This window comes from Halegenticoccus tardaugens, from assembly GCF_004116405.1.
GTDB lineage: Archaea > Halobacteriota > Halobacteria > Halobacteriales > Haloferacaceae > Halegenticoccus > Halegenticoccus tardaugens.
In genome coordinates, this window is record NZ_SDIC01000002.1 from 57,672 (window position 1) to 173,014 (window position 115,343).

Annotated in this window: 97 protein-coding genes and 2 pseudogenes (1 of these 99 only partly in view); 47 read left to right on the top strand and 52 right to left on the bottom strand. The window is 62.9% G+C overall.

The window, feature by feature from the left end:
* On the top strand, positions 1–1,168 hold the 3' portion of the coding sequence (locus C3L37_RS04590; protein WP_129113461.1) for a M24 family metallopeptidase. 11 nt of this gene lie to the left of the window's left edge; 1,168 of the gene's 1,179 nt are visible here — the last part of the coding sequence; its start codon lies beyond the left edge, outside the window; it ends in the stop codon at positions 1,166–1,168.
* 165 nt (positions 1,169–1,333) lie between these two features.
* Here C3L37_RS04590 and C3L37_RS04595 read toward each other — a convergent pair.
* Positions 1,334–2,619 (bottom strand): annotated as a pseudogene (locus C3L37_RS04595) (RNA-guided endonuclease InsQ/TnpB family protein).
* A gap of 418 nt (positions 2,620–3,037) precedes the next feature.
* Positions 3,038–4,009: a D-2-hydroxyacid dehydrogenase gene (locus C3L37_RS04600; protein ID WP_129113462.1), complete on the bottom strand. Its 972-nt coding sequence runs from the start codon at positions 4,007–4,009 to the stop codon at positions 3,038–3,040.
* A gap of 196 nt (positions 4,010–4,205) precedes the next feature.
* On the opposite strand from C3L37_RS04600, the gene C3L37_RS04605 reads away from it, so the two are divergent.
* Genes C3L37_RS04605 through C3L37_RS04615 form a run of 3 tightly spaced genes read left to right on the top strand, consistent with a single transcriptional unit; the run spans position 4,206 to position 7,423 of the window.
* Entirely contained in the window at positions 4,206–5,486 is a 1,281-nt protein-coding gene (locus tag C3L37_RS04605; protein WP_129113463.1) for an amidohydrolase, read from the top strand.
* Positions 5,473–6,825, top strand: a complete 1,353-nt coding sequence (gene ilvA, locus C3L37_RS04610) for a threonine ammonia-lyase (RefSeq protein WP_129113464.1) — start codon at positions 5,473–5,475, stop codon at positions 6,823–6,825. The genes C3L37_RS04605 and ilvA (C3L37_RS04610) overlap by 14 nt, the downstream gene beginning before the upstream one ends.
* A 4-nt stretch (positions 6,826–6,829) precedes the next feature.
* Positions 6,830–7,423, top strand: coding sequence for a hypothetical protein (locus tag C3L37_RS04615; RefSeq protein WP_129113465.1), 594 nt, complete (start codon positions 6,830–6,832; stop codon positions 7,421–7,423).
* Here the strand turns inward: C3L37_RS04615 and C3L37_RS04620 are convergent.
* Positions 7,397–8,737 carry an aminotransferase class III-fold pyridoxal phosphate-dependent enzyme gene (locus C3L37_RS04620; RefSeq protein ID WP_129113466.1) on the bottom strand — a complete coding sequence of 447 codons (1,341 nt, stop codon included), beginning with the start codon at positions 8,735–8,737 and terminating at the stop codon, positions 7,397–7,399. The two genes, C3L37_RS04615 and C3L37_RS04620, sit on opposite strands and share 27 nt — an antisense overlap.
* Before the next feature lie 70 nt (positions 8,738–8,807).
* Entirely contained in the window at positions 8,808–10,430 is a 1,623-nt protein-coding gene (locus tag C3L37_RS04625; RefSeq protein ID WP_129113467.1) for a BCCT family transporter, read from the bottom strand.
* Between the two features lie 496 nt (positions 10,431–10,926).
* On the opposite strand from C3L37_RS04625, the gene C3L37_RS04630 reads away from it, so the two are divergent.
* The 3 genes from C3L37_RS04630 to C3L37_RS04640 all read left to right on the top strand — a co-directional run bounded on the left by C3L37_RS04630 (position 10,927) and on the right by C3L37_RS04640 (position 13,344).
* On the top strand, positions 10,927–11,571 hold the full coding sequence (locus C3L37_RS04630; protein ID WP_129113468.1) for a hypothetical protein: 645 nt from the start codon (positions 10,927–10,929) through the stop codon (positions 11,569–11,571).
* A 73-nt stretch (positions 11,572–11,644) separates the two neighbouring features.
* Positions 11,645–12,862 carry an alpha/beta hydrolase family protein gene (locus C3L37_RS04635; protein WP_129113469.1) on the top strand — a complete coding sequence of 406 codons (1,218 nt, stop codon included), beginning with the start codon at positions 11,645–11,647 and terminating at the stop codon, positions 12,860–12,862.
* Between the two features lie 188 nt (positions 12,863–13,050).
* The gene (locus tag C3L37_RS04640) at positions 13,051–13,344 is read left to right on the top strand and encodes a PadR family transcriptional regulator (RefSeq protein WP_129113470.1); all 294 of its coding nucleotides are present in this window, start codon (positions 13,051–13,053) and stop codon (positions 13,342–13,344) included.
* Between the two features lie 401 nt (positions 13,345–13,745).
* Here the strand turns inward: C3L37_RS04640 and C3L37_RS04645 are convergent, their stop codons facing one another.
* The 3 genes from C3L37_RS04645 to C3L37_RS04655 form a co-directional block, all read right to left on the bottom strand.
* Positions 13,746–14,081, bottom strand: coding sequence for a hypothetical protein (locus C3L37_RS04645; RefSeq protein ID WP_129113471.1), 336 nt, complete (start codon positions 14,079–14,081; stop codon positions 13,746–13,748).
* Positions 14,082–14,873: 792 nt separating this feature from the next.
* The gene (locus C3L37_RS04650) at positions 14,874–16,115 is read right to left on the bottom strand and encodes an MFS transporter (protein WP_129113472.1); all 1,242 of its coding nucleotides are present in this window, start codon (positions 16,113–16,115) and stop codon (positions 14,874–14,876) included.
* Positions 16,116–16,214: 99 nt separating this feature from the next.
* Positions 16,215–17,882, bottom strand: a complete 1,668-nt coding sequence (locus C3L37_RS04655; RefSeq protein WP_129113473.1) for a long-chain fatty acid--CoA ligase — start codon at positions 17,880–17,882, stop codon at positions 16,215–16,217.
* 98 nt (positions 17,883–17,980) lie between these two features.
* Here C3L37_RS04655 and C3L37_RS04660 point away from each other — a divergent pair, with 98 nt between their 5' ends.
* The 6 genes from C3L37_RS04660 to C3L37_RS04685 all read left to right on the top strand — a co-directional run bounded on the left by C3L37_RS04660 (position 17,981) and on the right by C3L37_RS04685 (position 25,216).
* Positions 17,981–19,048 (top strand): phosphotransferase family protein, encoded by a 1,068-nt coding sequence (locus C3L37_RS04660; protein ID WP_129113474.1) that lies wholly within the window; start codon positions 17,981–17,983, stop codon positions 19,046–19,048.
* An 84-nt stretch (positions 19,049–19,132) separates the two neighbouring features.
* Positions 19,133–20,362, top strand: a complete 1,230-nt coding sequence (locus tag C3L37_RS04665; RefSeq protein WP_129113475.1) for an acyl-CoA dehydrogenase family protein — start codon at positions 19,133–19,135, stop codon at positions 20,360–20,362.
* Positions 20,352–21,116, top strand: a complete 765-nt coding sequence (locus C3L37_RS04670) for an enoyl-CoA hydratase/isomerase family protein (RefSeq protein WP_164974664.1) — start codon at positions 20,352–20,354, stop codon at positions 21,114–21,116. Before C3L37_RS04665 ends, C3L37_RS04670 begins: the two co-directional genes overlap by 11 nt.
* 140 nt (positions 21,117–21,256) lie before the next feature.
* Positions 21,257–22,903 carry an acyl-CoA synthetase gene (locus C3L37_RS04675; RefSeq protein ID WP_129113477.1) on the top strand — a complete coding sequence of 549 codons (1,647 nt, stop codon included), beginning with the start codon at positions 21,257–21,259 and terminating at the stop codon, positions 22,901–22,903.
* A 113-nt stretch (positions 22,904–23,016) separates the two neighbouring features.
* Complete coding sequence (locus C3L37_RS04680; RefSeq protein ID WP_129113478.1) at positions 23,017–24,612, top strand: N-acyl-D-amino-acid deacylase family protein; 1,596 nt, start codon at positions 23,017–23,019, stop codon at positions 24,610–24,612.
* Between the two features lie 100 nt (positions 24,613–24,712).
* Positions 24,713–25,216 carry a hypothetical protein gene (locus tag C3L37_RS04685; protein ID WP_129113479.1) on the top strand — a complete coding sequence of 168 codons (504 nt, stop codon included), beginning with the start codon at positions 24,713–24,715 and terminating at the stop codon, positions 25,214–25,216.
* Positions 25,217–25,301: 85 nt separating this feature from the next.
* Here C3L37_RS04685 and C3L37_RS04690 read toward each other — a convergent pair whose 3' ends face one another.
* The 7 genes from C3L37_RS04690 to solA all read right to left on the bottom strand — a co-directional run bounded on the left by C3L37_RS04690 (position 25,302) and on the right by solA (position 34,984).
* Positions 25,302–26,804 carry a sodium:solute symporter family protein gene (locus tag C3L37_RS04690; protein WP_129113480.1) on the bottom strand — a complete coding sequence of 501 codons (1,503 nt, stop codon included), beginning with the start codon at positions 26,802–26,804 and terminating at the stop codon, positions 25,302–25,304.
* On the bottom strand, positions 26,801–27,148 hold the full coding sequence (locus tag C3L37_RS04695; RefSeq protein WP_129113481.1) for a hypothetical protein: 348 nt from the start codon (positions 27,146–27,148) through the stop codon (positions 26,801–26,803). Before C3L37_RS04695 ends, C3L37_RS04690 begins: the two co-directional genes overlap by 4 nt.
* A gap of 161 nt (positions 27,149–27,309) precedes the next feature.
* Positions 27,310–27,957 carry a helix-turn-helix domain-containing protein gene (locus C3L37_RS04700; protein WP_129113482.1) on the bottom strand — a complete coding sequence of 216 codons (648 nt, stop codon included), beginning with the start codon at positions 27,955–27,957 and terminating at the stop codon, positions 27,310–27,312.
* Positions 27,958–28,155: 198 nt separating this feature from the next.
* On the bottom strand, positions 28,156–29,775 hold the full coding sequence (locus C3L37_RS04705) for a BCCT family transporter (RefSeq protein ID WP_129113483.1): 1,620 nt from the start codon (positions 29,773–29,775) through the stop codon (positions 28,156–28,158).
* A 210-nt stretch (positions 29,776–29,985) separates the two neighbouring features.
* Positions 29,986–31,218 carry a threonine ammonia-lyase gene (ilvA, locus tag C3L37_RS04710; protein WP_129113484.1) on the bottom strand — a complete coding sequence of 411 codons (1,233 nt, stop codon included), beginning with the start codon at positions 31,216–31,218 and terminating at the stop codon, positions 29,986–29,988.
* A 4-nt stretch (positions 31,219–31,222) separates the two neighbouring features.
* On the bottom strand, positions 31,223–33,739 hold the full coding sequence (locus tag C3L37_RS04715) for a GcvT family protein (protein ID WP_129113485.1): 2,517 nt from the start codon (positions 33,737–33,739) through the stop codon (positions 31,223–31,225).
* 93 nt (positions 33,740–33,832) lie between these two features.
* On the bottom strand, positions 33,833–34,984 hold the full coding sequence (gene solA, locus C3L37_RS04720) for an N-methyl-L-tryptophan oxidase (RefSeq protein ID WP_129113486.1): 1,152 nt from the start codon (positions 34,982–34,984) through the stop codon (positions 33,833–33,835).
* 195 nt (positions 34,985–35,179) lie between these two features.
* Between solA and C3L37_RS04725 the strand changes: the two genes are divergently transcribed.
* Together C3L37_RS04725 and C3L37_RS04730 are read left to right on the top strand one after the other, a co-directional pair.
* Positions 35,180–36,322, top strand: a complete 1,143-nt coding sequence (locus C3L37_RS04725; protein ID WP_129113487.1) for an aromatic ring-hydroxylating oxygenase subunit alpha — start codon at positions 35,180–35,182, stop codon at positions 36,320–36,322.
* Positions 36,323–36,328: 6 nt separating this feature from the next.
* Entirely contained in the window at positions 36,329–36,682 is a 354-nt protein-coding gene (locus C3L37_RS04730) for a hypothetical protein (RefSeq protein ID WP_129113488.1), read from the top strand.
* Positions 36,683–36,701: 19 nt separating this feature from the next.
* On the opposite strand, the gene C3L37_RS04735 is transcribed toward C3L37_RS04730, so the two are convergent.
* Entirely contained in the window at positions 36,702–37,352 is a 651-nt protein-coding gene (locus tag C3L37_RS04735) for a helix-turn-helix domain-containing protein (protein ID WP_129113489.1), read from the bottom strand.
* A 389-nt stretch (positions 37,353–37,741) separates the two neighbouring features.
* On the opposite strand from C3L37_RS04735, the gene C3L37_RS04740 reads away from it, so the two are divergent.
* On the top strand, positions 37,742–37,936 hold the full coding sequence (locus C3L37_RS04740) for a hypothetical protein (RefSeq protein ID WP_129113490.1): 195 nt from the start codon (positions 37,742–37,744) through the stop codon (positions 37,934–37,936).
* A gap of 65 nt (positions 37,937–38,001) precedes the next feature.
* Here the strand turns inward: C3L37_RS04740 and C3L37_RS04745 are convergent, their stop codons facing one another.
* The 4 genes from C3L37_RS04745 to C3L37_RS04760 all read right to left on the bottom strand — a co-directional run bounded on the left by C3L37_RS04745 (position 38,002) and on the right by C3L37_RS04760 (position 40,822).
* Positions 38,002–38,295 carry an amphi-Trp domain-containing protein gene (locus C3L37_RS04745; RefSeq protein WP_129113491.1) on the bottom strand — a complete coding sequence of 98 codons (294 nt, stop codon included), beginning with the start codon at positions 38,293–38,295 and terminating at the stop codon, positions 38,002–38,004.
* A 140-nt stretch (positions 38,296–38,435) separates the two neighbouring features.
* Positions 38,436–39,539: a sodium:calcium antiporter gene (locus tag C3L37_RS04750; RefSeq protein WP_129113492.1), complete on the bottom strand. Its 1,104-nt coding sequence runs from the start codon at positions 39,537–39,539 to the stop codon at positions 38,436–38,438.
* 122 nt (positions 39,540–39,661) lie between these two features.
* Positions 39,662–39,958, bottom strand: a complete 297-nt coding sequence (locus C3L37_RS04755) for an ArsR/SmtB family transcription factor (RefSeq protein ID WP_129113493.1) — start codon at positions 39,956–39,958, stop codon at positions 39,662–39,664.
* Positions 39,959–40,522: 564 nt separating this feature from the next.
* Positions 40,523–40,822: a DUF4242 domain-containing protein gene (locus tag C3L37_RS04760; RefSeq protein ID WP_129113494.1), complete on the bottom strand. Its 300-nt coding sequence runs from the start codon at positions 40,820–40,822 to the stop codon at positions 40,523–40,525.
* Positions 40,823–40,993: 171 nt separating this feature from the next.
* Between C3L37_RS04760 and C3L37_RS04765 the strand changes: the two genes are divergently transcribed.
* From C3L37_RS04765 to C3L37_RS04795, 7 genes are all read left to right on the top strand, one after another.
* Positions 40,994–43,198 (top strand): CDC48 family AAA ATPase, encoded by a 2,205-nt coding sequence (locus C3L37_RS04765; RefSeq protein ID WP_129113495.1) that lies wholly within the window; start codon positions 40,994–40,996, stop codon positions 43,196–43,198.
* 651 nt (positions 43,199–43,849) lie between these two features.
* Positions 43,850–44,251, top strand: coding sequence for a PaaI family thioesterase (locus tag C3L37_RS04770; protein WP_129113496.1), 402 nt, complete (start codon positions 43,850–43,852; stop codon positions 44,249–44,251).
* 163 nt (positions 44,252–44,414) lie between these two features.
* Entirely contained in the window at positions 44,415–44,750 is a 336-nt protein-coding gene (locus tag C3L37_RS04775; protein WP_129113497.1) for a hypothetical protein, read from the top strand.
* A 285-nt stretch (positions 44,751–45,035) separates the two neighbouring features.
* Positions 45,036–46,481, top strand: coding sequence for an aldehyde dehydrogenase family protein (locus C3L37_RS04780; protein ID WP_129113498.1), 1,446 nt, complete (start codon positions 45,036–45,038; stop codon positions 46,479–46,481).
* A gap of 407 nt (positions 46,482–46,888) precedes the next feature.
* Positions 46,889–47,779 (top strand): hypothetical protein, encoded by an 891-nt coding sequence (locus tag C3L37_RS04785; RefSeq protein WP_394345785.1) that lies wholly within the window; start codon positions 46,889–46,891, stop codon positions 47,777–47,779.
* A 5-nt stretch (positions 47,780–47,784) separates the two neighbouring features.
* The gene (locus C3L37_RS04790; RefSeq protein ID WP_129113500.1) at positions 47,785–49,497 is read left to right on the top strand and encodes a pyrroloquinoline quinone-dependent dehydrogenase; all 1,713 of its coding nucleotides are present in this window, start codon (positions 47,785–47,787) and stop codon (positions 49,495–49,497) included.
* Positions 49,498–49,693: 196 nt separating this feature from the next.
* Positions 49,694–50,176: a hypothetical protein gene (locus C3L37_RS04795; RefSeq protein ID WP_129113501.1), complete on the top strand. Its 483-nt coding sequence runs from the start codon at positions 49,694–49,696 to the stop codon at positions 50,174–50,176.
* A gap of 92 nt (positions 50,177–50,268) precedes the next feature.
* On the opposite strand, the gene fer (C3L37_RS04800) is transcribed toward C3L37_RS04795, so the two are convergent.
* The 3 genes from fer (C3L37_RS04800) to C3L37_RS04810 all read right to left on the bottom strand — a co-directional run bounded on the left by fer (C3L37_RS04800) (position 50,269) and on the right by C3L37_RS04810 (position 51,865).
* A complete protein-coding gene (fer, locus tag C3L37_RS04800) occupies positions 50,269–50,748 on the bottom strand; it encodes a ferredoxin Fer (RefSeq protein WP_129113502.1) in 480 nt (159 codons plus the stop codon).
* A 138-nt stretch (positions 50,749–50,886) separates the two neighbouring features.
* On the bottom strand, positions 50,887–51,315 hold the full coding sequence (locus C3L37_RS04805; protein ID WP_129113503.1) for a VOC family protein: 429 nt from the start codon (positions 51,313–51,315) through the stop codon (positions 50,887–50,889).
* Between the two features lie 169 nt (positions 51,316–51,484).
* Positions 51,485–51,865 carry a cupin domain-containing protein gene (locus C3L37_RS04810; protein ID WP_129113504.1) on the bottom strand — a complete coding sequence of 127 codons (381 nt, stop codon included), beginning with the start codon at positions 51,863–51,865 and terminating at the stop codon, positions 51,485–51,487.
* An 87-nt stretch (positions 51,866–51,952) separates the two neighbouring features.
* Here C3L37_RS04810 and C3L37_RS04815 point away from each other — a divergent pair, with 87 nt between their 5' ends.
* Genes C3L37_RS04815 through C3L37_RS04830 form a run of 4 tightly spaced genes read left to right on the top strand, consistent with a single transcriptional unit; the run spans position 51,953 to position 55,577 of the window.
* A complete protein-coding gene (locus C3L37_RS04815) occupies positions 51,953–52,849 on the top strand; it encodes an ABC transporter substrate-binding protein (RefSeq protein WP_129113505.1) in 897 nt (298 codons plus the stop codon).
* Complete coding sequence (locus C3L37_RS04820) at positions 52,846–53,832, top strand: ABC transporter substrate-binding protein (protein ID WP_129113506.1); 987 nt, start codon at positions 52,846–52,848, stop codon at positions 53,830–53,832. Before C3L37_RS04815 ends, C3L37_RS04820 begins: the two co-directional genes overlap by 4 nt.
* The gene (locus C3L37_RS04825) at positions 53,832–54,821 is read left to right on the top strand and encodes an ABC transporter substrate-binding protein (RefSeq protein WP_129113507.1); all 990 of its coding nucleotides are present in this window, start codon (positions 53,832–53,834) and stop codon (positions 54,819–54,821) included. The genes C3L37_RS04820 and C3L37_RS04825 overlap by 1 nt, the downstream gene beginning before the upstream one ends.
* A 24-nt stretch (positions 54,822–54,845) precedes the next feature.
* Positions 54,846–55,577, top strand: a complete 732-nt coding sequence (locus tag C3L37_RS04830; RefSeq protein WP_129113508.1) for a class I SAM-dependent methyltransferase — start codon at positions 54,846–54,848, stop codon at positions 55,575–55,577.
* Positions 55,578–55,641: 64 nt separating this feature from the next.
* Here C3L37_RS04830 and C3L37_RS04835 read toward each other — a convergent pair whose 3' ends face one another.
* On the bottom strand, positions 55,642–56,502 hold the full coding sequence (locus C3L37_RS04835; RefSeq protein WP_129113509.1) for a hypothetical protein: 861 nt from the start codon (positions 56,500–56,502) through the stop codon (positions 55,642–55,644).
* 158 nt (positions 56,503–56,660) lie between these two features.
* Between C3L37_RS04835 and C3L37_RS04840 the strand changes: the two genes are divergently transcribed.
* Positions 56,661–57,680, top strand: coding sequence for a sodium:calcium antiporter (locus C3L37_RS04840; protein ID WP_129113510.1), 1,020 nt, complete (start codon positions 56,661–56,663; stop codon positions 57,678–57,680).
* 45 nt (positions 57,681–57,725) lie between these two features.
* Here C3L37_RS04840 and C3L37_RS04845 read toward each other — a convergent pair whose 3' ends face one another.
* Both C3L37_RS04845 and fdhF read right to left on the bottom strand, forming a co-directional pair.
* On the bottom strand, positions 57,726–59,012 hold the full coding sequence (locus C3L37_RS04845; protein ID WP_164974665.1) for an ABC transporter substrate-binding protein: 1,287 nt from the start codon (positions 59,010–59,012) through the stop codon (positions 57,726–57,728).
* Between the two features lie 454 nt (positions 59,013–59,466).
* On the bottom strand, positions 59,467–61,557 hold the full coding sequence (fdhF, locus tag C3L37_RS04850; protein WP_228546108.1) for a formate dehydrogenase subunit alpha: 2,091 nt from the start codon (positions 61,555–61,557) through the stop codon (positions 59,467–59,469).
* Between the two features lie 311 nt (positions 61,558–61,868).
* On the opposite strand from fdhF, the gene C3L37_RS04855 reads away from it, so the two are divergent.
* The gene (locus C3L37_RS04855) at positions 61,869–62,441 is read left to right on the top strand and encodes a hypothetical protein (protein ID WP_129113512.1); all 573 of its coding nucleotides are present in this window, start codon (positions 61,869–61,871) and stop codon (positions 62,439–62,441) included.
* A 995-nt stretch (positions 62,442–63,436) separates the two neighbouring features.
* Here C3L37_RS04855 and C3L37_RS04865 read toward each other — a convergent pair.
* Entirely contained in the window at positions 63,437–65,380 is a 1,944-nt protein-coding gene (locus C3L37_RS04865; protein WP_129113514.1) for an aldehyde ferredoxin oxidoreductase family protein, read from the bottom strand.
* Positions 65,381–65,643: 263 nt separating this feature from the next.
* Entirely contained in the window at positions 65,644–67,878 is a 2,235-nt protein-coding gene (locus C3L37_RS04870) for an AAA family ATPase (protein WP_129113515.1), read from the bottom strand.
* Between the two features lie 461 nt (positions 67,879–68,339).
* On the opposite strand from C3L37_RS04870, the gene C3L37_RS04875 reads away from it, so the two are divergent.
* Both C3L37_RS04875 and C3L37_RS04880 read left to right on the top strand, forming a co-directional pair.
* On the top strand, positions 68,340–69,032 hold the full coding sequence (locus C3L37_RS04875; protein ID WP_228546109.1) for a hypothetical protein: 693 nt from the start codon (positions 68,340–68,342) through the stop codon (positions 69,030–69,032).
* Positions 69,033–69,052: 20 nt separating this feature from the next.
* On the top strand, positions 69,053–70,771 hold the full coding sequence (locus tag C3L37_RS04880; RefSeq protein ID WP_129113516.1) for a pyrroloquinoline quinone-dependent dehydrogenase: 1,719 nt from the start codon (positions 69,053–69,055) through the stop codon (positions 70,769–70,771).
* 327 nt (positions 70,772–71,098) lie between these two features.
* Here the strand turns inward: C3L37_RS04880 and fer (C3L37_RS04885) are convergent, their stop codons facing one another.
* The 10 genes from fer (C3L37_RS04885) to C3L37_RS04930 all read right to left on the bottom strand — a co-directional run bounded on the left by fer (C3L37_RS04885) (position 71,099) and on the right by C3L37_RS04930 (position 79,534).
* Positions 71,099–71,560: a ferredoxin Fer gene (fer, locus tag C3L37_RS04885; RefSeq protein ID WP_129113517.1), complete on the bottom strand. Its 462-nt coding sequence runs from the start codon at positions 71,558–71,560 to the stop codon at positions 71,099–71,101.
* Between the two features lie 277 nt (positions 71,561–71,837).
* Complete coding sequence (locus C3L37_RS04890; RefSeq protein ID WP_129113518.1) at positions 71,838–72,191, bottom strand: hypothetical protein; 354 nt, start codon at positions 72,189–72,191, stop codon at positions 71,838–71,840.
* Between the two features lie 366 nt (positions 72,192–72,557).
* A complete protein-coding gene (locus C3L37_RS04895; RefSeq protein ID WP_129113519.1) occupies positions 72,558–72,752 on the bottom strand; it encodes a XapX domain-containing protein in 195 nt (64 codons plus the stop codon).
* Positions 72,753–72,770: 18 nt separating this feature from the next.
* Complete coding sequence (locus C3L37_RS04900) at positions 72,771–73,709, bottom strand: nucleoside hydrolase (protein ID WP_129113520.1); 939 nt, start codon at positions 73,707–73,709, stop codon at positions 72,771–72,773.
* Between the two features lie 56 nt (positions 73,710–73,765).
* Positions 73,766–75,592, bottom strand: coding sequence for an ABC transporter ATP-binding protein (locus C3L37_RS04905; protein ID WP_129113521.1), 1,827 nt, complete (start codon positions 75,590–75,592; stop codon positions 73,766–73,768).
* Entirely contained in the window at positions 75,583–76,359 is a 777-nt protein-coding gene (locus tag C3L37_RS04910) for an energy-coupling factor transporter transmembrane component T family protein (protein WP_129113522.1), read from the bottom strand. The genes C3L37_RS04905 and C3L37_RS04910 overlap by 10 nt, the downstream gene beginning before the upstream one ends.
* A gap of 66 nt (positions 76,360–76,425) precedes the next feature.
* The gene (locus tag C3L37_RS04915) at positions 76,426–77,064 is read right to left on the bottom strand and encodes an ECF transporter S component (RefSeq protein ID WP_129113523.1); all 639 of its coding nucleotides are present in this window, start codon (positions 77,062–77,064) and stop codon (positions 76,426–76,428) included.
* A 67-nt stretch (positions 77,065–77,131) separates the two neighbouring features.
* Positions 77,132–77,596 (bottom strand): universal stress protein, encoded by a 465-nt coding sequence (locus tag C3L37_RS04920; RefSeq protein ID WP_129113524.1) that lies wholly within the window; start codon positions 77,594–77,596, stop codon positions 77,132–77,134.
* 68 nt (positions 77,597–77,664) lie between these two features.
* On the bottom strand, positions 77,665–78,597 hold the full coding sequence (locus tag C3L37_RS04925; protein WP_129113525.1) for a nucleoside hydrolase: 933 nt from the start codon (positions 78,595–78,597) through the stop codon (positions 77,665–77,667).
* Positions 78,598–78,706: 109 nt separating this feature from the next.
* Positions 78,707–79,534, bottom strand: coding sequence for an NAD-dependent epimerase/dehydratase family protein (locus C3L37_RS04930; protein WP_129113526.1), 828 nt, complete (start codon positions 79,532–79,534; stop codon positions 78,707–78,709).
* 78 nt (positions 79,535–79,612) lie between these two features.
* Here C3L37_RS04930 and C3L37_RS04935 point away from each other — a divergent pair, with 78 nt between their 5' ends.
* Entirely contained in the window at positions 79,613–80,332 is a 720-nt protein-coding gene (locus C3L37_RS04935) for an MBL fold metallo-hydrolase (protein ID WP_164974667.1), read from the top strand.
* 33 nt (positions 80,333–80,365) lie between these two features.
* On the opposite strand, the gene C3L37_RS04940 is transcribed toward C3L37_RS04935, so the two are convergent.
* From C3L37_RS04940 to C3L37_RS04950, 3 genes are all read right to left on the bottom strand, one after another.
* On the bottom strand, positions 80,366–81,469 hold the full coding sequence (locus tag C3L37_RS04940; protein WP_129113528.1) for a mandelate racemase/muconate lactonizing enzyme family protein: 1,104 nt from the start codon (positions 81,467–81,469) through the stop codon (positions 80,366–80,368).
* Positions 81,470–81,650: 181 nt separating this feature from the next.
* Positions 81,651–82,472 (bottom strand): fumarylacetoacetate hydrolase family protein, encoded by an 822-nt coding sequence (locus C3L37_RS04945; protein WP_129113529.1) that lies wholly within the window; start codon positions 82,470–82,472, stop codon positions 81,651–81,653.
* Between the two features lie 7 nt (positions 82,473–82,479).
* Positions 82,480–83,271 (bottom strand): SDR family oxidoreductase, encoded by a 792-nt coding sequence (locus C3L37_RS04950; RefSeq protein ID WP_129113530.1) that lies wholly within the window; start codon positions 83,269–83,271, stop codon positions 82,480–82,482.
* A gap of 345 nt (positions 83,272–83,616) precedes the next feature.
* Between C3L37_RS04950 and C3L37_RS04955 the strand changes: the two genes are divergently transcribed.
* Entirely contained in the window at positions 83,617–84,378 is a 762-nt protein-coding gene (locus tag C3L37_RS04955) for an IclR family transcriptional regulator (protein ID WP_129113531.1), read from the top strand.
* A gap of 702 nt (positions 84,379–85,080) precedes the next feature.
* On the opposite strand, the gene C3L37_RS04960 is transcribed toward C3L37_RS04955, so the two are convergent.
* Positions 85,081–86,259 carry a CaiB/BaiF CoA transferase family protein gene (locus C3L37_RS04960; protein ID WP_129113532.1) on the bottom strand — a complete coding sequence of 393 codons (1,179 nt, stop codon included), beginning with the start codon at positions 86,257–86,259 and terminating at the stop codon, positions 85,081–85,083.
* Positions 86,260–86,265: 6 nt separating this feature from the next.
* Entirely contained in the window at positions 86,266–87,444 is a 1,179-nt protein-coding gene (locus C3L37_RS04965; protein ID WP_129113533.1) for an acyl-CoA dehydrogenase family protein, read from the bottom strand.
* Between the two features lie 244 nt (positions 87,445–87,688).
* Here C3L37_RS04965 and C3L37_RS04970 point away from each other — a divergent pair, with 244 nt between their 5' ends.
* Positions 87,689–88,684 (top strand): LLM class flavin-dependent oxidoreductase, encoded by a 996-nt coding sequence (locus tag C3L37_RS04970; RefSeq protein WP_129113534.1) that lies wholly within the window; start codon positions 87,689–87,691, stop codon positions 88,682–88,684.
* Positions 88,685–88,702: 18 nt separating this feature from the next.
* On the opposite strand, the gene C3L37_RS04975 is transcribed toward C3L37_RS04970, so the two are convergent.
* The gene (locus tag C3L37_RS04975; RefSeq protein ID WP_129113535.1) at positions 88,703–89,203 is read right to left on the bottom strand and encodes a MaoC family dehydratase; all 501 of its coding nucleotides are present in this window, start codon (positions 89,201–89,203) and stop codon (positions 88,703–88,705) included.
* A gap of 98 nt (positions 89,204–89,301) precedes the next feature.
* On the opposite strand from C3L37_RS04975, the gene C3L37_RS04980 reads away from it, so the two are divergent.
* Together C3L37_RS04980 and C3L37_RS04985 are read left to right on the top strand one after the other, a co-directional pair.
* Positions 89,302–89,940, top strand: coding sequence for an isochorismatase family protein (locus tag C3L37_RS04980; RefSeq protein ID WP_129113536.1), 639 nt, complete (start codon positions 89,302–89,304; stop codon positions 89,938–89,940).
* A 42-nt stretch (positions 89,941–89,982) separates the two neighbouring features.
* On the top strand, positions 89,983–90,918 hold the full coding sequence (locus tag C3L37_RS04985) for an isocitrate lyase/PEP mutase family protein (RefSeq protein WP_129113537.1): 936 nt from the start codon (positions 89,983–89,985) through the stop codon (positions 90,916–90,918).
* 36 nt (positions 90,919–90,954) lie between these two features.
* Here the strand turns inward: C3L37_RS04985 and C3L37_RS04990 are convergent, their stop codons facing one another.
* The gene (locus C3L37_RS04990; protein ID WP_129113538.1) at positions 90,955–92,364 is read right to left on the bottom strand and encodes an MmgE/PrpD family protein; all 1,410 of its coding nucleotides are present in this window, start codon (positions 92,362–92,364) and stop codon (positions 90,955–90,957) included.
* A gap of 90 nt (positions 92,365–92,454) precedes the next feature.
* On the opposite strand from C3L37_RS04990, the gene C3L37_RS04995 reads away from it, so the two are divergent.
* The 4 genes from C3L37_RS04995 (at position 92,455) to C3L37_RS05010 (ending at position 99,492) form a co-directional block, all read left to right on the top strand.
* Positions 92,455–93,897: an amidase gene (locus C3L37_RS04995; RefSeq protein ID WP_129113539.1), complete on the top strand. Its 1,443-nt coding sequence runs from the start codon at positions 92,455–92,457 to the stop codon at positions 93,895–93,897.
* Positions 93,898–93,994: 97 nt separating this feature from the next.
* Positions 93,995–96,079, top strand: coding sequence for a hydantoinase/oxoprolinase family protein (locus tag C3L37_RS05000; RefSeq protein WP_129113540.1), 2,085 nt, complete (start codon positions 93,995–93,997; stop codon positions 96,077–96,079).
* Positions 96,080–96,082: 3 nt separating this feature from the next.
* The gene (locus tag C3L37_RS05005) at positions 96,083–97,975 is read left to right on the top strand and encodes a hydantoinase B/oxoprolinase family protein (RefSeq protein ID WP_129113541.1); all 1,893 of its coding nucleotides are present in this window, start codon (positions 96,083–96,085) and stop codon (positions 97,973–97,975) included.
* A gap of 272 nt (positions 97,976–98,247) precedes the next feature.
* Positions 98,248–99,492: an RNA-guided endonuclease InsQ/TnpB family protein gene (locus tag C3L37_RS05010; protein WP_129113542.1), complete on the top strand. Its 1,245-nt coding sequence runs from the start codon at positions 98,248–98,250 to the stop codon at positions 99,490–99,492.
* A gap of 175 nt (positions 99,493–99,667) precedes the next feature.
* Here C3L37_RS05010 and C3L37_RS05015 read toward each other — a convergent pair whose 3' ends face one another.
* Positions 99,668–100,321, bottom strand: coding sequence for an isochorismatase family protein (locus C3L37_RS05015; protein ID WP_129113543.1), 654 nt, complete (start codon positions 100,319–100,321; stop codon positions 99,668–99,670).
* Between the two features lie 87 nt (positions 100,322–100,408).
* Between C3L37_RS05015 and C3L37_RS05020 the strand changes: the two genes are divergently transcribed.
* The gene (locus C3L37_RS05020) at positions 100,409–100,894 is read left to right on the top strand and encodes an Lrp/AsnC family transcriptional regulator (RefSeq protein WP_129113544.1); all 486 of its coding nucleotides are present in this window, start codon (positions 100,409–100,411) and stop codon (positions 100,892–100,894) included.
* Positions 100,895–101,429: 535 nt separating this feature from the next.
* Here the strand turns inward: C3L37_RS05020 and C3L37_RS05025 are convergent.
* The 3 genes from C3L37_RS05025 to C3L37_RS05035 all read right to left on the bottom strand — a co-directional run bounded on the left by C3L37_RS05025 (position 101,430) and on the right by C3L37_RS05035 (position 103,715).
* The gene (locus C3L37_RS05025; RefSeq protein ID WP_228546110.1) at positions 101,430–101,759 is read right to left on the bottom strand and encodes a hypothetical protein; all 330 of its coding nucleotides are present in this window, start codon (positions 101,757–101,759) and stop codon (positions 101,430–101,432) included.
* 466 nt (positions 101,760–102,225) lie between these two features.
* Positions 102,226–103,047, bottom strand: coding sequence for an ABC transporter permease (locus C3L37_RS05030; protein WP_323740450.1), 822 nt, complete (start codon positions 103,045–103,047; stop codon positions 102,226–102,228).
* On the bottom strand, positions 103,044–103,715 hold the full coding sequence (locus tag C3L37_RS05035) for an ABC transporter ATP-binding protein (RefSeq protein ID WP_129113545.1): 672 nt from the start codon (positions 103,713–103,715) through the stop codon (positions 103,044–103,046). The genes C3L37_RS05030 and C3L37_RS05035 overlap by 4 nt, the downstream gene beginning before the upstream one ends.
* Before the next feature lie 693 nt (positions 103,716–104,408).
* Between C3L37_RS05035 and C3L37_RS05040 the strand changes: the two genes are divergently transcribed.
* Positions 104,409–104,603, top strand: a complete 195-nt coding sequence (locus C3L37_RS05040; protein ID WP_129113546.1) for a hypothetical protein — start codon at positions 104,409–104,411, stop codon at positions 104,601–104,603.
* Positions 104,604–104,835: 232 nt separating this feature from the next.
* Here C3L37_RS05040 and C3L37_RS05045 read toward each other — a convergent pair whose 3' ends face one another.
* Positions 104,836–105,801 carry a transcription initiation factor IIB gene (locus tag C3L37_RS05045; RefSeq protein ID WP_394345776.1) on the bottom strand — a complete coding sequence of 322 codons (966 nt, stop codon included), beginning with the start codon at positions 105,799–105,801 and terminating at the stop codon, positions 104,836–104,838.
* Positions 105,802–106,265: 464 nt separating this feature from the next.
* Between C3L37_RS05045 and C3L37_RS05050 the strand changes: the two genes are divergently transcribed.
* Complete coding sequence (locus C3L37_RS05050) at positions 106,266–107,447, top strand: inorganic phosphate transporter (protein WP_129113548.1); 1,182 nt, start codon at positions 106,266–106,268, stop codon at positions 107,445–107,447.
* A 498-nt stretch (positions 107,448–107,945) separates the two neighbouring features.
* Here the strand turns inward: C3L37_RS05050 and C3L37_RS05055 are convergent, their stop codons facing one another.
* Complete coding sequence (locus C3L37_RS05055) at positions 107,946–109,157, bottom strand: RNA-guided endonuclease InsQ/TnpB family protein (protein ID WP_129113549.1); 1,212 nt, start codon at positions 109,155–109,157, stop codon at positions 107,946–107,948.
* A gap of 285 nt (positions 109,158–109,442) precedes the next feature.
* Positions 109,443–110,120: a helix-turn-helix domain-containing protein gene (locus C3L37_RS05060; protein ID WP_129113550.1), complete on the bottom strand. Its 678-nt coding sequence runs from the start codon at positions 110,118–110,120 to the stop codon at positions 109,443–109,445.
* Positions 110,121–110,298: 178 nt separating this feature from the next.
* Between C3L37_RS05060 and C3L37_RS25650 the strand changes: the two genes are divergently transcribed.
* A complete protein-coding gene (locus C3L37_RS25650) occupies positions 110,299–110,697 on the top strand; it encodes a patatin-like phospholipase family protein (RefSeq protein ID WP_129113551.1) in 399 nt (132 codons plus the stop codon).
* A 377-nt stretch (positions 110,698–111,074) separates the two neighbouring features.
* Positions 111,075–111,278: pseudogene (locus tag C3L37_RS05070) on the top strand (transcriptional regulator); the annotation flags it as partial.
* 99 nt (positions 111,279–111,377) lie between these two features.
* Here C3L37_RS05070 and C3L37_RS05075 read toward each other — a convergent pair.
* Complete coding sequence (locus C3L37_RS05075) at positions 111,378–111,971, bottom strand: TetR/AcrR family transcriptional regulator (protein WP_129113552.1); 594 nt, start codon at positions 111,969–111,971, stop codon at positions 111,378–111,380.
* A gap of 92 nt (positions 111,972–112,063) precedes the next feature.
* On the opposite strand from C3L37_RS05075, the gene C3L37_RS05080 reads away from it, so the two are divergent.
* Positions 112,064–113,584, top strand: a complete 1,521-nt coding sequence (locus C3L37_RS05080) for an acyl-CoA thioester hydrolase/BAAT C-terminal domain-containing protein (RefSeq protein WP_164974668.1) — start codon at positions 112,064–112,066, stop codon at positions 113,582–113,584.
* Positions 113,581–114,438, top strand: coding sequence for a hypothetical protein (locus C3L37_RS05085; RefSeq protein ID WP_164974669.1), 858 nt, complete (start codon positions 113,581–113,583; stop codon positions 114,436–114,438). The genes C3L37_RS05080 and C3L37_RS05085 overlap by 4 nt, the downstream gene beginning before the upstream one ends.
* Positions 114,439–115,343 lie beyond the last annotated feature (905 nt).

The following is a 115,343-nucleotide window of genomic DNA, read 5'->3' on the forward strand; positions in this document are numbered from 1 at the left end:
CATCTTCGACGGCGCAGAGTACGAACGACGGATAGCCGAGACGAAAGCGCGGATGCGTGACCACGGTCTCGACGCGCTCATCGTGTCCGATCCGGCGAACATGAACTACCTCTCGGGATACGACGGCTGGTCGTTCTACGTCCACCAGGCCGTCGTCGTGACGCTCGACCGAGACGAGCCCGTCTGGGTCGGGCGCGGACAGGACGCGAACGGGGCGCGGGCGACCGCGTGGCTCTCGGAGGAGAGCATCCGGTCGTACAGTGACGACCACGTCCACTCGCCGTACGACCTGCACCCGATGGACTTCCTCGCCGGCGTGCTCTCCGACCTCGACGTCGACGACGGACGTCTCGGCGTCGAGATGGACGCCTACTACTTCACGGCAAAGTCGTACACGCGTCTGCGGGAGAACCTCCCGGAAGCCGAGTTCGACGACGCCACACTGCTCGTCAACTGGGTGCGCGTGACGAAGTCAGAGCGGGAACTCGCCCTCATGGAGGAGGCCGCCCGCATCTCCGAGGAGGCGATGGTTGCCGGCCTCGACGCGATCGAGGAGGGCGTGGCCGAGTACGAGGCGGCGGCGGCCATCTACGACACGCTCGTCCGCGGGACTGACGACTACGGCGGCGACTACCCTGCCATCGTCCCGCTCATGCCATCGGGCGACCACACCGGCACGCCCCACCTCACGTGGACTGACCGGCGGTTCGAGCGGGGCGATCCAGTCATCATCGAGTTGTCGGGCTGTCGCCACCGCTACCACTCCCCGCTCGCGCGGACGACCTTCGTCGGCGACCCGCCGGAGAAACTGGCGCGGACGGCCGAGGTGGTCGTCGAGGGCGTGAACGCGACGCTCGACGCGGTCGAACCCGGCATCACCGCCGAGGAGGTAGAGGGCGCGTGGCGGGAGATCATTGCGCGGCACGGCGTCGAGAAGGAAGAGCGCATCGGGTACTCGATGGGGCTCGGTTACCCGCCGGACTGGGGCGAGCACACCGTCAGCCTCCGACCGGGCGACGAGACCGTTCTTGAAGAGAATATGACGTTCCACGTGATCCCCGGCATCTGGCAGGATGACGTCGGCTTCGAACTCAGCGAGACGTTCCGCGTCACCGCCAACGGGGCGGAGACGCTCGCGGACTTCCCGCGGAAGCTGTTCGGCGCGTGAGGGCGGCCGCCGACTCCCATGGGAGCGACCGGTCGTTCCTGTACTCGACGCCGCTCGCGTCTACAGTTAATACAGCGAGAGTGCTGCGAGGCTTGGCCTCGGGGGTGAACCGCTTGACATCCTCCCCGCGCTAAAGCGCGAGGATTCCCGACCGCAGGTGGGATATTAGGGTTCGCGGTCCGTTTGAATGACCTGTTCTCGCGGGGCGAACCGGCCCTCGCTACGGTCGAACAGGCGGACCGCTGGCTGTGCCAACCAGCCGTTATCCCTATCCCGGCCACCGTCTGTGGCGAGATTCGGGAGTACTTTTCGTCTGATGTTCTCCGCGCCGTTGCAGTCTGCATTCCCGACGAACCCACACTCGCACACGTACAAGCCTCGGTAGACGCGCTGACGCTTGTCCGACCGCCCGCACGCCGAACACGTCTTCGACGTCCCTTGTTCTGACTTCGTGACCACCTCGACACCTTCGACTTCGGCCTTGTACAAGAGCATCTGTGTGAAGCGGTCGAACGCCCACCCGTGCAAATCGAGATTGCCGTGGTGTCCCCAGTTGCGGGCGTCACCGTTCTCGTCCTCGCGGATGCCACCGAGGTCGCCCACGACAATCGTTCCGACGCCCCGCTTGACGCACTCTGCGACAATCTCTTTCGAGAGCGTGTGCAAGAAGTGCGTCCGGCGATCGGTCCGCTTGCGGTCAAGGCGGCGGGCTTCGCGTGAGGCAGAATCGTCCGTCTCGGCGCGCTTCTTGGCGAAGTAGTATTCGTCTTCCTTGAGCGCCCCGCCGGGGTACAACACGGCTTCGTCTCCGTAGGAGACGGTGGCGAAGTTGCAGATGCCGGGGTCGATGCCCGCCACACCGTCGCCCGGTACGTCGGAAACATCGACTTCGACGCGGCAGACGAAGTGCAACCGCAAACGCCGTGTTCGTACACCGCACGAACCTGTTGGACGTTCTCGACGGCTCGACTGACTGGGCCGATAACGTCGTACTCGCAGAGAATGAAGTCAGACCAGTTCTCTTTGAGGTTCTTGCCTTTCGAGAGGCGGACGTGGTTGTTCGCGGCGTCGTGCTTGAAGCCCGCCGTCTTGAACGTGACGGTCGAGCGCGGGTGGTCGCCACCGTGTTTTCGGTAGCCGGGCGGATTCGCGTTCTCGTTCTCGCTTCCGCGCTTGCCGTACCAACTGGTGAACGCCTCACCGAGTTCTTGGAGAACTCGCTGACTCGACTGAGAATGCAGGTCGCCGTAGCGTTCGTGGTTCTTGAGGTACGCCATAAGCGCGTTCGCGCCGGGAATCTGACCGCAAGCGTCCCAGACACGTCCAGCCGTCCATCGGCCAACGTTCCAGAGCTTGCTGGCAGCGAATCCGAGCGAATCGAGGTCGTCACGCACCTGCGAGTAGTTGCAGATGCGGGCGCGGTAGGTGCGCGTGACGACCTTCTTCGCCATACGTAACCTATGTCACCGAACATACTTAACACCGACCCATGCGGAGTGAAAGTGAACGCAGACGTTGAATATCTGGCCCTGCCATCGGCGGCGGATGCCGAATACCATGTCGGATTCATCCCCGCCTTAAAAGACGGGGCTTTCTCCTCGTATCTCCGTAAGGTTGCCGCCTAACCACTCGTTTCTTTGGGTATGATGGGCCGCGCGGCTCGATTGGACGTACGTACGGGTGTTGCACAAACGTCCGGCGTTCGATTCGACGCGCTCGGGAGCGCCCATCAACCACGATAAGCAGGGAATGGGCCGAATCGTCCCAGCGTGGGAGAACGCCTGTGGAGTCTGGAACCGCACTGTCGCCTTTGGCGATGGCCGTTCTGACGCCGAAGCAGAAAGCCTCTATCCATGTGGTCGAGGTAGTTCACGAGGACGGATCCAGAACCAGGTTTTCCAGCTCCTCGCCCTCGTCGAGGCGGACGACGTTCTGGGCGACGATGTCGGCGAGTCGATCCCAGTGTTTCGGCGTGTGACCGCCGGTGTGAGGCGTGATGAGGCAGTTCTCTAGCCGCCAGAGCGGGTGCTCCGCCGGCAGCGGCTCAGGATCGGTCACGTCCAACGCGGCCCCGCGGATCCCGTTCGATCGGAGCGCCGACACTAGCGCGTCGGTGTCGACGATCCCGCCGCGGGCCGCGTTGACGATGACCGCCGACGGCGGGAGCGTCGCCAGTTCCGACTCGCGGATCAGCCCGCGCGTCGTCTCCGTCAGCGGGCAAGCGACGATCAGGTAGTCGGTGCGCGCGAGCGCTTCGTGGATAGCGTCCGCCTCGAAGCCGATCACTTCGTCGGTCGGCCCGCCCTTCTCGGGCGTGTACCGGACGCCGACCGTCTCGACCTCGAACCCCCGGAGGCGCGTTGCAACCGCTTGACCGATGGAGCCGAGGCCGAGGATCGTGACCGTCCCCCCCGCGAGTTCGGAGGACTGAAAGTGCCGCCACTCGCGGTTTCGCTTACGCCGCCAGCCTTCGTGGAGGCGGCGCGCGAAGACGAGCACGTTCCCGATGGCCTGCTCGGCGATGCCAGGCGCGTGGATGCCCCCGGCGTTCGTCACGGCGACGCCACGCGCCTCCAGCGCGTCCATCGGCAGGTGGTCCGTGCCGGCGAATGCGCAGGCGAAGAGCTCCAGTTCGTCTGCACGATCGAGCAGCGACTCGTCGATGCCGACGCCCGTGACGACGCGCGCACCGGCGACGAAGTCGCGTTCGTCCCGCGGCGTGCGCGCGAGCCGGACGTCCCGATTCGGCAGTCGTTCGCACAGTTTCTCGGCGTACGGTTCCATCGGCAGGCCCTCCGTTCCTTCGCGGAGGACGACGACGTCCGCGGTAGTCTCGTCCATTGATAGTTCCTCCGTGTCTCCGCCTCTTCGTTTCTGCGGTACGAACGGTGCGCCGTAGATGGCCACCTACTCGAACCGCTCCGCCTCCGTACCGGTGCGTGGAGGGCGATCGTCGCTCCACCACTTAGTCCTTTTGTGTGGATGCCATCCACAGAAGGTGTGTATAATTAAGTAGTGCGAGGGCATAGCACGCGACATGGCGTCATCGACACCCGAACGGCTCGCGGCCGTCCGCCGGTCCCTCCACAGGCACCCGGAGCCGGCGTGGCGGGAGTTCCGCACGACGTGTGCGCTCGTCGAAGAGATCCAGGCCGTCGGCGTCGACGAACTCGCCGTCGGCGCGGCGGCGTACGACCCCGACGACCGCATGGCCGTCCCCGACGAGGTGGAACTCGACCGATGGTTGGATCGCGCCCGAGAGCGCGGTGCCAACGAGGACCTCCTCGACGCGATGGCAGGCGGCACTACCGGTGCGGTCGCCGTTCTCGAACGCGGCGAGGGTCCCTCCGTGGGCCTCCGGGTCGACATCGACGGCCTGCTCATCGAGGAGTCCCGCGACCCCGCTCACGAACCCGCGGCCGGCAGCTTCCGGTCGGAGTATCCCGAGACAATGCACGCCTGCGGGCACGACGCCCACATGGCCATCGGGCTCGGCGTCCTGGAGTCGGCGAAGGCGAGCGACTTCTCAGGGACGCTCACGGTCTTCTTCCAGCCGGCGGAGGAGGAGTCGGGCGGCGGCAAGCCGATGGCCGAGAGTCGGTTCGCGGACGATCTCGACCACTTGCTCGCGGTCCACGTTGGCCTCGGTCACCCGACCGGCGAGCTGGTCGCGGGCGTCCGCAAGCCGCTGGCGATGAGCCATGTCACGGCCGAGTTCCGCGGTGCGTCCGCCCACGCCGGAAAGGAGCCGAACGAGGGCGCGAACGCAATCCAGGCGATGGCGACCGCCATCGGGAACGCCTACGCGATTCCGCGCCACAGCGACGGGATGACGCGGGTCAACGTCGGCACGGCGAGCGCGGGCACCGCGAGTAACGTCATCGCTGAGGAGGCGTCCATCTACGGCGAGGTGCGCGGCGAGACCACCCCGCTACGCGAGTACGTGAAGGACGAGTTCGAGCGGGCTGTTCGTGCTGCCGCCGAGATGCACGGCTGCGAGGCCGACTTCCGCGTCGTCAGCGAGTCGCCGCGGGCGGACAGCGACGCAGACCTGGTCGACGTCGCGTACGAAGCGGCCGCCGCGACGCCCGGCATCGAGCGCGTCGTCCGCTGGGCAGATTTCGGCGCGAGCGAGGACGCGACCTTCCTCATGAAGCGGGTGCAGGAGCGCGGGGGGACGGCTGCGTATCTGATCGTTGGGACGGACCACCCGAACAGCCACCACACGCCGACCTTCGACGTCGACGAACGGAGCATCGGAATCGGCGTCGATGTGCTGACCGACACCGTCCTCCGCCTCTCCGATGAGCAACCCTGATCCCGACTCGCCGACGGGCGACTCTGATCCCGACCCGTCGAAGGACAGTCCCGATTCAGACGCGTCGACGAACGACGGCGACCCCGTCCCGGCCTCGGCCGTCGTGACGCCCGCCGACATCGACGCGGCGGCTGACCGCGTCGCTGACGTCGTCCACCGGACGCCGCTCGACACGTCCCGAACGTTCGCGACTTTGAGCGGTGCCGCCGCCGTCGGTCTCAAACTGGAGAACATGCAGCGGACGGGATCGTTCAAGATCCGCGGGGCGTACAATATGATGTCCCGGTTGCCCCCCGAAGCGCGCGACCGTGGCGTGGTCGCGTCGAGTGCCGGCAACCACGCGCAGGGCGTCGCGCTCGCCGGCGACCTGCTGGGGATCGAGACGACCGTCGTCGTCCCCGAGGTGACGCCCGCGGCCAAGATCGAGGCGACGCGCGGCTACGGGGCCGAGGTGATCGTCGAGGGAGACGTCTACGAACGTTCCTACGAGCACGCGCTCAATCTCGCGGAGCGGGAGGAACTGACCTTCGTCCACCCGTTCGACGACGAGCACATCATCGCCGGCCAGGGGACGGTCGGCGTCGAGATCGCGGCGCAGTTCCCCGATCCCGACGCGGTGTTCGTCGCGATCGGCGGCGGCGGTCTCGTCTCGGGCGTCGCGACGGCCCTTAAGGCGCGCTACCCCGACGTACGCGTCGTCGGCGTTCAGCCCGAGGGCGCGGCCCATGCGAAGCCGTCGCTCGAACGCGACGAGATCCATGAGCTGTCCGACGTCGACACGGTGGCGGAGGGAATCGCCGACGCGCGATTGCTGGAGAAGACGTTCGCCGTGATCCGCGAGCGCGTCGACGACGTGGTCGCCGTCGACGATCGGGAGTTGGGTGTCGCCCTCGCGCTCCTCGCCGAGCGAGCGAAGACGGTCGTCGAGGCGGCCGGCGCAGCACCGGTCGCTGCACTGCTCTCCGACCGGGTCGACGTCGAAGGCCAGCGGGTCGCGGCCGTCGTCTCCGGCGGCAATGTGAACCTCACCGAACATGGCGAACTCGCCCGGGTCGGGCTGATGGAACTCGGACGGTACGCCGAGGTCGACCTTGAGGTGACCGACTGGCCGGCGGCGCTCGGTGCCGTCTCCGAGGCCGTCGCGGGTGCGGGGGCGGAACTCGATGCGCTGGAACGCGCCCGCCGAACCAACGCTGACCGTCCGAACCGCACGCCGGTCGGCCTCGGCGTCGAGGGAAGCGGACCGGACCACCTCCGGGATGTACTCGCCGCGCTGAACGACCTCGACGGCGTCGCGGTGGTCGACCACTCCCTCGACCGTGAGGGCTCGACCGGCTGAGCCCGTGTCGTCCCTGCTGCCGCTCGTCGCGGCCGTCTGCTTTGGCGCACAGATCGTGCTGGTGAAACACGGCCTCGACCGCGGCGACGTCTCCACCCTCGGTGCCGCGACGATGCTACTGGCGGTCGCGTTGGCCGTCGTGAAGGTCGGCTTCGACGAGTTTGACGACGCACTGGCGGCGACTGCCTTGACGCAGACTGCCGCGCTCGCGACGCTTCTGCCCGTCGCTACGGGATCAAGGCGGATGCGCCGCTGCCTCCGGACCGCGTCGGGGGACACCGCCGCCGTGTTCGTCCTCGCCGGCGCTGCCGTCGGCGCTGGGTGGTACGCCATGTTCTATGCCCTGCAAATCAGAACCGTCGTGACCGTCCTCCCGCTCAACAGTACCTACCCGCTTGTGGTCGTCGCCGTCCCACCTACGTGTAGGCGCGCGAACTCCCCGGGCCGGCGTTCTCGCGGCAATCCTCGCCATCGTCGTCGGTATGGCGGCGGTCTAGGTGGCGTAGGTGACCGTTGGTCGCCTCGACGGCCCTCGACGGCGGACAGTGTGGGATGGTCGGAGAACCCTCGCTCACGAGGCCTTGATGGCCTCGTTTAGGATCGAGACGCCGAGTTCGATCTCGCGTTCGGTGGCGTCGAGCGGAGGGAGCAGGCGGAGCGTCTTCGTCCCGCAGCCGAGCGTGAGCAGGCCGCGCGTCAGCGCCTCCTCGACGACGGCATCGCGTCGCGACTCGGCGTCGAACTCGACGGCGAGCATCAGTCCCTTGCCGCGGACGTCGACGACGTGATCCGGGGCGCCGTCGCGGAGCAGTTCCATCGCCTGCCGGCCGCGCTCCGTCGCGTTATCGAGTAGGCCGTGCTCCTCGATGGCTTCCAAGGTGAGCGCGCCCATCATCGACGACAGGATGTCGCCACCCCCGAAGGTCGAGCCCAGGCGGTTCTTCTCCCTGGGAAAGAGGTTCGACCGCGAGACCGTCGCACCGACGCGGAGTCCCTTCGCGCCCGCGATGACGTCCGGTTCGACGGGGTAGTGGTCCGACGCCCACATCTTCCCTGTCCGACCGACGCCGGACTGGATCTCGTCGACGATTAGGGGAACGTCGTACGCGTCGCAGACGTCCCCCACCTCCGCCATGAACCCGTCGCTCGGGAAGCGGTAGCCGCCCACGCCCTGTATCGGTTCGAGGACGAGGAATGCGACCTCCTCGGGGTTGACGTGGCCGCCTTCGTCGTCGAACAGCCCGCGGAGCCCCGACCCGTCCCCGGCGAAGAACCCGCAGTCGCAGGCGTCGGGGGTGCATTGGCGGTCGTCGCAGAAGGGAACGGTCCGGATCCCGGCGAGCTCCGGGTAATGACGGGTGTACACCTCGTTCGAGTGCGTTACCGAGAGGGTGCCGAACGTCCGGCCGTGGAAACTTCCCTCGAACGCGAGGCCGTACTTCGCGGCCGGGTTGCGATCGTACGTGATCTTCATCGCGTTCTCGACAGCCTCCGCGCCGGAGTTCGAGAGGAAGACGGTGTCCATGCCATACTGGCTCGACACCTCGATCAGTTTCTCCATGAGGTGACTCGACCCTGGAACGTCCGCCGACTCAGGGTCCACCCCCGCGCCGTAGTACATGTCCTGTCCCGCGATCTTCATCGGCTCGATCAGCGAGAACTCACGGAGCGTCCCCAGCATCTTCTCGTTGTTGTAGCCCAGCGGTGCCGCGCCGATGTGGCACGTGAAGTCGAGCAGGACGTTGCCGTCCACATCCGTCACGAACGGTCCGTCCGCTGCGGCCGTGACGTCCCATACGAACTCGTGGGAGTACTCGCTGGGGGCGGCGTGTCGCCCGTGGTACTCGATCCATCGCTCCGCGTTCGGCCCAGGAATGGCCGTCACGTCCGGTTCCGCCGTGGCTCTATCCATATACGATAAACGTGTATGACATCCATTAAAACTGTTATGGTAGGACGAACGCCACGACCGACGCCGGCCGTCAGTCGTCGTCCGCGGCCCGTCGACTCGCCCCCGTTTTGTCGACTGAGTCGCCGCTGCCGATGAGTGTCGTCTCCTCCTGGAGCAGGACGCTGCCGAACTCGTCGCTGAAGGTCTTCGTGAGGCCGACAACGGCGACGGCCGCAACGATGGCGAACGGGCCACCAGTGGTGATGGCCGCAGCCTGCAAGGCGTCGGCGCCGCCAATGACCATCAGAATGGACGCGACGATGCCCTGCAGAGCCGCCCAGAAGATCCGGTTGAGCGAGGATGGATCCTCCTTCCCACCGGTGGTCATCATCGAAACGGCGAGTGTCGAGGAGTCCGCGGACGTGATGAAGAACGTAGTCACAAGAATGAGGAAACCAATGAGGAAGACTTGCCCGAACGGGAGCGCACCGTAGATGATGTAGCCGGAGACGGCCTCGCCGAGGTTCGGGTTGTTGATGGGGCCGAGCGCGTTCACGATGCCGTTATGCTGCAGCCAGACGCCGGTCCCACCGAGGATGATGAACCAGGGGATCGTCGCCAGGGACGTCGCGCCGATGCCCGTGAAAGCGACCTCGCGAACGGATCGGCCGCGTGAGATCCGGGCGATGAACAGGCCGGCGAATGGCGACCACGCAAGCGGCCACGCCCAGTAGAACACCGTCCAGGCGTTCGACCACTCGCCGCCATTCGCGGTGTCGGTGAAGAGGGCCATGTTGAAGAAGTCACCCATCAGACCGCCGGTAGCCTGCGTTCCCAGTTCAAGGATGAACCACGTCGGACCGATGACGAGCGTTCCCACCATCATCAGCGCGAAGAGTGCCATGTTGAAGTTCGACAGTCGGCGGATGCCGCGGTCGACGCCGAGCAGCAGGGAGGCGGTGAAAATGACCGTCATTCCAGTGATAATTGCGATAGTTCCGACGTCACCGAGCTGGACGCCCCACTCGTACTGGAGACCAGTAATGAACTGACTCCCGATAAACCCAAGGGAGGTCGCGACACCGCCGAGGGTCGCGAATACCGCGAGGATGTCGATGAACTGCCCCCAGAATCCGTTGACGTTGTCGGCGCCGATAAAGGGGGCCAGCACGGCCGAGACGCGCAGTGGCGCGCCGTAGTTATAGACGTAGTAGCCGATTCCGAGCCCCATCACCGTGAAACAGGACCACTGGGTGATCGCCCAGTGGAATAGCGAGTACTGGATCGCGATGGGCATCGCGGCGGTAGACTGGTCGGCGGCGCCGTAAAGTGGTGGGACGCTCCCGTAGTGAATGAGCGCCTCTGCCGGCCCCCAGAAGACGATGCCGGCGGCTAACCCTGCGGAGTACATCATCGCGAAGTACGAAAAGTAACTATACTCCGGGGACTCGTCGCCCAGCCGCAGGTTGCCCCACGGTCCAACGATGAGGTACCCGAGAAAGAGGACGAACCCGAGCATGACGATGAGGAACGCCCAATTGAAGTAGTTGAGCATGAAGTCCTGGAGCCCGTAGACCGTGTCCGCCGCCGCGCCCGGATCAAGTGCGAAGACAGTCACGAATAACAGCGTGATCCCCGCACCGAACCCGAAGACGGCAGGCTCTATCTCCTCGAAAAACTCGCCGACGAATCCGTCGCCGTCAGAGAGGCTCATCGTTCGTCCCCCCACCCAGCCGTCCGGGCGAATGTTTCCCCTGTTCTCTACCTAACACCGCGGCTGCTCGGGTCGGCACGGGGCCACACGTACGGCCCCGTGCCAACCATCCCGGATTCTCTCTACCGCCAGTTTGCATGGACATCATGGGTGATAACAACTGCCACGGACTAAGTCAATCCATGGCACAGAAGGTGTGATGACAATAAGGTAGTTAAACATTATGGTTACTGTCGTTACTATCTACGGTTTGCGTTAATCAAGATTTACTGAAATCGGTATTTGTGTACGAAGTCTACAGATTTTCTACTGTGTCGAACGGAATACATTCCTCTCACGTTCCAATAAACGTTATCTGTGGTCGAAATGAGGGATAATAACCCGAATGTTTTGGATGGATCCTTCAAAGCTCCGAAATCAGTCTTTCCTGGCCTCTAATTCGACGATACCGATCGTCTTCGTAACTCTTAACAAAGTGTAGAAACACTAATTGTGTATGGGAACGGATGGAGACGGGAGCGAGCCCCTCGCCTTCTCGGCTGAACGGGATCGAGGCATCCTCACTCCGAGCGACCGAGAGTTCCTCCTTGGTCGAAAGACGGACTACACCGAACATTCGAAAAAACAAAAACGCAACCGAATTCGGCGCCGGCTGCGAAACGCGATCCTCGACTTTACGATCCTCTTCGAGCACCTCGAAGGCCGTGACCGCGAGACCGTCTTCAACCCCGAAGACGAGGCGCGTGACGCCTACACGCGGGGGATTGTCGACATGCTGGGCTTTCTCCACCTCGGGACCATGGGATACTACGTCCCCTTCAAAGATATGCTCGCGCAGGGCGTAAATCGCGCAGAGCAGGAACTCGCGGGGTCCGACTACCGGATGGTCACGGTCGATTTCAACGTTGACCCGGTTGGTCAGATAGACGTCGACGAGGTGATCGACAATCTCGAGTTTGGCAACTTCGACGAGATCACCGACGAGGAGTTGCGCGCATTCGTCCGCCTCCTGGCCGAATCGGACGACTTCTCCGCGACCTCGATGCGTTCGGACATGAAAGAACAGATGGCCGAGTTCATTGCGCGCGTGAACGAGGCCACCGAACGGCGCGACCGGCGGGTCGAAGAGCTGTCGGACTGATCGATTTCACTCTCGCGGTTCCCTTCCCCGACCGGGGGCGGAGGCTTATCAGTGGCGGCACGAAAACTCCGCCATGCGCGTTCACTTCTCCGGGCGGGCGTTCGACTACCAGACGCTGCGGGCGGTGGCGTACACGACCTTCGGCGGTGCCGAACCGGGCGAAGTGTTGACGACGGTCGACCGAATCGACGAGGGCGACACCGAGGCGTGGCACGCCGAGTGGCGACGGACGGCGGAACGCGTCGAACGAAGCGCGGCGGCCGCGGCCGCGGCGGGGAACGACCGAACCGCTCGCGCGGCGTACTTCCGAGCGCACAACTACCACCGGAGCGCCGAATTCTTCCTCCCCGCCGCCGACCCGCGTCGACGACCGGCGTACGAGAAAAGTCGCGCCGCGTTTCGGGCCGGCGCGGAGCGGCTAGACGCGCCGGTGCGGAGGCTCGACGTCCCGTACGAGGACACGACGCTGCCTGGGTACCTCTTTCTCCCCTCCGACGAAACCCCCGTGATCGAGCCGTATCGGACGATCGTCTGCGTCGGCGGCTTCGACTCGGTGGCCGAGGAACTCTTCTTCCTGTGCGGCGTTCCTGAGGCGCTCGCCCGCGGGTACGCCGTCGTGCTCTTCGACGGTCCTGGGCAGGGCGCTCCGCTCCGAGAGCAGGGGCTGACCGCTCGGCCGGATTGGGAACGTGTCGTCGGTCCCGTCCTCGACGCGCTGGGCGAACACGATGCGGTCGAGTCCCAGGGAGTCGGGCTCGTCGGCGCGAGCTTCGGCGGCTACTACGCGCCGCGAGCGGCGGCGTTCGAGGACCGCATCGCGGCCTGCGTCGCGTTCGATCACATGCACGACCTCTGGCGCGCGGCCTCATACGAGAATCCGCGACTCGCCTCGGTTGTGGCGCGCGCGCCGGACGCGATCGTAAACGGGTTCGCGACGTTCGCGGCGCGAGTCAGCGTCGAATCGCGGTGGTTGATGGAGAACTCGAAGTGGGTGTTCGGCGTGACGTCGGCCGCCGAATTTCAGCGCACGCTTCCCCGGTACTCGCTGTCGGGGGTCGCGGGCGAGATCGACTGTCCGACGCTCGTGCTGGCCGGCGAAGACGACCACTTCGTCCCACTCGCACTGGCTCAGGAGTTCGTCGACGAACTCGCCGGTCCGACGACGCTCCGCGTCTTCAGGACGGAGGAGGGAGCCGGCGAACACTGCCAGGTCGGGAACCTGCGTCTCGCGACCGGCGTCATCTACGACTGGTTCGACGAGACGCTGGCGCGCGCGCCGCGTTCTGCGTGACGGACTCGGTTGTCGTCTGTGCGATCGACCGGACTTCTCCGAACCGTTTTTATACATATTGGATAAACTATGTTGACAAATATCATAGGCTAGCCGAAGTCCCTGCAAGGAACACCCTCCAGTGTGATAATTCTTATAAAAAACATAATACTGACATTTATCCAGCTAGCAGTTGAACTCCTTGCACGATGACTCTCTTCGACTTAAGCGGCTTCCAGCGCGACCTGTTGATCGTCATCGCCGGCCACAACCAGCCGTCCGGCCAACAGATTAAGACAGAACTCGAACGGGCACGAGACGAGGAGATCAACCACGGACGGTTATACCCGAACCTCGACGTTCTCGTCAACAGTGACTACGTCGAAAAAGGCGAGATAGACCGCAGAACCAATTTCTACGCGATCACGAACGAGGGGCGCACCGCCCTCGATGAACGCCGCGAGTGGGAAGAGGGGTACCTCCAGGAGCAAATCAGCGCCTGATTCCGATCTCGCGACGCTCAGCCCGTAAACCCCTCGACCCGGATGGTCGCTACCTTCACGGCCCCGTCGTGCCCTACCGTGGCTCCGAACCGCGGGGACAGTCGTCGATCCGGTCGACAACGACGAGTTCCGGCTGAAGCCGTATCCGCTCGTCACCTGCCCCTCCTCGTTTTGACACCGGCGAGAACGGTACGAATGAGCGAGTTCGGTACGGAGTCGGACTTGATCCGAGCATACTACGGCGCCGGACGCGATCTGACCGAGTTCACCCCTCGCCCGTGAGCCGGCGTTCCGGCGCAGAGCGCGGAGGCTCCGATGTCTCCGTGCGGTATCGGACGAGACGACCCCGGCAGTTGACGGGTGCGACCGCGAGTCCGATCAAAAAAGCGAGTCGGGTGCCACTACGATCCGATCGAGACGTTCTCGACCGAGACGCCAACGTTTCGAACCGTCACCGTCACGTCACCGACTTTGTACGTCGTACCGTCGTGCTCGATGGTCATTTCCTCCACTGTTACGCTCGATTCATGGACCGTTACGCTCACATCGTCGACGGACTTCTCCGGGAGACCTGTTCCTGTTATCTGTACGTCTTTTATCTGAACGGTGGCATCGGAGATGGTGACGTCCTCGTTTCCGACGCGAACCACGTCGTCGGCTGGCTTAGAGGGTTGTTCCGTGTCATCGCTGGCTGCGAGCGCACCGGTCGCACCGGCACTGATTAGTAGCGCGCTCACGCACGCCAGCGTGACCCATCGGGAGAGTGATTGTGATCGATACATCGTCTGCCCCGACGGTGGAAACGGCATTTGATTCCCGGGATCGTTACGCAGTGGTATCGGGTCGATTAATCGGCACATTTACCAGTTTCGCGGCGAATACCGCTGCGTACGAACTGATTACGAACGTAGGGACAGGTTACCGGTATTCACGTACGAACACATAAAATTCAATGATGACGCCACCAATGGAACGGACGACGGCGAGTGCCGAACGGCGTGTGACACTGCCTTTTCCGAGGGCGACGAGAACGACGCGAGTGACGGGACGGATTCCGCTAGTGAAACCGTCGGAGGGGTAACCGACGACGAGACACCCGACCGACGGTCGAAATCGCGTCCGGTACGTCTCCGATGGCCTTCTTGACAAGGGCGTCGCTACCGAATCCGGATCCAGGCGGAATTAACCTCTTCCCGCAACTGATGACGCAGGAATCCGACCATCGGATTCGGATAGTCGTCCCGCTTCGGTTCCAACCCAAACTTGGAAGGAACCGATGACACATTGGGGGAACTCTCGTTTATCTCTCTCGTAGGGCTGTGGCACGGCCAAAAATGCTCCATCGGATTCCATGTTATCGCCGTGCGAATCACCACTGGTTCACCATCCCTTGTGGTTCGGGGACGGCACCTCACCGAGCCCGTAGCACCCGCGAGAACACGCATCACACCGATAAATCTGCCGGGACAAACGAACCGAGTGGCGCTTGACATCCGCCTGAAGACGGCGGTTTGCGTTTGAATCTCTACTCAGGTAGCCGAGAGACGGTCGGCGGCCGCGACCATTCCCGCTCCGAGAACGCCGAGCACCCCGACCCCCGCGAACGCGGGGTCGTAGCTGGTGAAGGTATCGTACACGAAACCGGCGGACGGCGGGGCCAGGAGACCCGAGATAGCGAACGAGACGGAGACGAGACCGAAAACGACGTTGATGTTCTCGGCTCCGAACAGGTCCGCGGTGAGCGGCGAGAGAAGCGCCCCGTTGCCGCCGTAGGCCGTTCCGTACACGAGTGCGAACGCGAACACCGCCGCCGCGGACTCGATCGTCGCCAACGCGATCGTCGAGACACCCATCACCGCCGAACAGACGACGAAAACCCGGACCCGGCCGAGGCGGTCGGAGACGAGGCCGATCACTAGACGGGAGAGGCTCGTCGCCGCGCCGACGAGACCGAGCGCCCATACGCCGACGTTTCGGGCCATACCGACGCCCGCGGTGTAGACGACGAGGTGGGCGAAGACGACGTAGAGCGTCGCGTAGATGCAGACCCATCCCAAGAAAACGAGAAGAAACGACGGCGTTCGAGCGACGGCGACGGCCTCGCGGAGCTGGGTTCGCCAGGAAACCGCCCTGCGGTCGGCGACGAGCCCGTCAGGGAACTCTCGCGTCGCGTCGATATCGAGACGGCGCGGGCTGTCGGCGATGAACGAGACGGCCACGGCGAGCAGCGCGAACGAAACGACGAGAAAGAGCGCGTAGGTCCGCCGCCAGCCGACGGCCGCGACGAACACCGACGCGGCGGGCGTTGCGAGCAGCATCCCCACGCCGGTCCCCGAACTCGCGACGCCTCCGGCGAAGCCACGGCGTCTCCCGAACCACCGCGGAACGGTCGCGAACGCGACCACGTAGATCACGCTCAAGCCGATGGACGCGACGACGCCGTAGAAGAACACTACCTGCGAGAACGACGTGCTCACGGCTACGCCGGCGAGACCGCCGCCGAGAAATCCCATTCCACAGAGGAGAAGCCGCCGCGTGCCGTACCGATCGACGAACCCACCGATGACCGCCGCGCCGAAGTACATCACGAACGTTTGAACGCCGAAGACGAGCGACGTCTCCCCTCGGGAGCGGCCGAACTCGACGAGCATCCGGTCGAAGAAGACGCCGAACGAATACGAGAGACCGAAGACGACTAGCGAACCGAGAAAGCACGCGCCGACCACGAACCACCCGTAGTAGACGTCCGATCGCCTCGTCCACGGGTACATTGGTGTCAATCGCCGCCGTCCGGGCGACCGTTCGCCTCCGGCCGACGGCGAGAACGCGTCGGCGGCGCGGCTCGACGTGCACCCGACGTCGGATCGCGCTCAATTGGCTTCGGCGTCATCATCTTCACGACCGTCGTCATCTCCGCCCTCGTCACCGTGGGCGCGCGCGAGTCCAGCGTCCGCGTACCGGTCTCGGAGTCGTTTCTTGTCAAACTTTCCGGTTGCCGTCTTCGGAACTTCCTCGACGAAGACGACGCTATCGGGGAGCCACCACCGCGGGTACGTCTCTCCGAGGAACTCCAGGACATCGTCCGCCGTAAGGTCCGATCCCGACCTCCGTCCGACGCACGCCACCGGCCGCTCGCGCCAGCGGTCGTGGGGAACGGCGATGACGGCCGCCTCGCGGACGTCGTCGTGTTCCATGAGCTCGTTCTCCAGTTCGATGCTGGAAATCCACTCGCCGCCGCTCTTGATGACGTCCTTCGCGCGGTCGACGAGTTCGAGGTACCCGTCCTCGTCGACGGTCGCGATGTCCCCCGTCTTCAGCCATCCCTCGTCGAAACTCCCGGCGTTCGCTTCCGGTCGATTGTAGTATTCGCCGACCACGGTCGGTCCGCGCACGTACAGTTCGCCGACGGACTCGCCGTCCCACGGCACCTCCGTACCATCCTCGGCGACGAGCTTCATCTCCATCCCCGGCGAGAGCAGCCCCTGCTTCGCCCGCTTTTCGAACCGCGCCTCCCGGTCCCACCCGCGCGCGCGACCCTTCGCCCTTGAGACGCTCCCGATGCTCATCGTCTCGGTCATCCCCCACGCGTGTTCGACGACGACGTCGTGTTCGTCCTCGAAGCGGCGCACGACGGCGTGGGGTGCCGCGCTGCCGCCGACAACGATGCGTTCGAGGCTGCTGACGTCGACGTCGTGTTCGTCGAGGTACTCCAGCAGCGTTATCCAGACCGTCGGTACGCCGGCCGTGAGCGTCACTTCCTCCTCTTCGATGAGACGGGCGAGCGTCTCCGCGTCCGGGGACGGACCGGGGTAGACTTGTTTCGCCCCGGCCATCGCCGACGAAAACGGGAGCTCCCAGGAGTTGACGTGGTACATCGGCACGACGTGCATGACGACGTCGCTCTCGTCGACGCCGATGGCCGACGGCGTGGCGACCATCATCGCGTGACTGTAGATCATCTTCTGGGTGTACTCGACGCCCTTCGGCCTTCCCGTCGTCCCGGACGTGTAGCACATGCCGGCCGGCTGATCCTCCGACAGTTCGGGCCAGTCGAACGCGTCGGCGTCGGCCACGAGTTCGTCGAAGGCGGAGACGCAGTCGAGATCGGTGTCGGGGATGCTGTCGTCCATGACGATCACCTCGCGGACGCCGTCGAGTCGATCCCAGAGGCGCTCGACCGTTTCGAACGGCTCTCCGGGATCGACGAGCAGCACCTCGTCGCTGGCGTCGTCGACGATGAACTCGACGTGCTCGTCGGGGAGGACGGCGTTGATCGTGTGAAGCTGCGCGCCCATCAGCGGAATCGCGAAGTATGCTTCGTAGTGTCGATGCGTGTTCCAGCCGAAGGTACCGACCCGATCGCCCGGGTCGATGCCGATCGCGGACAACGCGCCGGCGAGCGCCCGCGTTCGATCGCCGAACTCGCGGTAGGTGTACCGGGTGCTGCCGTCGGGCCCCCGCGAGACGACCTCTGTTTCGGGAAAGAGGTTCGTCGCGCGCCAGAAGAACGGTCGAAGTGTCAGTTCAGACGATGACATCCTCTTTCGTGAGAGACGATGGCCACCCTCATTAGTCCTATCGGCGGCGGTAGCCTCCCGGCGGAGGGTATTAGGGGGTGGTTCATCAAGTGATACCGATGAGCGAGGATCGAAGTTACGCTGACAGGCTCGTCGACGAGCGACGGCTTCGGGCGTATCTGGCGTCCGAGTTAGGAGACGCGGAGACGTTCGATGTCGAGTGGCACCAGAAGGGGCACTCGAACGAGACTCTCTTCGTCACGTGGGGCGATCGAGATCTCGTCCTGCGTCGGCCGCCGCCGGGAGAGACCGCTGACACGGCCCACGACGTGGGCCGCGAGTTCCGAGTCATGTCGGCGCTCCAAGGGACGGCGGTTCCCGCTCCGTCGACAGTGCTCCACTGCGAGGACGACTCCGTCATCGGCAGCGAGTTCTACCTCATGGAACGGGTCGACGGCGAGGTCGTCCGACTCGATGAGCCCGAACGGTTCGCCGCTCCCGACCGGCGGGCTGCGGTCGGCCGGGAACTCGTCGATTCGCTCGCGGCGATTCACAACCTCGACTACGAGTCGGTCGGCCTCGGCGACTTTGGAGATCCTGATGGCTACCTTCGCCGGCAGATCGACCGCTGGAAAAAGCAGCTCCAGTGGGCGGCGAGCCGGACGAACCGCCCGAACGGGCTACCAGGCCGCGACGAGGTAGAAGCGTGGCTCGACGACGCCTGCCCCGAGGAGGCGGATGGGACGCTCGTCCACGGCGACTACAAGCTCGACAACGTCATCGTCGCGCCGGGGACCCCGCCGCAGGTGAACGCCGTCGTCGATTGGGAACTGTGCACGCTCGGCGCCCCACTTTCGGACCTCGGCTGGATGCTGCTGTTTTGGCACGACGACCCGAGCGACGAGCCGCCGATTCCGGAGCTAATGCCGGCGTTTACTGCGCGAGAGGGGTACCCGGACCGCCTGGAACTCGTCGAGCGGTACGAAAACCGGACCGGTGTCGCCTTCGAGCATCCGACCTTCTACTTGGTGCTCGCGACGTACAAGCTGGCTGGCGTCTGCGAGATGTTCTACGCGCGGCACCTCGCTGGCGACAGCGACGATCCGCTCTACGCCGCGATGGATGAAGGGACGCCGTCGCTCATCGCGTACACTCAGGACGCTATTCGTGGCATTGGGGCATGGTAGGGCGGTTGGATCGCTGGATGACGGCCCGCCGAAACGAATCGCCGGGGTGAGAGGGCTTTTAGTACAGAACGAGCATGGTCGATTATGGAGTACGATGACTCCGACCGCGCGGAAGCGGTCGCGGCGCGCGTCCACGAGTTCGTGGACGAGGTGGTGATTCCCGCAGAGCGCGAACTGCTCGGGGAGGGATCGATAGCCGACGCCGAACTCACGGCGCTCAGAGACGAGGCGCGCGAGCGAGACGTGTATGCGCCGCAGGTCTCGACCGATTACGGCGGGATGGGAATGGATTTCCGAGACGTCCTCCCCTCGTTCGAGGCGGCCGGCCGGAGCCTGTTGGGTCCGCCAGCCATCCGGGTCGACGCCCCCGACGAGGGGAACATGCACACCTTCGAACTCGTCGCCACCGAGGAACAGAAAGACGAGTGGCTCCGACCGCTGGTCGACGGCGCGATTTGTTCGGGCTTCTGCATGACCGAACCGATGCAGGGCGGCGGCTCGGATCCGAAGATGATTCGCACCGAAGCCCGAAAGGAAGGTGACGAGTGGGTCGTTGACGGCCACAAGTGGTGGACGACGAACGGGGTGGAGGCGGACGTCCTCCTCGTGATGGCGCGAACCGACTTCGACGCCCACCCCTACAGCGGGTGTTCGATTATCCTCGTACCGGCGGATACGCCGGGCGTCGAGATCGAACGTGGCATTCCTCACATGGCCGACGACCAGCTCGGGACGAGCCACGCCGAGATTCGATTCCGTGACGTCCGCGTGCCGGCCGAGAACCTCTTGGGTGAGGAGAACGAGGGGTTCACAATCGCCCAACAGCGTCTCGGCCCCGCACGCCTCACCCACTGCATGCGATACTCTGGGATGGCCCAGCGTGCGCTCGACGTGGCGAAAGCGTACGCGACGAAGCGCGAAGCGTTCGGCTCGCCCATCGCCGACAAACAGGGCGTCCGCTTCGCCGTCGCCGAGGCGGAGACCGAACTCCACGCGGCCCGGTGCGCGGTCAGACACGCCGCCGATCGCATCGCCGCAGGTGAAGCGGCCAGAATCGAGGTGTCTATGAGCAAGCTCTACACGTCGAACGTCGTGCAGGACGCCATCGATACGGCGATGCAACTGTGCGGCGCAAACGGCATCGGCAAGGATCTTCCTCTCGCTGACTTCTACCAGAACGTCCGGCAGTTCCGGTTCGTCGACGGGGCCGACGAGGTGCACAAGCGCGTCATCGCTCGCGACGCGTTCTCCGCCGTCGACGAAACCGAGCTGTCGAACGTTACGCGCTATCGAGGGGCGTTCCGTGACGGATAACGTCACTTACGAGGCGGACGACGGCGTGAGCACGATTCGACTCGAACGCCCCGAGAAGCTGAACGCCATGACGACGGAGATGTGGACGGCCGTTGCCGACGGCGTGCGACGTGCCGACGACGACGACGCTCGCGCGGTCGTCCTCACCGGCAGCGGTCGCGCGTTCTGCGCGGGCGACGACATCGGCTCGCTCGTCGCCATCGAGAGCCCGCGGGATGCGAGAGAGCTCGCCGACACGGTGCTCGAGTGCTTCGACGCGATCGAGCGATCGCCCGTCCCGGTCGTCGCGAAAGCGAACGGATCGGCCTACGGCGGCGGCTTCGAACTACTCATCTCAGCAGATCTCACGGTGGCGCCGCGCGACACCGTCTTCGGGCTGCCCGAGACGCGCATCGGTGCGTACCCGTTCTACGGCGCGAAACGACTCGCCCGGCTCGTCGGCCGGCAGCGGGCCGCTGACCTCGCGCTGACCGGCCGCGAACTCGAAGCCCAGGTGGCCGTCGAGTGGGGGCTCTTCGCCAGGGTCGTCGAGGAGGAGGCGCTTGACGACGCCGTCGCGGAGATCGTTTCGACACTCAAACGCTCCTCGCCAGCCTCGCTGGAGACGACGAAGGCCTGGCTCAACGCCTCGCTCCGCTTCGCAGGAGAGGACGAGGCCATGCGAAACGGGCTCGGATATCTGTTTTCAGGACCCGACGCCCGCAAGGGTGCGCGAGCGTTCCTCGAAAACCGCGAACCCGATTTCGCTGAGTAGGCGGCTGCTGGCCTCCGATCCAGTCCAGCCGCTAACTCGACCGTTCCGACGGCGAGATTTATGTCGGGCTGTTCGAATATGTGTGGTATGATTAGTCATTACATAATTCGGTGCGCTCGACTCGATCGGTGGGAACGCCGATGACGACGTACGAAGCGTTCAGGGAGTCGTTCTCCTGGGACGACGTCTGGGAGAGCTTCGACTGGGACGGCCCGGGGCGGTTCAATATGGCCCACGAGACCGTCTGTCGACACGTGGGGTCCGGTCCGGCAGTGTACTGGGAGGGTGCCGACGACGAGCGGGAGACGCTGACGTACGCCGACCTCGCCGACCGGAGCGCGCGGGTAGCGAACGCGCTGGAATCCGTAGGCGTCGAGCGTGGCGAACCGGTCGCCACGCTCGTCCCTCGAATCCCCGAGCTGTACCCGACGTTCCTCGGTATCTGGCGACGGGGCGCGGTCTACGTGCCGCTCTTCACCGCGTTCGGACCGAACGCGATCGCGGTTCGAGCGGGTGACGCTGGCGTGAAGACCGTCGTCACGACGACCGATTACCGCCGGAAGATTGCTGCCGTCGAGGACGAGGTGGGAATCGAGACCGTCATCGTCGTCGATCGCGACGGTGATGGTGTCGACGACGCAGACCTCGCGTACGACGCGCTCCTCACGAACCAGACCACGACGTACGAGACGGCAGAGACCTCGGCCGACGACCTCTGCACGCTGGAGTACACGAGCGGGACGACCGGACCGCCGAAGGGGTGCGAACTCACCCACCGCGTGCTCGCCGCCCTCACTCCATACCTCCGATGTTCGATGGCACTGAACGGCGACGAAACGGTTTGGGGGGCCGCCGATCCCGGCTGGATGTACGGGCTGCTGACCGCCGGAATCGCACCGATCAGTGCGGGCGTCCCCAACGTACTCTACGAGGGCGAGTTCGATCCAGCGGACTGGTACGCGGTGATGGAACGCTACAGCGTTACGAGCCTCGCCACGAGTCCGACCGCCTACCGCGGGCTGATGGCCGACGACGACGCGTACGAGTCGTACGATCTCGCGCTCCGAAAGGGCAACAGCGCGGGCGAACCGCTCAATCCCGAAGTGATACGCTGGTTCAACGAAGCACTCGGCGTGACAGTCCACGATCACTACGGCGTAACCGAGTGCGGGATGGTCGCCGGCAACCACCACGCCTGCGAGATGGCGGTCAAGCCGGGGAGCATGGGTCGACCGCTCCCGGGGTTCGACGTCCGCGTCGTCAATCCAAAGACCGGGGGCGAGGCCGACGCGGAGGAGGTCGGCGAACTCGCGGTCGCCCGCGGGGAGGCAACGTACTTCGCGGGATACCGGAACGCGCCGGAGAAGACGGCGGAAGCGTGGGTCGAACGCGACGGAGACGCGCTCTTCCTGACGGGCGACGCCGCCAGATGCGACGGGGACGGCTCCCTTTGGTTCGTCGGACGTGCCGATGACGTCATCATCTCCTCGGGCTACCGGATCGGTCCGTTCGAAGTCGAGAGCACGCTCCTCGAACACGAGGCGGTCGCGGAGGCGGCCGTCGTCGGCGTGCCCGACGAAAAGCGCGGAGAACTGGTGAAGGCGTACGTCGTCGCAACCGCGGGGACCGACCGCGACGAGGACGGGTTGGCCGCGTCGGTACGGGAGTTCGTCCGCGCCCGTCTCGCCAAGCACGCCTACCCCCGAGACGTTGAGTTCGTCGACGACCTTCCGAAGACGTCGAGCGGAAAGATACGCCGGGTCGAACTCCGCGAACGAGAGCCGTAGCTCTGCCGAGGGATCGAGCGTTGGGGACCGACGGGGGTTCGGGCCGTCACCTCCCCGGGACAAACTCTTTGGTACCCCCCCGAAAACGTCGTCACAGAACGGATTCACTTTCGATGGCGCTGGACATCCTCTTCGAGAACGCGAAGATCGTCGACGGTACCGGAGCACCGCGGTTCGACGGTGCCGTCGGCGTCGAAGACGGACGGATACGGCTCATCTCGAGAAAGCGCGAGCCGAACGCGTCCGCGACGGACCATGTGGACGTGGACGGGATGGTCGTCGCGCCGGGGTTCATCGATACCCACTCGCACTCGGACTTACAGCTTTTTGCGGATCCGACGCTCGCGCCAAAACTCCGCCAGGGAATCACCACCGAGATTCTCGGACACGACGGGTTTTCTATGGCCCCGATTTCCGACGACCAGATCGACAAGTGGCGAACACAGGTCCGCGGCCTCACGGGAAGCGTCGACGTCGAGTGGGCGTGGAACAGCATAGGCGAATACTTGGATGCCGTCGCGACGAACGGCGCCGCGGTGAACCTCGCGAGTCTGGTCGGTCACGGGACCGTCCGGTTTGCGGTTCTCGGGATGGACGATCGGGAGCCGACTGCCACCGAGCGAGGGGAGATGGAGGATCTCGTCGCGAGGAGCCTGGCGGAGGGGGCCGTTGGCCTGTCGGTGGGGCTCATCTACCCGCCATCCAGCTACGCGAAGACCAAGGAACTGACCGCGCTCGCCGGACGCGCCGCGGCCGAGGGCCGGCCGTTCGTCCCCTACATTCGGAGCGAGGGACGGTGGATCTGGAACGCGCTCGACGAACTCGTCGAAATTGGCGCCGAAGCCGGCGTCGCGTGTCACCTCACGCACTTCAAGATGGCGGGGGCGAAACAACACGGCAAAGCCGAACGCGGAATCCACCTCATCGAGGCGGCGCGAGAGCGCGGCGTTGACATCACGGTCGAGCAGTATCCGTACGCGGCCGCGAGCACCAAACTCTCGACGGTTCTCCCGCCGTGGGTCCACGCGAAGGGGCGCGGCGAGCTCCTCGACACGTTGCGGGACGACGACGCTCGCGCGCGGATGAAACGGGACGTTGAAGCGTGGCGGATCGAGGGCTGGGAAAACTTCGGCGCACTCGCGGGATGGGACCGGATCGTTATCACGAACGTCCCCTCCGACGAGAACGCCCACCTGGAAGGGACGACTGTGGCGACGTTCGCCCGCGATCGGGATCGGGAACCGATCGACGCCGTCTGCGACCTCCTGATCGAGGAGGAACTTGGCGTCAGCATGGTCTTGCACCTGCTGGCGGAGTCGGACCTCGAAGAAATCCTCGCGTACGAGGCCGTAAACATCGCGACCGACGGGCTGTTCGGCGGGACGCCGCACCCGCGGGTATACGGGGCGTTCCCCCGGGTCCTCGGCCGGTACGTTCGAGAAAAGAACGTGCTCTCCTTGGAGGATGCCGTGAGAAAGATGACCTCGCTGCCGGCTCGCGCGATGGGTTTCGATACGAAGGGGATCGTTCGCCCCGAGATGGACGCGGATCTGGTGGTGTTCGATCCGGATCTCGTCGGGAGTCCAGCGACGTACGAAAATCCCAAGCGACGACCGCGGGGCGTGGCGCACGTTGTCGTCAACGGCGAGTTCGCCGTCCGCGACGGCGAGGTCACCGGCAACACGCCCGGCGAGGTGATCCGCCAGTAGCACCTCGCCGACCGAACGCCCGGGTTCGCGGTTCGCAGCGACGTCGAGAGGGCGGGTCCGCGAACGGTAGCCTTTTTTCACACCCTGTCGAATCGGCGGTATGTTTTGGAAACTCATCTCGGCGCTTATCGGCTCTCGGTGGCGAGCGTTCTGCGGCCTCTCCCAGGATCGGTTTCTCGCGGTCGCGACGACCGCGCTCGACGACCTCGGGTACCGGTACGACCTCGAGGAGACATCGACGACGCGGGGGGAACGAACGATGCTCGGAGCGGCGGAGCGCGGCCACCGATTCGCCGTTTCCGACCCCGTGTCGTTCGACGTGACAGTCATCACCGCGACGACGGATCCGGTGGCGGACCTCGTGATGTCGGTGTTTGTGACAGAAGAGCAGCAATCGGACATCACGTCGGACCTCTGCGTCGTGACGCTGAGCCCGGTAACCGCCGCTACGCGCGAGGAAATCGCGCGGTTCGTGACCGCGGTCATCGGCGCGAGCGAAACCCCACCGTGGAAGCTCACCCACCACATCAGGTTTCGTTTGGCCGTGCTGCTTCGCCTCAAGGTTCGCCTCCTCTGGAAGTACTGGCTCCACGCGTCGAATTGACCACCCATTGTCCATCGCAGACGGTCGTCAACCGATGGGCGGCGAGTCGGAAACGCGTCGTCGAAACGCGGACGGACCGCGACGTTCAGTCGTCGCCCACCGTTCTCGGTCGGCTCTCGACGGCTTCGCTGTGGAAGGACTGGAAGCCGGCGAGTTCGTCCCCGGTTGGTCGACGCGTTCCGAGACTGACGGCGACGTAGACGACGAGCCCGAGCGGAACGGCGACGAGCGCCTCGCTGAACGGTGCCTCCATCACTCCGCCGAAGAGTAAGAATCCGTAGGCGAGAAAGCCGACGATCATCGCCGCGATCGCACCCCACTCGTTCGCACGTTTCCACCACGTCCCGACCGCCAGGGCGGGGAACAGCCCGCTCGCGAGGCCGCCGGTGACGAGCGTCGTCATCGTCGCGATGATTCCCGGCGGATCGAACGCGATCACCGTCGCGGAGGCAGCCCCGAGCCAGATGACGGACACTCCGAGCGTCGTCTCCTGGCGTTCGGTCAGGTCCACGTCGAAAATACGGGGGAGGTCGTGGCTGACGCTGGCGCTCAGCGCCACGAGAAGCGCGTCGGTCGTCGACATGACGGCGGCGAGGAGGCCGGCCGCGCCCAGCCCTTGCACCAGTGGACCGAAAAACTCCGCGAGGACGGCGTAGTAGAAGTGATCACCGGTCGAGAGGTTCGGCTCCGTCGCCATCGCCGCCCCCGCGACGACGAACGCGGAGACGCTGAACGTGGTGATGTACAGGAAGATCGTCCACATGATCGATCGGCGGGCCGTCCGGTCGCTGTCACTCGCGAGGACGCGTTGGCCAAGCTGGGGCAGGCTCAGCGTCCCGAGAATCCAGACGAGGGCGACGCCGATGTGAGAGAGACCAGGCATGTTCGAACTTGCGAACTCCGGATCGTTCGCGAGCGCGCTCGAGATCGTTCCGCCGACGCCGCCGAATTCGAGCAGAATCAGCGGCACCGGGAGGAGCGTTAGGAGGACCATCATGATCCCCTGGATGAAATCGGTCCACGTGACGGCCCACATGCCGCCAAGAGAGACGTAGAGCGCGAAAACCAGCGCGGCGATCACGACGCCGACCTCGTAGCCGATCTGGGGAAGCACGAAGTTCATCGTGATGCCGCCCGCGGTGAGTTGGGGGACGAGATACGCCCACGCTCCGATCGCGAAGATGAGCGCCGCGACGAGCCGAACGCGTTTGCTATCGTAACGGAGTTCGAGGTAGTTCGGCACCGTATAGACGCCGGCGCGTCGAATCGGTGCCGCGAGAAAGATCATCAAGAAGAGGCCGCCGGAGGCGACGGCCGTGGTAACAAGCACCGCGAAGGCGGCGCCGAATTCGTACGCAAACCCGCCAATCCCGAAGAAGGATCCCGCACTGGCGAGGACGGCGTAGTAACAGATCGCCTGCATCCATTCTGGAATCTTCCCGCCCGCGATCCAAAAATCGGCGGTCGATTCGCGGGAGCGACTGAAGAAGAAGCCCCCGATTCCGACCACCAAGAGGAAGTAGAGGAAGACGACGACGATCGCTTCGAATCCGCTACTGACTTCGGGGGTCACCTGCAGCGTGGTCACGCCCGACCACCCTCCCCGTCCCGCTGCACCGTGGTGACTTGCTCCGTTTGGTTCGCCGTTTCGTTCTTTTCGACCCAGTATTCGTAAGCGAAGCCCAGCACGATGACCGAAACCCCCCACAGTACAGCCCCGTACGTGAAGAGCGTGTACCCCTCACTTTGCTCCCAGTAGATGGGGAGCCCTCCGCCGAAGAGGAAGAAGGTGCAAATCGTGAGGCTCGCGGTCACGATCATCGGTCTATACCCCGACGTAACGGTCACGTCGACGTCTTCGTACGAGAAGCCGCGTTGCCGCGCCGACTGATCGTCCCCATCCGATCCCGGGTCCCCACTGTCACGCGTCATCGTATATCAACCATTATACGCACACAGGGGGACTTAAATCCCATCCTCGGCGGGAGTACAGCGGTAGAGATGACGGTACGCGACGATCGGACGGACTACTCGTGCGAAGGGAGCCGCAGATGTTCCCTTCGATAATCGTGCTCACGACCCTCCGAGCACTATCATCCGACGCTAGCGAGCGTGTTCATGACGAGCGTTTTCATCCCACGCCGGAGCCGTTCCGAGACCGCCTGGTTGGAGATGTCGAACTCAGTGCCCAACTCCGCAGCGGTGAGCCGCCGCGGGACATCGAAGTACCCCTCTTCGGCGGCGGTGACGAGCACTTCGACCTGTCGGTCGGTGAGGCCGTGTCGGAAGCCGAGCTCGTCGTCTTCAGGGCGATAGATGCGCGTGGGCGTCACCTGGACCTCCGTCTCGTCACAGTGGGATTTGAAGGCCGAGAGCGCCCTGTGCGACGGAAACCTGAGCTCGAATCGCCAGACCTCGGCCGAGCCGACCGCGTCCAGTATGTCGGCGTTTTGCTCGGAGATCCCCTCCAAAACGCTGTCCGGCTCCTCAGCCCACTCGATGGCGTACAACGCTCGATCGTCGGACGACTCGAGTCGATTTAGGCTCTGAACCATCGGATGACTCAACAGGTTCCGCTCCATCGTTCCGGGGTCGCTGCCGTAGACCCAGAGAAGGGGAACCGTTCGCTCCCCCGACGGAACGACCCGCTCAAATTGGGCCCACGCCTCCGGAAGCTCCGTGAGCATGTCGGCCAGGAGGAACTGGGTAGTCTCGACTTCGAATTCAGCTATGACACTCATGCTCTAGGAAACTCGACGAAAAAGACTTAGTCATGGTGGCTCCCCGAAGACGGCCACTCCCCGCACTCGTGCAACGTCTCTCTCGGCGGTGGACCGAGCTACGGGCACGTCATGCAATCCCACTAGGATACCTCCAGCGGCGACAGCGCCAGTTCGACCGTAAACGCTCGGGAGGATCGGCGAACGGAACAGGCGCGCTCAGTCGTCCTCCGAAGCGGCTGCCCCGGTCGACGCCGAGGACGACTCGTTTTCGCGGAGAAAGACCGCCCGTCGACCGCCGAAGGTGGAAATCATAACCGCGACGGCGATCAGGGTGATGATCGCGAAGGGGCCGCCGGCGATGATGGCAGCCTGCTGGAGCGCCTCGGTGCCCCCGCCGACCATCAACAGGGAGGCGAGCGCGCCCATCAGACTGCCCCAGATAACGCGGTTTATCGTCGACGGGCTCTCCTTTCCTCCAGTGGTAAGCATGGCCAGCGCGAGCGTCGAGGAGTCCGCCGACGTGACGAAGAACGTCGTCACCAACACGAGAAAGAGCACAGTCAGCAACTCCCCGCCGGGAAGCGCCTCGAACAGGGGATAACCGGCGACGGCCTCGTCGAACGCCCACGCTTCCAGCGTCCCGAGGATGTTCGCCTGACCTGACGATTGCAGGTAGATCGACGTCCCGCCCATCGTGGCGAACCAGGGGATGGTGACACTTGTCGAGGCGAGAACGCCGGTCGCGGCAACCTGTCGGACGGTCCGGCCGCGGGAAATCCGGGCAATGAACAGTCCGACGAACGGTGCCCACGAGAACCACCACGCCCAGTAGAAGATCGTCCACGCGCCGACGAAGTCGCCGTCAGCGCCGACCCCACCGGTCTCACCGGCACCGAGGTACAGGCTCATCGTGACGAATTCGTTGATGTAACCGCCGAGAGCCTGCGTTCCGACCGTCACGATGTAGACTGTCGGTCCAAGGACGAACGCCAGCGCGGTCAGGACGCCAAACAAGCCCATGTTGAAGTACGAGATCCGGAGGATGCCCCGCTCCACGCCGAGCGCGACGGAGAGGGTGAATGCGACGGTCAAACCGGTGATGACGAGCACCGTCCCGGTGTCTCCCAGCGCGACGCCGCCGCTGTACTCGAGACCGACGAGGAATTGTCTGCCGACGAGACCGAGCGTCGTCGCGATGCCGCCGATCGTCGCGAACACCGCCAGGACGTCGACGGACTTAGCCATTGGACCGTCGAGGTTGTCGAAGCCGACGATAGGACCGATAATCGTCGAAATCCGCATCGGCGCGTCCTTGCGGTAGGCAAAGTACGCGATTGGGATCGCCACGATCACGTACGCGGACCACGCGGACAGGCCCCAGTGGAAGAACGTGTACTGGAGGGCGTCAACCGCGGCTCCGGTCGACCTCGGCTCGGATCCTGACAACGGCGAGGGCGTAGAGTAATGGAAGATCGCTTCCGCCGGACCCCAGAACACGATCCCGGCGGCGATTCCCGCGGAGAACAGCATCGCGAAGTACGCGGGGAAGCTGAACTCCGGCTCTTCGTCTTTGGCGCCGAGTTTGATGTTGCCCCACGGACCGAAGATCAGATAGAGGACGAAGACCACGAGCGAGAACATCGAGACGAGGTAGGCCCATCCCAGCGACTTCCAGAGGAACGTGTTCGCGCTCTCCATTCGCTCGAACGCCGCGTCCGGGCGAACGAGGAACGCGGCCACGACGATCACGGTCACGAGGAACCCGGGGCTGAAGACGGCGAAGTCGAGTTCGTCCAGAAACGCTCGTAACGGTCCGTCCGCGTCGCGTTCACTCATGGCGGGTCACCACTCGCGTCGGTCATTGATCTCTTCGGGCTGTCTTTCCGTGCCAGTACGACGGCGATCAGTTTGCGCAGCGACGTTCGAGGCCATGACAATTCTCGCCACGGTATACCATGACAGTGTCGCGTATCAACATTCGTCTTTATCACCTGCGTCGCTTATAAACGAACGGTCGAACAAGTGAGGTCGGGTCGTCAGAACAGTTCACGAATTGACATGCTTGATCCGGTACCCGCGGTCGCGGATCGCTCGAACGATGGCCTGCGACTGGCTCGAACCGCTCGTCTCTATTTGGAAGACAAGGTACGCCTCGCCCACGTCGAGTTCCGGGGCGGATCGCTCGTGCCGCACCGTTCGAATATTGACGCCGTGCTCGGCGATTATCCCCGAAACCTCCTCCATTTTTCCGGGCCGATCGGTGATCCGAACGCGCAGCCGTAGCAGCTGCTCGCGATCGGTCAGGGCGTGAACGAGTACCGTCTGGAGCATCGTCATGTCGAGGTTCCCCCCGCACAGTAGCGGCATCACCGTCTCCCGGCGTACGTCCAACTCGTCACCGAGGATCGCGGCGACGGACGACGCGCCGGCTCCCTCGACGAGCTGCTTCGAGCGCTCTAACAGCAGCAAGATCGCGCGAGCGATCTCGCCGTCTGTGACCGTCACCACTTCGTCGACGTGCGCCTCGATGAGAGAGAGCGTCAACTCGGAGACTCCGCCTGTCGCGATGCCGTCGGCGATCGTCTCCACCTCGTCGAGCGCGACTGGGTGGCCCGCTTCGAGGCTGCCGGGGACCGTCGCGGCGTCCGCCGCCTGCACCCCGACGATCCGCGTCTCCGGGGACAGCTCCGCGAAGGCGGTCGCGATCCCCGAAACGAGGCCACCCCCACCGATCGGCACGACGACGGTGTCAACGTCGGGGAGGTCCTCATACATCTCGATCCCCAGGGTCCCCTGCCCCGCGACGATAGCTGGATCGTCGTAGGCGTGGACGAACTCCGCGTCGCTGTCGACCAGCTTCTTCGCGTGATCCATCGCCGCCCGGAAGTCCGCTCCGACGAGCTCCACGTCCGCGCCATACCCGCGGGTCGCGTCGACCTTGGCCTGCGGTGCCCCCTTCGGCATGACGATCGTGGACTCGACGCCGAGTTTCGTCGCCGCGAGGGCGACTCCCTGAGCGTGATTGCCCGCACTGGCCGCGACGACCCGGTCGACCCCGCCGCGTTCGACGCACCGTGCGATCTTGTTGTACGCGCCGCGCGTCTTGAACGACCCCGTCCACTGGAGGTGTTCCATCTTGAGGTGGACCTCGCCGCCGGCCAGTTCGTCGAGCGACGTGCTTCGCTCGATCGGAGTGCGTTTTACGACCGAGTCGTCGTCGATCCGTTCGCGGGCGGCCTTGATGTCGTCGAACGAGAGGGGTTCGAAGTCCGGTCTCATCTCGTCACCGAAGCATCCTCTCGCGTTCCGGGTCGAACAGCGGTTCCTCCCGAACCGTCGCCGGGTAACGCTCGTCCTCGTACTCGATTTCGACGTCGCGGCCCGCTTCGGCATCCTCGATCGGCACGTACGCGTACGCGATACCCCTGTCGATCGTGTAACCGTACTCGGCCCGCGCGATGGAGCCGAGGACCGATCCGTCATCGGAATCGACGACGGGGTGGCCGGCGTCGACGAGCGCGCCCGGCTCGTCGAGCGTGATCGGCGCGATCTTGCGATCAAGACCCGATTCGCGCGCCCGGAGCAGCGCCTCCTTCCCGACGAAGTCGGTTTCGAGGTCCACCGCGAAACCGATCCCCGCCTCGTACGGGGTGTACTCCGGGGTGAGATCCGACCCCCAGAGGCGGAACCCCTTCTCCAGGCTCGTCGAATCGAGCGCGGCCCAGCCCATCGGAACGATGCCGTGGTCCTCTCCGGCGGCCCAGATCCGCTCCCACAGCCGCGCGCCATACTCAGTCGGCGCGTGCAGTTCCCACCCGAGTTCGCCCGCGTAGGAGAGCCGGAGCATCGTCACGGGGATTTCACCGAGGTACGTCTCCCGCGCGGCGTAGAAGGGGAACGAGTCGTTCGAGAGATCGGCCTCGACGAGCGGTGCCAGCACGTCCCGCGACCGGGGTCCGAAGACGCCGACGCCGCAGCGACCCGAGTCGTGGACGGTGACGGAAACGGTTCCGTCGTCGGGGGCGCGCTCGCGGATGTGTCGCGAGTGCAGCGTCGCGGAGTTCCCCCCGCCCGTAAAGAGCACGTACCGATCGTCGGCGAGTCGAGCCACGGTGAGGTCCGCGAGAACGCCGCCGTCCTCGTCGCACATCGCGGCGTACCGCATCCGACCCGGAGAAACGTCGACATCGTTGGTGAGGACGCGCTGGAGGTGGTTGGTCGCGCCGTCACCGGACACTTCGATCCCGGTGAACGAGGACATGTCGACCATCGCGACGCGATCGCGGACGGCCCGGTGCTCAGCCCCCTGCGCCTTCGACCAGTGTCGACCCAACCACCCCGGACGATTGGGCACGTCGTACTCCCCCAGGAGCGACTCGTTGCACTCGTACCACTGGGCCACCTCCCAGCCGTGGCTGTCGTAAAACTCCGCGCCGAGGGCCTTCTGGTGGTGATAGAACGGACTCCGACGAAGGGGACGCCCTCCGCTCGGCTGCTCTCGCGGGTGGGTTAACTGGTACACCTCCCGGTACTGCTGCGCGCCGCGCCCCCACGCATACTCGCGCGACCCCGCGTGGGGCTGGAATCGTGACAGGTGCGCCCCCGTGGCGTCTACCCGATCGCCGTCGAGGCGCGGCATCCCGTCTTCCATCCAGTGGGCGATCACGCTCCCCGCGCCGCCGGATTGGGTCACCCAGATCGCGAGCGCCCACCAGAGTCCGTCGACCCCCTCCGACGGTCCGAGGATCGGCATCCCGTCCGGCGTGAAACAGAACATCCCGTTGATCCCGGATTCGAACGCGGCGTCGCGGAGCGACGGGACGAGCTCGCACGCCGCTTCGTGGGCCGTCGTTTCGTGGTCGGGGTGCGTGTTCTCGTAGAAGTGTTCCGCCGTAAACTCGCGCAGCGAGGGGTATTCGAGCCCGAGGTCGTCGAGCTTCTCGGGACCGTAGATGTCCGAGGGGTCCACGAGCAACGGCTTGTGGTTGTACGATCCGATCCCGTAGCGCTCGCCGTGCTGTCGGAAGTACAGCGAGGCGTCTTGGTGGCGAAGGATCGGCTGCTCGATCTCGCGGCTCGCGCCGCGGAGCTCCTGAAGTCCCTCGGAGACGAGGTACTGGTGCGCGCACGGCACCAGCGGGACGTCGACGCCCACCATGTCGCCGAACAGCGGTCCCCAGATGTTGGTCGCGATTAGCACCTCTTCGGCCTCGATGCGTCCCCTGTCAGTACGGACGGCCTCGATACTCCCGTCGCGGACTTCGAGGTCGGTCACCGTCGTCTCGCTGTGGAAGCTGGCTCCCGCCTCGCGGGCGCGCTCGGCCATCGTCGCCGAGACGTCGACGGCGTGGGCTTGACCGTCCGTCGGCTGGTAGTAGCCGCCCAGAATGACCTCCTCGTTCACCTGGGGGACGCGTTCTGCGACCGCCTCCGGCGAGAGGAGTTCACCGCCTTCGAGTCCGTAAGCGCGGCCCCACTCGCGCTTTCGCTTCAGGTGGTTCCAGCGATCGTCGGTGGAGGCGACCTCGATCCCGCCGCAGGTTCGAAAGCCGTCGAGATCCGCGTAGAGGTCGCGAGTGTACGACGCGAGCCGCGTCATCAGCTTCCCGTTCGACGTCTGAAAGACCAGTCCGGGCGCGTGTGACGTCGAGCCGCCCGTCTCGAACAGCGGCCCTCGATCGATCACCGCGACGTCCTCGCGGCCAAGGCGAGTGAGGTGATACGCCGCGCTGCAGCCGACGCAGCCTGCCCCGATGATCACGGTTCCGGCGGTGTCGGGTATCGTGTTCCCTGCGCTCATATACCATGATTCTGTGCAATGCGACCACGCATAGCTCTCCGGGTGCATAATCTGGGGTGTATATACGGACGGATCAATCGGTCCGGCTCGGGGTCACGCGCCGGCGGCGAACCGATCGAGGCCAAACATGTCGATCGGTCGGTCGGTTTCGCCATCCACCGCGAGGTCCGCGAGCGCCTCACCGATCGCGCTGGCGAACTTGAAGCCGTGGCCAGAGAACCCCGCGCCGACGGTTACTTGTGGGTGATCTGGCAACGTGTCTAGGATGAAGTGCTCGTCCGGAGAGTTCGTAAACAGACACGTCGCGAGTCGCATCGTCGGGCCAGCGCCCTCGGGGAAGTATCGCTCCGCGAACTCCCGGAGGATTCGCTCGTCCGCTGGTTGCGGTTCAGTCTGGTACTCATCCGGATCGACCTGCTCGTCTAGGTGATGGTAGCGGCCCAGTTTCATCCCCGGCACGTCGTAGATCGGGAGCCCATAGAACCGGCCCTCCGGGACGCTCAGGTTCCACACCGGGAACCGATCCGGTTCGAACCGCTCCGGCGCCTCCGGCTGGAACCATGCGAGGACCTGCCGCTCGGGCACCGCGAGTCCGGAGAGCGCGTCCGCGAACTTTCGGTTCCACGCCCCCGCGGCGAGCACGAGCGTTTCGGCCTCGTACGTCCCCTTGTCCGTCTCGACGCGCACGCCGCCCTCAGCCGTCTCGCTCCAGTCCGTGACCCGCTCTCTCGCGCGAATTTCGCCGCCCGCCGCCTGCGCCTCCTCCGCGTGCGCGACGATCGCCTGTTCCGGAACGACGAAGCCGCCGTCCGGCTGGTAGACCGCCATGTGATCCTCGGGCAACCGGTAGCCCGGAAAGCGGTCGTTCACCTCCCCTCCCGCGAGCACCTCGTGGGGGATGTCGTACCGCTCGCACGACTCAACCGACCCCCGAAAGACGACGTCGTCCTCGGAGCCGGCGTCGATCGAGCCCGTTCGGTGGAGGATGTCGCGACCGGTTCGCTCGGCGAGGTCGTCCCAGAGTTCGTACGCGCGTTCGACCATTGGGATGTACGATGGGTGTTCGTAGTAGGCCCGCCGGATGATCCGCGTGATCCCGTGGGACGATCCTCTCGCGTGCGGAACGTCGTACCGTTCGAGGCCCAGGACGTCGACCCCGCGTCGGGCCAGGTGATAGGCCGTCGCGCTCCCCATTCCGCCGACGCCGATCACGATCGCGTCGTACCGCTCGTTCGTCACGCTCATGTTTCGAGTCGATTCGTGGACCGCCTCCTTGATGCTTTGCCCGGCTCACCTGCGACACTCAAGACAGTCGCCCGTCGACGGATCGCGCGCGCTCGCCGTCCTCCGGACTCCGCGCGCGCAGCGGACGGCACTTATACGCCCTCACCACCTGCGATCAACCCTTATTGACCGGCACGCCATTCCATACCATATAGTATGACGAGGTGGAATAACGGTCTCGACGAAGCCGAACGCGTCAGCGAGGACATCACCGAGGAGACGAACGCGCTCCCCGCGCGTTACTTCACCGACCCCGAGGTCTACGAGATGGAGAAGGAGAACGTGTTCGGTCGGTACTGGATCTACGCGGGTCACGCGAACTGTATTCCGGATCCGGGTGACTACTTCACTCGGACAATCGGCAACCGCGAACTCATCGTTGTTCGCGATCGCGACGGCGAGGTGCGGGCGTACTACAACGTCTGCGCCCACCGCGGCTCCGCAATGGTCGAGGAAACGCCGATGACCGAGCCCGAGAACGCACGGCGGATCCGGTGCCCGTACCACCTGTGGACGTACGACCTCGACGGGACGCTGTCGAGCACGCCGGCGAGCTTCGAAGACGCCCGCCTGAACCCGGATCTCGAAGACGAGAATGTCGCCGAACTCGACCCCGAGCGAAACGCCCTGCTGGAAGTCCGCTCCGATCGGATCGGCCCATTCGTCTTCGTCACCCTCCACGAGGAGCCGCCGCTGTCGCTCGACGAGCAGGCCGGCGCGATGAAGGACGAACTTGAAGGACTCCCGCTCGGCGACTACCAGCTCGCGAGGCGGTACGTCTCCGAGGTCGAGTGTAACTGGAAGGTCTTCGGGGGGAACTACTCCGAGTGTGATCACTGCCAGGCGAACCACCAGGACTGGGTCGAGGGTCTCGAACTCGTCGATTCCGAACTCGAGGTCGACGACTACCACTGGGTCCTCCACTACAAGCACAAGGAGGACGTCGACGACGAGATGCGCATCCACGAGGAACACGAGGCGAAGTTCTACTACCTCTGGCCGAACTTCACCGTCAACATGTACGGGACCGCGAACGGGTACGGGACGTACATCATCGATCCGATTGACGAGAGCCGGTTCCAACTCGTGGCGGACTATTACTTCAAAGAGGCCGAACTGACGGACGAGGAAGAGGAATTCGTCAGAACGAGCCGACAGCTCCAGGAGGAGGACTTCGAACTGGTCGAACGCCAGCAGCACGGTCTCTCGTCGGGCGCGCTCGCGCAGGCGCAGCTCGGACCCAACGAACACACGGTCCACAGGCTCCACCTCCTCGCGCAGGAAGCCTACGAGGCCTGACGATCCATGAGCCGACAACGAGTCGCTCCGTTCGCGGCCGCCTGTCCCGAGTGCGCCGTCGAGAGCGAGGCCGAATCCGCCAACGAACTGGTCGAGTTCTACCGGCGACACCACCGGCACACCGGTCACGAAATCGCGTGGACGCGCGCCGACGTGGGATTCGATCTCCCCGACGGTGACCTCGAAGCCGTCGTCGGCGAATGCGAGTCCCACTACGACGAGGGTGTCCCGATCGGGATCGTCGCCGCCGCGATGGGTGCACGGGGGCTCACCGTCGGCGAGACCCTCGCGCGGATCCGCGAGGTCCGAATGACCGGCGCGCTGTACGAGCCCCGGGACGATCACATCGCCAAGGTTTAGGCAGCGGTGACGACACCGCTCACGTGCACTCCCTCACGAGCGTCGCTCGGACGAGCTGGTGGGTTCCCCGTCGAATCCGCCCGCCGACGGCGGTCGGCGAGATGTCGAGACGTTCGGCGAGATCCTCGAGCGAAGCCTCGCGGGGCTCCTCGAAATATCCCTCCTCGTACGCGAGGAGGAGCGCGTCGCGCTGTTCGTCGGTCAACTCCGCCGTCACCCCGCTCACCCACTCATCCTGTCGAAACATGCGGTGGAGTTCGAACGAATATCCCTCGCGCTTGCAAAACGCCCAGAGGTCGGCCAGCGCTTCGCGGTCGGGGAGGTGAAGCCGCACGTCCCACCCCTGGCCGTTGCTGACGGCCTCCAGGAGGATCCCGCCAAGTTCGATCGTCTTGGTCGAGATGAGTTTCGTCTCCATCGTGTGGCGGATTCGATAAATTCGGTTCCCGCCGGCGTCGTCGACCAACGTCCATCGCTCGACCGTATGGTCCCGATCGAGGGTGTCGTCGACCGCGTCGCTGACCCCGCTGACGACGAAGAAGAACATCCCTGTCTCGGGGTCCGTCGTCGAGTGGCTGATGGCATCGATTCGCGCGTCTGGGTGCGCCTTGATCGTCGGAATCAACGCGAGATCCGGGTGCGCGATGGAGAGCACCGAAATGAGGCTCACGATCGGGCTCCTCGTCGAATGTTCGACGCCGAGACAGACGGAGTAGCCGACGCCGCGTCCGGTTCCACTTGGGTACGCTGGCGTCGACTCGCGCCGATTGCGGGTCCGTCCTCCGTCCCCGTTTCCGGTAACTCCTGTTCGCGGGGGTGCGATCGACGCCGCCGGTCGATCGTTCCGAACCTGTAGAGTTCCATGATAACACGCACCAGCAATAATTTCTTAAACGTTTGCTTCCAGTTCGCCAGCTATCTTCCGCGCGTCGTTCCGAGTATCACCGTCCATGCGAAGCCAACGCTCGCCGTGAGAGCGGTGAACGGCGGGAAACAGGTGAACTGAGCGAGCGGTCGACTGAGTCGGGGGTTTATCACACCGACCGCCAAACGCCAGTCATGAACGAAGATGGGGACGACTGTCGGCTTCCGCGGGCGAGCACCGACGTCGATCCGGGGACGAAAGCGTTGATGCGGTGCGACGAGTGCGGCGCGACGTTTCACCGAAGCGACGTGCGGGCCGCCACGAAAGGGACGTTAGTGTGCCCGGAGTGCGCTTCGAGAGCGATCAGGGACGTCACCGATTCCGGTTAGATGGGCAGACGCCGGACTCCTGCCCCTCTCGCGGCCACGCTGACTGCAGAAACGCGAATTCGGCGTCAGTCGACCGTCAGCGTATCTTCGCCACGAACGCCGGTGAACTCGATCTCTATTTCGAGTTCCCCTTCGTGTTGGCTCACGAACTCGACCTCGACTTCGATGGGTTCGCGATACGCGAACGGAATCTCCCAGTCGGCGCTCGAAACGGTCAGTTCGGTATCGCGCTCCAGTTGATCGGCGAGTTCCCGTAAAAACGACGCCGTCGCTTCGCGCGAGAGATGAACCTCACGTTCGAAGTATCCCTCCGTGATAACGGTTCGGTCGTCCCGTCCTCCGCTCGGCAGCTTCGCCATAGGACATAGTTCGGTCTTATCTGTATAAAAGTCTGTGAGGAAAGCACCCGTCCCCGACGAGGTAGCTGGCGCGGCCGCGACGCCACGCGTGAACTGTCGCCTTCAGCCGCGACGACGTCCGAATCCGGGTTGTGGCACGATCACCCGGAGATCGGGACGCCGCCGAAGACGGCCACCGCGATGACCCAGTAGGCGACGTACAGTCCCCCCAGGAGGAAACCGTGCCAACGGCGCACCTCCCGGCCTTTGATGACGTAGGCTCCGAGAGCGGTCACAAACAACAGCGCCGGGAAGTGGAAGTACAGCACGCTGGCACCGATGTTCAGATCGGCCAGTAGCAGGATGAAACCGATATTGCCCGTCACCGAGAACACAACGCTGCCGATCACGTGACCGATGCCAATTTCGGGGATGCCGCGTCGGACCGGCTCCAGCGTGAGGAGCACGTTCTCGAAGGTCAATAGCACCGTGATGACGGTCGCGCCGAAGACGGTCTCCTCAACGCCCGTTTCTTCGAGGACGATCTCCGAGCCGGTCTCGATCAAGATGGACCCGAACACGACGCCGGCCAGTGCCGCGACGGCGAGACCGAGCCAGATGTGGCCGGCGTACGCCCGATCGCGGACGAACTCGTCTTCGAGGATCGGCTCGATCCGGTCGTGGACCGTCGCGCCGCCGTCGGCTTCGATACCGCTGTCGGTCGCGACACCGCCGTCGGTCTCCACGCGCTCGACGACGTCGGTGTCACGGAACACCGGGACGTCTCGGCGATGTTCCATATAGACGATGTACGCGAGGAACGCGAAAAACAGGACGAGTAGTCCGATTCCGTGAATTGCGGTGAGGTTTCCCAACAGAACGAGCGGCAGGAGTATCAGCGGTGAGAGGACGAGTAACGTGAGATAGTCCCGAGGAATCTCAACGGAGAACGGCTGGACGGCGGCCGCGACCGCTAGCGTGATCCCGACGATTGCGAGGGCGGTCCCTAACGCCGTGCCGAGGGCGGCGTCTTCTAGCCCGCCCGAGGCGAACACCAGCGCGAGGATCGTATCGTCGAATTCGAACCCGGTAAACAGGATCGCCAGCGAGAAGACGGATACGCCTAACCCCAGCGCCGCTCTCGTGAGATAACTTATCAACTTCTCGATGAACGCGACGAGTATCACCCCTCCCGCGGCGAGCACCACAAACGCGAACCACAGGCCCTGCGACTCGACGAAGGACTCAATCATTTCTTCGACCATTGGCTGTCATCCCAGGGATTAAATTATAATCGTTTGCGTTCGGAGAGTGACGTTCATTGTAAAATCATACACGCAACCGGGTTCCCTGCCTGCAACGGCAGCGCGAATCCGTACACTCGGTCTCAACGCTCGCCCTCCGACAGCTCTTCCACTTCCGCTCTCTTCGCGTGTAGAACGAACGTTCGGTCCGCAGGGGTCGCGTGCAGCTCGACGGCCTTTACGAGGCGGTAGTACTTTCGACGCTGGGTGCGATAGCTCTCGACCAGTTCGGCCTCCTCGAGTATCGAGAGGTGGTGCACCGCGCTTTTCCCGTCCATGCCGACCCGCTCTGCGAGTTCGGTGACGTACCGAGGTTCCGAAGAGAGCTCCCGGATGATCTTTAGTCGAGCTTTGCTTCCCAGTACGTCGAATAGCGACATACCCGTTCATGCGACCGACTGCCAAAGAAGGTTTGCGGTGAACGAGGGTCCGTGGCAACGACCGTCCGTTCCCACCGGGCGCTTGTAAGCTACCCACGACTGAAGTCGTGGGCTTTCCCCCACAGTGGGGTTTCGGCCCACGCTTCGTCCGCCGTCGAAGGCCCGGCTTCCTCTTACCGTCCTTGCCTCGGCGTGGGTGCATTGTTGATGCCTCCCACTCCGACCGAGGCCGGGGTTGTCCCGCCGGTTTAATTCCCGGTGTTCTCACGCTCTATCCCCAATCGGGGAACGGGAGTTGAACCCGTTCGCGGTCACAGTCCCCGAGTTCGGGGCCGGCCTACTCTCGGCCCGTATAGGCGGCGACTTGTGCGACACCTGCACCACCAATAAATATGACAACATGAACGAAAAAGTTAGCGAAACCGGCCAGAGAGACGCTGTATCGCTTCCGAAAGACCATGTCGGCTTCCTTCCACGACTACAGTCGTGGGGTTCCGCCTCGAATGTCGTCTGAACCGCCGCGTAATCCGTCGGTTTCGTCCCGGGATTCGACGTTCGCAACCGTCACTCGCCCGAGAGTGACTCCCCGCGTTTCGTGACCTTCGTGGCCGGGAGATCCGCCCGCTCAGCGTGTTCGTACACGGCGTCCTCATCCTCCGCTCGGTAGTGACAAAACGTTCCGACGATCCGATCCGCTTCAGTGGTCAGGACCTCCGACTCGACCCAGCGAATGGCCACCCCCTCCTCGCGGAGTTCGGCGAGGGTTTCGCCGGACTTCTCCGCCGCGGCCTCGAGACCGTCTCGCGAAATCGGTTCGTCGAGTTCGCGCAGGATCAGGTAGCTCTCCATGTTCTCCTCTGTCATCGTTCATGCCCCACTATGCGGGTAGTGATTGTAAATTTTCGCCTGAGAGTCCGCACGGCCATCACGACGCCAATTCGCGTCGCGTCGCCCGAACTCAGCAGGGGGCGGACACGTGAAGTCCGGGTGTGCAATTTATGCCCTTCGCCGTAAGAATACCTGACAATCGAAATTATGAAACTCACGGTCGACCCGCCGGAAGGCGGAGACGCGGGCAGCGGCGTGGCGATGGTAAGCCGCGAGACGATGCGCGAATCCGATCTCCGGAGCGGGGACTACGTCGTCATTCGCGGTCCCCACGGCGACAGGGCGGTCACGCAAGTTCTCCCGTCGGACGGCGCGAGCGGCACCATCCGCATCGACGAACAGCTACGGCGCACTACGGGCGTCGACGCCGGCGATCGAGTCACGGTCGAGAAGACGGAAGCCACGTCGGCGAATCGCGTCACGGTCGCCCTCTCCGAGACGATCGACACCGGCGAGAACGTCGCATTATACTTTCGGGACAAGCTGATCGGTCGAGCCGTCATCGAGGGCCAGACGATTCCGGTGACGCTCCGATCCGACGGGAGTTCGGAGACGATCGACGGAAACGTCCCGGTGAAGATCGTCGAGACGGACCCCGCGGAGACGGTCGTGATTCGAGACTGGACCAAGATCACCGTGTCGACGGAGACCGCCAACGACGTTTCGATCGGCGACGGCCCCGCCGGACGGAGTCCCTCCGGCGTCACGTACGGGCACGTCGGCGGACTCGAAGCGGAACTCGAACACATCCGGGAACTGACGGACTTGCCGATGCGCCACCCCGAGCTGTTCCAGATCCTCGGCATTACGCCGCCCACGGGGGTGTTGCTCCACGGTCCGTCGGGTACGGGGAAGACGCTGCTGACGACGGCTATCGCCAACGAAACGGAAGCTCACGTCGAACGCGTCTCCGGCCCGGAGATCGTCTCTAAGCGCTACGGCGAGGCCGAGGAACGTCTCCGCGAAGCGTTCGAGGCGGCTACACGGAATGCCCCCGCGCTCGTGTTCATCGACGATCTCGACTCGATCGCCGGAACCCAGGAAACGAACGGGAAAGCCGAACGCGGTATCGTCGCGCAGCTGCTCTCGCTTTTGGACGGTCTTGACGATGGCGATACGGTGACCGTCGTTGCCGCCACCGCTTCCGTCGACGCGATCGATCCGGCGCTCCGTCGCCCTGGCCGGTTCGACCGCGAGATCGAGATTGGCGTTCCGGACAAAGGAGAGCGAGAAGAGATCCTCCGCATCCACACCCGCGGAACGCCCCTCGGCGAGTCGGTCGATCTCGAAACGTACGCCGAGCGCACCCACGGCTTCGTCGGAGCCGACCTCGAAAACCTCGTAAAGGAGAGTGCGATGCGCGCACTCCGCCGCATCCGGCCGGCCGACCGGTCCCAATCGGAAGAGATCGATCCCACCCTCCTCGACTCGCTCCGCGTGACCGAGGCCGATTTCAACGAGGCGCTAACGGGTATCGAACCGTCGGCGTTGCGGGAGGTGTTCACCGAGGTGCCGGACGTCTCGTGGGACGACGTCGGCGGCCTCTCGGAGACGAAACAACGGCTCCAGGAGACAGTCCAGTGGCCGCTTGCATACCCGGACGCGTACGATCGAGTGAATTTGCGCCCCGCGACAGGCGTGCTACTGTACGGTCCCCCTGGGACGGGAAAGACGCTGTTGGCGAAGGCGGTCGCGAACGAGTCGACGAGCAATTTCATCTCCATCAAGGGGCCCGAGCTGCTCAACAAGTACGTCGGCGAGTCCGAGAAGGGCGTTCGCGAGATCTTCGCGAAAGCGCGTGAGAACGCGCCAACCGTCGTCTTCTTCGACGAGATTGACGCCATCGCCGGCGAGCGCGGCCAGCGGCTGAGCGACTCGGGTGTGGGCGAGCGCGTCGTCTCCCAACTGCTCACCGAACTCGACGGGCTCGAAGACCTCGAGGGTGTCGTCGTCATCGCAACCACCAATCGCCCCGACCTCCTCGACGACGCGCTCTTGCGGCCTGGGCGGTTCGACCACCACATCGACGTTACCGTCCCGGACGAACCCGCCCGTCGGGAGATCTTCGCGGTTCACACGAGGGACAAACCGTTGGCCGAAAGCGTAGACCTGGATTCCCTCGCCGAACGGTCGGACGGATGCGTCGGCGCGGATATCGAAGCGATCTGCCGGGAGGCGGCGACGATCGCAGTCCGCGAATTCGTCGACGACGGCAGCGAAACCGCCGACGCCATCTACGTCACGAGCAACCACTTCGATGCGGCTTTCGAAGCGATTGAACGCGGCCGCGACGGCTGGAAAACCGGCGTTTTCGACTTCGAGTTCGACATCGACGAGTCGACGGTCGAGTGACGGTGCCGACGCGTGAAGAAGGTTCCAAGCGACTTGATGGAGAGTGGCGGCCGCGATTGAGACGATAATCGGTCCGCCCGAATGGAAAAGCGACCTCCACCGGACCGTCGGCGAATCGGAAACCCAACGTGCGGGAAGAAACTGTTGGAGGCCATATCACCGATGGAAGAGTATCCGTAAGCTACCCACGACTACAGTCGTGGGCTTCCTCGCCCTACAGTTATGTGACAACGGGTGGTTCGCTTGCGTTCTCCATCATCATCCGGTAACATTCAAATAGAGTACCTTTTCAGCCTCGACGCACTAGCAGCGGTGTGAGCGATCTCGACATCGACCCATACGCCGCGTACTACGACTTCCAACCCGTTCACAGGCGTTCGCAGAACCCGATCTCAGGAAGTAAGCGCGCTATCGTCCTTCACGAACTCGGCCGCGCCGGTTCTCCATGCACCGATCGAGAGTGGGGTACGAAAGTAGAAGCGAAATGTCCAGCGTGCGGTGCGACCGGCAAGATTGTCGGCTGGCACGGGCGGACTAACTTCTATTCGTGTCACGCGTGTGACGCCGTGCTCAGCATCTCGTACTGACGATTTGCCCGGAGGTGGAAAGATTCCCGGTAGTTATTTCCGGTCATCCGGTCGTACACAACGCATGACGGTCGAAGACGAGTACGAAGCGATCTACGAGCGCGCTTCTCGGGATCCCTTCTGTACGTGGATCGGCGTCGAACTCGTGACGATATCGGAGGGATACGCCGAGGCAATCCTCAGGGTGAGACCCGACCACCTGAACTTCCACGGAACGCCGCACGGCGGTTGTGTGTACACGGTAGCCGACGCGGCGTTCGCGGCGGCGTCGAACTCGCGCGGCGAGAGGGCGCTCGCGATGGAGACGAACATGTCGTACCTGAGGACGGTCGAAGAAGGGGAAACGTTGCGCGCGGTCGCCGACGAAAACTACTGCGGGGAGAAAACCGCAGAATACGAGGTGGGCGTCTTCACGACAGCCGACGAGCGCGTCGCGACCTTCCGCGGGCGGGTGTACAAACCGTGAGCGTAAGCCGAGGCGTGAGTTCGATCCGAGGGACTGAGCGCAGACGGCGCTTCCACGTTCAGTGACGGCCCCGACGAGAGGCGCTCGTCTGTCGGGCGATAACGACGCCGCCGGAATATCCAGGCAGAAGGTTGAATGCGTTTCGACGGCCATTTAATGAGGCATGACTGACGACTTCGACGCGTTCAACGAGCAAGTGGAGACGAACCCCCAGACCGAGGATCCGCCGAGCGACCGCGGCGAGATCCCGAGTACTCGCTTCGAAGCGCAGGTGACGGACGTCGAAGTAGTAGGGGAGGACGACGATCGTCTCAAAGTCAGCGCCGAGACACCGGAGGAGAAGCGGGCGGACCGAGAGTTGGATGTCGACGAAGCCGGGCGTATCATGAGTCAACTGGACATCACCGACGCTCGGGCACTCGACGGTCAGCCGGTGTTCGTCTGGGAAGACGATGGCGGCTCGACCCACCTTGAATTCGACGTCGAGAACCTCGAATAATCGGTCGATCTCGGGTTTACCGTTGACCCGGTTTTCAGCCCTGAGCGGCCTCTATTCACGAACGGGTGATTTTGAACAGTACGCTAGACGATTTATGCGGGCACGTCTATAGCTACCACGAGACATGAGACGAGTACATCAGAGACGAATCAATAACGACGTGGATATCTATTCGGCTACCTGCAACGAGTCCAGAGAGTGCAGCCGTGCTGAGCAGCGTCGTCACGTCTCCAACGCAGGGTTGTACGATACCCTGACGGAATGGGGAGGCGGAGGACATCGATAATGTCCACCGAGCCGCGCGAGCGCTACGGGTGCTTCGTCGACGGGGCGTACGTGGACGGTAACGACGAGTTCGTCGTCGAGAATCCCTCCACCGAAGAATCAATCGCGAAAGTCGCCGACGCGGGCGAAGCTGGCGTCGAGGCGGCAGTCGCGTCGGCCAGCCGCGCGCACGAGGACTGGTCGACCATCGATCCCGCGGAGCGTGGCCGAATCCTTCGCGACGTCGCGGCACGTCTTCGGGACGTCGCGGGCGATCTCGCGTACATCGAGACGCTTGAGTCCGGTCGGCCGCTCTCGCAGTCAAGGGCGCTCGTCGATGGAGGGATCGACTACTTCGATTATTACGGCGGTCTCACGGACAAAATCCAGGGCGAGACGATTCCCGTCCCCGGCGAGCGGCTCGACTACACGGTTCGTGAGCCGCTCGGCGTCACCGGCCACATCGTCCCGTGGAATGCGACAGTGCTTCTCGGCTCCCGCAGCATCGCTCCGGCGCTCGCTTGCGGGAACGCTGTCGTCGCAAAGCCAGCCCTCGAAGCGCCGCTCTCTCTGCTCTCTCTCGCCGATGTCGCGACGGAGGCGGGCCTCCCCGAGGGCGTCTTCAACGTCGTTCCTGGCACCGGCGAGGTGACCGGGACGCGACTGACCCATCACCCGGACGTCGACGCTCTCGTGTTCACGGGATCTGTTCCGACCGGGCGGCAGGTAATGACCGCCGCCGCGGAAAACGTTACTCCGGTCGGGCTCGAACTTGGCGGGAAAAGCCCCTGTATCGTCTTCGAAGATGCGGATCTCGATCGAGCCGTCACGGATACGCTCAATGTCTTTCTCAATGCCGGTCAAGTCTGTTTTGCGACGACTCGACTCTTTATCCACGAAGAGGTGAAAGCCGAATTCCTCGACCGATTCGTCACCGCCGTCGAAGACCTGACGATCGGTGCCGGAGTGGACGACCGGGACCTCGGACCGCTCGTCTCGGCGACCGCACTCGACACCGTCGCCCGTTACGTCGACGGCTCGATCGACGATGGCGCAACAGTGCTCGCGGGGGGCGGCCGGATCGAGGGTGACGGCCACTTCTATCGACCCACCGTCGTTACGGCGGTCGACGACGATCATCCGATCTCCCGTGACGAGGTGTTCGGTCCCGTCGTGACCGTCTACGAGTTCTCCTCTGAAACCGAAGTCGTCCGGCGCGCAAACGACAGCGAGTACGGTCTCTACGCCGCCGTCTGGACAAACCGTCTCGACCGCGCCCACCGCATCGCGAACGAACTGGAGGCCGGTAGCGTCGTCGTCAACGAGTACCCGGCGACCTTTCCGCAGGCGCCGTTCGGCGGTTACAAAAAGAGCGGAATCGGCCGCGAGAAGGGCCTACAGGCCGTTGAGCACTACACGCAGCTGAAGAATATCACCATCTCGCTCTCCCCCAGTAGCACCCCCTGAAGGTAGCGTGAACCCCTCCAGGGTACCGACCGTGGCTCTCCTGAGAGGGATAAGATTCCCTGTAATATACCGTGACCGATGTGATCTAATCACAAGACAGGTACAAAGATAGTAGTGTAACAGAGATTGAAATGACATTACTGCGCGGAGCACTCGGGCGGTTCACCCATCGCAACGTCGTAACCGGACCATTTCGTCGTCCTGCGATCGATCCCGCGAAACCTCGACGCGCATCGAACGACGGTACGGGGTGTACGTACTTGCACTGCAGCGGACCGTTCGGGGCGATACCTGAATCGGATTCGTGTTAGAATGTATTTCAAAGTGTTTGGGGAAGTATGGCAATTTATATCATGATCGAAATTGTGAGATAGGCTGGAGGCTCCGGGAACGTGAGTAGGCCACAAATCACACGAGGCGACCGAGAACAGTTAACTGATACGCTCGATGTCAGCGCGTCTCTCGATGAGGAAGCGACATTGTCAGCGATAAAGCGGACGATCGAGGCAGGTACGGACGCGGACTTCGCTTCCGTCGGGACAGCCATCCGAAACGACCTCGCAGGGGAACTCGACGCCGAACTCCTCGAACGGGAACTATCGAATCTCGCGGCTCAGATCCAACGCCTTCCAGAGGTTCGGGAAGCGGGGATTCCAGGCGGTGAGAAGGAGCCAGCGGTGTTGTATCGTGACATCGCCGAACCCGGGTGGCACGTATACGATCACCTTCTCGACGTCGGCTTCTTCGAAAGTGCCGACGCCAACTCGCCGCGATTCGCGCCAGAACTCATCAAGAACACCGCGCACGAGCTTATTCGAGCCGACCCGTTGACCGCCGACCTGACCGACGTGGGATTCGACGAGCGCGAACAGCTCGCGCTCGTCATGAACGTGACGAACAACGACCTTCGGTTGGCTCGCTGGGTACCGACCAAGGAGATACCGGATGGGGTCGAATTCAACGTCGAGTTCGTCCCGCCACTCCACCAGCGGGCCATGGGCGGCGCGTTGCTGTGGATCAAGACGCTCGACGTCCACCTCTGGCAGAAATCGGTCCTGATCACCGATAGGATACTCGACGACGCGATCTGGGACGTAAAAGCGATGCTCGGCGGGCTGTACCTGTTGACGAAAGCCGCCCTCGAGGTCGCAGAAGGCGAACACGGATCACTCACGGACAGCCAGTTGACCGCGGCGCTGACAGCGGGCGCTGCGATCACGATCATTAATCAAGAAGAACTCTGCAGAGACGCGTTCTATATCACGGAAGAGATGCGCGCACCAAGCCGAGCGAGGTAAGATAAATGTCAATAGACGAAGATAGAGCGGTCAAAGCCGCACAGGACACGGTCGTCAGAGAAACGGACAACGGATACCGGGTGCTCGGGTCGCCCGACAAGTCAGTCACCCACCAACACGACATCGACCGCATTCCGGAAAAAGACGTCACTCAGGAGATGCTGAGTGAAACCGGTGAGAATCCCGAGAGCTGGCTGATGTACGGCGGTGGCTACGAACAGCACCGCTACACTACGTGCGATATCATCACCCCTGACAACGTCGGGGACCTTGAGCTCGAGTACGAGATGCGGGTCGGTGCCGGCTCCAGCATGGAGGGGACTCCGCTGATCATCCCCGGGGATCCCCCAATCATGTATCAGTCCAACGGACCGAACCACGTGAAGGCGATCGACCCTCGCGAAGCGGACGTCCTCTGGAGCTACACGTACGCGGTTCCGTCGGACGTGGTGCTCTGCTGTGACGACAACAACCGCGGCGTCGCCGTGTGGAAGGACAAAATCTACATGGCGACGCTCGATTCGGGAGTCGTCGCCCTCAACCGGTACACGGGCGAAGAGGAGTGGTACACGAGCACCGCAGACCACGAGCGGGGGTACTCCGCGACGTGGGCGCCGATCGTGCACGATGGGACGGTGTATACCGGAAGTGCGGGCGGCGAGTACGGCGTACGGGGGTTCCACACCGCCCTTAACGCCGAAACCGGCGAGGAGAAGTGGTTCACACGAACGTGTCCCGAGGAGGAGTGGGTCGGCGACAGCATCAACCAGGCAGCGGGCACCAACTGGATGACGGCCACGTTCGACGAAGAGCGGAACCGACTGTATCTGCCGATCGGTAACCCAGGCCCCGACTTTGACGGATCGGTACGCCCGGGACCGAACCGAAACACCTGCGGGACGCTGTGCCTGGACGCCGAAACGGGCGAGCACCTCTGGTTCCACCAGGAGTCGCCGCACGACGTCTGGGACTACGACTCAGCGTGCCCGCGCGTCCTCATCAAGGATCTCGAGATCGAACACCGGAACCAGACGAAGGACGTGGTCGTCGACGCCGGGAAGACGGGCTGGGCGTACACGGTCGACGCGGAAACCGGAGAACTCATCGAACGGAGCGAGCCGGGCATCCAACAGTTGAACATGTTTGGCATGATCCCCCACATCGACGAGGGAAGACGGGGGACGTTCATGCCGGGAGGGATGGGCGGCAACGACTGGCAGCCGCCGTCCTACAGCCCCGAGAACAGGCTCATCTACTACAAGATGCACAACAACGCCCAGGAGGCGTGGTGGCGGTTCGAGGATTTCGAGGAAGGCAAGAAGTATTGGGGCGGAATCCTTGAAGATGAAACGGAGGACATGCCGGACGACTACAACGGACACATCGCGTCCATCTCGGCGATCGATCCGGCGACTGGCGAGCGCGTCTGGCGCGACTGGATCGACGGTGAGACCTACCTCTGGGGCGGTACGATGACGACCGCAACTGGACTGATGTTCGCCGGTACGCAGAACGGCAACATGATCGCCTACGACGGTGCCACCGGAGATCGCCTCTGGGAGTTCGACTGCGGCGACAAGCCGATCTCCGGCGATCCAGTGAGTTGGTACGACCCCGGCACCGAAAAGCAGTACGTCGCCATTCAGATCGGAGGCAGCGGCTGGCTACGCCGCGGTCCGCGCGACGACCGACTCGTCGTCTTCTCGATGTCGGCGTAACGTCGCGGCCGTTCCCTTCATCTTGGCACCGCTGAGCAGACGGCTGTTTTCCACCTGGTAGTAAACCGTCGGCGACCACACACGGTGAGAGCGGTGTACTCTGGTTGGACGAGGTCGACTCAGCGGCGCGACCGCGGGGTGGATCTGCTCCGTTCGAGGCCAAACATATATGATGCCACGTGGTAATTGTCGGCATATGACGCAGCCGACCATCCACAGACAGACCCCGGAAACGAGGACGAAGACGGAGACGGAACCAGAGTCGCAAACCGCGGTCGACGGCGACGCCGAGACAACGGTCGAGGGCATCATCGACGAGATGATTCAGTCGCGAATCGGCGAACTTGAAGCAGAGATCGCGGCGCTCGAACGCCAGTTGGAGGCGGTCGATAACTACACCAAGATTAGCCTCAACGAGCGGAAGATCAAACAGTCGGAAGAGAACCTCCTGGAGTTTTCGGACTCGCTTACCGGATTCGCCGAGAAGGCGTTCAACGACATAAACGAGATCGAGGATCGACTCGATACACAGGCGTTGCTGTTGGCGTCAATTCTTGAAGCCCTGGACGACGAGGGCGTCGACGTCGATCTCACGGCAGTCGAACGGTTCCAGAAGGAGAACATCGTGACTGGTAGCGGTCCAGAGAAACGACTGGAGGAAGCCGTGAACAGGCTCTAACGGCGGTATCTGATCTTCCGAGTCGGGAGACGGATGGCGGGCGAAGCGACGACACCGCGTCCGATCGCACGATCACGGAACACGTGGGTTGGTTACACGTCTCGAACGCCGATGACGCGATCCTGGAGATAGTCGAGGTGCTGTGCGTTGTACACGATCTCGACCTCGTCGCTCACCGCCAGCGCCTGGCAGGTGAGGATGATGCGCTTCTCTTCGACCTCCTCCTCGGTGAGGATCAGGTCCATGTCCATCTCGACCTCCCCGTTCGCGAGGATTGCGGCGCAATTCGCACATGAGGCGGCTCGGCACTCGAACGGCCACTCGTGGGAGCGGTCCTCGGCGGCGTCGAGGATATATCGGTGTGCGCCGGCCTCGAACGTGCCGAAGTCGGCGGCGCTGAGATCCGCCTTCGCCGCTTTCTTGAACAGGTCCTCGTCGTCAGTGGTCCAGCCGTGCTCGTCCAGTACTTCGTAGTTGAGGTACTTCACGGTGGATGTCTCCTCCGGCTTGTCCTCGTCGCGGTCGGCGTCCCGCCCAACCTTGATGTTCGGGAGCTCCGTGTCACCCGGCATAGAGGTGGTATCGTAGCCCTCGTACTTAGCCGTAGTGCCGGCCTGTCCGGGCGGGCCGGTCGTTTCGCGGCGGTTCGTCGGCGACGGTGTACTATTTCCACCTCGTCCGAATTCCGACGAGGCGACAGCCTCCGCCGGTCACTCCACGTCGTCGTGGGTGAGGAGGTCGCGCTCAACCCCGGGGGGGAGGGAATCGTAGGTGACGACTTCCAGCAGGTTCCCATCCGGATCGAGGAAGTAGAAGCCCTCGAACTCGCCCCAGTCGTAGGGGCCCTGTTTGGGGAACTGGCCGTCAAGCGCTTCGACCAGCGCTTCGTACGTCGTGCGGTCGGTCGCGAACGCGACGTGCGCCTTGTCGAGGGGGTGATCGAGTCCTTCGGCGTCCCAGTTCTCGGCGCGCCCCGTCTCTGCCAACGTGACGACGGTATCGCCGGCTCTGAACATCGCGTGCTCTCCGCGGAAATCCGACGGCGGTCGGAGGAGGGTGAGTTCGAGCACGTCCCGATAGAACCGATAACAGTCGTCGAGGTCGTCGACGTCGACGTTGATGTGATCGACAGCGTCCATATCCTCCAACGTGGCTATGGCGTAAAGAGGTTTTCCGATCCTCCAAGGATCGAGCGAGAAACTTCCACTCGGTGCGGTACCGAAACATCGCGAATCGGGTTGCGACGGGTGACGTTGCGCCGCGTGACCCGCCCCCTCGGCGGTTACGTCGAAGACGAAGAGTCGCGGATCAGTCGTCCGATCCAGCGGAGAGGTGCTCCGATCGCTGGGGACGTGTTCCCCATCGCGGGGCCTCTCGGGGGGGGCTGAGAACGCCGATACCGATGGCCGGTTCTTCACCGCGGTTCTCGGCACCGTGGAGTTCGTTGCTCGGAAACACGTACGAGTCGCCGGGGTTCAGCCGATGCTCTTCGCCCGAAACGAGAGCCGTCAGAGCCCCGCTGATAACGTACCCGATCTGTTCGTGGTGATGATGGTGGGTCGGAAGCGTGGCCCCCGGTTCGACCCGCCAGAATTTCATGGACGTTCGTTCGCCTGCCGCGAGATCGGCCAGATATACGCCCTCTGCAACCTCTTGCGGTGCTCGGTCGGCCTCAGTGACGCGTTCCATGGTTTACTCCACCCTCCTGGTGGATAGCTCGCTATATAAAAATTCGTCCGTTATTTTTATGATATACTGGGCTGTCACTGAGTACGTATGCCAACTGCCGCCAAGGTGAGGCTGTTTCACCTTCCGTTCTCGTTCATGCTCCCTCAACGGGTGGCGAGCCGAGAGGGATACTTCGAGGACGAAGGTCTCGACGTCGAAGTCGTTGAGCGCGACCGACGGGACGTAGATTGGAAGTACATCCCAGCGGACGAGACGTTGACGGGCGATTACGGCGTCGATCTCTATCCTGTGTGTAAGTGGGAGAGCATCAAGCGAACGTGGGAGATGGACGACGGACGGATTGTCGCGAAGGGAACCTTCGCGGACCAGCCGTACGCCGTATTCACGCGTCGGGATGACATCAAGACGCCCGACGACCTCGCCGGCGTTCCCGTAGGCGTGAACCGCCGGACGGGTCAGGAGTACACCGCTCTCAAAGCGCTTGAAGAGCACATGGCCCCGGAAGCGGTTCGATTAGCTCACCACGGGATGCCGACCGATCGCCTCCGGGCGCTACGCAACGGCGATGTCGACGCCGTAATCCTGTTGGAACCACATAGTACGCTCGCCGAACACCTCGGGTTCGACCGCATCATGGAGTTTGAAAACCACATGGGCATTGTCGGGGCCGACGGGCTCGAAGGAAATGTGGTCGACCTGTTCATCCGCGCCTACGCGCGCGCCGCCGCGGACATCAACGCGAACCCACGGGCCTACCGCGAGCAGTACCTCTCGATGCTGGAGGTCGACGCGACGGTCGCCCCCGACCTGTTCGAGGACGTCGACCTCGACGCGCTCCGGGCCGACCTCGACGTCCCCAGATACGACATCCCCGAGCCGGCCGACAGCGTCGAACTCGATTCTCACCTCACCTGGATGAAACGGCGGGAGCTCATCGACGACGACGCGGACATCGACGCGATCGTCGCCCCCGGTGGACGATGACCATCGAAACACAGCAGGCCGCACTCGACGAGCACCACGACGACCCAGAGGACCTGCCGGTGATGCGAGCCCGATTCGAACACAACGGCAGTCCCCGATACATGCTCTACGCGATGAAGCGCCTCGGGCTGGACAAGGAACACGGGTTTCATCTCGACGTAAAACTCGTCTCGGACGAACTCGAAGGCGGGATGGAGACCGTCGAGGCGCGGCTACAGGACGGCGACGCGGATCTCATCGACATCGATTACATCTCGACGGCGCGCGAACGGGCTCACGGCGCGCCCATCGTCGCGTTCCATCCGTACGGCCGAACCGTCGGTGGACTCGTCGCCCCCGAAGAATCGGGTATTTCCGAGTTGACGGATCTGCCGGACCGTCGCGTCGGAGTGGTCCGTCGACTCGATAAGAACTGGATCCTCGTTCGCGCCGCCTGTCGGGAGTATCACGGGTTCGACCCCGAAGTGGAGGCTACGTCGGTCGAAGCCGGATCGAAGGTCGGCCTGACGCGGATGCTCCACGACGGGGAAGTCGACGCAATCCTCCAGTTTTGGCCGATCGTTCCCGAGATCGTTGAACGGGGACCGTACCGCGAGGTGCTCCCGATGTCGCGGCTCGTCCAGCGCCTCGCCGGCACCGACAACAGGCTCCCCGTCTCGACGTTTCTCACGAGCGAGGACTATCTCGCCCGTCAGCCGGACGCGGTTCGCCGGTTCAAGCGCGCGTACAGGGACGTCGTAGACCACCTCGTGACCGACGATCGGCTGTGGGAGGAGATCGGCGAGCGGTTGATGACGTACGACGATCCGGCGATCGTCAACGCTGTCCGGGACGGCTGGCGGGACATGGTCGTCCGGGATTGGGACGCCGACACCGTACGCGGGATGGAACAGCTGTTCGAGCACTTGCTCGGAGTCACCGGTCCCGACGCGCTGGGCGTCGATCACGTTCCGAGCGGGACGTTCCGGTTGGAGGTCGAGTGATGGACACGGTCACGTTTCAACTCAACTGGGAACCGAACGGGTTTCAAGCGCCATACTTCCTCGCCAGAGCGCGCGGTTTCTACGAAGAGGAGGGGCTGGACGTGCAGTTCGTCGAGGGGCACGGCTCGCCGTTCGCCGCCGAGCAGGCGGCCCGTGGACGAGCGGACGTCGGACTGGCGGGCGCAAGCGCAGTGCTCTCGAAACAGAGCGAAGGGTTCGACCCCCTCGCCGTGGCCACGGTCACGAAGAAGACGCCAGCTGCCATCTACACCCTCCGCGACGTCTTCGGCGAGCCGCTCACGCATCCCGAGCAGTTGGCGGGACGGACCGTCGCCCCCTCGGCGACGAAGACGCGCATCCTCGCAGCCCAACTCCTCGAAGACGTCGGAATCCGCGACCGGGTCGAGCTGCTTTCGGTAGATCCGAACACGCACCATCGCGTCGAACACAAACTTCTCGACGGTTCGGTCGACGCCGCGGTCGGAGTCGTCACGAACGGCGTCGAACTCGAACGCGACCACGGCCGTACGGCCGACGAGCTCCCTATCGGCGACTACCTCGGCGTCTATGGCATGACGCTCGTGACCAACCGCCGGTTCGCCACCGCGAACCCCGAGACGATGCGCTCGTTTCTCCGAGCAACCGCGCGGGGGTGGGCCGAGGCGACGACCGACCCGGCGGCGGCTATCGAGGCGCTCGTCGCCCGCAACGCGACACTCGAACGACGCCGCGTCATCGAGATGCGTAAATTCGAGGTCGCCGCCGACGGGTTACAATTCACGGAGCACGTTCGGACGGACGGCTGGGGAGCCCACGACGCGGAACGGTGGCACCGGCTCGGGTCGATGCTCTCGGAGACTGCGCTCCTTGATGGACCCATCGACCCGGACGCCGTCTGGACGAACGAGTACCTCGACACGGATGCGCCCGTCATTCGACGGTACGCCGCCCGAATCGGGCGGGACGGGGTCGATGAGACCGCTACGTGACGTCGGCGTTCCGCCCCTCGCGCGATGACGTACAACTTCGGCGTCTATCACTGGCGTCGACGCGCTCGGACGCTCGTCGCGAGCGCTCTCGCGGTAGCGGTCGGGGCGCGTCTCTTTGGTCGACGCGGACACATTCGTCGTCTGCTCGCCGCGGGGCTTGTTCTATGGGGACTCGATACGGGAGGGGACGCGCTCTCCCGGCTCCTTCGCCCGCCACCGTGGAGGCCTGACCGGGAGAAGTACGAGGCGCTTGCGGCTGAACTCCCCCTCGGATCGGCGAATCGGCTCCTGGATGTGGGCTGCGGTACCGGTCGCTCGCTCGTCGGTCTGGCGTCCCGACTCCCGGGGGACTGTACGGCGGTGGGAGTCGACGTCTTCGACGATCGCGTCATTCTCGGCAACGGGCCGAGGCTGGCCCGCCGAAACGCCGCCAGGGCGGGCCTTGAAGCTGCAACCGTCCGCGGCGACGCGGCCCGGCTCCCCGTCGCGGACGATTCGGTGGACGTCGTGACCGCCTGTCGAGTGCTACACGACCTTCCAGCCGAGGCCGCCCAACGGACGCTCGCAGAGGCACACAGGACGTGTAAACCTGACGGGGCGTTCGGCGTGCTCGAACTGCCGCTCCCACACGACAAATCCGCCGACCCGGTCGCGTACTGGCGCGATCGCGTCGCGGACGCCGGATTCACCGTCACGACTGTGAGAGACATCGAACTGGAGCGGGGGCGGTACATCATCGTCGTTGCCGAGCCGTAGACGAGTCCCGCCAGCACTCGCGTATCTCTCCGATGCGCGCCCTGCCCGTTCTCGCGTTGCGCACTCACGGGAGCAGCAGGCGCGATCGGACGGAGGCTGCCTCGCCTCGGTCCGCCACGGCGGCGTCGGCGAGCGCGGCGTCGCAGTCCCGACAAACGGACTGAGCGACGAGGTGCGGTTTTTGGCAGCAGGGATCGACGCGATCTTCCGTCACGACGGGCGAACCGTCGCAGGACGGACATTGCCCGAGACACAGTCGCAATCCCGTCAGGACGGACTGCCGGCGGTCCCGGTCGAACTCGATCCACCGGTCAAGGCGTTCCCGAAGGATCTCTGCGGCGGCGACGTCCGCAACGAGGGCCGCCTCCGACTCCCACCGGACCGATTTGTTCCCGTCCACGACGAAGGAACGCGCGCCGTGGCGCGAGATCGTCTCGGCGTCGAACAGGGCGCGCACGTCCGACGGCTCGACGCCGCGTTCGCGGACATCTCGAATTCGTTCGGTCCACGCGTCCGCGAACTCCGCCGTGAGATCGGCGGCGTTGTCGTTTCGGACGACTCCGTCGAGTTCGAACGGCGTCTCGTCCGCCTCCCCCCCTCCGGACACACGTTCGCGTTCGGCGAGACGACCTCCGCCGAGCGACCGATCGACCGGGGGCTGCTTGCCGAACAGCCGGAGAACCCACGCCGGAAAGTAACGTTTCGTGAGCGCGGGCGTGCCGGGGACGAGGTATCCGCGGGCGTAGATGACGGCGAGGAACGCGACGAACGCGACGAGACCGACCCACGCGAACGACGCAAGCGTCAGCGCGACCGCGACCGCGGCGGCGACGAACACGTTCACCGCCGTGCAGGGCGCACATCGATTCTCTCCGGTGTACTCCGGCTTACGAACTCGGGCTATCGCCTCGTCGAGCGCTGCCATACGTTACTGACCAACGGCGAGTCGGGAAATAACGTTGACGCCCCCTCGACCGAGCGCGACGAACGCGAAAACCGACGTGCCGACCGATGGCTCCTCGGTACGACTCCTCGTCATATCCCCTGCGAATGGTATAAGTCGCCATCGGGAGACATCGGATCATGTCGCTCAGCGTCCCGCCGGTCGTGATCGGGCTGCTCCTCTTTCTCGTCGGGGTCGCACTCGTCGTCGGAAGCGTCGAAACGTTTGTCGAAGCGATCGCCGAAAGCGCGCTTGGACTCGGCGTGTCGGGGTTTTTTCTGACGGTCGTGCTCGCGGGTGCGGACTTGGAGAACGCCGTGCTCGGCGTCGCGGCCGTCTCCGAGGGACTCCCGGGACTGGCGCTCGGGACGGTGTTCGGTGAGGCGCTGTTCATCCTCGGGGTGGGCGTCGGCCTCGCCGGTGTGTTTACCGCCTTTGAGACGGACGTGCCGCGAGCGTACCTGCTCTTGATGCTCGGCGCGCCGGCGTTACTTTTGGTGCTCTCGCTCGACGGAACGCTCGACCGCCTCGACGGCGTCGTTCTCACGGCGGCGTATCTCCCGTTGCTCCTCGTCGTGTACGGTCTCGAACGGCGGTCCGACGCGCGCTATCTGGCCGCAGACGCTCTCGACGGCGGAACCGACGAGACGTTCGAACTCGACCTCGACTTCGATCTCGACGTCACGGAACCGCACCTCGATCGACTCCGCGAGCGCTACGAAGGTTGGTTCGAACTGGGCGTCGCCGTGCTGGCAGCCGTGGGAATGGCGATCGGGTCCGAACTCGCGGTTACGGGCGCTCGGAGTCTGCTTACGGCTTTCGGCGTGACGGGCCTCGCGTTCGGTGCCACGGTTATGAGCTTCGTCGCCTCGATCGAGGAGGTGCTCCTGACGGTCGAACCGGTGCGCCGGGGAGCGCCCGAGATCGGCGTCGGCAACGTCGTGGGAAGCATGCTGTTTTTCGTGACGGCGAACGCCGGCATTATCGCGTTGATTCGTCCCATCGACACGAGCGGAGCGGTGTTTACTGTCCACTGGCCGTTCTTCCTCGCGCTGTTGACGGTCGTGGGGGTCGCTCTCGCGCGTGGACGGGTCGGGCGCACGACCGGTGCTGTGCTTCTCGTCGGATACGCCGCCTACTGGGCGGCAAATCTGCTCTGATCGAGGTGATCGACTGAGACGAGTGTTCGAGCGCGTCGACGCCGCTCACGGCGTGAGCAATTTGGCTTGATCGAGCGCCGTCTTAAGCCGCTGCCACTCTTCGAACCGTTGCCACCCCCATCCGTCGTCGCAGACGGCACCGCTCGGTCCGAACCGCTCTACCGCATCGGTCAGGTTCTCGGCATCACGCCCGGTAGCGTTGGACCTCCCCTCGCCGATCGTCCCCACGACCCGCTCCGGGTCGGTGACGGCCGCCTCGTACCCGGCGAGCGTTCCCGCGAGAAACGCGAGCACGGCCTGTGGACGCGTTCGCGCCACACGCTCTGTCGTCACGATCGTCGGCCCGTAGATGGGGAACTGATCGGCAACCGAGAGGACGTCGACCGTCAGTCCCTCGCTGGCCAGGTCCTGCGGATCGGTGAACGTTCCCGTCACGACGTCGGCGCGGCCCGATTCGAGGGCCGTTCGCTCCTCGCCGTCGACTTCGACGACTGTCGCGTCGTCAAGTAGCCGCAGTTGCGAGAGGAAGAGTCGCCCGAGAACCCCAGCCTCGGAGTTGCTCGACAGTCCAATGCGACGTCCGCGCAACTGCTCGGTGCGCTCGAGCCGCTCCCCGAACACGCTCCGCGTCGTGTACAGCACCGTCATCGCTCGCTGGAAGAGGGGTGCGAGTGGGACGACCGGGGCTCCGGCCGCCCGTGCTCGGATCGTCGTCGCCGCCCCGGCGACGGTGACGTCCACGTCGTCCGTCAGGAGCGCCTCGACGGCGTCTCCGGACCCTTCGAACGGTCGAAGCGTGACGTTCACACCTCGTTCTCGGTACCGGTTTGCGTCGATCGCGGCGAACAGTGGCGCGTGAAGGACGTTCGGATGCCAGTTCAACCCGACGGTCAGCGTCACGTCGGCCGAATCGAGCATGGGGATGTCGTCCGGTCGGAGCCTCTCTGCACCCAGTTTGCCCGCCACGGCAACCGCCTGTTTCAGAAGTGCGGTCGCGTGCGCCGCGTACACGCGTCGAATCGTCTCTCGAACATCGGCGTCGCAGGCCCACGCCTTCGGGGGGCGACCTCGAATATCCCGTCGGATAGTCGTCTCTGTGATGATGTTCCGCTCGACGAGACGGGCGACCGCTTCAGTGACGGCGCGCTGGCTTTCGCCCGTCCCGACTCGAATTTCGAGGCGCGTGGCGGGCGTGTCGGCGAACGTCGGTTCCCGCTCGCGGAGGACGAGATACCCCAGAACGCGAGCCGCTGCTCGACCCAGTCCGAGTGCCAGGCGCTCGATCAACTCTTCGTCCTCCTCGGACAACACTGGATACTCCTGGGTCCGCATCATTCCACGTCGGTGCTTGAGGGGTATAATACTTCTCGGCGGACGGCCGGCCGTGGTCGTATGGCGCATCGAAGTGTCCTCCTCCACGCCCTCAAGGGCGTGGCATCCCCCCATGGGATTGCGGCCAGCGGCCTTCGAGGTTTCAACTCCCCTTGGATGGCTGTGGCCCGGTCACTCAGGCCCTGTCTCCAGCCGAGTCACCGGCGCGCGTGTGTTCTCTGGCGCGACTCTCTCCGCTGGAGTAGCACGACAAAACACGCAGTACAGGCACTAAAACGCACCTCCGCAGGATATCCGGCTCGGCCACCGACGGCGGCTGGTCGGCCGGGCCTTCCGCTCAACCCGCGCGTATGCGCTCGAGACCTCTATCAGCTCTTCCGCGCCGCGTGCCTGCGTTCACTCGTTCACCCGCAAAGCGAACGCGTGGGGGGAATCGACCGGTGCGCGGCAATCATCAGTCGTCGCCCGGCGTTTCGGCCGGTGTGTCGGCCGGATCGATACCGACCTCAATCTCCGCGGCAGCCGCTTTGTATTCGGGGATCTTCGCGTCCGGGTCGAGAACGTCGTTCGTCAGCTGGTTCGCGGCCGCAGCCGCGAAGTGCGGCGTCGTCCAGATCGAACCTCGCTTGATATCCGGCGTCACGTTCGCCTTGACGACGATCTCGCCGCGACGCGAGCGGATCCTGACGTACTCCTCGTCCTCGATGCCGTACCTCTCGGCGTCCGCGGGGTGAACGTCAACGAAGTTCTCCGGCGTCCGGCGGTTGAGCGTCGGGGAACGGGTGCTCATCGTCCCGGTGTTGTAGTGCTCTTCGAGCCGCGCCGTCGTGAGCACGAGCGGGTAGTCCTCATCCGGGACCTCCGCAGGCGGCTGGTGACGCACGCCGCGGATCACACCGAGCCCGTCGTCGGTGTCGAACGACTCCTCGTAGAGGAAGAGGTCCCCCTGGTCGCCCTCCTCGTAGCACGGCCAGTGGATGCCCTCATGCCCGATCAGGTCGTACGTCATGCCTCGGTAGATCGGACAGACCTCTCGAAGCTCCTCGAACACCTCCTCGGGGCCATCAAAGTCGAATCCCTCTCCGAACAGGCGGGTGCCGAGTTCGCAGAGGATGTCGAGGTCGTGCCGAGTGTTGCCCGGGACCGTCGTCGCGGGGCGCATGAGCTGGACCCGTCGATCGGTGTTCGTCACCGTGCCGCCGCGCTCGGCCCAGGACGTCGCCGGCAGCACGACGTCCGCCAGCTCCGCCGTCTCCGACATGAAGATGTCCTGGACGGCGATGAAATCGAGCTCCTCGAACCGCTCTGCGACCCGATTCGCGTCGGGTTCGCTCATCACCGGGTTTTCGCCCATGATGAACAGCCCTCGAACGGTGTCGCCCGCGGCGTGGGAGATTTCGACGTTCGTCAGGCCCGGCTCCGGCGGTACTTCGAACCCCCACACCTCTTCGACGTCCGCCCGCTCTTCGCCGTCGACGTTAATGTACCCGGGCAGGACGTTCGGCATCGCGCCGACGTCGCAGGTCCCCTGGACGTTGTTCTGCCCGCGCAACGGGTTTACGCCCGTCCCGGGCCGACCGAGGTTGCCGGTGAGCAGCGCGAGATTGACCTCGTTTTGGACGTTGTCGACGCCGCAGCGGTGCTGGCTCATCCCCATCCCGGTAAAGATCGCGGCGTTTTCGGCCGTCGCGTAGATCTCGGCGGCCCGTCGAATGTCCTCCAGCGGAACGCCGCAGGTTTCGGCGGCCTCCTCCACGTCGAAGTCTTCGAGGGTCTCGACGAGGTGCTCGAATCCTCGCGTGCGTGCGTCGATGAATTCCTCGTCGTACCATCCGTTGTCCAGCACCTCCTTGATGACGACGTTCAACAGTGGGATGTCGGTACCCGGGTTCAGCTGGAGGTGCAGGTCGGCGTCGCGCGTAGTCTTGTTCGCGTGCGGATCGACCTGGATAACCGTTGTGTCGTCGAGAGCGGCCTGCTTGAAGTACTTGCTGTGAGCGATGGGGTGTTGCTCGCCGGGGTTCGCCCCCTGAATCCAGTAGACGTCCGCGGCCTCCCGGAGGTCCTGCATGCTGTTGGTCATTGCCCCGGCTCCGAGGCTCTTCCTGAGGGTGTAGACCGTCGAAGCGTGGCACATTCGCGTGCAGTTGTCGACGTTGTTCGTTCCGAATCGGCGGGCGAGCTTCTGTATGAGGTAGTTCTCCTCGTTCATCGCCTTCGAGCACCCGAAAAAGCCCATCGCGTCCGGGCCGTGCTCGTCTCGGATGCGTTCGAGTTCCGTGGTGATGCGCTCGAACGCCTCGTCCCACGTCGCCTCACGGAACGCGCCGTCCTCCCTGATCAACGGGTCCTTGAGTCGTTCGGGATGGTTGACGACCTCCGTCGACGCACCGCCCTTGATGCACAGCGCGCCCTCGTTCACCGGCGCGTCGAACCAGGGTTTCACCGCCACGTCGCCCTGGTCGTTTTCGGGTTGAAGCTGTAACCCGCACCCGACACCGCAATACGGACAAATGGTCTTGACCGGCTCGCTTCCGTCTGTCATGATGTATGGTACTCCACAACGGGGTTGCTCTGCGAGCAGCATCAATCTTCTCACCGTAGAGTGGGACTCAAAAACCGAGTACCGGACGGACGAGAGACGCGATCGGTCATCGACCGCAGTGTAACCGTCCCGTAAACTACCCCGACCTACTCGCTCGCCTTTCGGTTCGCTCCTTGAGGAAGGGGCATCCGCGCTGTACCGCCGGTGAATTTCCGAGCGTCGCGCCCGAATACTCCAGACGGCCCTCTCGGCGTCCAGGGCGAGTCATCGTTATCCAAGGTGATTTATCAGCTCGCGTCGTGAAATCGCCCATGACCCTCGCTTGCGCACTCATCGAGGAGCGGGCCCGCCAGTACGAGCGCGAGGAGCCACTGTTCGCCGTCGAACAAGACAACATCGAGACGTTTCCCGCTGCGTTCCTCGACGAGACGTACACATGGAAGGACGCCGAGTGGATCGTCCAGTGGTACTACCGGCGATTTCTCGGCGCGTTCCCGGATGGGGAGCGACGAGCGGGCGAGAAAGCCTACCGGCGAAACGAGTTCTCGACCGTCCAAAGCAGGATTCGTGCGGCAATCGAAACCGACGAGTCGACCGAGAAGATCCGTCAGCTCACGACGCTCGAAGGCGTCGACGTTCCCGTCGCCTCCGCGTTCCTGCTTTTCATTTTTCCGAAGCGGTACATCGTCGTCGGAGAACGGGAGTGGGAGGCGCTTCACGAAGCGAACGAGCTGACCGGCCGCTATCCCGGCCCCCCGTCTGCCAGCGAGTACGAGGTCTACCTCACGACGTGTCGCGAAGCGGCCGATCGATGTGCCGTCGATCTGTGGACGCTCTACCGTGCGCTGTGGCGACTAGCAGGCGAACATTCCCACGCCGAATGAAACGTCGCCCGAACGCCGTTGAACCGGCCTCCAGTCCCCACGGCGGTCCATGAGGGCGGAGGGCGTGGGCGGCTTTTTCGTGTCCGTACCTGTTCGGTCGAAAACACTATGCTACCTCCTAGCGTGGTTTCGTCCCATGGCCAAGCGAGACGAAGAAGACCTACAGCCCGCGGACGTCCGTATCCTCCGCGTTCTTCGCTTGCGACGCGCTGAGTACCCCTCTCTGATCGCGAGTCAGACTGGGCTTCACTTCTCACTCGTCGACCGACACTGCAAGCGGCTTACTCGGCGAGGATACGTCGAACCGGTGAGTGGAGAGGTGCTCTATCGGATCACTTCCCGTGGAGAGCAGTGCCTTGAACGGCTGTAGGCGCGCAGCCTGAGAAACGCGACTGGACGTCGGAGTACGCTTGGACATTCCTCAGCGGAACGGTCAGCTACCCACGACTGAAGTCGTGGGCTTCCTGCTTGAACTACTGTGACATGTCGGGGGACGCGGTCAGACCGCGACGTTCCGGTCGAGCCATAACCAAATCATTATTCTGTCGTTGTCTGCTGGTTCTACTTTCTTGATGAGTGTTTAGACATCAACCTATAATTGATAACGATCTGTTATTGACAAAATTCCATAACAATACTATATCTGTAATCACACGACGAAGAGATCATAACGATTCATAATGAGCAATAGTATCACACGACGCACATACCTCCCAAGGTGTGACATCCTCCAATGACTGAAGTCGTGGATTTTCTCGCCTAAATCCTATAACCCATCCTATTCTCCGAACCTTCTACGCTTTCGTGACTTCTCACTTCGTTTTGTACGATCTGAGTCGGGTCTCTCCTAGCGGAAGGAACGCTAACGGCTACACCCGAATGAGAACGCACCCTTCGCACTTGTAGGAAAATTGGCGGTGCAGCGACCGCCCGTTCGGCCACTCTCCGTCACGTACCGGGCGTTCAGCCGTCTTCACCCTCGCGGCGGTCGCCGCTCAGTCGTCCGCCGGTGCGGGGCTGTCGCCGCTCGCGCTGACGCCCGTGCCGGGTCCGATGTCGATCTCGAGCTCCTCGAGCTTCTCGTCGGGGACGACGCCGTCGACCCACCCGCGGTGTGCGTAGTACTCCTCTTTCATCTCCTCGAGTTCGCACAGTTCGCCTTCGGATGCGCCCTGCCCCGGGATCGCCTCGTCGCCCTCGACGAACCGGCCGGGGAGCGAGTCGTCGGTACCGTCGAAGCCCGCGAGGTTGTTGTAGTAGCGTTCGAGGTTGTAGACGCGCTCGCCCGCTTTCATCAGTTCGTCCTCGCTCACGTCGAAGCCCGTCATCCCGTTGTACTGCAGGACGTACTCCTCGATGCCCTCGGCGAACGCGTTGAACTTGCAGATGTCGAACGAGTCCGAGATCGCGTGCAGGTCCTGGAACGTCGCGGTCAGCTCGCCCTTGCCCTCCCACTCGTAGGGGTCGACCTTCTCGGGGATACCGAGGATCTCCGCCGCCGGCGTGTACCCCCGCAGGTGGCACGCCCCCCGGTTCGACGTCGCGTACGCGATCCCCATCCCCTTCATGCACCGCGGGTCGTATGCGGCGATGGCCTGCCCCTTGACCGAGAGTTTAGAGTCGTGGGCGTCGAGTTCGTCCGCGACGTGCTCTTGACCGCCCGCCAGCAGGTCGCCGAGCTCGTCGTCACGGCGCGCGATGCGCCCGAGCAGATCGATCATCTCGTCGGCGTCGCCCCAGTCGATGCCGTCGCCGAGCTCGTCGAGCGACCCGTTTTCGGTGAGCTCCATCGCCATCGCCATGATGTTGCCCGCTTCGATGGTGTCGATCCCGTAGTCGTTGCACCGGTCGATCATGACCGCGATCTTGTCGCGGTCGTCGTTGGCCGAGTTGGTACCCAGCGCCCACGCCGACTCGTACTCGAACGACTCCATCTTGACGTTCATCTCCTCACCCTTGTGCATCGTCTGCACCTCGACCTCCTTCTTGCACGCGACCGGACAGGAGTGACACGTCGGCTCGCCGACGAGGATGTTCTCGCGGACGTTCTCGCCGCTGATGCGTTCGGCGTCGAGGTCCTTCGGCCGATCGGTTTCGCCGTCGTTGTAGGAGATCGCGGAGGTGTACTTGCCGTTTTTAGTGGGATGACCGTCCATCTCCTCGGTGATGTTCATGAGGACGTTCGTGCCGTACACCGAGAGCCCACCCTCGTTGGGCGCGGTGACGTCGGATTCGCGGATGAGATGCATCGCCTGCTGGTAGCCCGTCTGGAACGTCTCGGGCTCTTTGGGCTTGGGCATCCGCGTCCCGGACTTGACGACGACCGCCTTGAGGTTCTTCGAGCCCATCACGCAGCCGGTTCCCCCGCGTCCGGACGCGCGGTCGTCCTCGTTCATGATGCACGCGTAGCGCACCTGATTTTCGCCGCCCTGGCCGATCGCCATCACGCTGAGGTTCTTGCCGACCGAGCCGTCGACCTCCTCGCCGAGGTGCTCGATCGTGTCGTGGACGCCCGCTCCCCACAGGTGGGAGGCGTCGCGGAGTTCGACTTCGCCGTCCTCGACGAGGGCGTACACCGGCTTTTCCGCTTTGCCGGTGAAGAGGAGGCCGTCGAAGCCGGCCCACTTGAGCCGCGCGCCGCTCCACCCGCCGTGGTGCGAATCGGTGACGGTCCCCGTGAGGGGTGACTTGGTGCAGACGGCGATGCGGCCGCTCATCACCGTCTGGGTGCCGGTGAGCGGGCCGTTCATGAACGCCAAGAGGTTGTCGGGGCCCATCGGGTCGACGTCGGGTCCCTGCTCGAAGACGTACTTGACGCCGAGGCCGCGCGCGCCGATGTACTTTTTCGCGTCGTCATCGTCGATGCCCTCGTAGCGGACGTCGCCCTCGGAGAGGTCGACCCGCGCCACGTGATCCTGAAAGCCGCCGAGGTCTGTCATGGTAACGTCTGCTTCTTACATACGCGATCCACCATGTTAATCATTATCGCAAGTTAGAAACCAATATCGGTTACGTCCGTTCGGGCGAGGCGCGCTGTCCAGCGGTCGGTCGCCTCGACCGATTCGGTCGACGCTCAGGGCTACTTAACGGGACGCGATTCGAGTACGGGCGCGCCCTCGGCACTGAGACCGAGGATACCTCCTCTCGCATTGACATCTCTCGCGCCTGAAGACGCGGATATGCGCTCGAAACTTCTATCAATTCACGCGCTTGGGCTGTCTCCAGTGCTGTTCCACTCGACGAGCGGTTTCTCGTGGTGTCCTTCGCGTCCACCATCAGTCGCGCTCGGGGTCGCTTCCTGCAGCGCTCGTTCGAAGTGCTCCCGCGTAAGGACGATCTCGTCGGCGTCCATGTCGTCGGATCGGACGTATCCGCGGACCGCCGACGCCGCTGCTTCTCGACAAACCGCTTCGATGTCGGCCCCCACGTATCCGTTGGTGCGTGACGCAAGGTCGTCGACATCGACGTCGGTCAACGGTTTGTCCCTCGTGTGAACCGCGAAGATCTCCCGACGGGCGGGTTCGTCCGGGACGGTAACGTCGATGTGGTGGTCGAACCGCCCGGACCGGACGAGCGCGTCGTCGAGGAGGTCGGGGCGATTGGTGGTTGCGATGACGACGACACCCTCGAGGTCTTCGAGCCCGTCGAGTTCGGTGAGCAGTTGGGAGACGACGCGCTCGCCCACACCCGAGTCGCTCAGCCGCTGGCCGCGCTCGCCGGCGATGGCGTCAATCTCGTCGAAGAAGACGACGGTTGGCGCGTTCTCACGCGCTTTCGCGAAGATCTCGCGAACGCCCTTCTCGGACTCGCCGACGTACTTGTTGAGCAGCTCGGGCCCCTTGATGGAGATGAAATTGCTCGTCGACTCGTTCGCGACCGCCTTCGCCAACAGCGTCTTTCCTGTCCCAGGGGGACCGTATAGTAGAATCCCCTTTGCCGGCGTTAGGGACACTCGTTCGTACGCGTCCGGGTACGCGAGCGGCCACTGGACTGTCTCCTGGAGTCGTTGTTTCGTCTCCGAGAGGCCGCCGACGTCGTCCCACGAGACGTCCGGCACCTCGACGAATACTTCCCGTAGCCCCGACGGTTTGATGTACTGGAGAGCGTCCTCAACGTCGGTCCGGGTGACTGCGAGAGGACCGAAGACGGTAGGATCCGGACAGTCAACCTCGGGCTTGTGGGTCCGATCCACACGACGGAGTGCGCGCATCGCGCTCTCCTTTATGAGGCTTTCGAGGTCGGCTCCGACGAATCCATGGGTACGCTCGGCGACCGTGGTGAGATCGACATCATCGGTCAGCGGAACATGACGCGTGTGGATACGAAGGATTTCTTCACGATCCGCCTGGTTTGGCACGCCGATCTCGATCTCGCGGTCGAACCGTCCAGGACGACGAAGCGCCGGGTCGAGTGCCTCAACACGGTCGGTCGCTCCGATCACGAGACAGCGGTCACGTCCGCTGAGGTCGTCCAGTGACGCGATTAACTGAGTAACAACTTCGGTGACTGCATTCCGTCGGTCGTCGTGACTCCCGGAGACCGCGTCGAGGTCGTCAATAAAGATGATCGACGGGGGGTTCTCCATCGCCTCCTCGAAGGTCACACGGAGCCGATCCGCCGCCTCGCTGCGCCGTCCCGAGGCGAGGTTCGCTGCCGAAAGCGGCTGGAGGTGGGTGTCGAGTTCAGTGGCGACGGCCGTCGCTAGCAGGGTTTTTCCCACTCCCGAAGGACCGTGCAAGAGGATGCCGGTAGGCGATTCGACACCGAGCGAACGGAGCAGCCATGGACGTCGAATCGACAGTTCGACGAGCTCTCGAATCTGTGCGAGTTCGGCGTCGAGCCCACCGACGTCACGATACGTCACCGACATTCGCATCGGCCGTCCGGTCAGACCGGGGACTGTCTCGTTCTCGCCCGAAGCGACCGAGACGTACGTCCGCTTCGAAATGACGACCGGACCAGACGGCTCCGTGTCGACGACGTGAACTAGAAGCCGATGCACGGCGTCAGCCGGATACGAACTCGACTTCGATCCCGACGTCGGCTCTTGGGGAACAGCCAGCGTTTGTCCGGCAACGACGCCGCGACCGACGAGCTCGCCACGGAGGGAAGCGCCGACTGCCTCTGAAACGTCGAGATCGGGCAACGAGATTGTGATGTGGTTCGCTGGGTCGACGCCGATACGCTCGACGTTGACGGTATTACCCACGTCGACGGAGAGGGTCCGCCGAAACGGTCGGCCGATGCGAACGGCAGTTTCGCCGAGCGTCTCGGACGGAACCGTCCGAGCGCTTGCGACCGCGATGCGCCCGTCCGGTCCTGCGAGACGCACAAAATCGCCGTCAACCGCGCCCAGCGCGTCCATCACTGTAGCACTCATCGCGGCAAGGCCATCCCCTAACTGCCCCTTCGCCGCCGGCCTGACCGTGAGATCCATCGTTTTATATCCTCCCCTGAGTCGGCGGTTTACAAGTATCCAAGGGTAGTCCGCGAAAGTCGTTCGCTAGATCCGCCGGCCCGGACGAGCGTCGTCCCGTGGTCAGTGGCGACGCCCGTTTTCGAAAGCGGTTTCGAGCACTCAGCGTTTGAATGGTAACGAATACTCGCAGGGTCGGTAACGATTGTTCGTGTAGTTAACGTTATGCCGCACAAGGCCAATGGTTCGCTCGGCACATGCCACAAATTGGCACACCGACCGTCACGTCCGACGATCGACGCGAGCTAGCGTCAGCGTTCGGGATCCAGAATCCCCCCGGAAGTAGGGATTTAACATTCGAAGAAATTCAGGAATCGGTCCAGACGGGGACGGATCCAGGGTTTGCCTCGAAGAGTGCAGCGATTCGAAACGATCTAATCGACGAACTCGACTTGGATCTCATCGACGAGACACTGGCCAGGATGGAAGCTCGAATCGAACGGCTCCCGGCGGTTCGAGAGACCGGCATCCCGGCCGGAGAGAATGAGCCCGAACGACTGTACCGTAAGCTCCTCCCGCCCGCCTGGGAAATCTATCACCACCTCAGTGCGGTGGGATTCTTTGCTAACGCCGAGGAGAACCTCCCGGCGTTCACCCCGGAGACGATCGAACGAACGGCTCACCAGTTCATTTGCGCGGAGACGCTGATGACCGCGTTGAGTAACTATGGATTCACCGACCGTCAGCAGACCGCGTTAGTGATGGACGTCGTCACCAATAACACGCGTTTGTCGCGGTGGGTTCCGACGAAGGACATCCCGGAGGGCGTCGAGTTCGATGTCGAGTACGTCCCGCCGATCCATCAACGGGCGATGGGTGGCGCACTGCTCTGGATAAACGCACTTGACAGACACCTCTGGCAAAAGGAGATTCTCATCACCGATCGCATACTCGACGACGCGTTCTGGCATGCTAAGTCGATGCTCGCCGGACTATACGTGATGACACGCGCTGTTCGGGCGATCGCGGCGAGCGACGACGACGAGCTCACCGATGCCCAAACGACCGCCGCGCTCACCGCTGGTGCCGCGATCTTGATCGTTAATCAAGAGGAGCTGATGAAAAGCACGTTCTGGATAACCGAGGACAAGCGCGCTCCCAGTAGGGTGCGGTAAACAAACAGGTACATTCGACAATGGCAATCGAAGACGACGAGGCAATCAAGGCGGCTAGCGACACAATCGTTGAAGAGACCGAGCTGGGATACCAGGTTTTCAACGCCCCGGACGAACCAGTCCTACACCAAACCGATACGGACCGCATTCCCCGGTTCGACGTCACACAGGAGATGCTCGACGAGTCCGCGGCCGATCCCGAAAGCTGGCTGATGTTCAGCAAGAACTACGAAGCCCATCGGTTCACCCCCTGCGATGTTGTCACGAAGGAGAACGTCGCGGACCTCGAACTCGAGTACGACATGGAGGTCGGGGCGAACTCTAGCATGGAGGGGAGTCCGGTCGTTGTACCGGGCGATCCGCCGGTCATGTATCAGACGAATGGTCCGAGCCACGTGAAAGCGATCGACGCTCGGGAGGGCGAGGTGCTCTGGAGTTATACCTACCCCGCCCCCGACGACGCGGTGCTCTGCTGTGACGACAACAACCGCGGCGTCGCCGTGTGGAAGGACAAAATCTACATGACGTCCCTCGACTCCGGTGTTCAGGCGCTCAACCGGTACACGGGCGAAGAGGAATGGTACGCGAGCACCGCGGATCACAAAGAAGGATACTCCGCAACGTGGGCACCCATCATCTGGAAAGGGATGCTGTTCACCGGCAGTGCGGGCGGCGAGTTCGGCGTTCGGGGATTCCACTGCGCCTACAACGCCGAAACCGGCGAGGAACTCTGGAGACTCAACACCTGTCCGGAGGAGGAGTACGTCGGCGACAGCATCAAGCAGTCCGGCGGGACGAACTGGATGACCGCAACGCTCGACCCGGAACGAGAACTTCTCTACTTCAACGTCGGCAATCCGAGTCCCGACTTCAACGGAACCGTCCGTCCCGGACCGAACCGGAACACGTGCTCGACGCTTTGCGTCGACCCGAAGACCGGCGAGGTTCAGTGGGCGCACCAGGAGTCCGCCCACGACATCTGGGACTACGACTCGGCCCACCAGCGGATGATCATCCGCGACCTGGAAATCGACCACCTCGACACGACCACGGACGTCGTCTACAACGGGGGGAAGACCTCCTGGACGTACACGATGGATCCGGATACCGGGAAACTCCTTGTCCGCGGTCAGCCGATGACGCAGCAAATTAACATGATGACGATGGTCCCACACGTCGACGAGGAGCGAGACTACGTGATGCTCCCCGGACTGCTCGGCGGACACGATTGGCAGCCCCCGACGTACTGTCCGACGACCGGTCTCTGCTATCACAAAACGCTTAATACGCCTCACGAAATCTACTGGCGGAACGAGGAATACCGGCCCGGGGAGAAATTCTGGGGTGGGATCGTCGACGTGGAACCGGACGAAGAGATCATCCCGGACGAGTACAACGGCCACATCAGTGCTATCGTGGCTGTGGACCCGGCAACGGGGAAAGTGAAGTGGCGCGACTGGATCGACAGTGATCGATACCTCTGGGGCGGCACGATGTCGACGGCGACTGGCCTCGTCTTTGCAGGAACGCAGAACGGCAATATGGTCGCGTATGACGGTGAGACGGGCGAGCGTCTCTGGGAATTCGACGTTAGTGACAAGGCGGTCAGCGGTGACCCGGTCAGCTGGTATGATCCCCAAACCGAGAAGCAGTACATCGCTATTCAGGTCGGCGGAAGCGGCTTCGTTGGACGGGGACCGCGCGGCGACCGGCTCGTCGTGTTTTCGCTCGAAAAATAACGCCTCCGAAATCCTTCGCCGAGACGGCACCGATTTCGGGCCCTTGTCGACGTCCGATCGTTCGTTCGCCGTTGAGAAGAGATTGACTACGCTTGAAAACTCGTATAATCGCTCGATACGGGCCCCAGTGGCTCGGGATGAGGGCCCATCCGTCGTGCGTTCGATTGTCCGATTCGCGGCCGAATGGTAAACGTCACAGTCGCCGCGCTTTGGGGGACCGCGCTCTTCGACTCCGCCCTACTCGCTCGGCTTCGCCCCGTTCGTCAAAGCGAGGGCTTAGCACCCCCACTACCACCGCTAAAATGTCGCGGCGGGGAGGGACGCGACTCAACCCCGGTTCCGGGCGATATCTCGCACATAGTCCGTCTGAATCGCACCGCAGACGATTTTCACCTCGTCACTCTCGGGAAAACAGGTGCACGTCAATCGTAGGTTCATCTCGTCGATTTCCTCGTCCTCGAGAAAGAGGTTCATCTCCATTTCGGCGTCGCCGTCTACCACGACGCCGGTGCACATCGCGCATGTACCTGAGCGGCACTGGAACGGCCACTTTAGATCGTTCTCCTCTGCCGATCTGAGGAGCGACTCGTTCCGCTCGGCTTCGATGACGCCGTAGTCAGCGTGATCGAGTTTGGCCTTCGCCGCTTTCTCGAATAGATCGTCGTCTTCGATATCCCAGTCATTCGCGACGATCGCTCGATAGTGGAGATACGTTACCTTCGATGGCGATCGATCTTCGGCATCCGTTGATTCTGAACTCGGTTTCACCGCCGGAAGATCGAAATCCATGCCCGTAGGCACGGTGCAGGGACACTTATATATAATGGAAAATAATGTTATGCGCGCTGCATGAGCGTACGACTGGGTTCGAAGCGGGAGGAGATCCGTCTGCGTCTAATCGCAATCGTCGGCTAAGGGGATACGTTGACGACGAACGCACCGCGTCCGCCGCGGAGTGGCTCGGTAACAGCAATTGACCACGCGCGGTCGCGCAGAGCGTAGCTAGATACGAGGAGTTCGAACGTAAAGGCTGACGCGACTATCCGGCGAAAACACTTCTTCAAACTCAGGACGTGTCGGTGTCTTCTTGCACCTCGAGGATCTCGACCTGCGGAATGAATCTCTCGCCGCCACCCGTCCGGATCTGTGTCGTCCGACCGGGGAGATCGGGATCATCGTCGTCGGCCAATTCCTCGGGGACCGAAATCGCGACGACCTCGTCGAGGGTGATGGTCCGACGCTGGATCGGATCTCCGTCGCGTTCGACGGTCTCCCACGTTTCGACCGCGAGGTCGCTCATATCCTCGCCGAAGTACTCCTCCGAATCCTTATCGACCGAGTCTTCCGTCTGGGATTCGCCGGCCGTTCGATTTCCGTCTTCGACCTCTTCGTGTTTGTACTGATACAAGTATACGAGCATCGTCGTGATTACGCCGGCTACCGACTAAAATATTCGCCATGGACATTTCTGTAAGATCAATTAGCAGATATATCTCACTAATGCGAACGCTGTGCAGCGAGAATTATCATCCTCCATCCCACGTGATATCAACGTCTGCGAGCCACTAGTGATCATGCCCGGACCGACGACACCGTCCTCCGTCCGCCGTTTTTCGAAGCGTCAATTTCACAGAATTATTTGGATTCTCGGAGAACATCGACGGCGCTATGTGCCGACGATCACTCGGAAGACGCTCGCCCGAGGACGGCGACGGCGATCGACTCGTAGAGTGGTTCGTGATCGACTCGCAGTCGGGCATTTCGAAGTTGGAGAGCGAGATACTCGTCAGATTCCGAGGGCGTCGAGAAGATCGAATCCCGTCCCGAACCATTCCATGATTTGGAACCCGACGTAGATGCCGACGATGCCCATCACGCCGGCCAACTCGGGCGGTGCCGGAACCGGAATATGGAGGAACTTGAATAGGGCGCCAGTGAAGACACCGGTGCAGAACGCTATTACAACAATTTTTGTATCCATCGTGTCTGTGTAAGGCGTCTACTCGGCGTACGTCTCAAGGGCGCTGACCACGGTCTCCTCGTACGCGTCGCCGTCGACGCCGAGCGCGACGCGACAGTTCGGCTCCTTGCCGTACACGCCGTGTTCGTCGAAGACGGTCGCCCCGTTGGACGGACCGCCCGTCGTGTCGATTTCGACGTACGCCTCTTCGAACCTCAGAGAGTCGGCGACGACGTCGGTCAACACGACCGCGTCGCTCGCGAGCCCCCCGTCGTGGCCGAACTTCGTCCGCACCTCCTCGACGCTGAACTCGAGAATCCTCCCCATGGTCGCGAGGGGTTCCGGTCGTTCCGTAAACCGGCGAATCTCCGCGGTGGGAACGTAGACGTGTTCGGTGACGTCCAGTCCGACGAGTTTCGGGGCAGCGTCCTGAACGACGCGTGCCGCGGCCGGGGCGTCGACGTACATGTTGAACGACGCCTGCGGGGTGACGTTACCCGTCGTCTTCAGTGCGCCCCCCATCACGTAAATGTCGCCGACGAGGTCGGGGAGCGACGGTTCGGTCGCGACGGCGAGCGCGAGGTTCGTCTGCGGACCCACCGCGGCGATCGTGAGCTCCTCCCCATGTTCGCGCGCCTGATCGACGATGAAGTCGACCGCACTCCGCTCGATCGGCTCTGTCGTCGGTTCGGGAAGGCGCTCCATCACAGACTCCGGCAGACCGTCGGGGCCGTGTATCTCCTCGGCCGTCACCAGAGGGTCCGAAAACGGCCTGGCGGCCCCCTTCGCGACCGGAACGTCCGTTCGGTCGACGAACTCCAAAAGCGAGAGCGCGTTGCGCGTCGTGTTCTCGACGGTCGTGTTGCCCATCACGGTGGTCACGCCGACCACGTCGACGGCGTCGCTCGCGAGGGCGACGAAGAGCGCTATCGCGTCGTCACAGCCGGGATCGACATCTAATAGTAATTTCTTGGTCATTGGTAACGGGTGTATCTAGTTCGAGTAATTTGATAAGTGTTTTCAATCGGACGTTCTCAGTTCTGCTCGCGTTCGATCGACGCCAGCAGTTCGTCGACGGACAGCAGCGGTTCGGACAGGCCAACCAGCTTGCCGAGCCGCGTGATCGCCGGCGGCTGGACGTCCGCCTTCCGGAGTGTCGTCTCGGCGGAGAGCACCGCACGCGGATCGCCATCCAGCAGGAGGTTCGCCTGTGAGAGAACCACAACCCGATCGGCGTACCGCCTGACGAAGTCCATGTCGTGGGTGATCACGACGACGAGTTTCCCTTCCTCGCCGAGAGCCGTGACAAACTCCCCGAGGATCGCCTGGCCGGGCGCGTCCTGTCCACTCGTCGGTTCGTCGAGGACGACGACCGGAGTGTCCATCGCGGCGACCGAGGCGACGGCGACGCGTTTTCGCCACGAGATCACGAGGTCGTAGGGGTTCCTTTCTTTGCTGTTTTCCAAGTCAAACTGACTGAGCGCCCGCTCGACGAGCTCGTCGATCGTCGCGTCGTCGTAGCCGAGGTTTCGCGGGCCGTACCGAACCTCAGACTCGACGGTATCGTGAAACAGCTGATCGTCCGGGTTCTGAAAACTCAGCCCGACGTCGTGGGCAAGCTGGGCGACCCGCTTCTCGCTGGTATCGGTCCCTTCGACGAAAACACTCCCCTCGGTGGGCTTCAGAAGGCCGTTCAGGTGCTTGACGAGCGTCGACTTGCCGGCCCCGTTCTGTCCGATGATACAGACGCAGCCCTCGTCCATCTCGAACGAGACATTTTGCAACGCTCGCACACCGCCCGGATACGTGTGGCAGAGGTCGTCGAAGACGACGCGGTCAGTTCTCGCCGACGCCAGATCATCTCCGGACGCCGTCAGCTCGTCTCGGGGATCGCCGGCGTCGCCGGTGTCGCTCGCTGCGGCCGTCGAGCCATCGGGCTCGACGACGCCGGATCGGTCGAAGCTGCTCGCTGAGTCGGTCACGACCGGTTGCCGTCCGCTCGTCGCCGCGACGAGCGGTTTCAGCTCCTCGGCGCACGCTGCGAGCGTGATCGGCATCGGCTCGGAGCGGTCGACATATCCCGCTTCTCGCAGTCGGTGTCCCACGCGGACTGGCGTCGGCACGGGTATCGGAAGCGAACGCTCGACCGCCGCTGTCAACACGTCCCGCGGCGCTCCCTCGAGCTGGATTCGGCCGTCGTCGAACACCAGCAGCTCGTCGACGTGGGGGACGAGGCGGTCTAGGTTCTGGCTCACCATCACGACCGTGAATCCCTCGCGGTTCATCTCCGTGACGACGCGGATCACGTCCTCGGTCCCCTCCGGATCGAGCTGCGCCGTGGGCTGCTGGAGGATGAGGATCTCCGGTCGCATCGCCAGAACCGAGGCGATCGCGACGCGCTGACACTGCCCCCCAGAGAGGCGCTGGGGGTGTCGGTCCGCCAGCTCCTCGATGCCGACGAGGTCGAGGGTGTCGAGCGCGCGCTCGCGCATCTCCTCGCGGGACAGCCCCATACTCTCGAGCCCAAAGGCGACTTCTTCGAGCACGGTCGACGTCGCCCCGGTGAGCTGGTCGTAGGGGTTCTCGAAGACGAACCCGACGGTCGAGGCGAGGTCGCCGAGCGTTCGATCCGTCGTCGGCGCGCCGTCGACGGTGACCGAACCGGTGAGGTCGCCCTGGTAGAAGTGCGGGATGTGCCCCGCGACGAGCCGGCAGAACGTCGCCTTCCCGGCGGCGCTCTCGCCAGTGATCCCGACGAAACGCCCCTCAGCGATCGAGTAGCTGACGTCGCGGAGCGCCATCTCCCCCGTCGGCTGGGCCGCGTACCTGAACGACACGTCTTCGAGTTGGATTATTGCCATACCACGATCCTCCCGACGACCGCGAGTGCGACTCCGGCGACTGCGAGCCACCGGATCGCCTTCTCAACGCTCGGATCCGGTACCTTGAAGAGAAAGGTACGTTCGTTGGTCGAGTTGAACCCGCGCGCATCCAGCGCGAGCGCGCGCGTGTTCGCCGTGACGAGCGTACTGATCAAAAGCGGTGCGAGAAGCGCGACGATCGAAGTCAGACGCGTCCGGAGGTCTGCCTCGGTGTCCAGCCCCCGAGCTTGCTGCGCTTCCGTGATCGACTTCGAACGACTTCGCATCTGCGGAATCATTTGTATCGAGGCGATAAAAACGTATGCGAGTTTGTTCGGCACGCCCTTGTCCATCAGCGCGACGCGCATCTTCTGCGTGGGACTCGTCGTCGCCATCAGCAGGAACGAGAGGATGAGCACTAGCACGCGGAAGGTGATGAGTACCGCGGCCTCGAAACCCGCCTCCCACACGGTTACGGGTCCGACCGTGACGAGCGGCGTTGTCTGATGCGCCGGGTTCAGAATTCCCTGTATCACCAGCAGGAACGCGCCGAACGGGACTATCAGCGCCCCGACGAGCTTGAAAACGACGCGATGGACTCCCGCGACGGCGACGAGCAGCGCGAGCAAAACGGCGAGGATTGCGGAGACTCGATAGTCGGGGATGACGAACACGATGGCCGACAGACAGAGTGCTACGACGATCTTCGTCACCGGGTTGAGTCGGTGGACGACGCTCTCTCCCGGCTGGTAAATCGTCTCGTCCATCAATGATTCACCTCTCCGGCGGGGAGTGCCGTCCACGGTTCGTCCGATTCGGCTTTCATTCTGTAGTCACTTAGCGTAGACGCGCTGGCCCTGCGGTGGGAGGAACTGGGTTGGGACGGCCCGGCCGATGAAGTACGCGACGAAGGCGGTTCCGCCCTTGTCCACGACTTCGACCATGAGCTGGGCGGACAGCGCGCTCTCGACGAGGGTCTGTCCGGAGGCCAGGATGACGCCGGTCACGAGGCTCGCACCCGCGCCGGTGACCCCACCAAAGACCATGACGACGATCGGGGTGGCTACGAGTGTAGCGACGATCGGAAGGATGAGCGCCGGGACGATCACCTTCTTTACGCTGCCGAACCAGCCGCGCCGCGCGAGAAAGCCCGCCGTTAGTCCGATCGCTACCGGAACGGGAACAAACGCGAGCTTGACCGGGTTGCCGAGAAGGGTCGCGATGACGTTCCCGAGACCGCCGGTGAGCGCGGCGGCCCAGGGGCCGGCCAGAATCGCGATGAGGACGGTCCCGATGTTGTCGAGGAACAGGGGGAGTTTGAGCGTGTTCGTGATGATGCTCCCCGTCGTGTTGATCCCGATTCCGATGGGTATCAGCACCCAGGTCGTTGTCGTGAAATCTTCACTTATCTGTGATTTGAGCCGGTGGAAAGCCCCGCCGGTGGTCTCGGTTTGCGATGTGTGTTCTGCCATCAATTATCACAGACCTCAAATTCTACCGCCTCTACTTAAACCTTCCCCTGCGAGGGCGGGCGATGAACTACGCCTCGTCGTCCACCGCAACCGTCACGTAGCCGTCGAAGTTGAGCAGCACCGACTGCGCCGTGTCCCCGAAGAGCGCCTTCCCCGTCGGTGAGCGACGCGCGCCGGGGACGAACACGTGGTCGCACCCGTTGCTCTCGACGACTTCGATTATCCGATCGGAGGGACTCGTCGCGCCGACGATCTCTCCGCGGGCGAGATATTCGACACCGCGGCTGCCGAGCACCTGATCGCCGAGCCGTTCGGCGACAGCCTGAACGAGCTCTTCGGCCGTTTCCGGTCGGCGGGAGTCGTTCGTCCCCGCGTGGTTCCAGAGGCCGTCGAGCTCTTCCCGAGCCGCATCGTCGTCAAGCAGCGCGAACACCACCACCCCGACGCCGAGCCCGCCCGCGATCTCTCCGGCTTCTCGGAGGAGTCGCACGCTTGCGTCCGACTCGTCGACGACTACCAGTAGTCGATCCATGGGAGGGGGTCTCGCGGCACCGTCATAAATGTGCGCCTGCGCTCGCGGCGACGTCACGGGCCGGCGCGTCACCCGAGTCGTTCGAGGCTCTCGACGATCACGTCGCGGCACCGGTCGGGGTCGACGTCGACCGCCGCTTTGCAATTCGGCTCCTCGCCGTAGACGCCGTGTTCGTCGTAGATCGTCGCACCGTTGGACGGTCCGCTGGTCGTGTCGACCGCCACGTACGCGTCCTCGAAGGTGAGCACGTCGTCGAGGATCCCGGCCAGCACGACCGAGTCGCTCGCGACGGTCCCGTCGAACCCGAACGATCCCGTCTCGTTGTCCGCTTTGAGCCGGAGGATGTCCGACACGACTTGCCGGTACTCGTTTTGTCCGTCGAAGCGATCGACGACCTTGCTCGGCACGTAGGCGGGTTCGGTGACGTCCAGTCCGACGACGTGCGGGTAGCCGTCCTGGACGACGCGGGCGGCGGCAGGCGCGTCGACGTAGAAGTTGAAGGACGCCTGCGGGGTGACGTTGCCCGTCGTCTTCAGCGCCCCGCCCATCTGGTAGATGCCGTCGACGAGCGACGGGAGTTCGGGCTCCTTCGCGATGGCGAGGGCGACGTTCGTCTGCGGACCCACCGCGGCGATCGTGAGGTCGTCGTGCTTTCGCGCCTGGTCGACGATGAAGTCCGCCGCGTGGTCGCCGACCGGGTCCGTCGTCGGTTCGGGGAGCCGATCCCGGATCGGCGCGGGAATCCCGCCCTCGCCGTGGATGTACTCCGCCATCGTCAGCTCGTCGGCGAACGGCTTCGCGGCTCCCTTCGCGACCGGAACGTCCGATCGGCCGACGAACTCCAACAGCGAAAGCGCGTTGTGCGTCGTGTGCTCGATGGCGGTGTTGCCCATTACGGTGGTCACGCCGACCACGTCGACGGCGTCGCTCCCCAGGGCCATGTACATCGCCAGCGCGTCGTCGAGTCCCGGGTCCACGTCCAGCAGCAGCTTCCGTGTCATTGGCTGTCGTGTTCCCCGTTGCGGTCGGCTTTGATAAATGTTCCCACCGCCCGCCGCGTCCGTCGACGTGCGGTGTGGTGGGGTGAAAGGGGAGGAGATCTGTCGGCGGCTACGCGGGTGGCTCGTCCCACTCCTCGCCGTTGTCCTGCGGATCGTACCCGATGACGTCGCGGGCATGGTCGATGTCGAACCACCGGCGGTCGTTGTCGCTCACGCCGTAGAAGACGTCGAACTCGACCTCGTCGTCCTCCAGACAACGCTCGACCATCTGCGCGAGGTCGCGGCGGGACTGCCACATCGCCTTCATCCGCGCGACCATCTCCTCGTACTCTTCGCTCCTACGCTCCCACCTGCCGTCGTCGACGCCGTGCTCGGCGTCGCCGTACGGGTGGTCGTACGCCTCGTGGCGGACGCTACAGATCCGGAGTGCGTAGAACCGCTTCGGGTACTCGAAGTTCTCCACGTAGTAACGGCCAAGGTCCTCGTCGTACGCCTTCGATGCGCCGTAGTACGAGTCGGGGCGGTGCGGGGCGTCCTCGTCGACCGTCAAACCGAAGTCCGGGGAGTAGATCTCGGGGGCGTTGTCGACCTCGTACATCCCGACGACGTGGTTGGTCGACCCGAAGACGAACGTCTCGACCTCGGCCTCCTTGGCCGCCTCCAGCGCGTTGTACATCCCCCGAATGTTGTTGTCGAGGGTCTGCTCGAACGTGCCGTCGGTCTCAGGATAGCCCGCGAGATGGATCACCGCGTCCTGCCCGTCGAAGGCGGGACGGATCGATTCGAGATCGGAGACGTCAGCGACGAACGTGTCGTACTCGTCGCGGTCCGACCGATTCAGGTACGTGAACTCGTAGCGGTCGTCGTCCGCAAGCTGGTCGATGATCGCCGTTCCGACGCGTCCGAACGCGCCTGTCAGCAAAACGTTCGTGCTCATGCCCCAAGCATCCCCCGTCTCCTACAAAAGCGTTTAGGTGGGGAAGATTCATGAGGGATGCCCGCAGAGTCGCCTCCGATGACTCGACCGATACTGGAGTACTACGGACTCTCGTCGTTCTCCGTCGAATACGGTGACGTTCGCATTCTCGTCGATCCGTGGCTCGACGGTCCGGAGTGGTCGACCGCCTCGGTGGACGACTTCGACGATCTCGACTACGTCTTCGTCACCCATGGGGCCTACGATCACCTCGCCGACGCCTACCCCGTCGCCGAGCGAACCGGTGCGCAGGTCGTCACCGAACCCGCGGTCGCGGACCACCTCGTCGCGGAGGGGCTTCCCCCGGGTCAGGTTCGGCGCGTCATCTGGGGCAACGCGTTCACGGAGAACGGGTTTAGCGTTCGAGTCCTCGAAACCCGCCACCTCTCGTATTTCGAGTCCGGGGATCGGCGGCTCTCGGGGATGCCGCTCGGCTTCCACTTCGAGTTCGGCGGGGCGAGCCTCTACTACGTCGGTGACACGTCGCTATTTTCCGATCTCGAACTGTTCGTTCGACTCAACGACCCCGACGTCGTACTCCTTCCTGTCGGCAGTGCCCCGGGCGACCTGGCACCGCTCCCGCCCCGCGACGCCGCTGAGGTCGTTTCGTGGCTGGACGTCGAAACCGTCGTCCCGGTCCACTACGTGCCGGGGAGTAACGAGGTTCGTGAGTTCGAAGCGAACGTCGCGGCGACGGGCCGCGCGGACGATTCGCCGAACGTCGAGGTGTTGAACGTCGGCGACAGGTACCGGATCTAGCCGGCGAGCGCCAGGTTCCGGAATCGACGATCGTCAGATTCTGAAACCGTCGAGCATGTCGTCGTCGAGAACGACACCGTGACCGGGTCGGTCGGGAAGCGTGAGAACGCCGTTCTCGGGTTCGAGCGGGTGCTCGATGACGTCGTCGAACGCCTTCACGTCGGTGTCGCGGTAGAAGAACTCGATCCAGAGACCGTTTTCGATGGCGGCGAGTAACTGGACGTGCAGGTCCCAGTTGTAGTGGGGCGCGATGGGAATGTCGTAACAGTTCGCCAGGTGCGCGACGCGCATCCACTCCGTGACGCCGCCGACGACCGTCACGTCGGGTTGGACGATGTCGACCGCCTTCTCGCGGAGGAGTTCGGCGAAGCCGTACCGCGAGAACTCCAGCTCGCCCGCCGCGACGGGGTAGTCGAGCGCGGCATTGACCTCGCTCATGAGCCCAACGCTGTCGGGCATTACCGGCTCCTCGATGAAGTACGGATCGTACTCGGCAAAGGCGCGACAGGCGCGGACCGCCTCCTGCTTGTTCTTCCACTTGCCGTTCGCGTCGAGGAGGAGCGTGCGTTCGTCGCCGACGGTCTCGCGGGCGACCCTGACGCGCTCGACTTCCTCCTCGACGGAGAGCCGACCGACCTTCATTTTCATCACGTCGTGGCCCCGGTCGACGTACATCTGCATCTCCTCCCGGAGCCCCTCTAGCCCCTTTCCTTCGCGGTAGTACCCGCCGCTCGCGTAGGCGGGAAGCTCGTCCGTGTACGCACCGAGCAGTTTGTAGAGGGGCTGGTCCGCGTCCTTCGCCTTGATGTCCCAGAGCGCGATGTCGATGGTCGAGATGGCTCGGACCATGACGCCCTTCCGGCCGACTTGGACCGTTCCATCGAACATCTCGCGCCAGAGTCGCTCGGTGTCCCGCGGGTCCTCGCCCAGTATCATAGGCGAGAGGACGTCCTCGACGGCGTCTGCGATCAACCCCGCACCCCCGTAGCCGAGCGAGTAACCGAGTCCCTCGGTTCCGTCGTCGGTGCGGATGTAGGTGATTGCGTGATCGCGCTCCTCCACGACGCGCGTCGCGAACGCCACTGGCTGTTCGAGCGGGATAGATACCGCGAAGCTCTCGACTTCCGTGATCTCCATGGGTTCGTTTGTCACCATCCCTCGATGCTATAAATAGATTGTGTCGGGGGCGACCCTCGCCGTCGATGCGCGAGGTTGCCGTGTCGCCGACGCGCCATCGTGGTGTCGACGCGCCGTGCGTAACCGCGGCGCTAACGCTCTCATTCGCGTGACGCCGCCGGAGCGTGTTCGAGGGATCAGATCAGCGAACCACGTCGGCGGAGAGCACGCCCACGCGTTCGACGGCAGCCTCGACCGTGTCACCCGCAGCGATGACGTGCGCGCCGGGCGTCCCCGTCGAGATGATGTCGCCGGGTTCGAGCGTCATCACGCGCGAGTGATACGAAACGAGTTCCCGCGGCGTCGTCATCATGTTGTCGACGGAGTTTTCGGCGACAACAGCGTCGTTCACAATGGTCTGAACGGTTAAGTCTTCCAGCGGCCCGACGGCATCCTGCGTGACGATCCACGGTCCGATGACGATGAACGAGTCAAAGCTCTTCGAACGCGTGAGATACCGGGGATTGCGTTCGAGGATGTCCTCGGCGGTCATGTCGATGACGGGGACGTAACCCGCGATGACGTCGTCGACGTCGGCGAGCGCGACGTCCGAACACTGGCGGCCGACGACGACGCCGAGTTCCGCCTCGGCCGTTACGCGGTCGGTCAGTTCCCGGGACGGAAGTCGTATCGGACCGCCTGGTCCGACGGCAGCCGTTCGCGGCTTCATGAAGCTCGCCGGCTCGGTTGGGCGCTGCTCGTTCAGATCCGAGGCGTGTTCTGCGTAGTTCAAGCCGATGCCCCATAGCTTCCCGAGCGTCTCAAGCGGAAGCGTCAACGGGAGCTTCTCGGCCGAGATCGGCCGCGCCGTCGCGTCGGTGGGATCGGGGAGCGTTCCGTCAGCGGCGGCGCGAAGCGCGGCTGTCACATCCGTCAGAGCAGGATTTGCCGCGGCGAGCGGACGGAATCCGTCCTCGTCGCCGAGCAACGGCGTCCCGTCTTCGGTTCGAGCGATGTACGTCATTGTCGTGTTAGAGGTTCGATTTGAGCGCGCCGCCCTCGACGGGGATCGCAGCACCGTTGATGTAGCTCGATCGCTCCGACGAGAGATACCCGACAACGTCGCCAAGTTCAGTCGGATCGCCCAAGCGTCGGAGCGGAATCGCTGAACTCCGCGTTTCCAGTCCCGACTCGTACGACTCGTACTCGCCACGCTCGACGGCGTCTCGAACGAGCTGTTGCGTCCGCTCGGTCTCGTGAGGGCCGGGGAGGACCGCGTTCGCGCGGACGTCCGGTGCCAGTTCTTTCGAGAGCGTTTTTGTCAGGCCGACGAGGCTCATGCGGACGGCGTTCGACAGCACGAGCGAGTCAATGGCCTCCTTGACGCTTCGCGACGTGATCGCGACGATCGTGCCGCCTTCCCCGTCACGAAGCGCATCGGCCGTCCCGCGGACGAGGCGAACGGCACTCATCACCAGGAGATCGTACGCGAAATACCAATCCTCGTCAGAGGTCTCCAGGAACGGCCCGCTCGGCGGGCCCCCTGCGTTGAGTACGAGATGGTCGAGACCGCCGAACTCCGAGAGCGCCGCGTCGACGAGTGCGTCGACGTCCGCTTCGACCGTCAGATCAGCTCGCTGGGTGAGAACGCGTCCGCGTGCAACGGATTCAAGTTCGTCGCGCGCGGCTTCGAGTCGGTCCTCGTCACGGCCGTTTATCATCACGTCGGCACCCTCTCGTGCGAGAACTTCCGCCGAGGCGAATCCGAGACCACTGCTCGACGCTGCGACGAGCGCGGCATTTCCGTCTATACCAAGGTTCATGCTACCGTACAGTACTCATTTCACCCACTACATAAAGCTTCGCTGTGGAATCCGCGCGGGGAGCGCATGCATCGCGGTTGACCGAGGCGGTTCTGAAGTTTTGTATTACTGAACTCCGTCCTTGTATCGCGTGAGTCTTGTACGATGTGCAGGGAGAGCAATGTCGGCTCTCTCGCTCGTCACCGCATCTCCTTCACCGTCATGAGCGCGCCCACCGTTAAGCGACCGCGCCAGTCTCCCCGTCGAATGACGCGGCCTCGGCGCGAACCGCGAACGATCGAATCGCTACTCCCCGTTCAGTAATAATAAACAAACCTTTTGTAGATGTTCGCCAAACGCTACCGCATGTCCACAGCGAAAAACCCGGTTCGGTCGGTCGAACGTTCCTTGGAGATCATCCAGGTGCTTCGGGAGCTAGACGGTGCCACCGTCACTGACATCGCGAATCACCTCGACGTGACGAAGGGGACCGCCCATAACCACCTGAGCACGCTATTGGCCCACGAAGTCGTCGTTCAACGGGAGGGTGAGTACCATCTCGGCATCCGGCTCTTCGAGATCGGCGAGGAGATTCGAAGCGGGAAGCAGATCTACCACGTCGGCGTTCCCGAGGTCAACAAGCTGGCGGAAGAAACTGGTGAACTGGCGAATATTCTGATAGAGGAGCATGGGTGGGGAACGTACCTTCACCGCGCGCAGGGGGATCGGGCACTCTCGCTTGATACGGGCGTCGGTGCGCGAGTACACCTTCACAACACAGGTCTCGGAAAGGCGATACTCGCCCATCTTCCCGAGGAGTACGTCCGCGACGTTCTCGATCGCAACGGCATGCCGGCGACCACCGATAAGACGATCACGAGCCGAGGTCACCTGTTCGAGGACCTCGCCGCGATTCGCGAGCGCGGCTACTCGCTTGATGCCGGAGAGCGCGCGGAAGGGATCCGCTGCGTCGCCGCCCCGGTGATTACGAGGGACGGGGAGATTCACGGGGCGATCAGCGTTGCCGGGCCGCGCGGCCGAATGAAGGGGGAGAGGCTCGACACGAAGATCCCGGAGCTGGTCACGAACGCGGCCGACGTCATCGGTATCAATCTCTCGTACGCGTAGTCTCCCGACGACCGTTTAGTATTACTATACTTGAAACGCCCCGCAGGGGTGCGATTCGTGTTCGGAGCGATGTGCGATTTAGCGATATTGAACACGTGGATCATCTCGACTGCCGTACTTCAGTGATGAATCGACCAAGCGTTACAGCCATAGCCACGTTACGGACGTAACTCATAACGAAAAGGAATCACGAAATCCCATCATTCGGGTGACTCGCAGCCGTCGGCGTCGACATCACACCTTGATCGATGGTAAAATCTGGATTGTACCCCGATGAGTACCGACGATGCCATCGATTCGCCGTTACAGATCCGATACGATATTGTGAATCGAGCGCCAAAAAGAAACGCGCTGGGGATGTAGGTGGTCGCATGTATCCGAACGCGAGTGTGAGCGATCGGCGCTCGCGGCGAGAAGGTGTGTGACAACAATACCAATGTAACGTATTTGTATCGACCGATTCGGATCACTCGTTCGCAGATAATGTCGGTGTCTTTATGTATTCTTTGCGGCGGAGAAGCGAGCGCGCATGGAGACGACAGATGGTCAGTCGCGCGGGCGCTCGCGGTCGATCCAAATGCGTATTCACATCACCTATCGAGACTTGCGAAATTAGTGATGACGAGCGTCGGATCGATCACCGACGGAGTCGTCGGTTGAAAACCATGCGACGGTGCCGTCGCTTCGGCGATTCGAGAATGACTAGATGACTCCCGTCGAGTCGAAGCGCTCGATTTCCTCGCGCGAGTACCCCAGGTCTTCGAGGACGGACTCGGTGTCCTCCCCGAGATCGGGCATCGGTTCCCGCTGGACGGCGGCGTTCCCCATGTCGAGCGGATTGTCGATGAACCTGATTGGCCCGTTCGCCGTCTCCATCTCGCGGACCATCCCCAGGTGGACGGTCTGCGGGTGGTCGAGCACCTCGTCGATGCGGTTCACGTCGCCCCACGGGAGTCCCGCGTCCTCCAGTCGGTCGGCCCAGTAGTCGCGCGGTTCGGTCGCGATCTCGGCTTCGACCGTTGATTCGAACGCCTTGCGGTGCTTCATGCGCGTTTCGTTCGTGGCGAACCGCTCGTCCGCCAGCAGGTCCGGACGTTCTATGACCTCCTCGCAGAACAGTTCGAAGTGGGGTTCCGAGAGGACGGCGAAGTTGACGTACTGGCCGTCGCTCGTCTCGTGGGGGCCGTACGGCGTGAGCAGGTGGTGACGCATCCCCACACGCTCGGGAATCTCGTCGGCGTACCAGTACTTCAGCGGGAAGTAGCCGAGCCACGAGAGCATTCCGCCGAACATGGTCACGTCGAGTTCCTGTCCTTCCCCGGTGCGTTCGCGCTGGAACAGCGCGGTGAGCGTCCCGACGACCCCGTACATTGCGGCGTTGATATCACAGACCGAGAGCGGAATCTTCGCGGGGGCGTCAGGACTGCCGTTCATGGGAATGAGGCCCGTTTCGCCCTGCATGACCATGTCGTAGGCCTTTCGGTCCTTGTACGGGCCGTCCCGGCCGTATCCAGAGATGTTGAGATAGATCAGCGATTCATTCTCCCCGCGCAGCGACTCATAGTCGAGGCCGAGGTTCTTGACGACGCCGGGCGAGAAGTTCTGCACGACGACGTCGGCCTTCGCGGCCAGTTCCCGACAGATGGCGTTTCCTTCCTCGTTCTTGAGGTCGAGTTCGACGCTCTTTTTGTTCCGGTTGACCCAGACGTGCGCGGACGAGTGGCCGCGGACCGCCGTGTCCCAGTGGCGGTTGACGTCGCCGACGCCCGGGCGTTCGACCTTGACGACTGTTGCGCCGAGGTCGCCGAGGAGGCGGGTGCAAAACGGCGCGCTGATGCCGCTTTCGAGGGCGAGCACGTCGATGTCGTCCAGTGCGTACATCGCTTCTCAGTACGAACGGGGGAGGTCGAGAACGTGCTCCCCGATGTAGTTGAGTATCATCTCGTCGCTGATTGGCGCGATGCGTGTGAGACGCGCCTCGCGGTAGAACCGCTCGACGTCGTACTCGACGGCGACGCCGTAGCCGCCGTGCGTCTGCACGGCGGCGTCGGTCGCCTCGGACGCGGCCTCGCGCGCCACGTACGCGGCGATGTTGGCCGCCTCGCCCACGTCGCGCCCCTCCTTGAACGCCCGCGCCGCCTGGTAGGTGATGGTGCGCGCGGCCGTCGTGCGGGCATAGGCGTCGGCGAGTGGGTGCTGGATGGCCTGGTTGCTGCCGATCTGCCGACCGAACACCTCGCGTTCCTTCCCGTACTGAACGGCCCGCTCGATGGCGACCCGAGCCAGCCCGACCGCCTCGGCGGCGATGACGACGCGCTCCTCGTTAAGTCCATCCATCACCTGGTAGAATCCTTCGCCATCCTCGCCGATGAGGTTCTCCACCGGTACTTCGAGGTCCTCGAACCAGATTTCGTACGAGGGGACCGCCGCCCGGACGTTCTTCTCGATCTCCTCCGCGTCAACCGCACCCTGCTCCTTCGCGTCCTCAATGTCGACGAGGAAGAGACTCATCCCCCGCGTCTTCTTTTCGACCTCGTCCTTCGGCGTCGTGCGGGCGACGAGAACCATGTAATCCGACGCGTGAAAGCGCGAGCACCACGTCTTCTGCCCGTTTACGATGTAGGTATCGCCGTCACGCTCTGCGCTCGTAGTGATGCTGGTCGAGTCGAAGCCCGCGTTCGGTTCCGTGAGAGCGAAGCACTGGAGAAGCTTTTCGCCGGTCGCCAGTTCGGGCAGGAGCTCCTCCTTCATCTCCTCGCTCCCATAGTTGAGCACGGACCGCGGGATGAACATTGCGCCATGACACGCCATCGACCCGTTGAATCCCGCGCCGCTCGCCGAGATCTCTTCGAGGACGATGGCCGCTTCGAGCGGGTCGAGTCCCGCTCCCCCGTACTCCTCGGGGATGACGGTTCCGAGCCATCCGTGTTCGCCTAGCGCTCGGACGAAGTCCGCGGGGAACGCCGCGTTTCTGTCGTGTTCGCGCCAGTACTCGTCGTCAAAATCGTTGCAGATGCGTCTCACTTCTCGCTGAATGAGCCGCTGTTCCTCGGTGAATTCGAGCACACTCTATACACCGCCAGCGGTCGCATAAAGATTGTGCTACCGAAACGCACACGCATCGATCGCCAACGTCGGGAACCGCGCGCCGGCTGAGACGATCTCGAAGATTGAGTTCTGTCTCTCCGTATTCCGAAGTTGTGAGAGCGTTGTCCGCTCGCACGGGTGGGCGCCGACGCGTCGACGGCGCGAACGAGTTCGAGCGCCTCCCCGAAGCTACAAATACGCCCTCGTCGTGGAGTGAATTATCATGAAATTTGGACTGCTCCTCGTCAGCCAGTACGACGAATCTCGGCCCATGCGAGGGATCAGCGACGAACTCGCCGCGCAGACGGAACTCGCGCGGGACGTGGGTTTCGACGGCGTCACGGTAGGCGAACACCACGTCACGGACAGCGACCAGTACCTGCTGAACGAGGCGGTCGTCGCCCACGTCGCGGAACACGTTGGCGAGATGGATCTCTGGACCACGCTATGTCTCCTCCCGTACCACAATCCGGTCCGCATCGCGGAGTTCGGCGCGACGATCGACGTCCTGACCGGCGGTCGGTTCCGTCTCGGCGTCGGCCTCGGCTACCGGCAGGCGGAGTATGACGCGTTCGGCGTGTCGAAAGCCGACGCCCCCGGCCGACTCATCGAGGGCGTCGAGATAATCAAGCGGCTCTGGACGCAGGAGTCGGTGACGTACCACGGCAAGCACTTCACACTCGAAGACGTCTCCATCCGCCCGCAACCGCTCCAAGACCCGCGCCCGCCGATCTGGGTCGGCGCGAGCAACGAGTCAAGCGTCCGCCGGGCCGGGCGGATCGCGGACGGATTCATTGGCGCGCACGTCCCGTTCAATCTCGCGAGACGCCAGGTGGACGACTTCTACGACGAGCGTGGGGTCGAAGGCATCGCCGGCGGCGAAGTCGGCTTCATCCGGGAGGCATTCGTCGCGGCGACGGAAGAGCGGGCCGAACGAACGGTCCGCGGACCGCTTATGGACAAGTACGAAAGCTACAGCGACTGGGGACAAGACGACGCCATCGAAGCCGACGATTTCGGGTCGCCGTGGGAGAAACTGCGCCACGAGCGGTTCCTCGTCGGCAGTCCAGACGACGTCGTCGCCGACATCGAACGCTACCGCGAGGAGTTGGACCTCGATTATCTTGTCGTCCGCACCCAGTTCCCTGGGAACGACTTCGAGGACGTCCGCGAGTCGATCCGGCTATTCGGCGAGGAGGTCATCCCCGCGTTCCGGTGAGCGACGGCCGCTGCGGGGTCACTCCTCCGCGTTCCGCTTCGGGATGAGCACCGTCCGCTCGAACTCGATGACCTGCTCGCCCGTCTGTTTGTATCCCCGGGTCTCGACGGTGACGATGCCGTCGCCAGGGCGGGACTCGCTCTCGCGCTTCGTGAGCACCTCGCTCTCCGCGGAGAGCGTATCGCCGTGGAAGACGGGATTCGTGAGTCTGACGTCGTCCCACCCGAGGTTCGCGACCGTCTTGTAGCTCACGTCACTCACGCTCATCCCGGTCACTACCGCGAGGGTGAGCGTCGAGTTGACGAGACACTCGCCGAACTCAGTGTCCTCGCCGTACGTGTCGTCGTAGTGCAGGGGATGGTTATTCATCGTCAGCAGGGTGAACCGAATGTTGTCGTCCTGCGTGACGGTCCGCTTCGGCCGGTGTTCGTACACGTCGCCGACCCGAAAGTCCTCGTAGTATCGGCCGTACTCCTCGCGGTATCGCCCCTCATCAACCTCTCTGCTGTGTCGAACCATGGCGGGGCGTTCACCGGCCGCCGCTATATCGCTTTCGTCGGGGGGCGAAGCACCCGCAACGCTTTGATGCTGGAACCTGAATCGAATCTCGACACACAATGACTACCGACGATTCGAAAGAGGCGGTGTACGAACGCGCCGGCATGACCGACAATCGTATCGGGTTCGGCGAACGGCCGGCGGTCGTCGTAGTCGACGTCCAGAACGGCATGACCGACCACGAGAACCCGCTGGGGGCGGACCTCCCCGAGATGGTGGAGTACGCAAATAAGGTCGTCCAGGCGGCCCGCGAGGCGAACGTCCCCGTGGTGTTCACCCGGACGGTCACGACACACCCCGACGCGGCGGACATGGGCGTCTTCGCCGAGAAGATACCGGCGCTGAAGACGCTCCGGGACGGCACCGAGTGGACCGAGATCGACGGCCGGATGGACGTCCGCGGGGGCGACCACGTCCTCGACAAGCGCCACGCCAGCGCGTTTCACGGCACCGAACTCGGCTCGATGCTGACGGCGATGGGGATCGACACGCTCGTCGTCGCCGGCTGTTCGACCAGCGGGTGCGTCCGCGCGACGGTGTTCGACGCCGTGGCGAACGGGTTCCGGACCGCGATTCCGGCGGAAGCCGTCGGCGACCGATCGACGGCGCAGCACGAGTCGAACCTCTTCGACATGGGCGCGAAGAACGCCGACGTCGTGTCGACCGAGGAGGTTCTCGCATACCTCGACTCGCGGTGAGCGACACAGCAGTTATGAGGACGGACGGTACTCGTTGAGGGTATGTACGGCGAACGGCTCCGCGAACTCATCGACCGGAACGAGCTGCTCCAGTGTCCCGGCGTCCACGATCCGCTCACGGCCGCCGTGGCCGATGCGGTCGGATTCGACGCCATCTACCTGACCGGATACGGGACCTCCCTCTCGAAAACGGGATACCCCGACGCTGGACTCCTCACGATGCCTGAGATGGTGGAGAACGCGAAGAACGTCCAGGAGCGGTCGTCCGTCCCCGTCATCGCTGACGCAGATAACGGGTACGGCAACGCCACGAACGTCGTCCGCACCGTCCGCGAGTACGTGCGAGCGGACGTGGCGGGAATCCACATCGAGGACCAGACGTTCCCGAAACGCTGCGGGCACACCAAGGGCCGACGGGTGATCCCGAAGGCGGAAGCGGTCGGGAAGATCCGCGCCGCGGCAGACGTCCGCGACGAGCGCGACGAGTCGTTCGTGCTCGTCGCCCGCACCGACGCGCGCGGGGCGGTCGGCGGCGACCTCAACGACGCCATCGATCGGGCGAACGCCTACGTCGACGCCGGCGCGGACATGGCGTTCGTCGAGGGGCCGGTGGACGAGGGAGAGATCGCACGCGTGGGCCGCGAAGTGGACGCGCCGCTCGTGTACAACTGCGTCGGCGAACTCGGCACGTCGCCGTACGTCGAACCGAACGATTTGGAGCGGATGGGGTACGACCTCGTGCTCTACCCCGTCGCGTCGACGCTCGCGACGGTCGCAGCCGTCCACGAGCGCCTTTCCGGACTGAAATCCGAGGGGATCGGGGCGCTGGCCGACCTCGACCGGGCGTTCGCTGAGACGCCCGTCGGCGACCTCCACCGATTCTCCGGATTCCCGGAGGTGGTCGAGTGGGAGCGCCGTTACATGCCCAAGGAGGAACAGGAAAAGTACCGCGACTCGCTCGGCGACGACGTCGAGTGATCGGGAGCCGATCTCTGGCCGTCGGGGCGTTCGGCGTCAGTCCCCGGCCGCGGGCGCGTTCGCCGCCGCGCGGTCGCGGGCGAACGGCTCGATCAGATCGGCGACGTCGATCGATTCGAGCGACGCGAGCCGCTCGCGCGCGTCCACCGTCGCCGCATCGCCGAGGACGGGCTCTGCGAGTTCGTCGAACTTCGCGACGAGTTCGTCCCGCGAGAGCGGATTCTCCGGTTCGCCCCTCGCGTACTCGGCGGCGGCCTCGTACGTCCCGTCGTCGGTTTCGACGACGACGTCCGACGCCCACTTTTCGGGGTAGGCCTCGTCGATCCACGCCGCGGACTCGACGGCGGTGCGGTCGATGAGTTCCCTGAGATCGTCGGGAACGCCGCCCTCGACGGCGTCGAGGAACGCGTCGACGCCGGCGTCGCCCCGTCCGAGCACGAGAGCGGCCCCGAACGGCATGCTGAACTGCGCGTCGACGAACGACTCGGGGTACGCGTTCGCGGGGTGACCGACGAGTTCGACGCCCGGCGTGGCGATGCGAACCCTGACTGATTCGACGTCGGCGGGATCGACCCCCTCGGACGCCGCGACGTCGAACAGCAGGTCCATCGGCGCGTGCATGTACCGACAGCAGGGGTAGGGCTTGACGCCCACCTTCAGCAGTTCGTAGTCGTCGCCCAGTCCTTCGGTCGCCTTTTCCGGGTCCGGGTCGTCGGAGTAGCCCCGCAGGAATCCCCTGTCGCCGTCGATCGGATTCGACGCCGCGAAGAAACCCGCCTCCGCGAGCGCCCCCCCGACGAGGGCAGCGTGGGCGGCCCACCCGGGATGCGCGCGCTTGTTCCACCCGCCATTTTCGAGGAACTGGAGCGACCCCGCGGCCTGGCTGCCGTTGAGACCGAAGGCAGCCTCGAACGTCCTCGCCTCCCACCCGGAGACGACGCCGGCCGCGGCCGTCGCGCCGAACGTCCCGCAGGTGCCGGTCATGTGGAATCCGCGTCCGTAGTGCGACGCCGGGTTAACGGCCATTCCGAGCCGGCAGACGATCTCGTACCCGGCGACGACGCCTGCGAGGAACTCCTTGCCGGAGGCGTCAGATTTCTCGGCAGCGGCGAGCGCGGCGGGGACGACCGGCGCGCCGGGGTGGAGCGACGCCGCCCGGTGCGTGTCATCGTAATCCAGCGAGTGCGCCATCGCGCCGTTGAGGAACGCCGCATACGCGGGCGACGCGGACCCGCCGGTCGCCAGTATCGTCGCGCCATCGCCGCCGCCGTCGAGTTCGCCGATCCCGTCGACGAACGACTCGCTCGATGCAGCGCGGTTCCCGCTTCCGACCGCGATACCGACGGTATCGAGAACGAGTCGTTTGGCGTGCTCGACGACATCGTCCGGGAGGTCATCGTACGCGAGCGAGGCACAGAACTCCGCGTACGTCTTCGTCGTGCTCATTGGTAACGTGAGTGCAATTCACGTATACTCACTTAGTCCTTTGTCCCGCGGAGGCGAGGTATTTTATCCGATGACTGGAATGGGTGCGGTATGACACGGCACAGTCCGGAGAGACGCGATCGGCTGCGAACCCTCGCGGACCGACTCGGCCTGGAGGTGAGCGACGAGGGGGTCGACGCGGCGCTCGAAACCGCCGACGAACTTGCTCCCTCCGTCCCCGAGTCTCCGACCGTCGAGGAGCGGGAGTCGGTCGGATCGATGGCCGACGATCCGAACAACGCGCTGCTTGAGGTGTACGACGAACCGCGCGTCGAACGGGAGAACGGACCCCTCTCAGGTCTCGACGTCGCCGTGAAGGACGTCATCGCGGCGAAGGGACTGACGATGACGTGCGGGTCGAAGTCGTTCTCGGTCGTCCCGTCCGAAGACGCCGCCGTCGTCGAGCGCCTCCTCGGCGCCGGTGCCGCCCTCATCGGCAAGGCCAACACTGACGCCTTCGCGTTCGGGCCGACCGGCGAGTTCAGCGAGTTCGGAAGGGTCGTCAACCCGGTCGCCACAGAGCGGGTTCCGGGCGGGTCGTCCAGCGGGAGCGCGGCGGCGGTCGCCGCCGGAACTGTCGACGCCGCGCTCGGCACCGACACCGGCGGGAGTGTTCGCATCCCGGCGGCGTGTTGCGGCGTCGTCGGCGTGAAGCCGACCCACGGGACGACGCCTCGGTACGGCTTCGTCGACCTCGCGCCGACGACGGACTGCATCGGGCCGCTGGCGCGCGACGTGGAGACGGCCGCGCGGGTGCTCGACGCGATCCGCGGCGAGGACCTCCGCGACCCGTCCAGCCGCGCGGCCGACGGGTCGACCGTCACGGCGCTCGACGAGGACGAACCGCTCCGGTTCGCGCTTTTGACGCCGTTCGTCGAGAAGTCCTCCGACCGCGTCGCCTCGACCGTCCGCGCCGTCGCCGACGCGCTCGAAGTGCGCAACGACGCGTCGGTGGCCGCCGTCGACCTGCATCTCGGCGGCATCGAGGCTGCGTACCCCCTCACCATCGCTACCGAGTTCGCGTGGCTGCTCCGTCAGCGCGGAACGATCCGCGGACAGGGGACCCAGTACACAGAGGAGTGGCGCGCGACGGGCAAATCGTTCACCGACAGCCTGAACGAGCACATCGCGCTCCGCGTCCTCCCGGCAGCATACCTCGACGAGGTGACCGGCGGGCAGTCGTACGTAGCGGCTCGCGAGTCGATCACCGCGTTTCGCCGACGCCTCCGCGCCCTGTTCGACGACTTCGACCTGCTGCTCGCCCCGACCATGCGCGTGGTTCCCCCGATGTACGGCGACGTCACGGCGACCGAGGGGATGGAGAACGTCTCGGGTAACACGGGCCCGTTCAGCCTCGCCGGCAACCCGGTCGTCTCGGTTCCGGCCGCCGAATCGGACGGGCTACCGGTAGCCGTACAGGTCGTCGCGCCTCGCTTCGAAGACGCGACCGCTGTCAGAGGGGCGGCGCTTGTCGAGGCAGTGCGCGACCGCTAACCGTCGGACCGTCCCGCCACTGTCGGCGTTCGATCGTGCAAAGACTTAACACGGTAGTTTGTGACTCACACTATAGGCTTCAGCCCGAAGACAAAGAATGACATCCATCCAAATTGGTGTAGACGTAGGAGGTACAAACACGGACGTCGTCATGGTCGGGGACGGCGTCGAGGTGACGCACAAGCTCCCGACGACCGTCGATCCGTCGGATTCGAGCGCGGCCGGAGTAACGGAAATCGTAGAGCGCCACGCCGTCGACCCCGCGGACGTCGACACCGTACTGCACGGGACCACCGTCGGGACGAACGCGCTCATCGAGGACGAAGGGGCGAAAACCGGGATGCTCACGACAGAAGGATTCCGGGACGTCATCCACATCGGACGTCATCGGAAGCTGCACACCTTCTCGATCCAGTTCGAGCAGCCACAGCAAGCAAACCCCATCGTTCCCCGGCGACGAAGAAAGACCATCTCGGAGCGAATCTATCCGCCCGGCGAGGTCGTTCGACCACTCGACGAGGGGGAGGTCGTCGAGGCGGCCCGGGAGCTCGTCGACGACGGGGTCGACTCCATCGCCGTCTGTTACCTGCACTCCTATCTCGATACGACACACGAGGACAGGACGAAGGAACTCGTCCAAGAACACTTCCCGGAGGTCACCGTCAGCACCTCGAACGAGGTGGTAAACCAGTTCCGCGAGTACGAGCGTTTCACCACGACGGCCATCAACGCCCGTCTCGCGCCGGTCATGTCGAACTACCTCGACCGCTTCGAGGAGCAGCTCGCGGAACGCGGTTTCGAGAACGCTGACATCCTCATCATGCAGTCGAGCGGCGGCATGGCGAGCGTTCGAGAGGTGACGAGAAAACCGATCACGACGCTCCTCTCCGGCCCCGCTGGAGGCGTGCTCTCCGGTCGGTTCTCGGGGGACAGGGCGGACGAGGATAAGCTCATCACGCTCGACATGGGCGGAACGAGCGCCGACATCTCGGTCGTTCCGGGGCGGTTGCTAGAGCGCGACGCCCGCGACAGCATGGTCGCGAACTATCCGACGGTCACGCCGATGTTGGACGTCGAAACCATCGGCAGCGGCGGTGGCTCGATCGCATGGTTCGACGGGGCCCACGGGTTCAACGTCGGCCCGAAGAGCGCCGGCGCGAACCCCGGCCCGGCGGCGATGGACCGCGGCGGCGACCGACCGACGGTGACCGACGCACAGGTCGTCCTCGGCCGCATCGACCCCGACGCGTTCCTCGGCGGCGAGGTGGACCTGAAGCCCGAGCTCGCGCGCGAAGCCATCGAAACCCACTTGCTCGGCGTCGTCGAGGGAGAGCAGTTCTCGACGGTCGAGCGCGCCGCGCTCGCCGCGCTGGAGGTGGCAAACAGCAACATGTACCAGTCCATCCGCGAGCAGACCATCCGCCGCGGCTACGACCCGCGGGAGTACACGCTCGTCGGATTCGGGGGTGCCGGTCCGATGCACGCGCTCGACCTCGCGGAGGAACTCAACATCACCACTGTGCTGATTCCGCCGTCGCCGGGCATCGCCTCGGCCCGCGGCCTCCTCACGGGCGACGTCAAGTACGACAACCAGGTGACGTTGAGCCAGCGGCTGAGCGACGTCGGCGCGGACGAGGTTTCCCGCCGGTTCGAGACGCTCACGAAGCGCGGGACCGAACAACTTCGCGGCGACGGCATTGACGTGGACGAGCGGGCGACGCTCCGGACGTCCGTCGACATGCTCTACGAGGGGCAGGGGTACGAACTCACCGTCGAGTTCGACGGCACCGACGGCGACTGGCGCGAACGGTTGCGGGAGCGCTTCGAGGAGAAACACGAGATCGAGTACGGCCACTACTTCGAGGAGGACCCCGTCGAACTGCTGAACCTTCGCGTGTCCGCCAGCGCGGAGAGCATCCCCTACGAACCGCAGCCGGTCGATTCGGTCGCTGGCGCGGACGCGGCGAGGACGGACGAATCCACCGTCTTCTTCGGCACGTCCGCGGATCCGCGACCGCGGACCGTGGCTCGCTACGACCGCGAGGAACTCGGCGCCGGCACCGTCGTCGAGGGGCCGGCCGTCGTCGACGAGTTCGACAGCACGGTGATCGTAAACCCCGGCTGGCGCGCGGAGGTGCTGGAGAGCGGATCGATTCGCTTGACGAACGACGGAGGTGCGTGAACGATGATTACCGACGACCAGGAACGGAGAGCGGAGGAACAGCGCGGTCTCCTCGAGGAGCGCGAACTCGATCCGGTGACCCTGCAGGTCATCGGCGGGGAGTTCGACACCATCGCCGAGGAGATGGGAAGCAAGATGATCCGGTCCTCGTATTCCTCGATCATCAGGGAGAGCGAAGACATCGGTGCCGGCATCTTCACGCCGGACTGTGAGGAGGTGGCGGAAAGCGATTACACGCCGATGCACGTCGGATCGCTCCCGGGGTACCTGCGCGGCATGTACGAGTGCATCGAAGAGCGCGGAGAGGACGTCTTCGAGGTAACTGAGCCCGGCGACGTGTACTTCCACAATCATCCGTACTACGGCGCGAGTCACTCGCCCGACATCGCGGTCATCGTCCCCATCTTCTACGAGGACGAGCTCGTCGGCTGGTCGGCCGACACCGCCCACATCCTCGACATCGGCACCGCGACGCCCGGCATCACCATCGACCTGTACGACGTGTACGCAGAAGGGCAGTTGTTCAAGGCGCGCAAAGTCGTCAGCCGTGGCGAGCGCATCAAGCCGATCTGGGACCACATCCGCGACAACACGCGGACGCCCCGGATGAACGACGGCGACCTGCAGGCGATGATCTCGGCTGCCGAGATCGGCCGGCGACGGTACGTCGAATTGATCGAGAAGTATGGCCTCGAAACCGTACAGCAGGCGGGCGAGGATCTCATCTCCTACGCGGAGGACTTGCTCCGGAGCAAGGTCGCGGAACTGCCCGACGGCGAGTGGCACGAGACGGCGTACCTTGACGACGACGGCCGCAACCGCGACGCGCGCATCACGATCGACGTGAAGGTGCGCGTCGACGGCGACGACATCGCCATCGATCTGACCGGCTCGAACGATCAGGTGCCGACCGGCTTCAACTGCCCCGTCGACGGGGCGACGAAGGTGGCAGCGTACTTCACCCTCCGGGCGCTCCTCATGGACACGTACGTCCACGACGAGTACATCCCGCAGAACTCGGGGACGTTCAGGCCGATTACCGTCGAGACGCGGAAGGGCTCCATCTTCGACCCGAACCCGCCGGCCGCGGCGTTCGCCCGCATCAATCAGGTCGACATGATGGGCGATCTCATCGTGAAGGCGCTCCGCAACGCGGTCCCGGACCGCGTCATGGCCGGCAACGCGGCGCAGGTGTTCTTCACCAGCTACAGCGGTCCCGAACCGGACTCCGAGGGCGACGAGTACTGGGTCTACCTCGAAGTGAACGACGGCTCCTACGGCGGTCGGCCCGACAAGGACGGCGTCGACTGCGTCGGCGCGCTCATCCACAACACGCGCAACCGCCCGGTCGAGGACATCGAGCTGTCCCACCCGATGCGCGTCGAGCGGTACGAACTCCGCGAGGACGGTCACGGTGCCGGCGAGTTCCGCGGCGGGCACGGCGTCTGTCGCGAGACGACGTTCCTCGTCGACACCGTCATGTCGACCGAGGGCGACGGTGGGCACCACACGCCGTGGGGCGCGTTCGGCGGCGAGGACGGCGCGGGCGCGTCCATGTGGCACGTCCGGACCGACGACCGGGATGGGAGTGCGCCCGTGTTCTACTCCCGACGCGATCGGATGCCCGACGAGATCGACTATGGCGACGAGGTGAACGACGTCGAGAAGCTGTACACGAAGGTCACCGGTTACCAGTTCGAGCCCGGCGATCACTTCATCGTGAAGTCGGCGATGAGCGGCGGCTACGGTGACCCGCGCGACCGTCCGGTCGACCGGGTGTTCGACGACTACCGCGACGGCCTCATCGACGAGGGAATCGCCCGCGAGGACTACGGAGTTGTCATCGAGGATGGCGAGGTCGACCGCGACGCGACGGCCGACCTGCGCGGCCGCTGACGCGACCGGGGCAACCTATTTGGGTTTTCTCGGCTAACTGTACCGTATGATTCGGTATTCGACCGCAGCCGAGCGGCTCGACTACCGGTGCGACGACTGCACCGCACGGATTCCGTTGTTTCAGCATACTTCGAGGTGGAGCCTCCGACCTCACGGAGCGAGCGAAGCGAGCGAGTAGGTCGGAGAGGAAACTGACGAAGGACGACGCAACCGCACGACGGTAGCTACCCGACTCCCGAACGTATAAGTACCGTCGGGTAGCAATCTGAAATATGGAGGTGCGTCGAACCACGCCGGTCAAGCTCATCGTTCCTGATGAGCGCCGCGACGACCTCCACGAATCTGCTCGACAGTTCCTCTCCTGTGCGAACCGTGCCGCCGAGTTCTGTTGGAACGACGACTCCTACACGAACTGCGTCACCGCGAATACGACGGCACGGGACGCACTCTACACGGAACTCCGAGAGGAAACGGACCTCACCGCGAACCTCGTTCAAGAGGCTATCCGACGCGCCGTGCAAGCGATGAAAGGGTGCGTCGAACGGTGGAAACAGGGCAAGCGCGTGAGTCAACCGGAGTTCACGTCATGGAGCATGGTCTACGACAAGCGGAGCGCGACGTTCTACCGCGACCGTGTGTCCCTTTCGACCGTCAACGGGCGCGTCGAGTGCGATTTCGAGATTCCAGCAGATAGTCCGACGCCATACGAGCGGTACGTTCTCTCAGAGGATTACGAGTTCCGGGCGAGCACACTGCAATACGATAAGGCGACCGACGAGTTCTACTTCCACATCACGACGCGGAAGTACGATAGCGACGAATCCCAGGTTTCGGAAGATACCGAGCACCAAACAGTCCTCGGTATCGACCTCGGCGTCAACAGCCTCGCAGTGGCTTCGACCGGAACATTCTGGCAGGGCGACGAGTATGACCACTGGTGCCGCGAGTTTGAGAATCGACGCGGTGAGATGCAGCAGCGCGGAACGCAAGCCGCGCACAACGCGCTCCTTCGCCTCGGCAAGCGAGAAGAAGCGTGGCGGAAGCAGTATATCCACACCGTCGCTAACGAGATCGTCACGGAAGCCGTCAAGAACAGATGCGACGTAATTGCGTTCGAGGGCCTGACGGACATCCGCGAGCGGCTTCCGCAGGCGAAGTGGCACCACCTATGGGCGTTCCGCCGGTTGTTCGAGTACGTCGAGTACAAGGCCCCGGAACGCGGCGTTACGGCGAAGCAGGTTGCGCCGAACCACACGTCCCAACGCTGTTCTCGGACGGACTGTGGGTTCACGCACGAAGCGAACCGTGACGGCGAACAGTTCCACTGCCAGAAGTGCGGCTACGAGGTCAACGCGGACTACAACGCAGCGAAGAATATCGGGCTACGCTACGCCCGAAAGCGGACACACAGACTCCGTTCCTCGCCCACGTCGGGGAGCGGAGACGCACCAGTAGACGTGCGTATACATGGTGGGACGGTGACCGGCAAGAGTCACCAGCCAATTGCCGGTGACTGATTGCCGGGAGTCCACATCAAAGCCCTCCCCTCAACGAGCGAATCCCGTATGGGATGAGCGAAGTAGGGTAGGGTAGTTTACGGGCTGTACTGGTTCGTCCGCGATCGGCGGGTCGACGGCGGGCTGGTCAGAGTCGAAGTGCCGTACTGTCCGGACTGCGGCAGCGAGACCATCGTCAGGCGCGGTCCATAGGCGGGGTCGCGATCGACCGCAGGTACGTCGCTACCTCGGCCATCGACAGCACGTCGGCGAATTTGGCGTCGATATCCCAGAGGTGCGCCTCGTGCTGTTCGGCCGACCGATCGCCGACACACTCCTCGGGGACGACGGTCCGGAACCCCCGCGCGGCGGCGGCGTCGACCGACGACCGGATACACCCGCTGGTCGAACAGCCGGCGACGACGAGCGTGTCGATCCCCATCGCCGTCAGCATCGAGCCGAGTTCGGTGCCGTGAAACGCGCTGGCGTGGCGCTTGTCGAGGACGTGGTCGCCGTCTTTGACGTGCAGTCTGTCGTCGAGTTCCGCGGGGTACGATCCCGTCGTCCACTCCATGAGCGCCGGGATCTTCTCGACCCAGAGCCCGCCGTCGGCAGCGTCGAGGTGGCGGTAGACGACCCGCGCGAACACAACCGGAACGCCGCGGTCGTGGCACACGTCGACGAGCTCGTTCGTGTTCTCGACGACGGTCGAGAGGTCGGAGCCGAGGGGTTCGTCCGGGTCCGTCTCCCCCTTCTGAAGATCGACGACGAGCAGCGCCGGACGGTCGCCGAGGTCGTGGGCGTGGCCGACCATGCCGGCGTCGTCGTACACCCGCTCTCTGTCGGACATGCGTGGACGTTCGAGGTGTGCTACCTAATAATTTGGTGAGCGCTAGCCTGCCGAACGTTTATCCTTTCCTTGCGTCTCTTGCTACGCATGGCTACCAACGGACCAGGGGAGATGGACGAGATCGACCGAATCGTGCTCGGCATCCTCGCCTCGAATCCGCGAACGCCGTACTCCGAAATCTCCGACCGGCTCGAGGAGCGCGGCTATCAGATGAGCAGCGAAGGGATTCGGTACCGCGCACAGAACCTCTTCGAGACAACCTCGACATTCTTCATGATCGACCCGGCAGAGCACAACTGGCTCGTTCTCCGGACCGCCATCACCGTCGTAAACGAAGCCGACGCAAAGGAGCGAACGGTCGAGATGCTCCGCGAGGATCCATTCTGGTTTATCAGCTCCGGGTTCGGATCATTCGACATCTACGCGGTCGCGACCGCGCCGACGACGCACGAGGTCGACGATCTCCTCAATGGCCTGCGCAGAATCGAATGCATCGCCGACGTCGAGTACTTCATCGAAACCAACCGCACGATCGACATCAGCAAGTACCTCCCGGTACCGGACTCTTCCTGACCGCGATCGGTTCCCGACTCCGCCCGAATCACCGCTGCAGGGGTAGTTCGGTTCCACGAATACGGCATACCGCCTGGGCGCACGTCGAGTCGACTATCGGAGATGCGACTATTTCGGTACTGACACGGCAGAACTGGGGATACACGAATAAATATAATTAAACGGCTCGCTTGCTCACAAGCACACAGAGACGGATTACGGGACGAATCGTCCTTCGGCATATACGTAACTATTCGAATCACCAGTGATTCTATTAAATATCTCCGACGATTAGCATCATGTATTTTAAGAATCTCTGCTATTAGCGAGGGGAAGACTACGCGAAAATGTGAACACAAAGTCATTCCTGCGAATCGTGAATTCCAATTATATACGTTTGAGTGCGTTGGTCTTTTCGCTGAAATACGAATCGGTTGTGAGCGATGCGGTTACCGACAAAGTCGACGCAATAACGCGATGAGAACGGAACCGTGGATCCGATGACCGGGGAGGAACGGACCGCGGATAATCTCGCCCAAAAAACTGCGGAGTACCTTCACTCGGTCGTACTTTCGTCCCGTCGTACCCCTTGGATCCGGCGTGCCAGGCGCTCGAAGTGGCCGAACTGCGGGTGGTCGACGATGAGCTCTGAAATCACAGCGAATGGTAAGGCGATGAGGACGATAAGTCCGATCATTTCCGGGGTCACTTCTGCCTCCGTGGTGAGCGCCACGGCGAGGACGTCCTCCGTCACCCCGAACACGAGGCCGATGACGAAGAATTCGAGCAATCGTTTCAACCGGTGCGTCTTCATAGGTAGTATTGGAGCTCTCGACGGGAGTCTTCTTCGGCGACGTTCGCGATCCTCTCTGTTCTGGAGATTCACTGTACGCGGCACTCACCTCTTCGCCGCACGTCGAACGCGAACGGTACGGCGATTCGCGCCCTCCGAACGCGGCAGGATACTCGCTTTCGGCGGCTCACGGTTTTAGCTGAATTGAGGCGCTAAGCCCCCTTCCTCAACGACCGAGCGAAGCGAGGTCGTAGGGAGAGGATACAGCGCCGCACGGCGTGTTTTCATGTGTATCGGCAGGCTTACTACCCCGCCGGCAGTATGGGGTAGTAGAACACTCGTCACGATTCCGCCGGTGTTCAAACGCGACAACAAGCGTGCATCGGGTGGTGTGACCGAGTGTTGCATCCGGTAGGAGTGGTTCACTCCGAACCGCCCAGCGAGGGAACCGCCTGCGGAGTCTGGAACCGCTGTGTCCACGTCGGATACAAGTTCCGACGCAGAAACAGGAAGCTCCGACCTAACGGAGGCGCGAAGCGCCGGAGTAGGTCGGAGTAGTTCACTCCGTTGGGTTTGCGTCGATTTCCCGTAATTGTTCGGCATCGGTGAAGACGTACCTCCCGATGAGCAAACTACTGATCATGCTCGTCAGCCCGCCGGCTCCGAAAATCATCGCCATGATGACGAACTGATACAGCGCGGCGTAAATCGGATTTTCTCCACCAAGAATCATCCCCGCCATAATTCCTGGAATCCAGACCCATCCCAGGCTCTTCAACGAGTCGACGACTGGGATGAGCGACGCCCGAACACCGGTTCGAACGTGATCGGAGATTACCGCCTCGGATGAGGCACCGAGTGCCAATCCGGCTTCGATCTCCGCGCGGTTGGACGTGATTTCGCCTCTGAAACGATCCAGTGCGAGCGAATTGATTTGCATCGCATTTGCGATGATCATACTTCCGACGGGGACGAGATTGCGGACCGTCGTCTCGATCGCCCCCGCGAGAGTCATCGTGACGATCACCGAGCCGGATCCGGTGATTATCGCGAAAAAAGAAACTTGAACGACGCCTGGGAGTCCTTCTCCTCGGTTTTTCGAAATCCACGTCGCACCGGCCATCATGAAGAGCAGAATGACGCCGCTCCAGAGGAAATCGACGGTGAGTAAGATACCGACGATCGATCCCATCGCAACGATCTGAACCAGCCCTCTGATCAGCGCCATGCCGAGTTCTCGCTCGAGTGCGAGACCGCGAACGTGGGAGATCCCGACGACGAGCGCAGCGAGCACAGCCGCGACCGCGACCTGCCGGACTCCCTGTCTCAACACAGGAGCCGTAAACTGGTTCGCGAACTCGTGTACCGAGGTTTCTATCACGTGAGGACCTCCTCGACCGGTCCGGCCCGATCGACACGCCCGTCTCGCATGGCAAGCGCCTGATCGCCGAGTCGACGCGCTTGATCCACGTCGTGCGTGACCGCGATCACTGTCAAGTCGAGGTCGCTCACGAGTTCGGAAAGGAGCGCCTCGACGCGGCGTTCGGCCGCCGAATCGAGATGAGACGTCGGCTCGTCGAGGAGAAGCACGTCGGGGTCGTTGAGGAGGGTTCGAGCGATGGCCACGCGTTGTTTCTCGCCGCCGGAGAGCTCCTCGACGTCGCGGCTGTCGTAGCCCTCCAGACCGAGTCGATCGAGAAGTCGCTCGACCGCGGTTTGATCTACCGGCTCACCCCGAAGGATCGGCCCCCGAGCCACGTTCTCGGACACCGTTCCGGGAACGAGGGCCGGATCCTGCGGAACGAGCCCGACGCGCATTCGAAGGAGACGGGGGTCGATCGTCCGATAGTCGACGCCGTCGAGGAGCACCGTTCCGTCGGTCGGTTCGTCAAGCCGATTGAGGAGGCGAAGAAACGATGATTTCCCGGCCCCCGAGGGCCCGACGACGACGAGGACGTCGGATTCGGTGACTGAGATCGAGACGTCGTTGACGATGGGTTCGCCGTCGACGATTCGCGTGAGATTTCGTGTCTCGATTTTCGGTGCCATCGACGATGGCTACCGGCGGTGACGTAAAGGTTCGTTCGGTCAGCTGGGTGTGACGAGAGGGGAACGGAACGTGAACTACTCCCACCTACCGCGCTCGGGTTACTCACCCCTCGCGTGGTGAGGTGGGAGCTTCCTCGGTCACCGACGCGACGTGCAGATTCACACGGAATCCACAGCGGTCGCAGTCTCCGGAGGCGTCAATTCGACCCGTCCCATGCCTATCTGACCGCACTGCGCAGTGCGTCGAACGGGTTGGAACCCCCAACCCGTTCTCCTATCACGCACAGTACCGCATTGGTGGGATAGTACATCACGCTAGCGCACACGTCAGAAAGACGATGACGGCGGGCGTATCCCCTCCCTCCTCGCGCCGTCGGCGCTCGGTGAGGAAGGGGCCTTATCCGCCTGCAATTCAGATAAAGATTCGGTCGTTTCAGTTGCCGTGTGGTACGGAGTCTCCTCCTCAACGAGCGAGTAGGGAGCGCGTTCGTCAGCTCTCCAACCTCACAACGCGGAACCACGGAAGTGGCCCTACGATACACCGCCGGCTCTGCTGATGATCGATCAGAAAGACGCCGTGCCGTCGAGTCGCACGTTCGACGCTCTCAGCTACTCGTCCCGTCGGCGGATTCTCGTTCGTCAGGGTTCTGTCCGACGAATAGCTTACAACCTGGCGGTGGAAAGTAGACACCTATGGGACACAGCGTCGGTCGAGTTGGCGGGCTGATACTGGTGTTCGTTTTCGTAGTGCTGTTCTTCGAGGATATTTACATATTCGCCGTCGCCGGGGTGATTCCCGGAATCGAGTTTTTCGTCGGAATCGTCCTCTGTATCCTAATCTGGTACCTCGCTATTCGCCTCGCGCGAACTCATCGGCCGCTATCGTGATGATCGCTGTTCTCCGTTTTGTATGCGCCAAACCGACTAGTTAGACAGAAATAGTCCGTGATATATTCGCTCGCGGCGAGTATGTCTCACACGGCACCACACGGTAAGTGACAAAAACGAGGGCACACCATCCCACGGCAGAAAACTGTCGCAGTTCACCGACGTTGCGCCCGGACCACCGCTATGAGCTCGGGTACCCTGAACCACTCTTTGCAGATGTGACCGTTTCTCGTTAGCGGAGACCCATCGCTTCGATTTGCTCTTGGTAGCGATTGCGAATCGTCACTTCGGTCACCTGCGCCACCTGCGCCACTTCTTTTTGCGTCTGCTTCTCGTTGCAAAGGAGACTCGCAGCGTACAGCGCTGCAGCGGCAAAGCCGGTCGGTGATTTGCCCGACAGCAAGCCCGCTTCGGTAGACGTGTCGATGATTTCCTTCGCTTTGTGCTGGACTTCTTCGCTCACTTCCAGTTCCGAGGCGAACCGGGGAACGTACTGTTTCGGGTCGACCGGATGCAATTCGAGGCCGAGTTCCTGCGCAATATAGCGATACGTTCGACCGATCTCCTTCTTGCCGACGCGAGAGACCTCGGTGATCTCATCGAGACTCCGCGGAAGATTCTCTTGGCGACACGCTGCGTACAGCGCGCTCGTCGCGACGCCCTCAATCGAACGGCCACGGATGAGGTCCTCGTTCAGCGCCCGACGATAGATGACTGACGCGACTTCGCGGACTGAACGCGGGACGCCGAGCGCAGAGGCCATCCGGTCGGTTTCTGACAGTGCGAACTGTAAGTTGCGTTCCCCCGCGTCCTTCGTGCGGATTCGCTCCTGCCAGGTGCGCAGTCGGCTCATCTGCTCGCGCTTTTGTGCCGACAAGGACCGTCCGTACGCATCTTTGTTCTTCCAGTCGATCGTCGTGGTGAGCCCTTTATCGTGCATCGTCTGCGTGGTGGGTGCGCCCACCCGCGACTTCGAGTCCCGCTCGTTCTGATTGAACGCGCGCCACTCTGGCCCTCGATCGATGGAGTGCTCTTTGACGACCAACCCACAGTCCGTACACACCGATTCACCGGTACTCGTGCTTTTGACGACCGTTCCAGAGGCACATTCTGGGCACGTGTCAACGGACGAGGAACGCTCAGGGCGCTCGTTCGAATCCATCCGAGAGGAAGGTGATCGCTGGGTGAACTCCGTCATTGAGATTGGATCACACACGGGGCCGTACTTAAGCTTATGGCTCACACCCCTTCGCTTGTTGAACTACACGGAGAATTTGACGCGCTCTTTGGAGGATTGGTCGCTCTATGAGCGTTTCGACGCGTTCGCTCCGGACGCGATCTCCCCAGCGATGTTCGAGTACATCGACTGTGAGGCGGTCCACGGGCGATGGGGCGTTAGCTCGATGGCGGACCATCAATTATATATAAGTTATGTAGTGAATACAGTAATTGATTGAGTAAATTATTTACGGGAGGCAAAGATAATCTCAGTATGCGATCGTTTGCTGTCCAGCTTCCTTCCCGAACGGCGAAGTCAGACACGAAATGCAAACCGGCGCTTCACGTCAATTGCCCCCCGGAGATCGCAGGCAAGCGGATCTCGTCGACCCGCCATTTTGGTAACTACGCTGTACCGATTGATTTTGCGCTATTTGATAGCATATGAGCCTCTCACTTCTTTTCGTTTGCGGGTTGCTTGTGGCGGTGTTCGTCGGCTTCAATATCGGGGGATCGTCTACGGGTGTCGCATTCGGGCCTGCGGTCGGGAGCAACGTCATTGGGAAGGTCGCCGCCGCTGGGCTAATGACCGGGTTTGCGCTGTTGGGCGGCTGGACGGTCGGGCGAAACGTGATCGAAACGATGAGCGAAGGTATCGTTCCGAACTCGGAGTTCACGCTCCTCGCCAGCGTCGGCGTACTTTTCTTCGTCGGGTTCGCGTTGTTAATCTCGAATCTCTTCGGTGTACCGGCATCCACATCGATGACAGCGGTTGGGTCGATCGCCGGATTGGGCGTGGCAACGGGGACGATCGACTGGTCGGTGATGGGGCGAATTGTTTCGTGGTGGTTATTCGCTCCCATGATCGCGTTTTGGGTGTGTGCTGTCATCGGTCGCTACTTTTATCCTCATCTCGATGCACACTTCGAACTTGACCGCTCTGCGGGCTCACTTCTCCGTTTTGAGCACTCTGGAGTGCTTCCGACGCCGGTATTGAACGACACGACAAGAGGCGAGCTATTGGGCGCGCTCTCCGTTGTTGGAATCGGGTGCTATATGGCGTTCAGTGCGGGGGCGAGTAACGTTGCGAACGCGATCGCTCCGCTCGTCGGAAGCGGCGATTTAGCACTTGAGCCCGGCATCCTCCTCGCTGCCGGCGCGATCGGATTCGGGGCGTTTACGATTGCACGCCGAACACTCAACACAGTGGGAAACGATCTGACGGATCTCCCTATCCTGGCTGCCCTGATCGTCGAAATCGTCAGCGCGAGCCTCATCACATTTCTCTCTTCGATCGGTATCCCCGCTAGCCTGGCAGTTAGTGCAACGATGTGCATTATCGGCCTGGGATGGGGCCGGGCTACACGGACGACGACGTTCACCGAAACGGCGACAGCGGCAATCCGTGGAAGTAAAACGGAGACATCGAAAGGCATGGTGAGGGAACGATCAGAATCGATCGAGGAATCGGCTCCCAAAGCAGCTGAGCGCAGTTTGACCGAACCCCCCGCAGACGATCTTTATAACCCTGCGGTGACCGCTCGGGTCTTTATCCTCTGGGTACTGACTCCCTCCATCGCCGTTCTCGCGTCGTATGTGACGTTCAAACTCGTGTTTGCTCTCTGAGCGAGCCGGTACCTCGACAGGTGAACGTGTGCTTTGACATCCTCCCCGCCCTGAAGGGTGAGGATTCCCACGAGCGACGGCCCGCTGAGTTGGGATGTTTACGGTTCGCACACCGACGAGGTGCTGGCCATGCCAAGTGGCCGTTACTCCTATCCTCGACACGTCCGTTCCCGTCGTTTCCTCGGGGCTTCGGGCGTGCGTCGGCGGATTCGGAGGTACTTGGGTCTGTAGCGTCGGTACCCGACGTGAGGTATCCCGACGGGGTACCGTCGAGCCTCGGTCGGGAGGTCCGAATTTGTCCGATTGTCCCGGTATGGGCGCGGGCATGCCGCGTCGGATAGGTATAGAACCGCACGGAGAGCACCTAAGACTATGCCACACACTGAAAGGAGACGATGACGGCGATTCATCCCACGACTTGAGTCGTGGGATGAATCGCCTGTTTCCACGTAAATTGCCTCGGGGTCAAGCCCCGAGGCTTTCGCGTGGACTCCCATTCTACCCACTAACAGTGGGAGGCGAATATTCGCCGTTCACGTTCAGCGTCCCGCGATTCAAGCGCACATCTACGGGTGCGCCTCCGTCGTTTGCGTTTTGCCGACGACGGAGATACTGCAAACCGATGTTTTTGGAAGCGTTATAATCAGCGTGATTCTCGTACCCGCACTTCTCACACACGAACGCATCTCCCGACCGATTGTCGCGGTGGGTAAACCCGCACGTCGAACACCGTTTGGACGTGTTCCGAGGGTCAACCTGCACGGCTTCCACGTCATACTCCTCTGCTTTGTATTGGACGTACTCGTACAGGCGTCTGAACGCCCAGATGTGTTGCCACGTCGCCTGCGGGATGTTCTTCCGAATATGGGTCAAGTCCTCGAACACGATGAGTGAGCAGCCGTGTTCGACGGCTTCTTCGATGAGTTCGTTCGCTACCGAGTGCAGGAATATCTCGAATCGACCCGTCTCTTTGCGACCGACGCTCTCGATGTTCTCGTGGGCGTGCCGTGCGCCACACTGTTGGAGCGAGCCACGACGCTTCTCATACTCTTTGCGCCAGTGGTTGAACTCGTCTGTCGACCAGAACCGACCTGTCGAAGCAACAGCGATATTGTTGACGCCCAAATCCACACCAAGGACTGTTCTGTGCTTGGACTCGGATTCAGACTCATCGTCGCCTTCGACTTTCCGCATTGAGGCGTGCAAGTACCATTCACCGTCGCGGTACTGCAAGTGTGCCATCCTGAACTCGAAGTCTTCGTCGGAGATGTACTTCGTCGGAGGTTTCTCTGAGTCGTCGGGAAGGATGTAGTCACATTCGATGCGCCCGTCAACGGTGGAGAGGGAAACGTGGTCGCGGTGGAACGTCGCGGAGCGTTTGTCGTAAACCGCGCTGTCTGCTGAGAAGTAAGGCTGTGACGTTTTCTCTCCGTGTTTGAGGCGTTCAACACCGCTCTTGACGGCTTCGACCGCACGGCGAATCCCTTTCTGAACGAGGTTGGCGGTGAGGTCTGTTTCGTCGCGGAGTTGGTCGTACAGGGCACGTTCTGCTTTGGCCTTGGAGGTGACGTGGTATCCGTCGTCGCCGTACCAGCACCACTCTGAGGCGGTGTTGGCGCAGTGTTTGAACTGCTCGACAGTCTCTCGGAGGAGCGAGTCGGCTCCTTTGGGCGTGTCGAGTCTGATGACGGCGGTACGGCGGTATTTCACCGTGTTTCACATATTGGACTGTAGTTACTTAATTGGAGGGAGTCGTCCTTGCCATCGAACGTGGTTGGTGGAGTGTATTGTCGGCTTCCTCCCCGAGGTCAAGCCTCGGGGCATCTGCCTTGATCATTCTGTGAACAGGTCGTGTTCCAGCCGATGGCAGTCGTCTGATCAGCGCCACATAGGCGGATGAAGGCGGTGTCGATGTCGAAAACCGCCGGATTGACCGGCGCACTGGTCAGTCTGTCTCCGCTGTCCGCGACCACCAAACGAGCGGGTGGCGGCTCGTCAGCGATAGAATTCACGGATACGTCGTTTTGCAGAATCATTTAACGCGTCATCGAGAACTGCCGCCGTTGCTCGTCGAAGGCGTTCGGAGAGCGCCTGGCCTGAGATACCAAACTCGCCGGCTAATTCTGCCTGCGTCACTCCACGTGGGATGTCGAAGTATCCACGGTCGAAGGCAGTCATCAAGGTTTCGTACTGCTCGGTAGACAACTCCGCGGTCAATCCGCGTTTTTCGACCTCTGAATGAAGCGACTGGAGGTTCACGGGAACGTCTTGTTTTCGGAACTCATCGTGAATATCAGATAGTACAGATCGGTCGAGAGTACGGAGCGTAAGATTCCACCCTGCAGAAGTAATAATCCCATCGAGTAGGATCGTATCATGATTGCCAAAGAGAATCGAAACCGCCGAACAGAACTCACCTTTCGGAAGGCCGATTCGGTAGAGGCGAGTTGGCTCCGCCGTTGTGAGGGGGGCGACGTCAACAACGGTCGGATCCTCTTCGAGAGACGCTTCGAATCGATCAAACGCGTCCCCGCTCGCCCAGACAAGGAGCGTCGCAGTATGTCTGTCCGTACAGAGAACCTGACCCAACTCGATGGAGAGCCTCATCTCTGGAACGGCGACGAGTGATTCCGTGAGAAATGGAAGTTCGAAAGAGAGGGTTGCAGTGATCATCTGTCGGCCCTAGTACGTACCAGTGCCATTTCCATGTAATGCCGGGGTCTCCGTATCCGAAACCGGAATCAACACCGTTCTGACTGGTTAACAACGCAAAAGCGAGGGACGTTATATTCATATTTTATGTGATAAATGTATTAGGTGATATGCGGTGTCGAATCGGGTGGTGAGATCGATGAGCACGTCATCACAGAGAACTGTCGCGATAGTCTGTCAGGGAGGCGGAAGCCACACCGCATTTACGGCTGGCGCTCTGAAACGCTTGCTTCGGGACCAGGGGTCTGACTGTCGAATCTCTGCGCTGAGCGGGACGTCAGGAGGGGCACTCTGTGCGTTTGTGGCTTGGTATGGCATGCGGACCGGAACCCGCGAAAAGGCGATTTCTTCGTTAGACGCGCTCTGGGAGAACATCGAGGCGACAGGTCCCTACGAACGGATCGCGAACGCCGGTCTCGTCTGGAGCTCACGGCTCCTCGAGATGGGGTTTCCGATGTGGCAGCTCCCGCCGTCCGGTAACGTGTTTTCGGAGCGTAGTCAATCGAGGAGACCCCCCATGATTAGGATGGGGCCCTAGAGTGAATGCTATCGGTTACTTTCACTGTGTGCCGAGGGGTCACATTCCACCGGTTCGTGTGGGTGAATGTGCGTGGACAACTGGCAGTTGACTCGGTGTTTGCCTCACCAAAACGTAAGCCGACCACGCCGACTGTCGGTAAACAACCAGGTAACTCGAAGCCCTTCGCGGGTACGAGTAACGGCTTCGTGGCAGCGCCAGTGGCCGACAGTCCACCAACCGTAGATTCCCACCCATCCGAATCGACGGGAGTACCATAGCAACCTCGGGAAGCGTCGCCCGTTAGCGCGGCGAGGATGTCACTTCTGACCACTTACGAGAGCCTCAGCACACTCGACGAGGTCGTCCTCAAATGTTCACTGACAGAGACGCCCAGCATCGTCGAGGAAGTGCTCTTGCCGGACGATCGCCGGCAGAACGACCTGCCGTACAAGTTCTACGGGATCAGCGAGAACGGTCGGCAGTTCCTCGCAGAGCACAAGCTCCTTCGAGCGCAGGATACACTCCGAGAGATCTACGACCGGGTGGAGAAAACCGATGACATCAAACGGTACGAGACTGCCCCGCGACCCGAGCGCTAACAGCTCCCGTCTTTCACTTCGCAGACGGGGTTTGACATCCACCCACGACTAAAGTCGTAGGTTTTCTCGCCTGAAATCCTGTAAATACACCTTGGACGATCAACTATCCTCGACGAGTAGCGGATCGATAAGCCATTGTTCAATTATTCTTTTTGAAATCGTTATGTTTTCATCACTGCCAAGCAGTACACGGTGGAGGCGTATTCCGTCGATTGCCGCTGAGAGAAATGCAGCTGTCTCAAGTGGGTCGATTTGTTTGATTTGCTCTGATTCTATTCCTTCTCGAAGAATGTTCGCCATGAGATCCACTGCTTTCTGTTCATTCTTAACATATTTTTCTTTCAATATCGGACTATGCGGAACGTGAACCATAATCTCATATATCGAGACGTAAAAATCATCGCCTGGCGTGTATTCATCACCATATATTATGATATCAACTAACAGTCGCAGACGCTCTACAGGGTCATCTACGTCCATCTCTCGGATAAACTCGAAATATGTCTCTGATAGAAAATCGTATAACTCTGCGACAAGTTCATCTTTCGAATCAAAGTAATGATAGATGAGAGAGGGGCTTTTCTCGAACTCGTCACTAACATCACTAATAGTTAAATTAGCATATCCATGGGTGGTTATTGCTTGCAGTGCTGCTTCCAGAATCTGTTGTTCTGTTTCTGTTCGACCACTCATAAATGAGACTTGGTGGTCAGGTATACAAATTGATTGGGTGTCCGGTCGATGAAAACGACATCTTTATATTATTGAGTGGGTATTCAATCAACGTGAGTGAAGATGAACGTCCCTCCGGCAACAGCCAATATATAAGAGATCGGGAGTCTGGCTGCGTTGCTGGCGATGGTTCTGTCTTTTGTGCCGATAAGAGGGTGAGTCTCGATCATCTCAACCAGGCAAATCTCCGAATGGATAGACGGAAGCTACTGAAGCTAGCCGGAAGCGCGGTGATATCGCTGTTCTCAGGATGTGCCCAACTTGAGACCGGAGGAAACGCGCAGAATCAGGGCGGAACGATTACTGTTACCCCTCCCGACGGCCTCATCGACGACCCTCTTGAGATTCGGTTGTCTGATTTCGAGCCGAACGAAGAAATTTCGGTCCGAGCACACACTACTGATAACCACGGCCAAACGTGGCTCTCGTTCGGACAGTTCAAAACCGACGGTGACGGGACGTTATCGCTCACTCAACAAGCACCTATCTCCGGTACCTACGAACGAGTCGATCCGAGAGGGTTGCTTTGGTCGATGCAGGCCCTTGACGGCCCCGCTATATCGTTTACTACAGATGAGCTGTATACCGTTCACGTTAGCGTCCAACGGAACGGCACGACGGTCGCCTCAACGAGGATAACGCGACGATTCATCGCCACTGACGTTGGTGAGCACCCTGTCGATGAGGACGGCCTCGTGGGAGTATTCTTTGAACCACCCGGATCTGGTCCCCATCCCGCCATACTCACACTTCACGGAACCGAAGGCCAAGTACCGTGGCTCTTGGGAGCGATGCTCGCCTCGCATGGCTACGCGACGCTTGCACTCCAGTACTTCGATCCCATAGGAAAGACGGAACTCCCCACGTCACTCGTTGAAATTCCGCTTGAATACTTCGAACGCGCAATCGACTGGGTACTCGATCGACCGTCGGTAACCGGCGACCGGGTAGGCGTTGTCGGCCCCTCGATAGGGGGCGAACTCACGCTGCTTCTCGGTGCGACACTTTCGCGGATCGGTGTCATCGTCGGCTACGTCCCGAGCAGTCTCGTATGGGAAGGCCCCGGAGGAGAACGGCCGATGTGGACGTATAACGGAAAGGACATCCCGTTCGTTCCCATCGAAGTCAATCAGGAGAGCGTACCAAGTCTAATCGGGGCGGCGGCCGCCGGGATCAGGGGGCGGCCAATTCGCGTGGCAGACCTCTTCCGACCATCGTTCGACGATCTGGGCGCCGAATCGGTCAAAGCGGGCATCATCCCAGTTGATGAGATTGACGGACCGGTGTTGTTGATCTCGGGCAAAGACGACGGAATCTGGCCGTCGACGGCACTGTCGGAAATCGCTATCCACAGACTCGATAGTCACGACCATCCGTATGCATACGAACATCTCGCCTACGAGAATGCGGGACATATCATTAGTGTCCCTGCCCAACCAACAACAGACTGGGACACGTTCAACGTCATGCCGGGGATGACTTTGGATGCCGGTGGAACCGCGTCGGGCAATGCTCACGCAGCCGCTGATTCCTGGCCTCGTGTGCTCGAATTCCTCGCTGAGGGGCTCCGATGACTCGAGGAGATCTAGCGACGTTCATTACTCCCATTGGTATCGGAATCGGACACGTCATGTTCGTGTTTGGGCTCATGAACTGGATCGGTTACCCGTTCTATTTGTTTTCCGGCACTCGAGTTCTACAGATCATATTTCTGATTCTTGGGCTCTTTCTCGTGGCGTTCGTCCCCGTGTTGATCTTCGCTCGCGTTCGACTCGTCGTGCCGCTCGTAATGGGTACAATTGGATTCGGCATCGCCATCGTCGCTGAACTCACAACGCCACACCCGGAATTCGCGACGCTCGGTGAGGACGTACTCATCGTGGGTACCTCTTACATAGCCGTCTATACGAGCGGGTGGTATGTCTGGCTGCTGGCGTACGGACTCAGTGGAGTGTGTGAATACTTCATTCGAATATCCGCTGACGGTCGTGTCGGCTCAGTCGAATTCAGTAGCAGGCACGTTCCGTTTAATCGAAAACAGAACGTACTCTTGGGGTGTGTGGTTGGTTTAGCGCACACGGCTGTAATTGTCTGCCTTGGGATCGGACGTGAAGGAACGTTGCTCTCGGGTTGGTTACTCGGGTGGGGGGTACCCGGGCTACTTCTACTCGGATCTATGTCAATGCTGTTTTTGATTCGGTATCAAGTGATCTCTCCTCTCGCCGAACTTGTAAGTGTCCAGCTGTTGGTTGGTGTCGAGGCATTGGCAACGATCAGCGGCACGCCAGTAAGCAGCTATCTCTTGTTCTGGCCGGTGTATCTCGCGCTGATGTTGCTGCTTGTCATGGGTGAACACGCACTCCGCTTGGGCTATCGCAAGGTGACGAAGTGTCGACGAACAGTCACCACGACTGACGACAGGTCGTGAATCTCCGACACTTCCTCCGAGCAGCGGGGATCAGTGCCGTCGGTGCGACCGCATTCGCCGCACCTGCAGCCGCGTACCGCCGCAAGCGCAAGCGCCGCGTTTCGCAATCCCAGTCGAGTCGGCAGTCCGCGTCCGCGAGCTTGAGCCAATCGCAGTCGGTCAGCCAGTCGAACTCCAATAGCCAATCGTCCTCCGGCGGGAGTCTGACGAGTACGCAGAGTAACAGCAACAGTCAAACTGGGAGCGCAACAGGGAGCAACTCTGCGGAGCAAAACCAGTCCGCTGACGGGGACGGTGGTCGTCAGGTCGGCAATCAGTAGGGATCAGAGCAGGTAATAGGAAAATGACATCAGACGATCCAGACAGCAAGTTCAGCCGGCGTCAGATGGTCCGGGCCATTGGCGTTGGCTTCGTGAGTACAACCGCGCTCGCACGATAGTCAGACCGTATGAAGGGAAGCCGTCATACGCGACTTCCCCTCTGCGACTACAATATCTGGTTGCCCTGGTTCGGAATGACAGACGTAGTCACGGGAACAATACACTGTCCCCATTGATCGTTGTGAGTCGAAGACTATTCAATGTTAGTGTTAGCTACGCCGGTTTGACCGGTACAACGTTATAAATCGATTCTAAGGCCCCTAGCGGCCCCGTACAGCGATCGGGGTACGATCCTTGACGGCCGCGACTGTACAAAATATTCAATAATGCCTCCGCAGACTCTTCGCCACACTCAGACGCAATCACTGAGAGAGCTCGCTCACGAGGAAGGTCACCACCTGTGTTTTCGACCGGCGAGCGAAGCACCTCAAGCGCCTCTTTGGCCCGCGGCGGCAATAGTATGCGAGGGTTCATCACCGAATATATTTAAATGGTGTCATAATAAATACGCCCACAGTCAGGCTG

Bases quoted from the DNA above. Each gene is read 5' to 3' on its own strand.
- C3L37_RS04600 (WP_129113462.1), bottom strand. From the start codon at position 4,009: ATGGACGAGACTACCGCGGACGTCGTCGTCCTCCGCGAAGGAACGGAG.
- C3L37_RS04605 (WP_129113463.1), top strand. From the start codon at position 4,206: ATGGCGTCATCGACACCCGAACGGCTCGCGGCCGTCCGCCGGTCCCTC.
- ilvA (WP_129113464.1), top strand. From the start codon at position 5,473: ATGAGCAACCCTGATCCCGACTCGCCGACGGGCGACTCTGATCCCGAC.
- C3L37_RS04620 (WP_129113466.1), bottom strand. From the start codon at position 8,737: ATGGATAGAGCCACGGCGGAACCGGACGTGACGGCCATTCCTGGGCCG.
- C3L37_RS04625 (WP_129113467.1), bottom strand. From the start codon at position 10,430: ATGAGCCTCTCTGACGGCGACGGATTCGTCGGCGAGTTTTTCGAGGAG.
- C3L37_RS04630 (WP_129113468.1), top strand. From the start codon at position 10,927: ATGGGAACGGATGGAGACGGGAGCGAGCCCCTCGCCTTCTCGGCTGAA.
- C3L37_RS04635 (WP_129113469.1), top strand. From the start codon at position 11,645: ATGCGCGTTCACTTCTCCGGGCGGGCGTTCGACTACCAGACGCTGCGG.
- C3L37_RS04640 (WP_129113470.1), top strand. From the start codon at position 13,051: ATGACTCTCTTCGACTTAAGCGGCTTCCAGCGCGACCTGTTGATCGTC.
- C3L37_RS04650 (WP_129113472.1), bottom strand. From the start codon at position 16,115: ATGTACCCGTGGACGAGGCGATCGGACGTCTACTACGGGTGGTTCGTG.
- C3L37_RS04655 (WP_129113473.1), bottom strand. From the start codon at position 17,882: ATGTCATCGTCTGAACTGACACTTCGACCGTTCTTCTGGCGCGCGACG.
- C3L37_RS04660 (WP_129113474.1), top strand. From the start codon at position 17,981: ATGAGCGAGGATCGAAGTTACGCTGACAGGCTCGTCGACGAGCGACGG.
- C3L37_RS04665 (WP_129113475.1), top strand. From the start codon at position 19,133: ATGGAGTACGATGACTCCGACCGCGCGGAAGCGGTCGCGGCGCGCGTC.
- C3L37_RS04675 (WP_129113477.1), top strand. From the start codon at position 21,257: ATGACGACGTACGAAGCGTTCAGGGAGTCGTTCTCCTGGGACGACGTC.
- C3L37_RS04680 (WP_129113478.1), top strand. From the start codon at position 23,017: ATGGCGCTGGACATCCTCTTCGAGAACGCGAAGATCGTCGACGGTACC.
- C3L37_RS04685 (WP_129113479.1), top strand. From the start codon at position 24,713: ATGTTTTGGAAACTCATCTCGGCGCTTATCGGCTCTCGGTGGCGAGCG.
- C3L37_RS04695 (WP_129113481.1), bottom strand. From the start codon at position 27,148: ATGACGCGTGACAGTGGGGACCCGGGATCGGATGGGGACGATCAGTCG.
- C3L37_RS04700 (WP_129113482.1), bottom strand. From the start codon at position 27,957: ATGAGTGTCATAGCTGAATTCGAAGTCGAGACTACCCAGTTCCTCCTG.
- C3L37_RS04705 (WP_129113483.1), bottom strand. From the start codon at position 29,775: ATGAGTGAACGCGACGCGGACGGACCGTTACGAGCGTTTCTGGACGAA.
- ilvA (WP_129113484.1), bottom strand. From the start codon at position 31,218: ATGAGACCGGACTTCGAACCCCTCTCGTTCGACGACATCAAGGCCGCC.
- C3L37_RS04715 (WP_129113485.1), bottom strand. From the start codon at position 33,739: ATGAGCGCAGGGAACACGATACCCGACACCGCCGGAACCGTGATCATC.
- solA (WP_129113486.1), bottom strand. From the start codon at position 34,984: ATGAGCGTGACGAACGAGCGGTACGACGCGATCGTGATCGGCGTCGGC.
- C3L37_RS04725 (WP_129113487.1), top strand. From the start codon at position 35,180: ATGACGAGGTGGAATAACGGTCTCGACGAAGCCGAACGCGTCAGCGAG.
- C3L37_RS04730 (WP_129113488.1), top strand. From the start codon at position 36,329: ATGAGCCGACAACGAGTCGCTCCGTTCGCGGCCGCCTGTCCCGAGTGC.
- C3L37_RS04740 (WP_129113490.1), top strand. From the start codon at position 37,742: ATGAACGAAGATGGGGACGACTGTCGGCTTCCGCGGGCGAGCACCGAC.
- C3L37_RS04745 (WP_129113491.1), bottom strand. From the start codon at position 38,295: ATGGCGAAGCTGCCGAGCGGAGGACGGGACGACCGAACCGTTATCACG.
- C3L37_RS04750 (WP_129113492.1), bottom strand. From the start codon at position 39,539: ATGGTCGAAGAAATGATTGAGTCCTTCGTCGAGTCGCAGGGCCTGTGG.
- C3L37_RS04755 (WP_129113493.1), bottom strand. From the start codon at position 39,958: ATGTCGCTATTCGACGTACTGGGAAGCAAAGCTCGACTAAAGATCATC.
- C3L37_RS04760 (WP_129113494.1), bottom strand. From the start codon at position 40,822: ATGACAGAGGAGAACATGGAGAGCTACCTGATCCTGCGCGAACTCGAC.
- C3L37_RS04765 (WP_129113495.1), top strand. From the start codon at position 40,994: ATGAAACTCACGGTCGACCCGCCGGAAGGCGGAGACGCGGGCAGCGGC.
- C3L37_RS04770 (WP_129113496.1), top strand. From the start codon at position 43,850: ATGACGGTCGAAGACGAGTACGAAGCGATCTACGAGCGCGCTTCTCGG.
- C3L37_RS04775 (WP_129113497.1), top strand. From the start codon at position 44,415: ATGACTGACGACTTCGACGCGTTCAACGAGCAAGTGGAGACGAACCCC.
- C3L37_RS04780 (WP_129113498.1), top strand. From the start codon at position 45,036: ATGTCCACCGAGCCGCGCGAGCGCTACGGGTGCTTCGTCGACGGGGCG.
- C3L37_RS04790 (WP_129113500.1), top strand. From the start codon at position 47,785: ATGTCAATAGACGAAGATAGAGCGGTCAAAGCCGCACAGGACACGGTC.
- C3L37_RS04795 (WP_129113501.1), top strand. From the start codon at position 49,694: ATGACGCAGCCGACCATCCACAGACAGACCCCGGAAACGAGGACGAAG.
- fer (WP_129113502.1), bottom strand. From the start codon at position 50,748: ATGCCGGGTGACACGGAGCTCCCGAACATCAAGGTTGGGCGGGACGCC.
- C3L37_RS04805 (WP_129113503.1), bottom strand. From the start codon at position 51,315: ATGGACGCTGTCGATCACATCAACGTCGACGTCGACGACCTCGACGAC.
- C3L37_RS04810 (WP_129113504.1), bottom strand. From the start codon at position 51,865: ATGGAACGCGTCACTGAGGCCGACCGAGCACCGCAAGAGGTTGCAGAG.
- C3L37_RS04815 (WP_129113505.1), top strand. From the start codon at position 51,953: ATGCCAACTGCCGCCAAGGTGAGGCTGTTTCACCTTCCGTTCTCGTTC.
- C3L37_RS04820 (WP_129113506.1), top strand. From the start codon at position 52,846: ATGACCATCGAAACACAGCAGGCCGCACTCGACGAGCACCACGACGAC.
- C3L37_RS04825 (WP_129113507.1), top strand. From the start codon at position 53,832: ATGGACACGGTCACGTTTCAACTCAACTGGGAACCGAACGGGTTTCAA.
- C3L37_RS04830 (WP_129113508.1), top strand. From the start codon at position 54,846: ATGACGTACAACTTCGGCGTCTATCACTGGCGTCGACGCGCTCGGACG.
- C3L37_RS04835 (WP_129113509.1), bottom strand. From the start codon at position 56,502: ATGGCAGCGCTCGACGAGGCGATAGCCCGAGTTCGTAAGCCGGAGTAC.
- C3L37_RS04840 (WP_129113510.1), top strand. From the start codon at position 56,661: ATGTCGCTCAGCGTCCCGCCGGTCGTGATCGGGCTGCTCCTCTTTCTC.
- C3L37_RS04845 (WP_164974665.1), bottom strand. From the start codon at position 59,012: ATGCGGACCCAGGAGTATCCAGTGTTGTCCGAGGAGGACGAAGAGTTG.
- fdhF (WP_228546108.1), bottom strand. From the start codon at position 61,557: ATGACAGACGGAAGCGAGCCGGTCAAGACCATTTGTCCGTATTGCGGT.
- C3L37_RS04855 (WP_129113512.1), top strand. From the start codon at position 61,869: ATGACCCTCGCTTGCGCACTCATCGAGGAGCGGGCCCGCCAGTACGAG.
- C3L37_RS04865 (WP_129113514.1), bottom strand. From the start codon at position 65,380: ATGACAGACCTCGGCGGCTTTCAGGATCACGTGGCGCGGGTCGACCTC.
- C3L37_RS04870 (WP_129113515.1), bottom strand. From the start codon at position 67,878: ATGGATCTCACGGTCAGGCCGGCGGCGAAGGGGCAGTTAGGGGATGGC.
- C3L37_RS04875 (WP_228546109.1), top strand. From the start codon at position 68,340: ATGGAAGCTCGAATCGAACGGCTCCCGGCGGTTCGAGAGACCGGCATC.
- C3L37_RS04880 (WP_129113516.1), top strand. From the start codon at position 69,053: ATGGCAATCGAAGACGACGAGGCAATCAAGGCGGCTAGCGACACAATC.
- fer (WP_129113517.1), bottom strand. From the start codon at position 71,560: ATGGATTTCGATCTTCCGGCGGTGAAACCGAGTTCAGAATCAACGGAT.
- C3L37_RS04890 (WP_129113518.1), bottom strand. From the start codon at position 72,191: ATGCTCGTATACTTGTATCAGTACAAACACGAAGAGGTCGAAGACGGA.
- C3L37_RS04895 (WP_129113519.1), bottom strand. From the start codon at position 72,752: ATGGATACAAAAATTGTTGTAATAGCGTTCTGCACCGGTGTCTTCACT.
- C3L37_RS04900 (WP_129113520.1), bottom strand. From the start codon at position 73,709: ATGACCAAGAAATTACTATTAGATGTCGATCCCGGCTGTGACGACGCG.
- C3L37_RS04905 (WP_129113521.1), bottom strand. From the start codon at position 75,592: ATGGCAATAATCCAACTCGAAGACGTGTCGTTCAGGTACGCGGCCCAG.
- C3L37_RS04910 (WP_129113522.1), bottom strand. From the start codon at position 76,359: ATGGACGAGACGATTTACCAGCCGGGAGAGAGCGTCGTCCACCGACTC.
- C3L37_RS04915 (WP_129113523.1), bottom strand. From the start codon at position 77,064: ATGGCAGAACACACATCGCAAACCGAGACCACCGGCGGGGCTTTCCAC.
- C3L37_RS04920 (WP_129113524.1), bottom strand. From the start codon at position 77,596: ATGGATCGACTACTGGTAGTCGTCGACGAGTCGGACGCAAGCGTGCGA.
- C3L37_RS04925 (WP_129113525.1), bottom strand. From the start codon at position 78,597: ATGACACGGAAGCTGCTGCTGGACGTGGACCCGGGACTCGACGACGCG.
- C3L37_RS04930 (WP_129113526.1), bottom strand. From the start codon at position 79,534: ATGAGCACGAACGTTTTGCTGACAGGCGCGTTCGGACGCGTCGGAACG.
- C3L37_RS04935 (WP_164974667.1), top strand. From the start codon at position 79,613: ATGACTCGACCGATACTGGAGTACTACGGACTCTCGTCGTTCTCCGTC.
- C3L37_RS04940 (WP_129113528.1), bottom strand. From the start codon at position 81,469: ATGGAGATCACGGAAGTCGAGAGCTTCGCGGTATCTATCCCGCTCGAA.
- C3L37_RS04945 (WP_129113529.1), bottom strand. From the start codon at position 82,472: ATGACGTACATCGCTCGAACCGAAGACGGGACGCCGTTGCTCGGCGAC.
- C3L37_RS04950 (WP_129113530.1), bottom strand. From the start codon at position 83,271: ATGAACCTTGGTATAGACGGAAATGCCGCGCTCGTCGCAGCGTCGAGC.
- C3L37_RS04955 (WP_129113531.1), top strand. From the start codon at position 83,617: ATGTCCACAGCGAAAAACCCGGTTCGGTCGGTCGAACGTTCCTTGGAG.
- C3L37_RS04960 (WP_129113532.1), bottom strand. From the start codon at position 86,259: ATGTACGCACTGGACGACATCGACGTGCTCGCCCTCGAAAGCGGCATC.
- C3L37_RS04970 (WP_129113534.1), top strand. From the start codon at position 87,689: ATGAAATTTGGACTGCTCCTCGTCAGCCAGTACGACGAATCTCGGCCC.
- C3L37_RS04975 (WP_129113535.1), bottom strand. From the start codon at position 89,203: ATGGTTCGACACAGCAGAGAGGTTGATGAGGGGCGATACCGCGAGGAG.
- C3L37_RS04980 (WP_129113536.1), top strand. From the start codon at position 89,302: ATGACTACCGACGATTCGAAAGAGGCGGTGTACGAACGCGCCGGCATG.
- C3L37_RS04985 (WP_129113537.1), top strand. From the start codon at position 89,983: ATGTACGGCGAACGGCTCCGCGAACTCATCGACCGGAACGAGCTGCTC.
- C3L37_RS04990 (WP_129113538.1), bottom strand. From the start codon at position 92,364: ATGAGCACGACGAAGACGTACGCGGAGTTCTGTGCCTCGCTCGCGTAC.
- C3L37_RS04995 (WP_129113539.1), top strand. From the start codon at position 92,455: ATGACACGGCACAGTCCGGAGAGACGCGATCGGCTGCGAACCCTCGCG.
- C3L37_RS05000 (WP_129113540.1), top strand. From the start codon at position 93,995: ATGACATCCATCCAAATTGGTGTAGACGTAGGAGGTACAAACACGGAC.
- C3L37_RS05005 (WP_129113541.1), top strand. From the start codon at position 96,083: ATGATTACCGACGACCAGGAACGGAGAGCGGAGGAACAGCGCGGTCTC.
- C3L37_RS05010 (WP_129113542.1), top strand. From the start codon at position 98,248: ATGGAGGTGCGTCGAACCACGCCGGTCAAGCTCATCGTTCCTGATGAG.
- C3L37_RS05015 (WP_129113543.1), bottom strand. From the start codon at position 100,321: ATGTCCGACAGAGAGCGGGTGTACGACGACGCCGGCATGGTCGGCCAC.
- C3L37_RS05020 (WP_129113544.1), top strand. From the start codon at position 100,409: ATGGCTACCAACGGACCAGGGGAGATGGACGAGATCGACCGAATCGTG.
- C3L37_RS05035 (WP_129113545.1), bottom strand. From the start codon at position 103,715: ATGGCACCGAAAATCGAGACACGAAATCTCACGCGAATCGTCGACGGC.
- C3L37_RS05040 (WP_129113546.1), top strand. From the start codon at position 104,409: ATGGGACACAGCGTCGGTCGAGTTGGCGGGCTGATACTGGTGTTCGTT.
- C3L37_RS05045 (WP_394345776.1), bottom strand. From the start codon at position 105,801: ATGACGGAGTTCACCCAGCGATCACCTTCCTCTCGGATGGATTCGAAC.
- C3L37_RS05050 (WP_129113548.1), top strand. From the start codon at position 106,266: ATGAGCCTCTCACTTCTTTTCGTTTGCGGGTTGCTTGTGGCGGTGTTC.
- C3L37_RS05060 (WP_129113550.1), bottom strand. From the start codon at position 110,120: ATGATCACTGCAACCCTCTCTTTCGAACTTCCATTTCTCACGGAATCA.
- C3L37_RS25650 (WP_129113551.1), top strand. From the start codon at position 110,299: ATGAGCACGTCATCACAGAGAACTGTCGCGATAGTCTGTCAGGGAGGC.
- C3L37_RS05075 (WP_129113552.1), bottom strand. From the start codon at position 111,971: ATGAGTGGTCGAACAGAAACAGAACAACAGATTCTGGAAGCAGCACTG.
- C3L37_RS05085 (WP_164974669.1), top strand. From the start codon at position 113,581: ATGACTCGAGGAGATCTAGCGACGTTCATTACTCCCATTGGTATCGGA.